Origin of the sequence: Tsukamurella hominis, from assembly GCF_965137015.1 — a bacterium.
In the GTDB taxonomy this organism is placed as follows: domain Bacteria; phylum Actinomycetota; class Actinomycetes; order Mycobacteriales; family Mycobacteriaceae; genus Tsukamurella; species Tsukamurella hominis.
Genome location: NZ_CBCRZG010000005.1, coordinates 1 through 110,947, shown reverse-complemented (window position 1 = coordinate 110,947; position 110,947 = coordinate 1). Strand labels below are relative to the sequence as shown.

General features: G+C 71.3%; 106 protein-coding genes and 2 pseudogenes (1 of these 108 cut by a window edge). 55 read left to right on the top strand and 53 right to left on the bottom strand.

Annotation, left to right across the window (positions count from 1 at the left end):
• The 3 genes in view from ACM9LD_RS08965 to ACM9LD_RS08955 are tightly spaced (at most 54 nt apart) and all read left to right on the top strand, a layout consistent with a single transcriptional unit that may run on beyond the window.
• Positions 1–839, top strand: the 3' portion of a protein-coding gene (locus tag ACM9LD_RS08965) for a class I adenylate-forming enzyme family protein (protein ID WP_415676329.1). 787 nt of this gene lie to the left of the window's left edge; the window shows 839 of its 1,626 coding nt (coding positions 788–1,626); its start codon lies beyond the left edge, outside the window; the stop codon is at positions 837–839.
• 54 nt (positions 840–893) lie between these two features.
• Positions 894–1,127, top strand: a complete 234-nt coding sequence (locus tag ACM9LD_RS08960; protein ID WP_415676328.1) for a type II toxin-antitoxin system Phd/YefM family antitoxin — start codon at positions 894–896, stop codon at positions 1,125–1,127.
• The gene (locus ACM9LD_RS08955) at positions 1,124–1,519 is read left to right on the top strand and encodes a type II toxin-antitoxin system VapC family toxin (RefSeq protein ID WP_415676327.1); all 396 of its coding nucleotides are present in this window, start codon (positions 1,124–1,126) and stop codon (positions 1,517–1,519) included. Before ACM9LD_RS08960 ends, ACM9LD_RS08955 begins: the two co-directional genes overlap by 4 nt.
• 25 nt (positions 1,520–1,544) lie before the next feature.
• On the opposite strand, the gene ACM9LD_RS08950 is transcribed toward ACM9LD_RS08955, so the two are convergent.
• Genes ACM9LD_RS08950 through ACM9LD_RS08925 form a run of 6 tightly spaced genes read right to left on the bottom strand, consistent with a single transcriptional unit; the run spans position 1,545 to position 7,080 of the window.
• Entirely contained in the window at positions 1,545–2,555 is a 1,011-nt protein-coding gene (locus tag ACM9LD_RS08950) for an LLM class flavin-dependent oxidoreductase (protein WP_415676326.1), read from the bottom strand.
• Positions 2,556–2,558: 3 nt separating this feature from the next.
• On the bottom strand, positions 2,559–3,476 hold the full coding sequence (locus ACM9LD_RS08945) for an ABC transporter substrate-binding protein (RefSeq protein WP_415676325.1): 918 nt from the start codon (positions 3,474–3,476) through the stop codon (positions 2,559–2,561).
• Between the two features lie 32 nt (positions 3,477–3,508).
• Positions 3,509–4,279, bottom strand: coding sequence for an amino acid ABC transporter ATP-binding protein (locus ACM9LD_RS08940; protein WP_415676324.1), 771 nt, complete (start codon positions 4,277–4,279; stop codon positions 3,509–3,511).
• On the bottom strand, positions 4,276–5,250 hold the full coding sequence (locus ACM9LD_RS08935; protein ID WP_415676323.1) for an amino acid ABC transporter permease: 975 nt from the start codon (positions 5,248–5,250) through the stop codon (positions 4,276–4,278). Before ACM9LD_RS08935 ends, ACM9LD_RS08940 begins: the two co-directional genes overlap by 4 nt.
• 42 nt (positions 5,251–5,292) lie before the next feature.
• Positions 5,293–5,970: a response regulator gene (locus ACM9LD_RS08930; protein WP_415676322.1), complete on the bottom strand. Its 678-nt coding sequence runs from the start codon at positions 5,968–5,970 to the stop codon at positions 5,293–5,295.
• Positions 5,971–7,080 (bottom strand): sensor histidine kinase, encoded by a 1,110-nt coding sequence (locus ACM9LD_RS08925; protein ID WP_415676321.1) that lies wholly within the window; start codon positions 7,078–7,080, stop codon positions 5,971–5,973. It abuts the gene before it with no gap.
• A gap of 73 nt (positions 7,081–7,153) precedes the next feature.
• Between ACM9LD_RS08925 and ACM9LD_RS08920 the strand changes: the two genes are divergently transcribed.
• Genes ACM9LD_RS08920 through ACM9LD_RS08910 form a run of 3 tightly spaced genes read left to right on the top strand, consistent with a single transcriptional unit; the run spans position 7,154 to position 9,123 of the window.
• Positions 7,154–7,600 (top strand): hypothetical protein, encoded by a 447-nt coding sequence (locus tag ACM9LD_RS08920; RefSeq protein ID WP_415676320.1) that lies wholly within the window; start codon positions 7,154–7,156, stop codon positions 7,598–7,600.
• Between the two features lie 42 nt (positions 7,601–7,642).
• The gene (gene ilvA / locus ACM9LD_RS08915) at positions 7,643–8,965 is read left to right on the top strand and encodes a threonine ammonia-lyase IlvA (protein WP_415676319.1); all 1,323 of its coding nucleotides are present in this window, start codon (positions 7,643–7,645) and stop codon (positions 8,963–8,965) included.
• 29 nt (positions 8,966–8,994) lie between these two features.
• Positions 8,995–9,123, top strand: coding sequence for a DUF6054 family protein (locus tag ACM9LD_RS08910; RefSeq protein WP_415676318.1), 129 nt, complete (start codon positions 8,995–8,997; stop codon positions 9,121–9,123).
• A 19-nt stretch (positions 9,124–9,142) separates the two neighbouring features.
• Here the strand turns inward: ACM9LD_RS08910 and ACM9LD_RS08905 are convergent, their stop codons facing one another.
• Complete coding sequence (locus tag ACM9LD_RS08905) at positions 9,143–9,643, bottom strand: hypothetical protein (RefSeq protein ID WP_415676317.1); 501 nt, start codon at positions 9,641–9,643, stop codon at positions 9,143–9,145.
• Positions 9,644–9,723: 80 nt separating this feature from the next.
• Between ACM9LD_RS08905 and ACM9LD_RS08900 the strand changes: the two genes are divergently transcribed.
• Positions 9,724–10,155 (top strand): PPOX class F420-dependent oxidoreductase, encoded by a 432-nt coding sequence (locus tag ACM9LD_RS08900; protein ID WP_415676316.1) that lies wholly within the window; start codon positions 9,724–9,726, stop codon positions 10,153–10,155.
• A 3-nt stretch (positions 10,156–10,158) separates the two neighbouring features.
• Here ACM9LD_RS08900 and ACM9LD_RS08895 read toward each other — a convergent pair whose 3' ends face one another.
• The 5 genes from ACM9LD_RS08895 to treY all read right to left on the bottom strand — a co-directional run bounded on the left by ACM9LD_RS08895 (position 10,159) and on the right by treY (position 17,154).
• A complete protein-coding gene (locus ACM9LD_RS08895) occupies positions 10,159–11,184 on the bottom strand; it encodes an LLM class flavin-dependent oxidoreductase (RefSeq protein WP_415676315.1) in 1,026 nt (341 codons plus the stop codon).
• Between the two features lie 66 nt (positions 11,185–11,250).
• Positions 11,251–12,291: an LLM class F420-dependent oxidoreductase gene (locus tag ACM9LD_RS08890; protein WP_336670396.1), complete on the bottom strand. Its 1,041-nt coding sequence runs from the start codon at positions 12,289–12,291 to the stop codon at positions 11,251–11,253.
• 56 nt (positions 12,292–12,347) lie between these two features.
• Positions 12,348–14,087, bottom strand: coding sequence for a malto-oligosyltrehalose trehalohydrolase (gene treZ / locus ACM9LD_RS08885; RefSeq protein ID WP_415676314.1), 1,740 nt, complete (start codon positions 14,085–14,087; stop codon positions 12,348–12,350).
• A gap of 18 nt (positions 14,088–14,105) precedes the next feature.
• The gene (locus ACM9LD_RS08880; protein ID WP_415676313.1) at positions 14,106–14,783 is read right to left on the bottom strand and encodes a hypothetical protein; all 678 of its coding nucleotides are present in this window, start codon (positions 14,781–14,783) and stop codon (positions 14,106–14,108) included.
• Between the two features lie 34 nt (positions 14,784–14,817).
• A complete protein-coding gene (gene treY / locus ACM9LD_RS08875) occupies positions 14,818–17,154 on the bottom strand; it encodes a malto-oligosyltrehalose synthase (RefSeq protein ID WP_415676312.1) in 2,337 nt (778 codons plus the stop codon).
• Positions 17,155–17,249: 95 nt separating this feature from the next.
• On the opposite strand from treY, the gene ACM9LD_RS08870 reads away from it, so the two are divergent.
• The 5 genes from ACM9LD_RS08870 (at position 17,250) to bsaP (ending at position 21,725) form a co-directional block, all read left to right on the top strand.
• A complete protein-coding gene (locus tag ACM9LD_RS08870; RefSeq protein ID WP_415676311.1) occupies positions 17,250–18,521 on the top strand; it encodes an adenosylmethionine--8-amino-7-oxononanoate transaminase in 1,272 nt (423 codons plus the stop codon).
• A gap of 4 nt (positions 18,522–18,525) precedes the next feature.
• Complete coding sequence (locus ACM9LD_RS08865; RefSeq protein ID WP_415676310.1) at positions 18,526–19,683, top strand: 8-amino-7-oxononanoate synthase; 1,158 nt, start codon at positions 18,526–18,528, stop codon at positions 19,681–19,683.
• Entirely contained in the window at positions 19,680–20,384 is a 705-nt protein-coding gene (gene bioD / locus ACM9LD_RS08860; RefSeq protein WP_415676309.1) for a dethiobiotin synthase, read from the top strand. The genes ACM9LD_RS08865 and bioD overlap by 4 nt, the downstream gene beginning before the upstream one ends.
• Before the next feature lie 118 nt (positions 20,385–20,502).
• On the top strand, positions 20,503–21,510 hold the full coding sequence (gene bioB, locus ACM9LD_RS08855; protein ID WP_415676308.1) for a biotin synthase BioB: 1,008 nt from the start codon (positions 20,503–20,505) through the stop codon (positions 21,508–21,510).
• A 5-nt stretch (positions 21,511–21,515) separates the two neighbouring features.
• A complete protein-coding gene (gene bsaP / locus ACM9LD_RS08850; protein WP_336670717.1) occupies positions 21,516–21,725 on the top strand; it encodes a biotin synthase auxiliary protein BsaP in 210 nt (69 codons plus the stop codon).
• A gap of 583 nt (positions 21,726–22,308) precedes the next feature.
• Here bsaP and ACM9LD_RS08845 read toward each other — a convergent pair.
• The 3 genes from ACM9LD_RS08845 to ACM9LD_RS08835 all read right to left on the bottom strand — a co-directional run bounded on the left by ACM9LD_RS08845 (position 22,309) and on the right by ACM9LD_RS08835 (position 24,908).
• A complete protein-coding gene (locus ACM9LD_RS08845; RefSeq protein WP_415676307.1) occupies positions 22,309–22,965 on the bottom strand; it encodes an FMN reductase in 657 nt (218 codons plus the stop codon).
• 2 nt (positions 22,966–22,967) lie between these two features.
• A complete protein-coding gene (locus ACM9LD_RS08840; RefSeq protein ID WP_415676306.1) occupies positions 22,968–24,101 on the bottom strand; it encodes an LLM class flavin-dependent oxidoreductase in 1,134 nt (377 codons plus the stop codon).
• Between the two features lie 90 nt (positions 24,102–24,191).
• Positions 24,192–24,908: a hypothetical protein gene (locus ACM9LD_RS08835; protein ID WP_415676305.1), complete on the bottom strand. Its 717-nt coding sequence runs from the start codon at positions 24,906–24,908 to the stop codon at positions 24,192–24,194.
• A gap of 163 nt (positions 24,909–25,071) precedes the next feature.
• Between ACM9LD_RS08835 and ACM9LD_RS08830 the strand changes: the two genes are divergently transcribed.
• The gene (locus ACM9LD_RS08830; protein WP_415676304.1) at positions 25,072–26,022 is read left to right on the top strand and encodes an acyl-ACP desaturase; all 951 of its coding nucleotides are present in this window, start codon (positions 25,072–25,074) and stop codon (positions 26,020–26,022) included.
• A gap of 33 nt (positions 26,023–26,055) precedes the next feature.
• Here the strand turns inward: ACM9LD_RS08830 and ACM9LD_RS08825 are convergent, their stop codons facing one another.
• A complete protein-coding gene (locus tag ACM9LD_RS08825; protein WP_415676303.1) occupies positions 26,056–26,757 on the bottom strand; it encodes an NUDIX hydrolase in 702 nt (233 codons plus the stop codon).
• A gap of 48 nt (positions 26,758–26,805) precedes the next feature.
• Between ACM9LD_RS08825 and nadA the strand changes: the two genes are divergently transcribed.
• From nadA to nadC, 3 genes are read left to right on the top strand one after another with little or no spacing between them, the layout of a single operon-like run.
• The gene (nadA, locus tag ACM9LD_RS08820; RefSeq protein WP_415676302.1) at positions 26,806–27,861 is read left to right on the top strand and encodes a quinolinate synthase NadA; all 1,056 of its coding nucleotides are present in this window, start codon (positions 26,806–26,808) and stop codon (positions 27,859–27,861) included.
• Positions 27,858–29,333: an L-aspartate oxidase gene (gene nadB, locus ACM9LD_RS08815; RefSeq protein ID WP_415676301.1), complete on the top strand. Its 1,476-nt coding sequence runs from the start codon at positions 27,858–27,860 to the stop codon at positions 29,331–29,333. Before nadA ends, nadB begins: the two co-directional genes overlap by 4 nt.
• On the top strand, positions 29,330–30,193 hold the full coding sequence (gene nadC / locus ACM9LD_RS08810) for a carboxylating nicotinate-nucleotide diphosphorylase (RefSeq protein WP_259143274.1): 864 nt from the start codon (positions 29,330–29,332) through the stop codon (positions 30,191–30,193). Before nadB ends, nadC begins: the two co-directional genes overlap by 4 nt.
• Here the strand turns inward: nadC and ACM9LD_RS08805 are convergent.
• Both ACM9LD_RS08805 and ACM9LD_RS08800 read right to left on the bottom strand, forming a co-directional pair.
• The gene (locus ACM9LD_RS08805; protein ID WP_415676300.1) at positions 30,150–30,635 is read right to left on the bottom strand and encodes a hypothetical protein; all 486 of its coding nucleotides are present in this window, start codon (positions 30,633–30,635) and stop codon (positions 30,150–30,152) included. The genes nadC and ACM9LD_RS08805 overlap by 44 nt on opposite strands.
• The gene (locus ACM9LD_RS08800) at positions 30,632–31,105 is read right to left on the bottom strand and encodes a DM13 domain-containing protein (protein WP_415676299.1); all 474 of its coding nucleotides are present in this window, start codon (positions 31,103–31,105) and stop codon (positions 30,632–30,634) included. Before ACM9LD_RS08800 ends, ACM9LD_RS08805 begins: the two co-directional genes overlap by 4 nt.
• 165 nt (positions 31,106–31,270) lie before the next feature.
• Here ACM9LD_RS08800 and ACM9LD_RS08795 point away from each other — a divergent pair, with 165 nt between their 5' ends.
• A complete protein-coding gene (locus ACM9LD_RS08795) occupies positions 31,271–31,957 on the top strand; it encodes a response regulator transcription factor (RefSeq protein WP_415676298.1) in 687 nt (228 codons plus the stop codon).
• Complete coding sequence (locus tag ACM9LD_RS08790) at positions 31,957–33,093, top strand: sensor histidine kinase (protein ID WP_415676494.1); 1,137 nt, start codon at positions 31,957–31,959, stop codon at positions 33,091–33,093. The genes ACM9LD_RS08795 and ACM9LD_RS08790 overlap by 1 nt, the downstream gene beginning before the upstream one ends.
• A 1-nt stretch (position 33,094) precedes the next feature.
• Here the strand turns inward: ACM9LD_RS08790 and ACM9LD_RS08785 are convergent, their stop codons facing one another.
• Positions 33,095–33,721, bottom strand: a complete 627-nt coding sequence (locus ACM9LD_RS08785; RefSeq protein WP_415676297.1) for a DUF1345 domain-containing protein — start codon at positions 33,719–33,721, stop codon at positions 33,095–33,097.
• A gap of 167 nt (positions 33,722–33,888) precedes the next feature.
• Between ACM9LD_RS08785 and ACM9LD_RS08780 the strand changes: the two genes are divergently transcribed.
• Positions 33,889–34,953 carry an NAD(P)-dependent alcohol dehydrogenase gene (locus ACM9LD_RS08780; protein WP_415676296.1) on the top strand — a complete coding sequence of 355 codons (1,065 nt, stop codon included), beginning with the start codon at positions 33,889–33,891 and terminating at the stop codon, positions 34,951–34,953.
• Position 34,954: 1 nt separating this feature from the next.
• Here ACM9LD_RS08780 and ACM9LD_RS08775 read toward each other — a convergent pair whose 3' ends face one another.
• The 3 genes from ACM9LD_RS08775 to ACM9LD_RS08765 are packed head-to-tail and all read right to left on the bottom strand — an operon-like array spanning position 34,955 to position 36,513.
• Positions 34,955–35,362, bottom strand: a complete 408-nt coding sequence (locus tag ACM9LD_RS08775) for a VOC family protein (RefSeq protein ID WP_415676295.1) — start codon at positions 35,360–35,362, stop codon at positions 34,955–34,957.
• 10 nt (positions 35,363–35,372) lie between these two features.
• Positions 35,373–35,834, bottom strand: coding sequence for a helix-turn-helix transcriptional regulator (locus ACM9LD_RS08770; RefSeq protein WP_415676294.1), 462 nt, complete (start codon positions 35,832–35,834; stop codon positions 35,373–35,375).
• Entirely contained in the window at positions 35,800–36,513 is a 714-nt protein-coding gene (locus tag ACM9LD_RS08765) for a lysophospholipid acyltransferase family protein (protein ID WP_415676293.1), read from the bottom strand. Before ACM9LD_RS08765 ends, ACM9LD_RS08770 begins: the two co-directional genes overlap by 35 nt.
• Positions 36,514–36,637: 124 nt before the next feature.
• On the opposite strand from ACM9LD_RS08765, the gene ACM9LD_RS08760 reads away from it, so the two are divergent.
• From ACM9LD_RS08760 to ACM9LD_RS08740, 5 genes are all read left to right on the top strand, one after another.
• Complete coding sequence (locus ACM9LD_RS08760) at positions 36,638–37,243, top strand: cysteine hydrolase family protein (RefSeq protein ID WP_415676493.1); 606 nt, start codon at positions 36,638–36,640, stop codon at positions 37,241–37,243.
• A gap of 9 nt (positions 37,244–37,252) precedes the next feature.
• Complete coding sequence (gene hisD / locus ACM9LD_RS08755) at positions 37,253–38,599, top strand: histidinol dehydrogenase (RefSeq protein ID WP_415676292.1); 1,347 nt, start codon at positions 37,253–37,255, stop codon at positions 38,597–38,599.
• Positions 38,596–39,711 carry a histidinol-phosphate transaminase gene (locus ACM9LD_RS08750; RefSeq protein WP_415676291.1) on the top strand — a complete coding sequence of 372 codons (1,116 nt, stop codon included), beginning with the start codon at positions 38,596–38,598 and terminating at the stop codon, positions 39,709–39,711. Before hisD ends, ACM9LD_RS08750 begins: the two co-directional genes overlap by 4 nt.
• A gap of 8 nt (positions 39,712–39,719) precedes the next feature.
• Positions 39,720–40,334, top strand: coding sequence for an imidazoleglycerol-phosphate dehydratase HisB (hisB, locus tag ACM9LD_RS08745; protein WP_415676290.1), 615 nt, complete (start codon positions 39,720–39,722; stop codon positions 40,332–40,334).
• A 146-nt stretch (positions 40,335–40,480) separates the two neighbouring features.
• On the top strand, positions 40,481–42,367 hold the full coding sequence (locus tag ACM9LD_RS08740) for a M61 family metallopeptidase (RefSeq protein ID WP_415676289.1): 1,887 nt from the start codon (positions 40,481–40,483) through the stop codon (positions 42,365–42,367).
• Between the two features lie 16 nt (positions 42,368–42,383).
• On the opposite strand, the gene allB is transcribed toward ACM9LD_RS08740, so the two are convergent.
• Positions 42,384–43,733, bottom strand: coding sequence for an allantoinase AllB (allB, locus tag ACM9LD_RS08735; RefSeq protein WP_415676288.1), 1,350 nt, complete (start codon positions 43,731–43,733; stop codon positions 42,384–42,386).
• Between the two features lie 246 nt (positions 43,734–43,979).
• Between allB and ACM9LD_RS08730 the strand changes: the two genes are divergently transcribed.
• From ACM9LD_RS08730 to ACM9LD_RS08715, 4 genes are all read left to right on the top strand, one after another.
• A complete protein-coding gene (locus ACM9LD_RS08730) occupies positions 43,980–45,521 on the top strand; it encodes an NCS1 family nucleobase:cation symporter-1 (protein ID WP_415676287.1) in 1,542 nt (513 codons plus the stop codon).
• A gap of 10 nt (positions 45,522–45,531) precedes the next feature.
• Positions 45,532–46,254 (top strand): aspartate/glutamate racemase family protein, encoded by a 723-nt coding sequence (locus ACM9LD_RS08725; RefSeq protein WP_415676286.1) that lies wholly within the window; start codon positions 45,532–45,534, stop codon positions 46,252–46,254.
• A 66-nt stretch (positions 46,255–46,320) separates the two neighbouring features.
• Complete coding sequence (gene dctA / locus ACM9LD_RS08720) at positions 46,321–47,736, top strand: C4-dicarboxylate transporter DctA (protein ID WP_415676285.1); 1,416 nt, start codon at positions 46,321–46,323, stop codon at positions 47,734–47,736.
• On the top strand, positions 47,729–48,490 hold the full coding sequence (locus ACM9LD_RS08715; protein WP_415676284.1) for an MTAP family purine nucleoside phosphorylase: 762 nt from the start codon (positions 47,729–47,731) through the stop codon (positions 48,488–48,490). Before dctA ends, ACM9LD_RS08715 begins: the two co-directional genes overlap by 8 nt.
• A gap of 73 nt (positions 48,491–48,563) precedes the next feature.
• On the opposite strand, the gene ACM9LD_RS08710 is transcribed toward ACM9LD_RS08715, so the two are convergent.
• The 8 genes and pseudogenes from ACM9LD_RS08710 to ACM9LD_RS08675 form a co-directional block, all read right to left on the bottom strand.
• Entirely contained in the window at positions 48,564–49,385 is an 822-nt protein-coding gene (locus ACM9LD_RS08710) for a bifunctional allantoicase/(S)-ureidoglycine aminohydrolase (RefSeq protein ID WP_415676283.1), read from the bottom strand.
• Positions 49,382–50,656 (bottom strand): DUF6986 family protein, encoded by a 1,275-nt coding sequence (locus ACM9LD_RS08705; protein WP_415676282.1) that lies wholly within the window; start codon positions 50,654–50,656, stop codon positions 49,382–49,384. The genes ACM9LD_RS08710 and ACM9LD_RS08705 overlap by 4 nt, the downstream gene beginning before the upstream one ends.
• Positions 50,657–50,762: 106 nt before the next feature.
• Positions 50,763–52,046 (bottom strand): guanine deaminase, encoded by a 1,284-nt coding sequence (gene guaD, locus ACM9LD_RS08700; RefSeq protein ID WP_415676281.1) that lies wholly within the window; start codon positions 52,044–52,046, stop codon positions 50,763–50,765.
• The gene (xdhC, locus tag ACM9LD_RS08695; protein ID WP_415676280.1) at positions 52,043–52,852 is read right to left on the bottom strand and encodes a xanthine dehydrogenase accessory protein XdhC; all 810 of its coding nucleotides are present in this window, start codon (positions 52,850–52,852) and stop codon (positions 52,043–52,045) included. The genes guaD and xdhC overlap by 4 nt, the downstream gene beginning before the upstream one ends.
• 7 nt (positions 52,853–52,859) lie before the next feature.
• Positions 52,860–55,277: a xanthine dehydrogenase molybdopterin binding subunit gene (xdhB, locus tag ACM9LD_RS08690; RefSeq protein ID WP_415676279.1), complete on the bottom strand. Its 2,418-nt coding sequence runs from the start codon at positions 55,275–55,277 to the stop codon at positions 52,860–52,862.
• Positions 55,274–56,585 (bottom strand): annotated as a pseudogene (locus ACM9LD_RS08685) (xanthine dehydrogenase small subunit); the annotation flags it as partial. The gene xdhB and the pseudogene ACM9LD_RS08685, both read right to left, overlap by 4 nt.
• A 1-nt stretch (position 56,586) precedes the next feature.
• A partial coding sequence (locus ACM9LD_RS08680) for a 2Fe-2S iron-sulfur cluster-binding protein (RefSeq protein WP_415676492.1) occupies positions 56,587–56,869 on the bottom strand: 283 nt, incomplete at its 3' end.
• Positions 56,870–56,974: 105 nt separating this feature from the next.
• The gene (locus ACM9LD_RS08675; RefSeq protein ID WP_415676278.1) at positions 56,975–58,483 is read right to left on the bottom strand and encodes an NCS2 family permease; all 1,509 of its coding nucleotides are present in this window, start codon (positions 58,481–58,483) and stop codon (positions 56,975–56,977) included.
• 460 nt (positions 58,484–58,943) lie between these two features.
• Here ACM9LD_RS08675 and ACM9LD_RS08670 point away from each other — a divergent pair, with 460 nt between their 5' ends.
• Positions 58,944–59,708: an IclR family transcriptional regulator gene (locus tag ACM9LD_RS08670; protein ID WP_068525409.1), complete on the top strand. Its 765-nt coding sequence runs from the start codon at positions 58,944–58,946 to the stop codon at positions 59,706–59,708.
• 499 nt (positions 59,709–60,207) lie between these two features.
• Positions 60,208–61,149 carry an NADP-dependent oxidoreductase gene (locus ACM9LD_RS08665; RefSeq protein WP_415676277.1) on the top strand — a complete coding sequence of 314 codons (942 nt, stop codon included), beginning with the start codon at positions 60,208–60,210 and terminating at the stop codon, positions 61,147–61,149.
• A 2-nt stretch (positions 61,150–61,151) separates the two neighbouring features.
• Here the strand turns inward: ACM9LD_RS08665 and ACM9LD_RS08660 are convergent, their stop codons facing one another.
• Both ACM9LD_RS08660 and ACM9LD_RS08655 read right to left on the bottom strand, forming a co-directional pair.
• Complete coding sequence (locus tag ACM9LD_RS08660; RefSeq protein ID WP_415676276.1) at positions 61,152–62,285, bottom strand: alpha/beta hydrolase-fold protein; 1,134 nt, start codon at positions 62,283–62,285, stop codon at positions 61,152–61,154.
• A 29-nt stretch (positions 62,286–62,314) separates the two neighbouring features.
• Positions 62,315–62,839, bottom strand: coding sequence for a hypothetical protein (locus tag ACM9LD_RS08655; RefSeq protein ID WP_415676275.1), 525 nt, complete (start codon positions 62,837–62,839; stop codon positions 62,315–62,317).
• Positions 62,840–62,896: 57 nt separating this feature from the next.
• Here ACM9LD_RS08655 and hisH point away from each other — a divergent pair, with 57 nt between their 5' ends.
• From hisH to ACM9LD_RS08620, 7 genes are all read left to right on the top strand, one after another.
• Positions 62,897–63,526, top strand: a complete 630-nt coding sequence (gene hisH, locus ACM9LD_RS08650; RefSeq protein WP_415676274.1) for an imidazole glycerol phosphate synthase subunit HisH — start codon at positions 62,897–62,899, stop codon at positions 63,524–63,526.
• Complete coding sequence (locus ACM9LD_RS08645; RefSeq protein WP_415676273.1) at positions 63,523–63,777, top strand: hypothetical protein; 255 nt, start codon at positions 63,523–63,525, stop codon at positions 63,775–63,777. Before hisH ends, ACM9LD_RS08645 begins: the two co-directional genes overlap by 4 nt.
• Positions 63,778–63,786: 9 nt before the next feature.
• Complete coding sequence (gene priA, locus ACM9LD_RS08640; RefSeq protein WP_415676272.1) at positions 63,787–64,521, top strand: bifunctional 1-(5-phosphoribosyl)-5-((5-phosphoribosylamino)methylideneamino)imidazole-4-carboxamide isomerase/phosphoribosylanthranilate isomerase PriA; 735 nt, start codon at positions 63,787–63,789, stop codon at positions 64,519–64,521.
• The gene (locus ACM9LD_RS08635) at positions 64,521–65,384 is read left to right on the top strand and encodes an inositol monophosphatase family protein (protein WP_415676271.1); all 864 of its coding nucleotides are present in this window, start codon (positions 64,521–64,523) and stop codon (positions 65,382–65,384) included. Before priA ends, ACM9LD_RS08635 begins: the two co-directional genes overlap by 1 nt.
• A gap of 24 nt (positions 65,385–65,408) precedes the next feature.
• Positions 65,409–66,185: an imidazole glycerol phosphate synthase subunit HisF gene (hisF, locus tag ACM9LD_RS08630; RefSeq protein WP_415676270.1), complete on the top strand. Its 777-nt coding sequence runs from the start codon at positions 65,409–65,411 to the stop codon at positions 66,183–66,185.
• The gene (gene hisI / locus ACM9LD_RS08625) at positions 66,182–66,529 is read left to right on the top strand and encodes a phosphoribosyl-AMP cyclohydrolase (protein ID WP_415676269.1); all 348 of its coding nucleotides are present in this window, start codon (positions 66,182–66,184) and stop codon (positions 66,527–66,529) included. Before hisF ends, hisI begins: the two co-directional genes overlap by 4 nt.
• Before the next feature lie 123 nt (positions 66,530–66,652).
• Positions 66,653–67,165: a hypothetical protein gene (locus ACM9LD_RS08620; protein WP_415676268.1), complete on the top strand. Its 513-nt coding sequence runs from the start codon at positions 66,653–66,655 to the stop codon at positions 67,163–67,165.
• Positions 67,166–67,180: 15 nt separating this feature from the next.
• On the opposite strand, the gene ACM9LD_RS08615 is transcribed toward ACM9LD_RS08620, so the two are convergent.
• Complete coding sequence (locus ACM9LD_RS08615) at positions 67,181–67,639, bottom strand: peroxiredoxin (protein ID WP_415676267.1); 459 nt, start codon at positions 67,637–67,639, stop codon at positions 67,181–67,183.
• Positions 67,640–67,676: 37 nt separating this feature from the next.
• Between ACM9LD_RS08615 and ACM9LD_RS08610 the strand changes: the two genes are divergently transcribed.
• Genes ACM9LD_RS08610 through trpC form a run of 3 tightly spaced genes read left to right on the top strand, consistent with a single transcriptional unit; the run spans position 67,677 to position 70,790 of the window.
• Positions 67,677–69,230, top strand: a complete 1,554-nt coding sequence (locus ACM9LD_RS08610; RefSeq protein ID WP_415676266.1) for an anthranilate synthase component I — start codon at positions 67,677–67,679, stop codon at positions 69,228–69,230.
• A complete protein-coding gene (locus ACM9LD_RS08605; protein WP_415676265.1) occupies positions 69,230–69,931 on the top strand; it encodes a TIGR02234 family membrane protein in 702 nt (233 codons plus the stop codon). Before ACM9LD_RS08610 ends, ACM9LD_RS08605 begins: the two co-directional genes overlap by 1 nt.
• A 40-nt stretch (positions 69,932–69,971) precedes the next feature.
• A complete protein-coding gene (trpC, locus tag ACM9LD_RS08600) occupies positions 69,972–70,790 on the top strand; it encodes an indole-3-glycerol phosphate synthase TrpC (RefSeq protein WP_415676264.1) in 819 nt (272 codons plus the stop codon).
• Here the strand turns inward: trpC and ACM9LD_RS08595 are convergent.
• The gene (locus ACM9LD_RS08595) at positions 70,787–71,686 is read right to left on the bottom strand and encodes an N-acetylglucosamine kinase (protein WP_415676263.1); all 900 of its coding nucleotides are present in this window, start codon (positions 71,684–71,686) and stop codon (positions 70,787–70,789) included. The two genes, trpC and ACM9LD_RS08595, sit on opposite strands and share 4 nt — an antisense overlap.
• Positions 71,683–73,110, bottom strand: coding sequence for a sugar porter family MFS transporter (locus ACM9LD_RS08590; protein WP_415676262.1), 1,428 nt, complete (start codon positions 73,108–73,110; stop codon positions 71,683–71,685). Before ACM9LD_RS08590 ends, ACM9LD_RS08595 begins: the two co-directional genes overlap by 4 nt.
• A 98-nt stretch (positions 73,111–73,208) precedes the next feature.
• On the opposite strand from ACM9LD_RS08590, the gene ACM9LD_RS08585 reads away from it, so the two are divergent.
• Positions 73,209–73,973 (top strand): GntR family transcriptional regulator, encoded by a 765-nt coding sequence (locus tag ACM9LD_RS08585; protein ID WP_415676261.1) that lies wholly within the window; start codon positions 73,209–73,211, stop codon positions 73,971–73,973.
• A 13-nt stretch (positions 73,974–73,986) separates the two neighbouring features.
• On the opposite strand, the gene ACM9LD_RS08580 is transcribed toward ACM9LD_RS08585, so the two are convergent.
• Genes ACM9LD_RS08580 through ACM9LD_RS08565 form a run of 4 tightly spaced genes read right to left on the bottom strand, consistent with a single transcriptional unit; the run spans position 73,987 to position 77,397 of the window.
• Positions 73,987–74,991 (bottom strand): transporter substrate-binding domain-containing protein, encoded by a 1,005-nt coding sequence (locus ACM9LD_RS08580; RefSeq protein WP_415676260.1) that lies wholly within the window; start codon positions 74,989–74,991, stop codon positions 73,987–73,989.
• Positions 74,988–75,779 carry an amino acid ABC transporter ATP-binding protein gene (locus ACM9LD_RS08575; protein WP_415676259.1) on the bottom strand — a complete coding sequence of 264 codons (792 nt, stop codon included), beginning with the start codon at positions 75,777–75,779 and terminating at the stop codon, positions 74,988–74,990. Before ACM9LD_RS08575 ends, ACM9LD_RS08580 begins: the two co-directional genes overlap by 4 nt.
• Positions 75,776–76,690, bottom strand: a complete 915-nt coding sequence (locus tag ACM9LD_RS08570; RefSeq protein ID WP_415676258.1) for an amino acid ABC transporter permease — start codon at positions 76,688–76,690, stop codon at positions 75,776–75,778. Before ACM9LD_RS08570 ends, ACM9LD_RS08575 begins: the two co-directional genes overlap by 4 nt.
• Positions 76,687–77,397, bottom strand: coding sequence for a GNAT family N-acetyltransferase (locus ACM9LD_RS08565; RefSeq protein ID WP_415676257.1), 711 nt, complete (start codon positions 77,395–77,397; stop codon positions 76,687–76,689). Before ACM9LD_RS08565 ends, ACM9LD_RS08570 begins: the two co-directional genes overlap by 4 nt.
• Positions 77,398–77,476: 79 nt before the next feature.
• Between ACM9LD_RS08565 and trpB the strand changes: the two genes are divergently transcribed.
• The 6 genes from trpB (at position 77,477) to ACM9LD_RS08535 (ending at position 84,888) form a co-directional block, all read left to right on the top strand.
• Positions 77,477–78,805 (top strand): tryptophan synthase subunit beta, encoded by a 1,329-nt coding sequence (gene trpB / locus ACM9LD_RS08560; protein WP_415676491.1) that lies wholly within the window; start codon positions 77,477–77,479, stop codon positions 78,803–78,805.
• A complete protein-coding gene (gene trpA, locus ACM9LD_RS08555; protein ID WP_415676256.1) occupies positions 78,802–79,581 on the top strand; it encodes a tryptophan synthase subunit alpha in 780 nt (259 codons plus the stop codon). The genes trpB and trpA overlap by 4 nt, the downstream gene beginning before the upstream one ends.
• A gap of 43 nt (positions 79,582–79,624) precedes the next feature.
• A complete protein-coding gene (locus tag ACM9LD_RS08550) occupies positions 79,625–80,767 on the top strand; it encodes a GGDEF domain-containing protein (RefSeq protein WP_415676255.1) in 1,143 nt (380 codons plus the stop codon).
• 184 nt (positions 80,768–80,951) lie between these two features.
• The gene (locus ACM9LD_RS08545) at positions 80,952–82,007 is read left to right on the top strand and encodes a GGDEF domain-containing protein (protein WP_415676254.1); all 1,056 of its coding nucleotides are present in this window, start codon (positions 80,952–80,954) and stop codon (positions 82,005–82,007) included.
• Entirely contained in the window at positions 81,970–83,160 is a 1,191-nt protein-coding gene (locus tag ACM9LD_RS08540) for a GGDEF domain-containing protein (RefSeq protein WP_415676253.1), read from the top strand. The genes ACM9LD_RS08545 and ACM9LD_RS08540 overlap by 38 nt, the downstream gene beginning before the upstream one ends.
• Positions 83,161–83,259: 99 nt before the next feature.
• Positions 83,260–84,888, top strand: coding sequence for an ABC-F family ATP-binding cassette domain-containing protein (locus tag ACM9LD_RS08535; protein WP_415676252.1), 1,629 nt, complete (start codon positions 83,260–83,262; stop codon positions 84,886–84,888).
• Positions 84,889–84,921: 33 nt separating this feature from the next.
• Here ACM9LD_RS08535 and ACM9LD_RS08530 read toward each other — a convergent pair.
• The 8 genes and pseudogenes from ACM9LD_RS08530 to ACM9LD_RS08495 all read right to left on the bottom strand — a co-directional run bounded on the left by ACM9LD_RS08530 (position 84,922) and on the right by ACM9LD_RS08495 (position 93,032).
• Positions 84,922–85,717: pseudogene (locus ACM9LD_RS08530) on the bottom strand (SDR family NAD(P)-dependent oxidoreductase).
• 25 nt (positions 85,718–85,742) lie between these two features.
• Complete coding sequence (locus ACM9LD_RS08525; protein WP_415676251.1) at positions 85,743–86,339, bottom strand: class F sortase; 597 nt, start codon at positions 86,337–86,339, stop codon at positions 85,743–85,745.
• Positions 86,339–87,562 (bottom strand): prealbumin-like fold domain-containing protein, encoded by a 1,224-nt coding sequence (locus ACM9LD_RS08520; protein ID WP_415676250.1) that lies wholly within the window; start codon positions 87,560–87,562, stop codon positions 86,339–86,341. Before ACM9LD_RS08520 ends, ACM9LD_RS08525 begins: the two co-directional genes overlap by 1 nt.
• 86 nt (positions 87,563–87,648) lie before the next feature.
• Positions 87,649–88,887 (bottom strand): glycosyltransferase, encoded by a 1,239-nt coding sequence (locus ACM9LD_RS08515; protein ID WP_415676249.1) that lies wholly within the window; start codon positions 88,885–88,887, stop codon positions 87,649–87,651.
• A gap of 22 nt (positions 88,888–88,909) precedes the next feature.
• Entirely contained in the window at positions 88,910–89,521 is a 612-nt protein-coding gene (locus ACM9LD_RS08510; protein ID WP_415676248.1) for a TetR/AcrR family transcriptional regulator, read from the bottom strand.
• Positions 89,522–89,553: 32 nt separating this feature from the next.
• Positions 89,554–90,330, bottom strand: coding sequence for a PIG-L deacetylase family protein (locus tag ACM9LD_RS08505; protein ID WP_415676247.1), 777 nt, complete (start codon positions 90,328–90,330; stop codon positions 89,554–89,556).
• Between the two features lie 75 nt (positions 90,331–90,405).
• Complete coding sequence (locus ACM9LD_RS08500) at positions 90,406–92,061, bottom strand: AMP-binding protein (RefSeq protein WP_415676246.1); 1,656 nt, start codon at positions 92,059–92,061, stop codon at positions 90,406–90,408.
• Between the two features lie 5 nt (positions 92,062–92,066).
• A complete protein-coding gene (locus tag ACM9LD_RS08495; RefSeq protein WP_415676245.1) occupies positions 92,067–93,032 on the bottom strand; it encodes a cyclase family protein in 966 nt (321 codons plus the stop codon).
• A 149-nt stretch (positions 93,033–93,181) separates the two neighbouring features.
• On the opposite strand from ACM9LD_RS08495, the gene ACM9LD_RS08490 reads away from it, so the two are divergent.
• Positions 93,182–94,135 (top strand): helix-turn-helix transcriptional regulator, encoded by a 954-nt coding sequence (locus ACM9LD_RS08490; protein ID WP_415676244.1) that lies wholly within the window; start codon positions 93,182–93,184, stop codon positions 94,133–94,135.
• Positions 94,136–94,171: 36 nt separating this feature from the next.
• Here ACM9LD_RS08490 and ACM9LD_RS08485 read toward each other — a convergent pair whose 3' ends face one another.
• From ACM9LD_RS08485 to ACM9LD_RS08475, 3 genes are read right to left on the bottom strand one after another with little or no spacing between them, the layout of a single operon-like run.
• A complete protein-coding gene (locus ACM9LD_RS08485; protein WP_415676243.1) occupies positions 94,172–97,534 on the bottom strand; it encodes an ATP-binding protein in 3,363 nt (1,120 codons plus the stop codon).
• On the bottom strand, positions 97,531–98,340 hold the full coding sequence (locus ACM9LD_RS08480; RefSeq protein ID WP_415676242.1) for a DUF4194 domain-containing protein: 810 nt from the start codon (positions 98,338–98,340) through the stop codon (positions 97,531–97,533). Before ACM9LD_RS08480 ends, ACM9LD_RS08485 begins: the two co-directional genes overlap by 4 nt.
• Before the next feature lies 1 nt (position 98,341).
• A complete protein-coding gene (locus tag ACM9LD_RS08475; RefSeq protein ID WP_415676241.1) occupies positions 98,342–99,847 on the bottom strand; it encodes a DUF3375 domain-containing protein in 1,506 nt (501 codons plus the stop codon).
• A 98-nt stretch (positions 99,848–99,945) separates the two neighbouring features.
• On the opposite strand from ACM9LD_RS08475, the gene ACM9LD_RS08470 reads away from it, so the two are divergent.
• The 4 genes from ACM9LD_RS08470 (at position 99,946) to ACM9LD_RS08455 (ending at position 103,714) form a co-directional block, all read left to right on the top strand.
• A complete protein-coding gene (locus ACM9LD_RS08470) occupies positions 99,946–100,968 on the top strand; it encodes a glycerophosphodiester phosphodiesterase family protein (protein WP_415676240.1) in 1,023 nt (340 codons plus the stop codon).
• A 191-nt stretch (positions 100,969–101,159) separates the two neighbouring features.
• Positions 101,160–101,921 (top strand): YdcF family protein, encoded by a 762-nt coding sequence (locus tag ACM9LD_RS08465; protein WP_114515375.1) that lies wholly within the window; start codon positions 101,160–101,162, stop codon positions 101,919–101,921.
• Between the two features lie 126 nt (positions 101,922–102,047).
• The gene (locus tag ACM9LD_RS08460; protein WP_415676239.1) at positions 102,048–102,872 is read left to right on the top strand and encodes a VOC family protein; all 825 of its coding nucleotides are present in this window, start codon (positions 102,048–102,050) and stop codon (positions 102,870–102,872) included.
• A gap of 68 nt (positions 102,873–102,940) precedes the next feature.
• Entirely contained in the window at positions 102,941–103,714 is a 774-nt protein-coding gene (locus ACM9LD_RS08455) for a hypothetical protein (protein ID WP_415676238.1), read from the top strand.
• On the opposite strand, the gene ACM9LD_RS08450 is transcribed toward ACM9LD_RS08455, so the two are convergent.
• Both ACM9LD_RS08450 and acnA read right to left on the bottom strand, forming a co-directional pair.
• On the bottom strand, positions 103,711–104,274 hold the full coding sequence (locus ACM9LD_RS08450) for a TetR/AcrR family transcriptional regulator (RefSeq protein WP_224645123.1): 564 nt from the start codon (positions 104,272–104,274) through the stop codon (positions 103,711–103,713). The two genes, ACM9LD_RS08455 and ACM9LD_RS08450, sit on opposite strands and share 4 nt — an antisense overlap.
• A 102-nt stretch (positions 104,275–104,376) precedes the next feature.
• Positions 104,377–107,193, bottom strand: coding sequence for an aconitate hydratase AcnA (gene acnA, locus ACM9LD_RS08445; protein WP_415676237.1), 2,817 nt, complete (start codon positions 107,191–107,193; stop codon positions 104,377–104,379).
• 170 nt (positions 107,194–107,363) lie between these two features.
• Here acnA and ACM9LD_RS08440 point away from each other — a divergent pair, with 170 nt between their 5' ends.
• From ACM9LD_RS08440 to ACM9LD_RS08430, 3 genes are all read left to right on the top strand, one after another.
• Positions 107,364–108,023: an Rv1476 family membrane protein gene (locus ACM9LD_RS08440; protein ID WP_415676236.1), complete on the top strand. Its 660-nt coding sequence runs from the start codon at positions 107,364–107,366 to the stop codon at positions 108,021–108,023.
• Positions 108,024–109,119: 1,096 nt separating this feature from the next.
• Positions 109,120–109,752, top strand: a 633-nt coding sequence (locus tag ACM9LD_RS08435) for a C40 family peptidase (protein ID WP_415676235.1), incomplete at its 5' end; no start/stop codon positions are given.
• Between the two features lie 99 nt (positions 109,753–109,851).
• On the top strand, positions 109,852–110,925 hold the full coding sequence (locus ACM9LD_RS08430; RefSeq protein ID WP_415676234.1) for an AAA family ATPase: 1,074 nt from the start codon (positions 109,852–109,854) through the stop codon (positions 110,923–110,925).
• Positions 110,926–110,947 lie beyond the last annotated feature (22 nt).

The window sequence follows — 110,947 nt, the reverse complement described above, 5'->3', positions numbered from 1 at the left end:
TCCTGCGCGGCTTCGACCCGGCCGCGCTCGCGGGCGCCTTCGTCGACCACCGGGTCACCCACCTGACGCTGCTGCCGATGATGTGGGCGGCCCTGCTCACCCGCCCCGAGCTCACCGACGAGAACACCGCGTCGCTCCTGACGGGCCTGTACGCGATGGCGCCGATGCCGGCCGAGCTGTTGACGGCGCTGCGGGCCCGGTTCCCCGGCGCCGCCATCATCCTCGGCTCCGGGCAGACCGAGACCACCCCGGCGTCCGAGGTGCAGTGGACCGGCCACCAGGGCGTCAAGGACGACTCCTGGGGCCCGGCGACGGTCTCGACCGACGTCGCGATCATGGGCGACGACGGTGGGTTGCTCCCGCCCGGCGAGGTCGGCGAGATCGTCTACCGCGCACCGCAGCTCATGGAGGGGTATTGGAACAACGCCGCGGCGAACACGGAGGCCTTCGCGCACGGCTGGTTCCACGGCGGTGACATCGGTTACCTCGACGACGAGGGCGTCGTCTACTTCACCGACCGTGCCAAGGACATCATCAAGTCGGGCGGCGAGAACGTCTCCTCGGTGGAGGTCGAGCGCGTCCTGCTCGGCCACGACGCCGTCGCCGAGGTCGCCGTCGTCGGCACCCCGCACGAGCGCTGGGGCGAGGCCGTCACCGCCTTCGTCGTGACGTCACCGTCGGGCGAGGCCGACGGTGACGCCCTTCTCGAGTACGCCCGACAGAACCTCGCGGGCTTCAAGGCGCCCAAGGAGATCGTCTTCGTCGACGCCCTGCCGAAGACCGCGACCGGCAAGATCCAGAAGAACCTCGTCCGGACCCTTCGGGAGACGCACACGTAGCCCAGCCTGACATTCGGACTAGTGGCACTGGTCCGATGAGTGTACTGTGAGTTCATGCGCACCATCACCAGCACCGAGGCGAAGGCCAAGCTGAACGCCGTGCTCGCCGAGGTCGAGCGGACGGGCAGTCCGATCACCGTCACCTCGCACGGCCGCGCGGTGGCGGTCATCTCGCCCGCGACTCCACGGACGCGCACGTTCGGACAGTTCCCCGGCCTCACAATCCCGGATGACTTCGATGAGCCGCTTCCCGATGAAGAGCTCGACGCTTGGGATTCCGCTTCGTGACCGCCGTACTGCTCGATACCAACGCTCTTCTGTGGCTGCTCAGGTCGCCTGAGCAGGTCGACCCACACGCCCTCGCCGTGGTCGAGGATCCCGGAAACGACCTGTTCGTCTCGGCCGCTTCCGCCTGGGAGATCTCGATCAAGACTCGCCTTGGTCGCCTCGACGGATCGGGAATCCTCTCGAGCTGGAAGGAGACGCTGGAGTCCATGGCGGCGCAGGAACTGGCGATGGACTCGGCGGACGCAACCCTGGCAGGGCAGCTCAATTGGGAGCATCGTGACCCGTTCGACCGCATGATCGTCGCCCAGGCCACGCGTCGTGGGTTGGCGATCGCGACCAGCGACCGCCTCATCAGGCAAGGTACCATGACACCGATCATCGCCACCAAGTAGCGCCTAGGGGCTGTGACCGGCCCCGTCAGGCCGCCGACGACAGGGCGGGCAGCAGCCCGCGCGCATCGGTGAGGATCTGCTCGTAGTCGCGCACGTCGAACTCGTACGGCAGTTCCAGGCGGAACTCGGTGACCGGCCCGGATTCCGGGGAGAACGCGGGGTCGGCGGCGAGCCGCTCGGCGATCTCCGCGATCGGCCCCACGAGGTCCTCGGCGAACAGGGTCCGCTTGTCGCCGTGCGGCGTCAGCGTGCGGTCGTAGCGCGACCGCGCGTACTCCCGGTAGCGCGCGACGGTAGCCCGGTCGGCGCTGTCCGTCGGCACGATCACCCGCCCGACGGCGACCCGCTTGCCGGCCCCGCCGGCGGATCGGAAGGCGTCGATGAGGGTGGCCTGGACCGTGCCGAAGTCATCGGAGTCGATGCCCGCGGCCGAGACGATGTTGCCGGTCAGCAGGTGCAGGCCGGCCTCACCGGTCCACCGCGACGAGCCGAGCGACGTTCCGCCGTACCAGGAGCGGTCCGCCAGGCCGGGGGTGTGCGGCTGCAGCCGGGGCCGCTGCACGTTCCCGGGAGACTCGATCCGCGCTTCCTCGTCGCCGAGGTACGCGCCGCGCAGGTGCTCGACGGTGCGCGCCACCCGCGCGTGGCCGAATTCGAAGGTGCGCCAGTCGCCCTCGAAGACGACGTCGGCGAGCAGGTCCGCGTGCGGCATCCCGGTGGAGAAGCCGGGCTGCACCCTGCCCCGGGACAGGGCGTCCGCGAGCGACAGGTCCTCGGCCAGGCGGAACGGGTTCTCGTAGCCGATCGGGATGACCGCGGTGCCCAACTCGATCGTCGACGTGCGCTGGGATGCCGCCCCGAGGAACACGGCCGCGGAGGAGATGCCGTGCTCCAGGTGGCGCTGGCGTACCCAGGCGCCGCGGTAGCCCAGGCCCTCGCCGAACGCGATGAGGCGCAGCGTGTCCTCGAGACCGGAGGCGGGATCGTCGTCGACGTAGTTGCCCGGCGTGAGGAAGGCGAGCGATTCGATCGCCATCGGTCAGAACCCCGCGGTCGGGTTGATCTCGGACTTCGGCAGCGCCGAGGACGGGACCTTCCACTTCTCGAACAGCTTCTGGTACTCGCCGCGGGCGATGAGCGTGTTGATCGCCTGCGAGATCGCGGGCGCGATGGGGGAGCCCTTGGCCGTCACGAAACCGACCACGGTGGTGGAGTACTCACCGAGGAACTTCGTGCCGGGCACCTTGTCCACCAGGTAGCGCAGCGACAGGGTCGGCCCGAAGTAGGCGTCCACCTTGTTGTTCTGCAGGCTGAGGATCACGGCGCCCTGGTCGTCGAGGTACTGGACGGTGTACGCGGGCTTGCCCTTCGACGTGCACTGGTCGACGCCCTTCTCCAGGATCTGCTGGAAGGTGGTGCCCGAGCCCGTGACGATCTTCTTGCCGCACAGGTCCTCCAGCGTCTTCACGCTCGTCAGACCGGAATTCGACGAGCCGACGAAGGACTGTCCGTCGTTGAGGTAGGTCGCGAAGTCGACGATCTCGAGGCGCGGCTTGGTCACGCCGAAGTTGCCCTGGCCCACCTGGTACCGGCCGTTCTGGACGCCCGGGATGATCGTGGAGAAGGTCCCGATCTCCTGCTTCCAGGTCACGCCGAGCGCCTTCGCGACGGCGTTGCGCAGGTCCACATCCAGGCCCACGGGGTTGCCGTCCGGCACCTCGCCGGCGTGCGGCAGGTTGTTGATGCCGGGCTGCCGGGTGAGCCCCAGCGTCAGCTCCTTCGTGCCCGCCGGCAGCAGAGCCTGCGCGGCCGGGTCGACGGCGACGGACGACACCACGTCCTGCGTGGGGATCGGGTAGCTCGAGCTCTCGGCCGCCGGATCGGACGAGCCGCCGCACGCCGAGAGGAGCGTGGCGGCGGCGATCAGGGGCAGGGCGAGCAGGGCGCGGCTGCGCATGGGGTCTCCTTGGACTCGGATCTAGCGGGGGATCAGCGCACGGCCGCGAGGAATTCGCGGGTGCGGGGGTGCTCGGCGTCGGCGAAGATCGCGTCGGGCCGGCCGGTCTCGACGATGCGGCCGTCGTCCATGAAGATCACGGTGTCGGCGACGTCGCGGGCGAAGCCGATCTCGTGGGTCACGACCACGAGGGTCAGGCCCGACTCGGCGAGATCCCGGATGACGGCCAGCACTTCGCCGACGAGCTCCGGATCGAGCGCCGAGGTGGGCTCGTCGAAGAGCACGACGTCGGGCCGCATGGCCAGGGTGCGGGCGATCGCGACGCGCTGTTGCTGTCCGCCCGAGAGCTGCGACGGGTACGCCTTCTCGCGGCCCGCGAGCCCGACCCGGGCGAGGAGCTCGCGCCCGCGCTCGGCGGCCTCGGCGGTGGAGACGCCGGTAGCGAGCTGGCCCTCGGTGAGGTTCTCCAGGACGGTGAAGTGCGGGAACAGGTTGAACTGCTGGAAGACCATGCCGATGCGGCGGCGCTGGCGTGCCACGTCCCGGGGGTGCAGCTCGCGCAGCACGGTGGCATTGCCGCGGTGGCCGGCCTCGCGGTAGCCGATCAGGTCGTCATTGACGCGGACGTAGCCCGCATCGGGGCGTTCCAGGTGGTTGATGCAGCGCAGCAGAGTCGACTTCCCGGACCCGGAGGGGCCGAGGATGATGGCGACCTCGCCCTGGGCGACGTCCAGGTCGACGCCGCGCAGCACCTCGGTGCCGCCGAAGGACTTCCGGAGCCCGCGGACCTCGATCGCGCTCATGCTCGGTCTCCCGCCGTGCGGACGGCGCGGGGGAGCCGCGGGCGCAGGCGGGCCGCGTCGGCGAGGACCTCGCGGAACGGTCGGGCGTCCCGTCGGCCCCGGTTGAAGCGGCGCTCGACGAAGTACTGGCCCACGGCCAGCACCGAGGTGATCACGATGTACCATATCGTCGCTACCAGGAGCAGCGGCATCACCTTGAAGTTCTGGTTGTAGACGAGCTGCACCGAGTACAGCAGGTCGGTCACTGCGATGACGCTGACCAGCGACGTCGACTTCAGCAGTCCGATCAGCAGGTTGCCGGACGCGGGGATGATCGCCGGCATCGCCTGGGGGAGGACGATGCGGCGGAAGATGCGCCGCGGGCTGAGCCCGAGTGACCGGGCGGCCTCCGTTTGCCCCGGATCCACCGAGACGAGGCCGCCACGCACGATCTCCGCGGCGAACGCGGCCACGTCGATGGTCAGCGCGATGAACGCCGCGACCAGGCCGCTGATCAGGTGCGTGGTGTTGAAGGTGACGAACTCCGGCCCGAATGGGATGCCCAGCGACAGTTGTGGGTACAGGGAGGCGAGCTGGAACCAGAAGAGCAGGAGCACGAGCGGGGGCACCGAGCGCACCAGCCAGACGAACACGAACGACACCGTCTGGAGTACCGGGCCGCCCCACAGCCGCATCGCCGCGAGCCCGATCCCGAGCACGAAGCCGGCGGCGAAGGTGACCGCCGTGAGCCACAGCGTGAGCCAGAGGCCCTTGAGCACCGCCTCCTGGGTGAAGTAGTGCGCGACCGTGGGCCATTCGAAGCGCTCATTGGTGAGAAGAGTGTGCACCACCATCGCGCCGAGGACGGCCACGACGGCGGCCGCGATCCACCGTCCGGGGCGGCGGCGCGGCACCAGGCGCACCGGTGCCGTGGAGGTGTCCGCCGGCGGGCCCTGTGCGGGCCGCGACGGGGAGAGGATCGTTGTCGCCATGATGTCCGACCGTAAGTCGTTGGCGCGCAGAGAAGAAGGTTTTCAATCGCCCTGACCGGATGCGGCGATCCCGGAATCGAAGGCGTAGCGGACGGCATGCGCACGGTCCCGGAGCTGCGCCTTCGCGAACAGATTGTTGATGTGCGTCTTGACCGTCGACTCGCTGACGAACAGCCGCGCGGCGATGTCGCGGTTGGTGAGGCCGTCCGCGATGAGCCGCAGCACCTCGGTCTCGCGGGGCGTCAGGTCGGCGGGCGCTACCGCCGGGGTCGACGGTGCCCGCCCGGCTCCGGAACCCCCGGTCGCCGACGCCAGGAGCCGCTGCTGCACCTGCGGATCGAGCACCGACTGTCCCGCGGCGGCCGCGGTGATCGCGGCGGCGATCTCCGCCCGCCCCGCGTTCTTGGTGAGGTAGCCGCGCGCGCCCGCCTGGAGCCCGCGGAGGATCGACTCCTCGTCGTCGAACGTGGTGAGCAGGACGACGGCGGTGTCCGGCGCGTCGGCGAGGACGCGCTCGGTGGCGCCGGCGCCGTCGAGGTTCGGCATCCGCAGGTCGGTGAGCAGTACGTCGGGGCGGTGCTCGCGGACCAGCGCGACCGCCTCGAGCCCGTCGGCGGCGGCCCCGACCACCGCGATCCCGGGCATCAGGTCGAGCATCGCGGCGAGCGCCTCGCGCACCGCGGCCTGATCGTCGGCGACCACCACTCGGATGTCGTTCACTCACAGCTCCTTGATCGGATCGGACGGGCGGGGCAGCACCAGGCGGACCGCCCAGCCGCCGTCGCCGGTCGGCCCGGCGTGCAGCGAGCCGCCGGCCTCGGCGGCGCGCTCACGCATGCCGATCAGCCCCATGCCGGAGCCGTGGACGGCGGTCGCGGTCCCGGCCCCGTTGGTGACGGTGAGCTCGGCACCGTCGGGCGCGGGGGAGAGGCGGACCACGACGGGCGCGCCGGCGGCGTACCGTCGGGCGTTCGTGATCGCCTCCTGGGCGATCCGCAGGACCGCCCGGGCCTGCAGGTCCGTCAGTTCGACCGGTTCGGTTTCGGCAGTCTCGTCGGGGCCGTCCGCGAGCGCGGCGAGCGTCGCGGGCAGGTCGACGGTGTCCTCCCGCAGCGCGTGGACGGCGCCGCGGGCCTCGGTGACCCCGTCCGCGATCGCGCCGCGGGCGCGCTGGACGGCGGCGCGGGCGTCGTCGGGCCGGTTCGCCTCCAGGAGGGCGTCGGCGAGCTCGAGCTGCATACCCGCCCCGGAGAGGGTGTGGGCGAGGACGTCGTGCAGGTCGCGGGCGATCCGGGCGCGTTCGGCGAGCGCGCTGCTGCGCGACTCGGACTCCGCGGTCAGCTTCGTCTGTTCCACGAGCTGTTCGAGGGCCCGCGTGCGTTCGCGTCGGCTGCGACCCGCGATGCCGGCCCACACTGTCGCGGTGACCGAGACGCCGATCCAGATCGCATTGAAGTCGGTGGGGCCGGTGAGCGACGCGGTCGCGGTGACGCTGGCCCCCGCGAGCACCGCGAGCGGGACCGAGATGCGCGCCGGGAACGCTGCGCCCAGGTGGACCGTCGAGATGTAGAGCAGGACGCCGAGCGCGCCGTTCGGTTGGAGCGCGAACAGGACGCCGGCGGCGACCACGGTCGCGGCCTCGGTCGCGACCCGCGCGGGCAGCGTGACCCGGTCCTCCGGAAGGCACCGGACGACGACGCCGGCCGCGGCGATCGTGAACAGGACGGCGGTCCACGGGCTGTCGCGGTGGAAGTCGAGGGTCGCGCCGGCGACCACGACGCCGGCCACCGCGATGACGAGCGTGATCCTCGTCCGCAACCCGTCCAGCACCTCGTCATGATGGCACGCGATCGTGCGCGGTGCTTCCGACCCGCCCGTCGTTCGACGGACCGGACGATTCGCGATGGCTAACATCGAGTGCATGCGCGTGACCCTGACCCTGGCGGCCCTCGCGCTCGTCTCCGCGGGTGCGTGGTTCGCCTTCCTCGGGTGGGACCACGAGTACTACGAGGTCGACGGAGTCGCGCAGGGCCCGTACCGGCCGTGGCAGGTGATCGCCTGCGGAACCGTGATCGTCCTCGCGTGCACCGCGGCGTTCGCGTATCTGCGGCGCGTCTGGCTGCTGGCGGTGATCCCCGTGGTCGCGGTCGTGGGGTTCGCGGTGCCGTGGGCGGCGTGGGCGTCGCGGGACGACACCGGCCTGTGGGTGGTGGGCCTGCTGTTCCTGCTGGTGGGCGGGACGATGGGGCTCACCGTCTGGTTGGCGGTGGGCCACGCCGTCGTGGAGACGGTGCGCGCGGTTCGGCGCGGACGGCGCGGTCCCGGAGTGGCGTCGGGGCCTCGGGCGTAGGCGGGTTACGCCGTGTCCGGCGCGAGTGGGAAAATGGCCCGCATGTCTACGTCATCGATGTCCAGTGCCGCCGCCGACCTGACGGTGCACTCGATTATCGATGCCCGCGCGCGGCTCGCCGGGGTGGTGTCGGTGAGTCCCCTCCAGCACTGCGAGCGGCTCTCCGCGCTGACCGGCGCCAAGGTCTACCTCAAGCGCGAGGACCTACAGGTGGTGCGGTCGTACAAGATCCGCGGCGCGTACAACCTGATGGCGCAGCTCACCGAGGCGGAGAAGGCGGCCGGCGTGGTCGCGGCCTCGGCCGGTAACCACGCGCAGGGCGTCGCGTTCGCGTGCCGCGCCATGGAGGTGCACGGCCGGATCTACGTGCCGACCACCACGCCGAAGCAGAAGCGGGACCGCATCCGCGCGCACGGCGGCCGGTACGTCGAGCTGATCGCGACCGGTGAGACCTACGACGCCGCGGCAGCCGCCGCCCAGGAGGACGTCGCGTCGACGGGCGCCACCTGGGTGCATGCCTTCGACGACCCGCGCACCACGTCCGGGCAGGGCACCATCGGCGTCGAGCTCGTCGAGCAGCTCGACGGGGTCGTTCCCGACGTGACCGTCATGCCCGTCGGCGGCGCCGGCTGCTTCGCCGGGGTGACGCGGTACCTGCGCTCGCAATCCCCGTCGGCGACGATCGTCGGCGCCGAGCCCGCGGGCGCACCGTCGCTGGCGCGTGCGCTCGAGGCCGGCGGGCCCATCGACCTGCCCACCATCGACCCCTTCGTCGACGGTGCCGCCGTCAAGCGGATCGGCTCCATCGGCTACGACGTCGCGGCGTCGGAGGGTGGGGTCGTGTGGCCCGCGCACGCCGTGCACGACGTCGCGGCCGGCGAGCTCGGGATCATCGAGGTCGACGAGGGCGCGATCTGCACCGCGATGCTGGACCTGTACCAGAACGAGGGCGTCATCGCGGAGCCCGCGGGCGCGCTGTCGGTGGCCGCGCTGGCGCAGCTGCGATTCGAGCCCGGCGCGACGGTGGTGTGCCTGCTCTCCGGCGGCAACAACGACGTCTCGCGCTACAACGAGGTGATCGAGCGGTCGCTGGTGCACCAGGGTCTCAAGCACTACTTCCTCGTCGCCTTCCCGCAGGAGCCCGGCGCGCTGCGCCGCTTCCTCGACGAGGTGCTCGGGCCCGACGACGACGTGACCCTCTTCGAGTACGTCAAGCGCAACAACCGCGATACCGGCGAGGCCCTCGTGGGCATCGAACTCGGGACCGCCGGCGATCTCGGCGCGCTGCTGGAGCGGATGGACTCCTCGCGCCTGCACTGCGAGCGGCTGGAGCCGGGCTCTCCGGCGTACCGCTACCTGACGTAACAGGCTCCAACCGGGCGAGTCTCACGCTCGTGGGGCACGGGGAGAATCTGTATCTGACCGGGATCACGTCCGGCAGTCAGGCGATGTTCTTCAAGGTCAACCGCTTCGGCGAGGACGCCTTCCTGAGGAAGCTCCAGCAGGTGCTCGCTCAGCTCTGACGGGCGCGGGCCGCGATCGTCAGGCGACCGAGACCGTGTGCTGCGCACGGTGCGCGGCCACGCGCTGCCGCAGGAAGTAGTTCTGCGCGTAGAGGGTGATGCCGATGAAGAGCATCGTCGTCACGCCGGCGAAGCCGCGGCCGGTGTGGTCGCCCATCGCGAGGGGCACAACGACGTCGACGCTCACGTGCAGGGCGATCGCGACGATCCACAGGCCGATGGTGGCGGCGGTGCCCTGGCGCAGGTATCGGCCGTCGGGGCCGGGGAAGACCTTCGTGGTCAATGCCCGCGGGTAAGCCAGCGCGACGGCGATGATCAGGCCCAGGACCGCGGCGACGACGTGGCCGGCGCCGACCTCACCACCGTTCGAGACGTACTGCACCGTCTGGACCAGGCCGACGGCGGCGAGGACGAGCGCGATGCGGGCGGTCTTGTCCTTGAGCGGACGGGCCTGCAACTGGCGGTAGAAGATCCAGCCGATGGCGAGGACGGCGATGACGGCGGTGGTCGCTGTGTTCATGGAAGATGACTCTGCCGCGATCCGGGCCGCGACGGATCGACCGACGGGTGGAGATCCGGGTGGAGACGTAGCCTCGACCCATGCAGATCAGCGAGACCCTGACGCCCGCCGTCGTCGACTTCCTCTCCGCCGGAACGCGCACCGGCCACCTCGCCTACCTCGCCGGGGACGGCCGCCCGCTCACCACGCCGGTCTGGTTCGTGATCGACGACGGTGCCCTCGTCTTCGCGACCGGGCGTGACACCCCGAAGGGGCGACTGCTGTCGAAAGATCCGAGGGTCGCGGTGTCCGTCGACCTGCAGGAGCCGCCCTACGCGTTCGCGCAGGTGCAGGGCGTCGCGGAGCTCGTCGACGACCCCGACTACCTGCTGCAGATCTGTACCGCATGCGGCGTTCGGTACATGGGCGCCGAGCGCGGCGCGGAGTTCGGCCGGCGCAACGCCGTCCCCGAGGAGATCGTCGTGCGGGTGCGCCCGACGCGCGTCCTGTTCAACGGCGACGTGACGGCCTAAGGCTCAGCCGAGCTCGTCGACGGCGCCCTTGATCAGCTCGAGGCTGCGTTTGCGCTCCGGGAGGCCGGGGATCATGCCGGAGATCATCAGTTCCTGCGGCTGGGTGCGGGTGAGCAGCTCACGGAGCTCGTCGCGGACCGTCTCCTGCGAGCCGACGATCCACGCGGACGTGGTCGGGGCGATCGCGTGCTCCTGCTCGGGCGTGAGAGGCTGCGCGGCGGCCTGCTCGTAGGTCAGCATCCGGCCGGGATTTCCGGTGCGCACCCGGTACATCGACGCCTTCGCCGGCCCGGCGATGCGCTGCGCCTCCTCGTCGGTGTCAGCCGCCACGACGGTGACCGTCAGCATCGCGTTGGGGGCGTCGAGGTCGCCCGGACGGAAGGTCTCGCGGTACTCGGCGAGCGCGGGCAGCGTGGCCTGCGGCGCGAAGTGCCGGGCGAAGGCGAAGGGCAGGCCCAGCAGGCCGGCGAGCTTCGCGCTGAACGTCGACGAGCCGAGCAGCCACATCTGGGGATTCGAGCCGACGCCCGGCGTCGCGGTAATCGCCACGTACGGGTGGTCGGCGGGGAAGTCGTCGCGCAGGAACGCGCGGAGATGGGCGAGTGCCTGGGGGAAGTCGTCGACGGACTCGCTGACCTTGCCGCCGCGCAGCGCATGGGCGGTGAGCTGGTCCGTACCCGGCGCGCGGCCGATACCGAGGTCGATGCGGTCGGGGAACAGCGCGTCGAGCGTGCCGAACTGCTCGGCCACGACGAGCGGCTGGTGGTTCGGCAGCATGACGCCGCCGGAACCCACGCGGATCTTCTCGGTGGCAGCGGCGATCTGACCGATCAGCACCGCGGGGGCGGAGCTGGCGATGCCCGGCATCGAGTGGTGCTCGGCGACCCAGACCCGCTCGTAGCCGAGGCGTTCGGCCTCCTGCGCGGTCGCGATGGTGTCACGGAGGGCGTCGCCGAAGGACGCACCGTCGACGACGGGGGCGAGCTCGAGCAGGGACAGGCGAGGGCGGGGGAAGGGTGCTTCGGTCACAGAAGAGACAACCGGGGGCGGTCCGGAAATCATCCCGGACCGCCCCCGTCGACGTTGTGGCGGTTGCTACACGAGCTCGCGCAGCGCCTCGATCTGCTTCACCCGGCCGGCCGCGTCCTCCGCGATCGGCACGACGTTGAGCACGGTCGCGCCGGCCTCCTCGAACGCGGCGACCCGCTCCTTGACGTAGCCCTTCGGTCCGATGAGCGAGACGCTGCGGGCCAGCTCATCCGGCACCGCCTCCACCGCGGCCGCCTTGTCGCCGGCCAGGTACAGCTCCTGGATCCGGTCGGCCTCGGCGCCGTAGCCGTAGTTGGTGGCCAGCGTGTGATAGAAGTTCTTGCCCTTGGCGCCCATGCCGCCGATGTACAGCGCGAGGTGCGGCTTGACGAAGCCGAGCAGGTGGTCGACGTTCTCGCCGATCGCCAGCGCGGGCCCGGCGTAGACGTCGAGCTCGCCCAGTGCGGGATCGCGCTTGGCCTTGCCCTCGGCGACCGCGTCGCCCCACACGTCCTTGGCCTTCTCCGGCAGGAAGAAGATCGGCTGCCAGCCCTCGGCGACCTCGGCGGCCAGCGCCACGTTCTTCTGGCCCAGCGCGGCGAGCAGCACCGGGATGCGCTCGCGCACCGGGTGATTGATCAGCTTGAGCGGCTTGCCCAGCCCGGTGCCGCCGTCCTCCTGGGTGAGCGGCATCGTGTAGAACTTGCCGCGGTGTTCCAGCCGCTCGCGGCGCCACACCTTGCGGCAGATCTCGATGATCTCGCGAGTGCGGCCGATCGGCGCGTCGTACTTCACGCCGTGGAAGCCCTCGATCACCTGCGGGCCCGAGGCTCCCAGGCCCAGGATGAACCGGCCGTCGGACACGTTGTCCAGGCCCGCCGCCGTCATCGCGGTGAGCGTGGGCGTGCGGGTGTAGATCTGCAGGATGCCGGACGCCAACTGCACGCGCTCCGTCTTTGCTGCGAGGTAGCCCAGCGCGCTGACCGCGTCGAACGAGTACGCCTCGGGGACGAAGACGATGTCCAGCCCCGCCCGCTCCAGGTCGAGGACCTCGTCGGCCGTGGCCTTGAACCCGTCCGTGTAGTTGATGCCCAATCCGATTCGCATAAGCGTTAGGTTCTCACAAAGCAACCGCTTAGCGACAGGGTGCCCGCGGATTGTGGTCAGGTACCGCGGCGGAGCACGACGAAGGAGTGGCCCGGCACCGTCGTCGCGCCGTCCCCGACCGACGGTGCCTCCCAGGACAGCACCGGTGAGCCGCCGAACGGCGCCGTGACGGGCGCCGAGGTGAAGTTCACGACGAGCGTCAGGTCGCCCCGGTGCACGGCGAACCAGGTGGCCTCGCCCGGATGATCGCAGGCGATCGCGCGCAGGTCGTCGCCGGCGAGCGCCGGGTCGCGGCGCAGCGCGATGAGATCGCGGTACACGCCCAACAGCCGCGCGTGGCCGGGCCGCGCGGGCTCCGACCAGTCGAGATGCGAGGCGGCGAAGGTCGCCGGATCCTGCGGGTCGGGCACGTCGCCCGGCGGCCACCCGTGCTCCGCGAACTCCGCCTTTCGACCCTCCGCGGTGGCGCGGGCCAGCTCCGGCTCGGGGTGGCTGGTGAAGAAGCGGAAGGGAGTCCGGGCGCCCCACTCCTCGCCCATGAACAGCATCGGCGTGAACGGGGAGAACAGGACCAGCGCGGCCTTCGCCGCCAGCTGGCCGTCGGTCAGGTACTCCGACGGGCGGTCGCCCCGCGCGCGGTTGCCCACCTGGTCGTGCGTGCAGGTGTAGGCCAGGAGCTGCGACGGGGCCACCCGCCCGGGGTCGATCTTCGTGCCGTGGATCCGGTCGCGGAACGAGCTGTACGTGCCGGCGTGGAAGAAGCCCTCGGTGAGCACCGTCGTCAGGCACTCGGGGCTGCCGAAGTCGGCGTAGTAGCCCTGCCGCTCGCCGGAGACGATGGCGTGGATCGCGTGGTGCACGTCGTCGTTCCACTGCGCCGCGAGCCCGTAGCCGCCCAGATCGGCGGGCGTGACCAGGCGCGGATCGTTGAGGTCGGACTCCGCGACGAGGGCCAGCGGTCGGCCGAGCTCCGCGGACAGCTCTGCGGCGAGCGCGGCGGCATCCTGCAGGAGGTGCCGATCGGAGTGGTCGACGAGGGCGTGCACCGCATCGAGGCGGAGCCCGTCGGCACCGTAGCGGCGCAGCCACCACGCGATGTCGTCGAGGATGAAGCGCCGGACCTCCGCGCTGCCCTCGCCCGACAGGTTGACGGTGCGGCCCCAGGTGTTCGCGCCGTCGGTCTCGTACGGGCCGAAGCGCCCGAGGTAGTTGCCCGACGGGCCGAGGTGGTTGTGCACCACGTCGAGCAGCACGCCGAGGCCGAGATCGTGTGCGGCCGCGACGAACCGCTCCAGGCCCGACGGTCCGCCGTACGGCTCGTGCACCGCGAACCAGCCGACACCGTCGTAGCCCCAGCCGTGCTGGCCGTTGAACGCGTTGACCGGCATGACCTGCACGAAGCCGACGCCCAGGTCCCGCAGGTGCGGCAGCCGTTCGATGGCCGCGTCGAACGTGCCCTCGGGGGTGAAGGTGCCGATGTGCAGCTCGTAGACGACTGCGCCGCGCAGCTCGCGGCCCGCCCACCGCGGGCCATCGGCCTCCGGTATCAGCGCAGACGGTTCGTGCACCCCGTCGGGCTGGCGGGGCGACCGCGGATCGGGGAGCACGGTCTCGTCGTCATCGAGGAGGAAGCCGTACCGCGCGCCGGGCGCGGCCGACGTGGTGGCCCGCCACCAGTCGTCCGCGTCGCGGCGCATCGCGTGCACGGCACCGTCGAGCCAGAGGCGGACCCGCCGCGGGCGCGGCGCCCACACCTCGAAGGCGTGGTCGGCTGCGGCGGCGGGCGAGGTGGGCATAGGTCCGCAACGATAGCGTCAATGCAGGCTCTCCCACTCCGTGGTGCGGGCGCGGTGCCGCTCGATCGCCGCGAGCGCCGACTCCGCCGTCTCGTGCCGGCCCCCGGTGATGCACCCGATGGCGCGGTAGTCGTGCTGATCGAGGGAACGGAACCGCCACACCTCGTCCAGGGAATGGGTGCACACGTGCGTGGTGAGCGTGACCACCGCCGGTTCCCCGAGGCACGCGCTCGCGTCCTCCGCGAAGACCTCCGCGAACGTGCGTTCGCCGAGCCGGACGTACAGTGTGTCGCTCATCGGCACCTCGCTGAGCACCGTGCGGTCACCGGCGAGGATCAGCCGATCATGGATGTCGGCGGTGAGCTCCCAGGCCGACGCCATGCCGGCGCACCGGATCAGCAGGTGCGCGACCTCCTCCGCATCCTCGAGCAGTCCCAGGATGGAGTTGCGGCCCTCCCGCTGGGCCCGCACCTCGATGGCGCCGCCGGGCACCATCTGCGCGGTGAGGCGCGACGTGCCGGAGACCGTGACCAGACGCCCGGTGGGCAGTAGGTCGGCTGCCAGGCCGTGGTCGCGCAGCGATTCGGCCACGCGCGCCAGCGAGGACGCGCGGATGCGGTTGCCGCTGACACCGGTGCGCGCGGTGGCGGACTGGGCGAGTGCCGTGGAGACCGGCCGCGGGGTTTCGCTGTTCATGCCCCGAGTGTGCTCGGACCCACTGACAAGTTTTCTAATCGCGCACCAGGAGCGCGACAGGATGTTCGAGGAAGAGCTCGGCGAGGTGCACCCGACCTGTGACGAACTGCCCTGTCAGGCGGTCCGTCCACGCCGACTCGCCGAGGTCCACCCGCGTGTCGCGCCAGCCCCCGGAGCGTTCCAGGCCTAGGGAGCGCCGCGTCGCGAGCGCGGCGACATCGGGGACCCCACCGTCCGGCCCGCGGCGGAAGCCGACCAGGTGATCCGCGGCGGGCCCGTCGGCGAGAACGGGGGAGTAGGTGCCCCCGACGAAACTGTCCGGGCGCTCGCGCCGCAGCCGCAGCGCGGCGCGGACGAGCCGCTGCTTGGGGTGGGCGTCGTCGGTGGCCTCCCAGTCGACGGGGCGCCGGTTGTCCGGGTCGACGAGCGAGTCCTCCCACCGTTCCGTGCCCTGGTAGACGTCCGGTACGCCCGGTCCGGCGAGCTGCAGGAGCTTCTGCGCGAGCGCGTCCGACCGGCCGTGCGGAGCGAGCGCGTCGGCGAGGTCCGTCATCGTTGCGCCGGCGGCACCGTCGAACAACGCGTCGAGGAAGGCGTGCCCGGCCGCCTCGAAGGCACCGTCGGGCGCGGTCCACGACGTGCCGATCCGCCCCTCCCGCATCGCCTTCTCGGCGTACGCGTGCAGGCGCGCCCGCAGCGCGTCGGTGATCGCGCCGTCCTCCGGCCAGACCCCGAACGCGGTCTGCAGGAGGAACAGGCCCGTCATCGGATCGGGCGGTGAGGGGAGCAGGGGCATCGAGCGGTCGACGAACGCCGCCCAGTCGTCCGGGCACTGGCTCAGCACGCCGATCCGGGCACGCACGTCCTCGCCGCGCTTGGTGTCGTGGGTCGAGAGCGTCGTCATCGCCGCGGGCCACTCCGCGGCGCGGCGGGCGAGGGCCGGGTGCGGATCGCTCGGCCCGATGTCCGACGGTGCGCCGCCCACCTCCTGCAGCGAGATCAGGCGCGCGGAGCGGTAGAAGGCGGTGTCCTCGAGCGACTTCGCCGTCAGTGCGCCGGTGAGCTGCGCGAAGCGGGCCGCGCTCTCCGCGCCGCGGTCGATCGCCGTGGCCACCGCCTCGATCGCCCGATGCTCGGCCGAGGTCTCGGGTCCGGCGGCGCCGAGAAGACGCGACCGGACGGCCTCGGCCTGCGGGCTGAGCACGGGGTAGTCGTCGCGGTAGTAGGGGATCTCGTTCATCCAGAACAGGGCGGCGTCGGCGAGGTTGTCGATCGGGACGGCCGTCCCGGTTTCGACGCGAATCGCCCGGGCCAGGCGCAGGAATTCCGGGCGCAGGTCCCGGGCCGCCAGCTCGTCCCGGAGACGGAGCGTCGCGCCCGAGTTCCAGCGGACGGCACCGTCGTCCCCGGTCCAGCACTCGTGGAGCGCGCTCAGGCCCGGCGCCCCGGCCGGGGCGAGCAGCGCATGACCCAGCTCCCGGAGCGCGTCGTAGCCCGTGGTGCCCGCGACCGGGAGGATCGGGTCGAGGGGTTCGTCCGACTCCAGGATCTTCTCGATCACGATCCACGCGCCGGGGCCTGCGAGCTCGCGCAGCCTCCGCAGGTAGCGGACCGGATCGGCCAGCCCGTCGGGGTGGTCGACGCGCAGGCCGTCGGCGATGCCGTCCGCGAACCAGGAACCGATCTCGGTGTGCGTCGCGGCGAAGACCTCGGGATCCTCGACGCGGACCGCGGCCAGGTCGTCGACCGTGAAGAAGCGACGGTAGGACCGGATCGGGGCGTCCCACGGGACCAGCCGGTAGGGCTGCGCGTAATGGACCCGCTCGGGGTCGCCGCCGCCGACCTCGCGGCCGACCGGGAAGACCCGATCGTGGTAGCGCAGCACCGGCTCGGGACCCGACCGGTCGACGGTGAGCGCCGCGGCGTCGGCCTCGGAGCCGAGGACGGGGAGGGCGAGCTTGCCGCCGGCGCCGTTGCGCGGGTCCCAGTCGATGTCGAAGTAGTGCGCGAACGCAGACTTCCGGCCGTTCTTGAGCACGTCCCACCACCACGGGTTCTGTTCCGGGCGCGCCACTCCGAGGTGGTTGGGGACGATGTCGATCACGAGCCCGAGGCCGTCCACATGGGCCGCGTCGGCGAGCTTCTCCAGGCCCTTGCGCCCGCCGAGCTCCGCGCGGACCGTCGTCGGATCGGTGACGTCGTAGCCGTGCGTGGAGCCGCGGACGGCCTCGAGCACGGGGGAGAGGTAGAGGTGCGTCACGCCGAGATCGGCCAGGTAGGGCACGCGGCGGGCGGCGTCGCCGAAGGTGAACGACGGGCCCAGCTGGAGGCGGTAGGTCGCGCCGACGGGGCGCGGGACGCCGGAAGCCATGCGCCGATCATGCCACCAGCGGCGCCCTCCGCCGGGCCGCAACACCCGCCCGGCGGATGACGACGCCGCGCGGGGCACCGCTAACGTGGCCCGACATGACGCCCGACGAGATCCTCGCCCTGGACAACCGGACGCTGTGGCACCCCTACAGCGCCGTCGGCGGCGCGGGGGCGCGGGTCGTCACGTCCGCGGAGGGCGTGCACCTGACCCTCGGCGACGGGACGCGGGTCGTCGACGGGATGAGCTCCTGGTGGGCTGCGATCCACGGCTACCGCAACCCCGTCCTCGACGCCGCCGCCAAGGCGCAGATCGACACGATGTCGCACGTCATGTTCGGCGGCCTCACCCACGAGAGCGCCGCCCGGCTCGGCGAACTGCTGGTGCGGATCACGCCCGACGGCCTCGATCGCGTCTTCCTCGCCGACAGCGGCTCCGTCTCCATCGAGGTCGCGGTGAAGACGGCGCTGCAGTACTGGCGCGCCCGCGGCGTCGCCGGCCGCAACCGCCTGCTCACCTGGCGCGGCGGCTACCACGGGGACACCTTCACCCCGATGAGCGTCTGCGACCCCGACGGCGGCATGCACTCGCTGTGGAGCGACGTCCTCGCCACACAGGTCTTCGCGCCCGCGCCGCCCGCCGAGTACGACGAGGCCTACGTCGCCGAGCTGGATCGCTCGGTGGCCGAGCACGCCCACGAGCTGGCCGCCGTCATCATCGAGCCGGTCGTCCAGGGCGCCGGCGGCATGCGTTTCCACCCGCCCGCCTACGTCGCCGCGCTGCGCGAGATCACCCGGCGGCACGGAGTGCTACTCATCTGCGACGAGATCGCCACCGGCTTCGGCCGCACCGGCACCCTCTTCGCCTGCGACGCCGCCGGGATCACCCCGGACATCCTCTGTGTCGGCAAGGCCCTGACCGGCGGCTACCTGACCCTCGCCGCGATGCTGTGCACCGACGAGGTGGCGCTCACCATCTCGAACTCGGACCAGGGCGCGCTGATGCACGGCCCCACGTTCATGGGGAACCCACTGGCGTGCGCCATCGCGGTCGCGAGCACGGAGCTGCTGCTCACCCAGGACTGGGCCGCTCGGGTCGCCGAGATCGAACGGGGGCTGCGGGAGGGACTCGCGCCGCTGCGCGAGCTGCCCGGCGTCGTGGACGTCCGGGTGCTCGGCGCGATCGGCGTCGTGCAGGTGGACCGGCCCGTCGACATGGCCGCCGCGACGGACGGATGCGTCGCCGCGGGCGTGTGGCTACGCCCCTTCCGGGACCTCGTCTACACGATGCCGCCCTTCATCAGTTCGCCCGCCGACGTCGCGACGATCTGCGGAGGGGTCTCAGCCGCGGTGCGCGCGGCGCTACAGTGAGGGCATGAACGGTGTTCAACTCCCGGCTCGCCGGGGTGTTCAAGTGGATGCGCTCGGGTGGCTCGACGGCTACGCCGCCGACCGCGCGGAGGCGGGTCTGCGGCGGTCGCTCCGCGCGCGCCGACCCGGCGAACCCGGCCTCGATCTGGCGTCCAACGACTACCTCGGCCTCAGCCGCCACCCCCGCGTGCTCGACGCCGCCGCCGATGCGCTCCGCGTCTGGGGCGCCGGGTCCACCGGATCGCGCCTGGTCACCGGCACGACGGAGCTGCACGAGCAGTTCGAGCGCAATCTGGCGGACTTCCTCGGCGCGGAGGCCGCCCTGTGCTTCTCCTCCGGCTACCTCGCCAACCTCGGTGTCGTCACCGCCCTCGCCGGACGCGGCGCCCTGGTCGTCTCCGACGGCGGCTCGCACGCCTCCCTCGTCGACGCCTGCCGGCTCACCCGGGCTCGCATCGTCGTGACCCCGCGGGGTGACGTGAACGCCGTTCGAGAAGCCCTCGCGGATCGTGCCGAGGAGCGGGCGATCGTGCTCACCGACTCGGTCTACAGCGCCGACGGAACGCTGGCACCCGTCGCCGAGCTGCACGCCGCGACCCGCGCGCACGGCGCGGTCCTCGTGGTCGACGAGGCTCACGGACTGGGCGTCCGCGGCGACGGCGGCCGCGGCCTGGTCCACGAGCTCGGCCTCGCCGGCGCGCCCGACCTGGTCATCACCGCGACCATGTCCAAGGCCCTCGGCTCCCAGGGCGGCGTCGTCGTCGGCCCCGAGCGGGTGCGCGCGCACCTGATCGACGCCGCGCGGCCCTTCATCTTCGACACCGGCCTCGCCCCGGCGGCGGTGGCCGCTGCGGACGCCGCCCTCGCGGAGCTGCGCGCCGAGCCCGCGCTCGCCGGCCGGGTCCTCGACCGGGCCAGCGCCGTGGCCGCCGGGATCGGCGCGCCCGAGCCCACCTCGGCGGTGGTCTCGCTCGTCCTCGGCGAGCCCGAGCGGGCCGTCGCAGCCCGGGACGCCTGCGCGGCGCAGGGGGTGCACGTCGGCTGTTTCCGGCCGCCGTCGGTCCCGGAGGGCACCTCCCGCCTGCGGATCACCGTGCGCGCCGATCTCACGGACGCCGAGGTGGCGACCGCCGTCGCCGCGATCCGACGGGCCGTCGCGTGATCCTCTGCGTCACCGGCACGTCGACCGGCGTCGGCAAGACCGTCGCGACGGCGGCGCTGGCCGCCGCGCTGCTGCCGAGCGGGCCGGTCACCGTCGTCAAGCCCGCCCAGACCGGCTTCGCCGACGGCGCCGAGCGCGACGAGGACGGCCAGCTCTCCGATGCCGCCGAGGTCGCGCGCCTCGCGCCGGGCGCGGTCACGGTCGAACATCTGCGGTACCCCGAGCCCCTCGCGCCGCTGACCGCCGCCCGTCGGGCGGGCCTGCCGCCGCTCGGGCGCGGCGAGGCGGCGGCCGTCGTCCGGAGGGCCGAGGGGGCCGTCCTGGTCGAGGGCGCGGGCGGCGTTCTCGTGCGCCTCGGGGAGGACGGTTCTCGAACGCCGTTCACGCTCGTCGACCTCGCCGCCGACCTCGCGGCGCCCGTACTCGTGGTCGCCGACCCGGCGCTCGGCACCCTCAACCACACCGAGCTCACCGTCCGCGCGCTTCAGGTCGGCGGCGTCGCCTGCGCGGGGATCGTGCTCTCCCGCTGGCCCGAGGCGCCCGGCCTGGCGGAGCGGTGCAACCTCGTTGACCTCCCCGAGGTCACGGGCGTGCCGATCGTCGGCCGGATTCCTGACGGCGCCGTCGCTCTCCCGCCGCAGGGCTTCGCCGCGGCCGCGCGCTCGTGGTTCGACGGGACATGGCTCGATGGGCTCCGGTGACGCCGCGCGGGCCCTTGAACACTGTTCATGAATTGAACGCTGTACAGTGCTCGGTAGCCGCGGCGCCCTAGGTGTCGCAAACCACAGCCGACCGACCACAGCCGACGAGGGAGATCACATGACCGGGGTCCTGGCCGACATCATCGAGGTCGCGCGCGAGCAGGTGCTCGAGCGCGGCGAAGGGCTCAGCCAGGAGCAGGTGCTGGCCGTGCTGCAGCTGCCCGACGAGAAGCTCGACGACGTGCTGCAGCTCGCGCACGAGGTGCGCATGAAGTGGTGCGGCCCGGAGGTCGAGGTCGAGGGCATCATCAGCCTCAAGACCGGCGGCTGCCCCGAGGATTGCCACTTCTGCAGCCAGTCGGGACTGTTCGAGTCGCCGGTGCGTTCCGCCTGGATCGACATCCCGTCGCTGGTCGAGGCCGCGAAGCAGACCGCGAAGACCGGTGCGACCGAGTTCTGCATCGTGGCGGCCGTGCGCGGCCCGGACAAGCGCCTCATGAGCCAGGTGGCCGCCGGCATCGAGGCGATCCGCAACGAGGTCGACATCCAGATCGCCTGCAGCCTCGGCATGCTCACCCAGGAGCAGGTCGACGAGCTCAAGGCGATGGGCGTGCACCGCTACAACCACAACCTCGAGACCTCGAAGTCGCATTTCCCGAACGTCGTGACCACCCATTCGTGGGAGGAGCGGTGGGGAACTCTCCAGATGGTCCGCGAGGCCGGCATGGAGGTCTGCTGCGGCGGCATCCTGGGCATGGGCGAGACGCTGGAGCAGCGCGCCGAGTTCGCCGCGAACCTCGCCGAACTGGATCCCGACGAGGTGCCGCTCAACTTCCTCAACCCGCGCCCGGGAACGCCGTTCGGCGACCTCGACGTCCTGGAGCCGAACGAGGCGCTCAAGTCCGTCGCCGCCTTCCGGCTCGCGCTGCCGCGCACGATCCTGCGCTTCGCGGGCGGGCGCGAGATCACGCTCGGCGATCTCGGTGCGGAGAAGGGCATCCTCGGCGGCATCAACGCCGTGATCGTGGGCAACTACCTCACCACGCTCGGCCGCCCGGCCGAGACCGACCTCGACCTGCTCGGCGAGCTCAAGATGCCGATCAAGGCCCTGAACGACACCCTGTGACCGTCATGGCCGACAAGGAGCCGGTGTACGACGTGTACACCGGCAAGCCGCTCGCCGAGGGGGCGCCCGTTTTCGCTGCGGCGCTCCTCGGGCTGGAGCCGCCGCGCTACTGCACCTACTGCGCGCGCAGGATGATCGTCCAGGTCAGCCCGCACGGCTGGACCGCGCGCTGCTCGCGGCACGGCGAGTTCGACTCGTCGAGCGGCGAACGCTGATCCGCGTTCACAGGCCCGCTCGCTAGGCTGCGTGCCGATGACTACTGCAGCCCCGCCCCGGATCGCGTCGGACGTCGTGGTGCCGGCCGTGATCGCCGCCGTCCTCGGCGCGGCCGCCGGGCTGGTCTGGGGCCTCACTGTTCCGGGCGTCCGCGGCGTGCTCACCCGGTCGGGCGTCATCTGGCGCGAGGGCCAGCTCGACAACATCTTCTTCGCGACGGTCCTGTTCGTCGCCGTGTCGGCGGTCGGCGGGCTGCTCACCGGGGCGCTGGTCTTCGTCGGGCGACGGCGCACTCCCCGGGGCGTGGCGGTCACGCTGACCGCAGCGGCGTTCGCGGTGCTGGTCGCGACGCCACTCGGTCAGGCCGTCGTCGACGCGCGGTTCGCCGGGCCGGGGGAGCCGGGTCTGGACTTCACCGCGGCGCCGTCGATCCGGCTCGACGGTGCGAACGTCTTCGCCCTCGCCGATCACTCCGGCGGACGGCTCGGCGACCTCGCCTCGTGGGTGCTCGTCCTCGTGTGGCCGGCGTTCGCCGCCCTGTGGTGCACCGTGTCCGCCCTGGTCGGCCGGCTCCCGGAGGAGTCAGTCGCCGGTGTGCCCGCGGAGCAGGTCCGCGAAGTCGGCGACGGGGCCCAGGTCGAGGGCCTTGCCGGAGCGCCTGGGCGCGCCGAGGTCCGACGGTCCGCCGAAGCCGGCCACGGCACCGTCGGCCTGGACCAGCGCGCCGGCGAGCTCCGCCCCGGCCCGTGAGATCCGGGTCGCGAGCTCGGCGGAGCCGAAGTCCTCGGTCGCGGCGAAGACGCCGGTCGGGAGGATCTGCGCGCGCAGGTAGCTGAACAGCGGGCGCAACGCGTGGTCGAGGACCAGTGAGTGGCGAGACGTGCCCGCGGTCGCCGCGACGAGCACCGGGACGCCGGTCAGGGCGTCGGGGTCCAGGGCGTCGAAGAACATCTTGAACAGCCCGCTGTAGCTCGCGGTGAACACGGGCGACACGGCGATCAGGCCGTCCGCGGCGGCGATCGCGTCCTTCGCCGCGCTGAGCGCGGGCGTGGGGACGCCCGTCGTCATGACCGTGGCGAGATCGCGGGCGAGCTCGCGCACCTCGATGACGGTCACGTCGACCGCCTCACCGCGGGCCGACACCGCGGCCCGCGTGGCGTCGGCCAGCTGATCCGCCAGCAGGCGGGTCGACGACGGCTCGGACACGCCGGCCGATACGACGGCGAGTGAGCGGGGCACGGTCAGGCCTCCTTCGTGGCGACGAGGTCCTGGGCGGGCAGCACCAGGTGGTGCGGCGAGTCCGGGCCGGCGGCGACGAGCGAGGCGTGGCTCGGCGGGTCCGACGGGACGTGCGCCGGTCGACGGAGCTCGAACTCCTTGCGGAGCACCGGCACCACCTGCGTGCCGAGGATCTCCACCTGCTCGAGAACCTGGTCCAGCGGGAGGCCGGCGTGATCGAGCAGGAACAGCTGGCGCTGGTAGTCGCCGGCGAAGTCCGCGAAGCCGAGGGTCTTCTCGATCACCTGCTCGGGCGTGCCCACCGTGAGCGGGGTCATCTGCTCGAAGTCCTCCAGCGACGGGCCGTGGCCGTAGACGGGTGCGTTGTCGAAGTACGGGCGGAAGCGGCGCTTCGCCTCGGCCTCGGTCTCGGCCATGAAGACCTGACCGCCGAGGCCCACGATCGCCTGGTCGGCGGAGCCGTGGCCGTAGTGCTCGTAGCGCTGCCGGTACAGGCGCACCATCTGCTCGGTGTGCTCCTTGTTCCAGAAGATGTTGTTGTGGAAGAAGCCGTCGCCGTAGAAGGCGGCCTGCTCGGCGATCTCGGGCGAACGGATCGAACCGTGCCACACGAAGGGCGGCGTGCCGTCGAGCGGCGCCGGCGTCGAGGTGTAGCTCTGCAGGGGCGTGCGGAACTGGCCCTCCCAGTCGACGACGGGCTCGCGCCACAGCCGTCGCAGCAGGTGGTAGTTCTCGATGGCCAGCGGGATGCCCTGGCGGATGTCCTTGCCGAACCACGGGTACACCGGACCCGTGTTGCCGCGGCCCAGGGTGAGGTCGACGCGGCCCCCGGCGAGGTGCTGGAGCATCGCGTAGTCCTCGGCGATCTTCACCGGGTCGTTGGTGGTGATGAGCGTGGTCGCGGTGCTGAGCGTGAGATTCTGCGTCTTGGCCGCGATCCAGCCCAACAGGGTGGTGGGGGAGCTGGGTACGAACGGCGGGTTGTGGTGCTCGCCCGTGGCGAAGACGTCGAGGCCGACCTCCTCGGCCTTGAGCGCGATCTTCGTCATCGCCTCGATGCGCTCGTGCTCGCTGACGGTGGTGCCGGTGGTCGGATCCGTGGTGACGTCGCCGACGCTGAAGATTCCGAACTGCATGTCCATCCTTCCCGATCGGGTCCCTGTCGGACCCTTCGAGAACTGTAACGGACTGCGGTCCGATTATGTTCCTCGGGGTGGATCGCCAGGTCAGAGCGGCTCGCGGCGCAGCACATCGGACGAGTTGAGGATGAGCACCTCGCGGTCGGATTCGGTGAGGGCGGTGAGGAAGCCGGATTCGACCTTCAGGACGTGAGCGGTGACGACGCCCGTCTTCGTGTGGAGGCGCTCGGCCGGCGACCAGGGGGTGCGCTCGACCGCGGCGAGCAGCAGCACCGCAATGGCGGCGATGGAGCCCACTTCGCGGACGGCGAAGTCCACGGTCCGGCCGCTGATCCCCTCGGCGGACCAGCGCTTGACCGCCAGGATCGCCAGCGTGATCGCGGCGGCACCGATCGGGACCCAGACGTAGCCGTAGGTGACGGTGAGGGCGATGCACGCCGTCGCGAGCACCGCCACGAGGAGTGCCGACCAGGTGCTCGTGGGAGATTCGGTGTGCATCCGCCACACCAGGCGCACCGCCGAGAGCGGTAGCAGAATCATCACCAGGACGCTCGTGAACTCGGGGTCGCTCATGAGGGTCCCGAGCACGATCGTCAGGGCACTGTTGACGTCCGTCACGGCCATGATGCGGGAGGCGACGCGCCAGTCCCATTCCGAGACGACCAGGAGGCGCAGTACGACGAACAGTACGGCCACGCTCGCCCCGGTGCCGAGGGTGCGCACGATCCGCGCGTCCGTCGCGTCCGCCAGCTTCTTGGCGATCGCCCGGTCCTGCGCGGCGTCGTCGGTCTCCGCATCGCTCACACGCGGATCGTAATCACGACCGGGCCCGCCGTGGTTGCGATCGCGAGCTCCCGGTCGTGCGGGCTGCGCCGAGATCCTTGCTTTCGTACCGCAATTCTTCCTGCGAGAACCGGGATCGGCGTCCTACCATCGGATTCGTCCGTTCCCGACCGAGGCGCTGAACATGTCGACACTCACCGACCTGCAACTGCTGACCGAACTCGAACCCGTGGTGGGCGAGAACATCGACCGCCACCTGGGCGTGGCGAAGGACTGGAGTCCCCACGACTACGTGCCGTGGGACGACGGCAGGAACTTCGCCGCGTTGGGCGGCACCGACTGGGAGCTCGCGCAGTCGCCGCTGTCCGAGGTGGCGCGCGTCGCGATGATCACCAACCTGCTCACCGAGGACAACCTGCCGTCGTACCACCGCACCATCGCCGACAACTTCTCCCTCGACGGTGCCTGGGGCACGTGGGTGGGCCGGTGGACCGCGGAGGAGAACCGGCACAGCATCGCCCTCCGCGACTACCTGCTCGTCACGCGCTCCGTCGATCCGGTGAAACTCGAGCGGGACCGCATGACGCACCTCGAGCTCGGCGTGGAGGCGCCGGACGAATACGGCGGCGTCCTCGACCAGGTCGTCTACGTGACCATCCAGGAACTCGCGACCCGCATCAGTCACCGGCAGACGGCGCGGGTCTGCGACGAGCCGGTCGCCGACGCGCTGCTCAAGCGGATCGCCACCGACGAGAACCTGCACATGATCTTCTACCGGAACCTGACCGCAGCTGCCTTGGAGATCGCGCCCGACCAGGTGCTGAAGTCGATCGCCAAGGTCACCACGAACTTCGTCATGCCGGGCGAGGGCAAGCCAGACTTCCGGCGCAACGGCGTGCTCATGGTCAAGCACGGCATCTACGACCTGCGCCAGCACCTCGACGACGTGCTCCGGCCGATCTTCAAGGTCTGGGGCCTGTTCGACCGGAACGACGTCTCGGCCGCCGGCGAGCAGTACCGCGATGAGCTCGGGCGCTACCTGGAGAAGCTGGAGGCGGACGTCGTGCGGTTCGAGGAGAGCCGGGCGCGCGCCGTCGAGCGCGAGCGCGCGCGGGCCGAGCGCCAGTCCGCCTGACGTCGTGGGGTTCGACGGTGCGCCGCACGCCCGTCAGCCCGGCGGGCGCAGCGTCGCGAACTCGTCGGTGATCCGCAGGTAGGAGTCGGTGAAGCGGTACAGCGCCGGCGGGCGGCCGCGGGTCGCCTGGCCGGTCTCGCCGGTCGCGGTGATCACCGAGCGCCGAGACAGGATCCGGAGCAGGTTGGTCGAATCCACCGGGTACCCGAGGACTGCGACGTAGATGTCGCGCAGCTGGGAGACGGGGAAGGCGCGCGGGGCGAGCGCGAACCCGATGTTCGAGTAGGACAGCCGCGCCGCGAGCCGGGCGCGGGCGCGGTGCACCATCGCGGCGTGGTCGAAGGCCATCGTCGGGAGCGCCTCGACGGGGTGCCACGTCGTGTCGTCCGGGAGGCGCGGGTCGGTGCCCGACCGGACGAGGCCGAGGAAGGTCGAGGCCAGCGTGCGGTCCGCGTGTTCGCTCGCCGGCACCCGGTGCGGATCCGAGAACTCGGCGAACTGCTCCAGGTGCGCCACCTCGGTGAGGTCGACCTTCTCCGCGAGCAGCCGGCGCGCGCTGGTCGGGAGGTCCTCGCGGGCGTCGAGGAGGCCGCCCGGCAGCGACCATGCGCCCTGGTCGGGGGCCAGGGCGCGCTGCCACAGCAGGACCTCGACGGTGCCCTCGCTCACGCGGAACACGACGGAAAGGACTTCGTGTGCGACGTGGTACGCGGGAGCGGTGCTAGCATCGGCCATATATCGATCATAGGTCGATAAATCATCGGATCGAGAAAGGGAGGCGAGATGACCACAGCCACGTCCGCCACCACCACGGAATTCAGCTCGCCGCTCTTCGAGCGGATCGTCGAGGGCGGTGGCATGTACACCGGCGTCGACGGCGACCGGGAGTGGGCCGCCGAGGTCAAGCGTCTCGCGAAGCTCCGCGACGCCACGATCCTCGCCCACAACTACGAGCTGCCCGCGATCCAGGACGTCGCGGACTTCGTCGGCGACTCGCTCGCCCTGTCCCGGATCGCCGCAGACGTCTCCACCTCGACGATCGTCTTCTGCGGCGTCCACTTCATGGCCGAGACCGCGAAGATCCTCAGCCCCGAGAAGACCGTGCTGATCCCGGACCAGCGCGCCGGCTGCTCCCTGGCCGACTCCATCAAGGCCGTCGAGCTGCAGGAGTGGAAGGACGAGCACCCCGGCGCCGTCGTGGTCTCCTACGTGAACACGACCGCCGAGGTGAAGGCCCTCACCGACATCTGCTGCACGTCGTCGAACGCCGTCGAGGTGGTGCAGTCGATCCCCGAGGACACCGAGATCCTGTTCCTGCCCGATCAGTTCCTCGGCGCGCACGTCAAGCGCGTCACGGGTCGGCAGAACATGCACATCTGGGCGGGCGAGTGCCACGTGCACGCCGGCATCAACGGTGACGAGTTGGCCGCGCAGGCCAAGGCGCACCCGGACGCCGATCTCTACGTGCACCCGGAGTGCGGCTGCGCCACCTCCGCGCTGTACTTGGCGGGCGAGGGCGCGGTCCCGGACGACCGGGTGAAGATCCTCTCCACCGGCGGCATGCTCGACGCTGCCCGCGCGACGGGTGCCAAGGAGGTCCTCGTTGCCACGGAGGTGGGCATGCTGCACCAGCTGCGGATGGCCGCCCCCGGCGTCGAGTTCCGGGCCGTCAACGACCGCGCCTCCTGCAAGTACATGAAGATGATCACCCCGGCGGCCCTGCTGCGCTGCCTGGTCGAGGGCAAGGACGAGGTCTTCGTCGACGCCGCGATGGCGGACGCCGGCCGCAAGGCCGTGACGCGCATGATCGGGATCGGGCAGCCCGGCGGCGGGGAATGACCACCGCCGCCGTCGCGGACCTGCTCGTCGTCGGAGCGGGCGTCGCCGGCCTGACCGCCGCCGTCGCCGCCGCCGACGCGGGGCTGACGGTCACGGTGCTGTTCAAGCCCTCGACCGGGGGCGCGCCGTCGACCTCGACGGCCTACGCGCAGGGCGGGATCGCGGTCGTCGACCCGTCCGATCCGGACGACTCGATCGACCGGCACGTCGCCGACACCGTCGGGGCCGGCGGCCCGCTCGTGGACGTCGTGGCGACGCGGTCGATCCTCGCCGACGGGCCCGCCGCGGTGGACCGGCTGATCAGCTGGGGCGCAGAGTTCGACCGCCGGGCCGACGGTCGCCTCAAGCGCACGCGCGAGGGCGGCCACACCGTCTCGCGGATCATCCACGCCGGCGGCGACGCCACCGGCGCCGAGGTGCAGCGCGCCCTCACCGCCGCCGCGAAGACCCGTCCCACCCTTACCGCGCGCCCCGCCCAGGCGTACGCGCTGCTCGCTGAGGGTGACCGCGTCGTCGGGGTCCGGACGGCCGAGGGCGACGCCTTCGGGCGGACCGTCCTGCTCGCGACCGGCGGTGCCGGACACCTGTTCTCGAGCACCACCAACCCGTTGGGCGCCACCGGCGACGGCATCGCCCTGGCCGAGGCGGCGGGCGCCGACGTCCGCGAGCTCGAGTTCGTGCAGTTCCATCCGACGATGCTCTACACGCCGGGTGCCCGGGGCCGCCGGCCCCTGATCTCCGAGGCCGTCCGCGGCGAGGGGGCGCACCTCGTCGACGCGAACGGCGACGCCGTCATGGACGGCGTGCACCCGATGGGGGACCTCGCGCCCCGCGACGTCGTGGCCCGCGCCGTGACCGACGCGATGGAGCGCACGGCGGCGCCGTGCGTCTACCTGGACGCGACGATGATCCGCGATGTGGCGCACCGTTTCCCGACGGTGACCGAGGCCGTCCGCGCCGCGGGCCTCGACCCGCAGACCGACCTCATCCCGGTGGTCCCGGGCGCGCACTACCTGTGCGGCGGCGTGGTCACCGACCTGCACGGCGCGACCGGCGTCCCCGGCCTCTACGCCGCGGGCGAGGTGGCCCGTACCGGCTTGCACGGCGCGAATCGCCTTGCTTCCAACAGCCTGCTCGAAGCCCTCGTGATGGGGCTGCGGGTCGCGACGGCCGCGCAGTCCGCGCCCGCGCTGCCGGGCGGCCCCGTCCGCGAGGTCGCGCCGCCCCACGCCCGTGCGGAGCGGGACGCCCTGCAGGACTCCATGACCCGGTACTGCGGCGTCCGGCGCACCGTCGACGGGCTGACCGGCCTGACCGAACTGCTGGCCGATCCCGGCTTCGTCGCCGACGCCCCCGCGGTATCGTCCCGGGACCGGGAGGACGCCGTGCTGACCGCGGTCGCCCGGCGGATGGCGGGGCAGGCCCTGGCCAGGCAGGAATCCGTGACCGAGGTAGTGGAGGTACGTCCGTGACCGAGCTGACGCTGGAGCCCGACCGCGCCGAGGTGGTGCGACTCATCCGCACCGCCCTCGACGAGGACCTCCGCTACGGCCCGGACGTGACCAGCGAGGCCACCGTGCCCGCGGGCGCGACCACGCTCGCCAAGGTCATCAGCCGCGAGCACGGGGTGCTGGCCGGCATCCCCGTCGCGGAATGGGTGCTCGACGAGGTGGTCGGCCCCGGCAACTACCGGGTACCCGCGAAGATCGCCGACGGCACCGTCATCGCGCCCGGCGATGTGGCGATGGCCATCGAGGGCCCGACGCTCGCCCTCCTGACGGCGGAGCGCACTCTGCTCAACATCGTCACCCACCTCTCCGGCATCGCGACCGCGACTGCCGCCTGGGTCGCGGAGGTCGAGGGCACCGGCGCGAAGATCCGCGACAGCCGCAAAACGCTCCCCGGCCTGCGCGCGCTGCAGAAGTACGCCGTCCGCGCGGGCGGGGGAGTGAATCACCGGATGGGCCTCGGCGACGAGGCGCTCATCAAGGACAATCACGTCGTCGCCGCGGGTTCCGTGACGGCCGCGATCGAGGCCGTGCGGCGCCGCGCGCCCGGCGTCCCGCTCGAGGTGGAGGTGGACTCGCTCGACCAGCTCGAGGAGGCCTTCGCGCTCGGCGTCGACCTCGTGCTGCTCGACAACATGCCGCTGTGGATGACGCAGTCCGCGGTGCAGCGCCGCAAGAAGCTCGCGCCGCGCACCAAGCTGGAGTCGTCGGGCGGGCTCTCCCTCGACGTCGCGGCGGACTACGCCCGGACCGGGGTCGACTATCTGGCCGTCGGCGCGCTCACGCACTCGGTGCGGGCGCTCGACCTCGGCCTCGACCTCTGAGCCGATCGCCCAGCGCCGTGGCCGACGACCAGCGGCGGGCCAGCTCGCCGCCGGCGAGGACGGTCGCCGCGAGCACAACCATGGCCGGGTACTGCACGACCAGTTGGTCTGCGGCCCAGTAGAAGCCGAGCAGTCCGGTCGCGACGAAGGCCGTCGCCCGCGGCAGGAGGCCGATCAGCGCGGCAATGCCCAGGGCGACTTCGGTGAGGGGTACCAGGATTCCGAACGCCGTGGCGAAGCGGCTCATGACCTCGGTGGCGAACCAGGCGAACGCGCCCGGCACCCGGGGATTGCCGGTCGCGCTGCCGACCACCAGGAGGATGTCGCTCCGGCCGAAACCGGCGTGGTACTTGAGGTACCCCTCGTGCAGCCAGGCGAGGCCGAGGGCCGTCCTGGCGGCGACCACGGTCACCGTCGCCGCCCGGACCGCGAACAGGGTCATCGCCCGAGCTGCGCGGCGCCGAAGACGGCGAGCGCCTTGTCGCAGTGCACGACGAGGTGCGTGTAGTCGGCGGCCGCGACGCCCTCGGGGAGCGTGAATCGCTGCGCGGCCTTGTCGTAGGCGATCGCGCCCAGGCGGACGCCGCCCTTCACATCGGCCTCGGTGGTGCCCTTCGTCAGGTACAGGTGCAGGTCCGGCCCCTCGTCCGAGGAGAACCCCGCGAGCTCGACGGTGCCGCCCGTGATCGTCGCGGTGCCCGCGACGTTCTTGCCGTTGAGCCCGGCGAACATCCCCGTGACGGCCGCGGTCGACGGCGCGGACATGGGCATCGACATCGGCATGGACATCGACATCGGGGCCGCAGTGCTGGACATCGGCTCGGCCGACATGTCCTTCGCACCGCCGCACGCGGTCAGGGCCAGACCCAGGGCGACGGTGGCGGCGGCACCGGTGAGGTGGGAAGCGCGCATGATGAGACTCCTTCTCGGGACGGGGCCTGCGGCTCGGGCGCCGGCTCGTGATCGAGTCAAACGCCGGCCGCGGGCCGGGAGAAGGAGAGTGTCAGCGCCGTAAGGGCACCTTTCAGTTCCGTAAGGAACGGCGCGCTCGCGACCGCCGCGCCTACGCTCGGACGCATGCACGAGGGAGCACGGGTGATGGTCGTCGAGGACGATCCGGCGGTCCGCACCGTCGTCGCCGACCACCTGCGGCTGGCCGGGTGCCTCGTCGCGCAGCACCGCGACGGCGCACAGGCATGGGAGGCCTTCCAGGTCGACCGGCCCGACCTGCTGGTGCTCGACCGCATGCTCCCGGGCCTGGGCGGCGACGAGCTGTGCCGGCGGATCCGCGAGGTCTCCGCGGTGCCGATCATCATGCTGACGGCGCTCGACGGCGTGGACAACCGCATCGACGGGCTGGAGAGCGGCGCCGACGACTACCTCGCGAAGCCCTTCTCCCTCCGCGAACTGCAGCTACGCGTCAACGCCCAACTGCGCCGCAGCGCGCCGTCCGAGGCCGGCCTGGTCTTCGAGGCGGGGCCGTTCCGCATCGACGCCGCGCACCGCCGGGTGTGGGTCTCGGGCCGCGAGATCCCGCTGACCACGCGGGAGTACGAGCTGCTGCTCTACCTCGCGCGGAACCCGGACCGGGTGATCAGCCGCGACGAGATCCTGCGCGAGGTGTGGCGTTGGGGCTTCGGCGATCCGTCGACGGTGACGGTGCACGTGCGCCGCCTGCGCGAGAAGATCGAGGAGGACCCGCGCAATCCCGCACACCTGCGGACGGAGTGGGGCGCCGGGTATCGATTCGGGTGGGACCGATGATGCTCGACGGTGCCGCGCTCGCGCAGATCGCGGCGACCGCGCTGGCGGTGACGGTCGTCGTCACCCTCGTCACGCTCGGCGTGCTCCGGCTGAGCCGCCGCGCGAGCATCGGCGTCCGGGCGGCGGTCGCGATCGCGGGCGCCCTGGTCTCGGTGGTGGCGTCCACTCTCGCGATCGCGCTGCAGATGTACCTGTCGCGGCACGACCTCACGGTGCTGCTGTGGGTGATCGGCACGTCCGCGGTGTTCAGCGTGATCGCGACGCCCTTCGTCGTGGGGCGCGCCGTCGGTTCGTCGATCGACGCTTTGCGCACGGCGACCCGACGGGTCGGCGACGGCGACGTGGTCGAGCCCACCCGCACGGGGCTCGCCGAGCTCGATGCGGTCTCGGCCGAGCTCGCCGAGACCTCGCGGCGCCTCGAGGAGTCCCGGGCCCGCGTGGCCGAGCTGGACGCCGCCCGCCGCCAGTTCTTCGCCTGGATCTCGCACGACCTGCGGACGCCGCTCGCGGGCGTGCGGGCCCTCGCGGAGGCACTCGACGAGGGCACGGCGCCCGATCGCGCCGCCTACCTCGCCGCGCTCCGCGGCAAGGTGGAGACGCTCAACGCGATGATCGCCGACCTCTTCGAGCTCTCGAAACTGCAGACCGGGACCCTGCAGATCCATCCCGAGCCGGTGGTCCTGCTCGACCTGATCAGCGACGCGGTCGCGGACTGTCGCGCCGAGGCCGAGCGGCGCGGGATCACGATCGCGCAGGACGGCATCGACGGGCATCTCGTGCACGTCGATCCGCGGGAGCTCACCCGCGTCATCGGCAACCTGCTCGCCAACAGCCTGCGGCACGCGCCCGAGAACAGCGAGGTGGTGGTACGGGCCGACCGCGTCGACGAGCGCCTGGTGCTCAGCGTCATCGACCGGGGCCCGGGTGTGGCCGCCGAGGACCTGGGGCGGATGTTCGACGTGGGTTGGCGCGCCGACGCCGCCCGTTCCGGCGAGGCCGACGGTGCGCCGTCGGGCGCCGGCCTGGGGCTCGCGATCGTCCGTGGCATCGTCGAGGCGCACGGCGGCACCGTCGCCGCGCGGAGCACCGACGCGGGCTTCCGGCTGGACCTGACCCTGCCGGTGGCCGGCGGCTGACTCAGCCGCTCGCCAGGCTCACGACCAGGTTGATCGTGGTCGCCAGAATGCCGTTCGCGAAGACGAAGGAGAGCAGGGTGTGTCGCAGGGTCTCCGCTCGGACGGCGCTCGAGGTGATCGCGGTGTCCGAGACGCAGTAGGCCGTGCCGAAGGACAGCGAGATGTACGCGAAGTCGGTGTACCGCGGCGGCTGGGTCTGGTTGAAGTCGATCCCGCCGGGCGGCGGGGTGTCGTAGTAGGTCTGCGCGTACCGCAGCGTGAAGAGTAGGTGCATCATCAGCCAGGACAGGATCGTGGTGCTCAGTGCGAGGCCGCCCAGCGCGAGCCTGCCGTTCGGCGTCGCCGCGTGCGCGTCCGCCATGACGATCGCCACCGCGATCAGGCTCGCGAGCGCGCAGGTCATGGTGAGGAAGTTTCCCAGCCGCCGTTGCGGATCCTCCTCCGTGGAATGCGCCGCGGTGGTCTCCGCGTCCATCGGCGAGATCGTGAGCCATACCCACACCACGTAGATCCCCGCCGCTGCCGCCCACCCCGCTGCGGGCGCGTGGCGCCACGAGTCGAGCAGGCCCACTGCGGCGGCGACCCCGCCGCCCACCAGGATCATCACGGTGGCCCGGATCCTGGCCACGGCGGCCCGACGCCGCGCCACGGCCGGCCGGCTGCTTTCTGAACCGGTTGCAGTCGCATCGTTCGACATGGGGTGATCTAAGCACCCGATCGCGACTTCCGTAGCCCGCGCGGAGAATCCGGCGGGGTACCGGGGCCGGGCGGCGTCGAATGCGGACGGGGCGCACAATGGAAAGCATGATCGTGAACGCATATGGAGCCGTATCCGCAACCGAGCCGCTCGAGCCGATGACGATCGAGCGCCGCGATCCCGGGCCGCACGACGTGCAGATCGCCGTCCGCTACGCGGGCATTTGCCACAGCGACATCCACACGGTCCGCAGCGAGTGGGGCCCCGCCCGGTACCCCGTGGTGCCCGGCCATGAGATCGCCGGCGAGGTCACGGCCGTCGGCTCCGAGGTCACGAAGTTCGCGGTGGGCGACCGAGTGGGTGTGGGCTGCTTCGTGGACTCCTGCCGCGAGTGCGCGGCGTGCCTGCGGGGCGAGGAGCAGTACTGCGAGCGCGGCATGGTCGGCACCTACAACGCGAAGGGCCGCGACGGCCTGCCCACGCAGGGCGGCTACTCGACGGGCATCGTCGTCGACGAGAACTACGTGCTCCGGGTGCCCGAGAGCATCGACTACGCCGCCGCCGCGCCGCTGCTGTGCGCCGGGATCACGCTGTTCAGCCCGCTGCGGCACTGGAACGTCGGCCCCGGCAGCAAGGTCGCGATCATCGGACTCGGCGGCCTCGGCCACATGGGCGTGAAGCTCGCCGCGGCGATGGGCGCCGAGGTCACCGTGCTCAGCCAGTCGCTGAAGAAGATGGAGGACGGGCTTCGCCTCGGCGCGCAGCACTACTACGCGACCTCCGATCCCGACACCTTCAAGGTGCTGCGCAACAGGTTCGACGTCATCATCAACACCGTCTCCGCGAACCTCGACATGCACCCGTACTTCGGGATGCTGGCCGTCGACGGCACGCTCGTCGAGGTCGGCCTGCCGGAGCACCCGGTCCCGGTCAACGTCTTCGACCTGACGCGCAACCGGCGCTCCTTCGCCGGCTCGATGATCGGCGGGATCGCCCAGACCCAGGAGATGCTCGACTTCTGCGCCGAGCACGGCATCGGCTCCGAGATCGAGCTGATCTCGGCCGATCAGATCAACGAGGCCTACGAGCGCGTGATCGCCTCGGACGTGCGGTACCGCTTCGTGATCGACACCGCGACGATCGAGGCGCCCACCACGGTCTGATTCAGAGCTGATTGATCCGGATCAGGTTGCCCGCCGGGTCGCGGAAGGCGCAGTCGCGCACGCCGTAGTCCTGGTCCATCGGCTCCTGCACCACGTCCGCGCCCGCGCCGGCGACGCGCTCGAACAGGCCGTCCAGGTCGTCGGTGGACAGGGTGCCCGCGGTGTAGGCGCCCTTGGCGATGAGGTCGAGCACCGTCTGCCGCTCGTCGTCGGTGACGCCGGGGTCCATGGCCGGCGGGTGCAGCAGGATCGACGTCTGCGGCTGGCCCGCCGGTCCGACGGTGAGCCAGCGCAGGTCCTGGTAGCCGACGTCCTTGCGCACCTCGAAGCCGAGGAGGTCGCGGTAGAAGCCGAGGGCGGCCTCGGCGTCGGTGTGGGGCAGGTACGCGAGCGAGATCGTGAGGTTCATGCGGCCCACGTTATTGCGGCGGGGCGTGCGGTGCTTCTCGATTCCTGACCGGTCGCATCACCTGGCGGGCGAGGCACGCGGGAATGCCCTCAGCGGCGGCGCTGTGGTCGCGCTTGTAGACGCTCGGCGGAACGCCGACGAGCTCGGTGAACCGCGTGCTGAACGTGCCGAGGGACGAGCAGCCCACCGCGAAGCAGGCGTCGGTCACCGAGACGTCGCCGCGGCGCAGCAGCATCATCGCCCGCTCGATCCGGCGGGTCATGAGGTACGAGTACGGCGATTCGCCGTAGACGCGCTTGAACTCGCGGCTCAGGTGCCCCGCGGACATGTGCGCGCCGCGGGCCAGCTCCTCGACGTCGAGCGGCTGCGCGAACTCGCGGTCGATGCGGTCGCGCACCCGGCGCAGCACCGCCAGGTCGCGCGCCCGCTGCGCCGGATCAGGACTCCGGGCGCCACTTCTTGGCGTACTCATCCACGTACTCCTGCCCGGTGAGCGCCTGGATCTCCTGCATGAGCCGGTCGGTGACCGACCGTTCGAGCTTGTGCCGCTCGTCGGGATCCGACGGGATGTCGTACTCGATCGGCTCGATCGGCTTGGCGAACTTCACCTGCACCCGCTCGGCATGCCAGCTGAACGGACCGGGGGGCGAGACCTTGTCGGTGCCGATGACGCCGACGGGGATGATCGGCACGTTCGCCTCGAAGGCGATCCGGACCAGGCCGGTGCGCCCGCGGTAGAGCCGGCCGTCGGGGGAGCGGGTGCCCTCGGGGTACATGCCGACCAGGCGGCCCTCGTCGAGCAGCTTCTTGGCGGTGTTCAGCGCGGCGGTCGCGGCGTCGCCGCCCGAGCGGTCGATCGGCACCTGTCCCGTCTGGGTGTAGAAGAACTTCTGCAGCTTGCCCGAGACGCCGGGAGCGGTGAAGTAGTCGCTCTTCGCGAGGTAGGAGATCCGGCGCGGCACCACCAGGGGCACGAACAGCCAGTCGGCGATCGACAGGTGGTTGCCGGCGATGAGCGCCGGTCCCTCGGACGGGATGTTCTCCAGGCCCTCGACGGTCGGCCGGTTCACGAGCCGGATCGTCGGTCCCACCGACACGTGCTTGATCAGCCAGTACAGGAGGCCCTGGTCCCCGTGGTTGGTCTCAGCCATGGCGGACAACTTACCGGACCGTCAGGTGTCGCCGGGAGGCGAAGCGGTAGGGCACGATGAACCTGTGACGGCCTCCACATCCGCGACCGACTACACGGCGCCCCACTGGGATCGGTCCGCTCTGGTGCTCATCGACGTGCAGAACGACTTCGTCGACGGAGCGACGCCGATCGCGGGCACTGCGGAGCTGCTGCCGGCGATGGCGCGCCTCGCCCGGGCCTTCCGCGACGCGGGCCGCCCCGTCGTCCACGTGGTCCGCCTGTACGTGCCCGGGGGCTCGGACGTCGACCCCGTCCGACGGTCCGCGGTGGAGGCGGGTGCCCGGATCGCGGCGCCGGGCAGCGCGGGGTCCGAGGTCCCCGCGGCCCTGTTGGGTGTCCCGCTCGACCATGCGCTCCTCCTGTCGGGGGCGGTGCAGAGTGTGGGCGACGCGGAGGCGGTGCTGTTCAAGCCGCGATGGTCGGCGTTCCACCGGACCGAGCTCGACGAACACCTCCGCGATCTCGGCGTCGACACGGTGATCGTGGCCGGGTGCAACCTCCCCAACTGCCCGCGGGCGACGCTGTTCGACGCCTCGGAGCGCGACTACCGCGCGGCGGTGGTCGCCGACGCGACGTCGCAGGCCACGGACCAGCGGCTCGACGACCTGCGCCTGATCGGCGTCGAGGTGCTGACGACCGCGGACGTGGTCGATGCCCTGGCCGGAAACCCGGTGGCGCCGGACCCATAGAATGGGGCCATGTCTGATCTGCAGCTGAGCCGTCTCGACCTGCGCGGTCGTCGCCCGTCGCTCGCCGAGCTGCGTGCGGCGCTCCCGCGCGGCGGCACCGACGTCGATGCGGTGGTCCCGCAGGTGCGGCCCATCGTCGACGCGGTCGCCGAGCGCGGCGCGGAGGCCGCCCTCGAGTTCGGCGAGAGGTTCGACGGTGCCCGCCCGGCCACCGTCCGGGTTCCCGCTGCGGCGCTGGAGCGGTCGCTCGCCGAGCTCGACCCCGCGATCCGCGAGGCGCTGGAGACGGCGATCGGCCGGGTCCGCACCGTGCACGCCGACCAGAGGCGCGTCGACACCGTCACCGAGGTCGTGCCCGGGGGCACCGTCACCGAGCGCTGGATCCCCGTCGACCGCGTCGGCCTGTACGTGCCCGGCGGCAACGCCGTCTACCCGTCGTCCGTCGTGATGAACGTCGTACCCGCGCAGATCGCCGGCGTCGGCTCGCTCGTGGTGCTCTCGCCCGCGCAGAAGGACTTCGGCGGGCTGCCCCACCCCACCATCCTGGCCGCGTGCGCGCTGCTCGGCGTCGACGAGGTGTGGGCGGTCGGAGGCGCGCAGGGCATCGCCCTCGCCGCGCACGGCGGCACGGATCTCGACGGCGCCGAGCTGGCCCCCGTCGACCTCATCACCGGTCCGGGCAACATCTACGTCACCGCCGCGAAGCGACTGTGCCGCGGCCTGGTCGGCATCGATGCGGAGGCCGGCCCGACCGAGATCGCGATCCTCGCCGACCACACCGCCGATCCCGTGCACGTCGCGGCCGACCTCATCAGCCAGGCCGAACACGACGTCATGGCGGCGTCGGTGCTGGTCACCACCTCGCCGGAGCTCGCGGACCGGGTCGACGAGGCGCTGACGGCCCAGCTCGAGATCACCCGGCACCGCGAGCGGGTGGACACGGCTCTGCGCGGCCCGCAGTCCGGCACCGTGCTGGTGGACGGGATCGACGAGGGCCTCGCGGTGGTCAACGCCTACGCCGCTGAGCACCTGGAGATCCAGACAGCCGATGCCCGCGAGGTCGCGGGCCGGGTGCGCGCCGCCGGCGCGATCTTCGTCGGCCCGCACTCGCCCGTCAGCCTGGGGGACTACGCCGCGGGCAGCAACCACGTGCTCCCGACGGCGGGCTGCGCGCGGCACAGCTCGGGCCTGTCGGTGCAGACCTTCCTGCGCGGCGTGCACGTCGTCGAGTACGACGAGGCCGCGCTCAAGGACATCGCCGGCACCGTCATCACGCTCGCGAACTCGGAGGACCTCCCGGCGCACGGCGAGGCCGTGCGGCTGCGGTTCGAGTCGCTGAAGGGCGGCCCCGCGTGAACCCGCTGCCCGGTGAGGCGGTGAGCCTCGACCAGCTGCCCATCCGGGACACGTTGCGCGGCAAGGAGCCCTACGGTGCGCCGCAGCTGCCCGTGGCGGCCGCGATGAACACGAACGAGAATCCGCACCCGCCGAGCCCGGCGCTCGTCGCCGACATCGCCAAAGCGGTCGGTGACGCGGCCGCCTCGATGAACCGGTACCCGGACCGCGATCTTGCGGCCCTGCGGAATCGGCTGGCGGAGTACGTGACCGAGCGCACCGGCACCGTCGTCGGGCCGCAGAACGTGTGGGCGGCCAACGGCTCCAACGAGATCCTGCAGCAGGTGCTGCAGGTGTTCGGCGGGCCCGGGCGCACCGCGATGGGGTTCGTGCCCAGCTACTCGATGCACCCGATCATCTCGGACGGCACCGATACGCACTGGATCCCGGGCAAGCGCACGGCCGACTTCGGGCTCGACCTCGACTACGCCGTCGGTGCCATCGACGAGCTGCGTCCCGACGTGCTGTTCCTCACCAACCCGAACAACCCGACCGGGCACCTCATCGCCGAGGACGACCTGATCCGGCTGATCGAGGCTGCGCCGGGCATCGTGATCGTCGACGAGGCGTACGGCGAGTTCAGCGCGGGGCCGTCGGCGGTGCGACTCCTGGACCGCTTCGGCGAGAAGCTCATCGTGAGCCGGACCATGAGCAAGGCCTTCGCCTTCGCGGGCGGACGCGTGGGCTACCTGGTGGCCGCGCCGGCGATCGTCGGCGCGATCCAGCTCGTCCGCCTGCCATACCACCTCTCGGTGTTCACGCAGGCCGCGGCGATCGCGGCGATCGACCACCGCGCGGAGACGCTGGCATCGGTGGCGCACCTGTCGGCCGAGCGCGACCGGATCTCCGCGCGGCTGCGGGAGCTCGGTTACGACGTGATCGAGTCGCACGCCAACTTCATCCTGTACGGCGGCTTCGCCGATGAGGCGGCCGCCTGGCGCACCTACCTCGACGGCGGGGTCCTGGTGCGCGACATGCACATCCCGGGGCACCTGCGCGTGTCGGTGGGGCTGGACCACGAGAACGACGCCTTCCTCGCGATCAGCGAGAAGCTGGCGCCCGAGAAGAAGTGAGTGACCGCATGACCGATCGCATCGCCCGTATCGAGCGCGCCACGAGGGAGTCCTCCATCGTGGTGGAGCTCAACCTCGATGGCACCGGCGTCACCGACATCGCCACCGGCGTCCCGTTCTTCGACCACATGCTCACCGCCTTCGGTCAGCACGGCAGCTTCGACCTCACGGTGCAGGCCAAGGGCGACATCGAGATCGACGCCCACCACACGGTCGAGGACACGGCGATTGTGCTCGGCCAGGCCATCGGCGAGGCGCTGGGGGACAAGAAGGGCATCCGCCGCTTCGGCGACTGCTTCATCCCCATGGACGAGACGCTCGCGCACGCCTCCGTCGATGTCTCCGGCCGGCCCTACGCCGTGCACACCGGCGAGCCGGAGTACCTGGTGCACTCCGTGATCGGCGGCTACCCGGGCGTCCCGTACTCGACGGTGATCAACCGTCACGTCTTCGAATCGCTGGCGATGAACGCCCGGATCGCGCTGCACGTCCGCGTGCTCTACGGCCGCGACCCGCACCACATCACGGAGGCCGAGTTCAAGGCCGTCGCCCGCGCGCTGCGCGCCGCCGTCGAGCCGGACCCGCGGGTCACCGGCGTCCCGTCCACCAAGGGCACGCTCTAGCGGTCCTACGCGCCGGGCGCAGCGCGACAGCGTCCGGACCCGCTGCGGCGACCCGTCCTTTCGGAGGGCGAGGCCGCAAACAATTTTGTAGGATCAACAAAATTGTTCGCGGAAAGCCGGGAGTGCCGATGTCCAAGGTTCGAGGCGTGAGCGCCGTCAGCATCGTGATCGTCCTCCTGGCGGGCCTGCTGGCCTGCGGGGCGCCGGACCGCTCGGGGAAGGATGCGGGGGAGCAGAAACCCGTCTCCGTGGCGGTGGACGTCACCAACCTGCCGCAGCGCATCATCGGAGTGAAGCAGTCGATCCCCGTCAGCGCGGGGGAGGTGACCCTGCTCTACCCGCAGTGGCTGCCGGGAAACCATTCGCCCGCCGGGCCGATCGACAAGATCGCCGGCATCACCTTCTCCGCGGGCGGGAAGAAGCTGGCGTGGAAGCGTGATCCGCTCGACGTCTACGCGCTGAAGGTCACGGTGCCGGACGGCGTCGACACGCTGGACGCCGCCTTCTCGTACCTCACACCGACCGACAGCACGCAGGGCCGCGTCGTGATGACACCGAACATGCTCAACCTGCAGTGGAACGCGGTGGTCCTCTACCCGAAGGGGAAGCCCGCGAGCGAGATCCCGTTCACCGCGAGCGTCACGTACCCGCCGGGATTCCAGGCCGGCACCGCGCTGGACGTCGCGGGCCGGCGCGGGGACACCGTCGATTACCGCACCGTTCCGCTCGACGTCCTCGCCGACTCGCCCGTCTACGCGGGGCGCTTCCACAAGGAGATCGACCTCGCCCCCGGCGCCGAGGTCCCGGTGCGCCTGCAGGTGTTCGCCGACGCACCGGAGCAGCTCGAGGCGAAGCCCGAACACATCGAGCAGCACCGGGCGCTCGTCGCGCAGGCGATCAAGCTGTACGGATCGCAGCACTACGACCACTACGACTTCCTGCTCTCGCTCTCGGATCAGCTCAGCTCCAACGGGCTCGAACACCAGCGGTCCAGCGAGAACGGCGAACCGACGGACTACTTCACGGGGTGGAATCCCGCGGTGGGGAGCGACGATCTGCTCGGCCACGAGTACACGCACTCGTGGAACGGGAAGTTCCGCCGCCCGGCCGACCTGTGGACGCCGGACTTCAACACCCCGATGCAGGACAGCCTGATGTGGGTCTACGAGGGCCAGACCCAGTACTGGGGCAACGTGCTCACCGGCCGGGCGGGGCTGCGGCCGGCCGAGGTCTCCCGCGATGCGCTGGCTTCCGTGGTCGCCACGTACACCGACGGCCGCCCGGGCCTGAGCTGGCGGAGCCTGCAGGACACCACGAACGACCCGATCATCGCGCAGCGCCGCACCAAGCCGTACCGCTCCTGGCAGCTCAGCGAGGACTACTACCAGGGCGGTCAGCTCGTGTGGCTGGGCGTGGACGCGCGCATCCGCGAACTGACGGGCAACACCAAGTCGCTCGACGACTTCGCCCGCGCCTTCTTCGGCGTCGACGCCACGACGTGGAAGACGCAGAACACCTACGACTTCGACAAGGTGGTCGCGGCCCTCAACGGTGTGGTCGCCGACGACTGGGCGACGTATCTGCGCGATCGCCTCGACGGTAGGGAACCGTTCGCCTCGAGCGTCGAGAAGACGGGGTGGAAGCTGGTGTACGACGGCAACCCGGGCCCGTTCCTCGCGGAGCAGATGAAGGCGGCGGAGGGGGCCGTCAACTACACCTACTCGATCGGCCTCAACGTGTCCGCGACGGGCAAGGTGACCGACGTCCGGTGGGACGGGCCCGCGTTCAAGGCCAAGGTCGGGACCGGGATGACCGTGCTCTCGGTCAACGACGCCGCCTACTCGCAGGCCACGATGCAGACGGCGATCGAGGGTGCCAAGACGAATCCCGCTCCGATCCGCCTGCAGGTGAAGGACTTCGACCAGACGCGGACCGTCGAGATCGATTACCACGGCGGGTTGCGGTACCCGCACCTGCAGCGCATCGAGGGGACCCCGGACTACCTCAGCCAGATCCTGGCGAGCCGCCCGTAGTCCGGGCCCTGGCGGCCTACGCCTCGCCGCGACGGAGGAGGCGTCCGTGCGGGGTCTCGAAGTCGACCTTCTCGCCGCGGAGCCACGTGCCGCTGACGACGCCGGCGAGGGCGCGACCGTCGTAGGGCGTGATCGGGTTCTTGTGGTGCAGGTGGTGCACGTCCACCACCTGCGCGGCCTCGGGTTCGAAGATCGCGAAGTCGGCGTCGAAGCCCAGCGCGATCCGGCCCTTGCGGGTCATACCGGCCAGCTTCGCGGGATTCGCGGACATCCATTCGAGGACCTGCTCGAGGGTGATGCCGCGCTTCTTCGCCTCGGTCCAGATGAGCTGCAGACCCAGCTGCAGCGACGCGACGCCGCCCCACGCCACGCCGAAGTCGCCGTTCTCCACGTCCTTGAGGTCGATCGTCGAGGGGGAGTGGTCGGAGACGATGCAGTCGATCGTGCCGTCCAGCAGTCCCTGCCACAGCAACTCGCGGTTCGACGCCTCGCGGATCGGTGGACAGCACTTGAACGCGGTGCCGCCCGCGGGGATCTCCTCGGCCAGCAGGGTCAGGTAGTGCGGGCACGTCTCGACGGTGAGCTTGACCCCGTCGCGCCGCGCGCTCGCGATCATCGGCAGGGCGTCGGACGACGAGAGGTGCAGGACGTGCGCGCGGGCGCCCGTCCACCGGGCCCGCTCGATCACGTCGGCGATGGCCTTGTTCTCCGCGCCACGCGGGCGCGACGCGAGGAAGCCCGCGTAGTCGGCTCCGGTCGGCTCCGGTGCGTGGTCGATGGAGCAGGCGTCCTCGGCGTGGACGATCATCAGCGAGTCGAACGTGGCGAGTTCCGCCATGTCCTCCTGCATCTCGTCCACGCTGAGGGCGGGGAACTCGTCGACGCCGGAGTGCAGCAGGAAGCACTTGAAGCCGAAGACGCCGTCGTCGTGCAGGCCGCGCAGCTCGCCCTTGTTGCCGGGCACCGCGCCGCCCCAGAAGCCGACGTCGATGTAGGCCTTGGGCCCGGCGACCTCGCGCTTGAGGCGCAGGGCCTCCCGGTCGACGGTGGGCGGGATCGAGTTGAGGGGCATGTCGACGAGCGTCGTGACGGCGCCGGCGGCGGCGGCCTTCGTCGCGGATTCGAAGCCCTCCCACTCGGTGCGACCGGGCTCGTTGACGTGCACATGGGTGTCCACGAGTCCGGGGATCATCACCTGCTCGTCCGTCAGCTCGATGACCTCGCGTCCCGCCAGGCCGTTCCCGAGCGGCTCGATCGCGACCACGCGTCCGTCGCGGATGCCGACCTCGCGCGCCACCGTCCCGGCGGTCGTGACGATGCGGCGGCCGCGGACCACCAGGTCGTACTCGGCGGTGTCGGTGCTCATGCAGGTTCTCCTTCGGCTAGAAATTCCGAGTGGCGGAATTCCGTCTCGATCCTGGGGCCACAGTAGGTGTGAGCTGCGCCACTCGTCAAGAACATCGTTTCCGTCGTGTGACGATCATATTCCGAGATGCGACATGGGCCTTGACACGCGGGCGGGGATAGGTCTTACTTATCGCTACAAGTGGAACAAAACTTCCGCACAACGGAAAAGATTCGAGCGTTCAGCCAGCACGAACGAAGGCCCAGCATGACAGAAGAACTCACTCCCCGCGTCGCGGCGGCGGCGAATCCGATCCGGCTCGGCGACGCGGACGTCGCCGATGTTCCCGACGTGGACGCGCTGAACCGGCTCAGCGCAGGCCTCTACAACCAGGACCTGGCGCCCACCAAGCGGGCGGGCCGCACCTGGGGCGGCTACAACATCTTCACCCTGTGGGCGAACGACGTTCACAGCCTCGGCAACTACGCCTTCGCGATCGGCCTGTTCGCGCTGGGCCTCGGCGGTTGGCAGATCCTGCTGGCCCTCGGCCTCGGCGGCGTGTTCCTCTTCGTCCTGCTCAACTTCTCCGGTTTCATGGGGGAGAAGACGGGCGTCCCCTTCCCGGTCATGAGCCGCATCTCATTCGGTATCCGGGGTGCGCAGATCCCGGCGCTGATCCGCGGCGTCGTCGCGATCGCCTGGTTCGGTATCCAGACCTACCTCGCCTCGGTGGTGTTGCGCATCATGATCGTCGCGGTGGCCCCGGGCGCGGCGACGCTCGACGAGAACCGCTTCCTCGGCCTCTCCACCCTCGGCTGGATCTCCTTCCTCGTGCTGTGGGCGATCCAGCTCGTCATCGTCAGCTACGGCATGGAGATGATCCGCAAGTACGAGGCCTTCGCCGGGCCGGTCATCCTCGTGACCATGGCCGCGCTGGCCGTCTGGATGCTCAGCAAGGCCGATTGGTCGATCGCGTGGACCACGCCGGAGTCCAAGACGGGACTCGACATGTGGCTGCAGATCGTCGGCGGCGCGAGCCTCTGGGTCGCGATCTACGGCACCTTCGTCCTCAACTTCTGCGACTTCACCCGCAACGCGACCTCCAAGAAGTCCATCGTGCGCGGCAACTTCTTCGGCATCCCGCTCAACATGCTGCTCTTCGGCGCCATCGTGATCACGCTGGCCGGTGCCCAGTTCAAGATCAACGGCCGGGTCATCGAGTCGCCCGCCGACATAGTCCAGACCGTACCGAACACGCTGCTACTCGTCCTCGCCTGCCTCGCGCTGCTCGTGCTCACCGTGGCCGTGAACCTGATGGCGAACTTCGTCGCCCCGATCTACGCGCTGAACAACCTGTTCCCGAAGCACCTGAACTTCCGCAGCGCCGGCCTCATCTCCGGCGTGATCGGCCTGGTCATCCTGCCCTGGAACCTCTACAACTCGCCCGCGGTCATCACGTACTTCCTCGGCGGCCTCGGGGCGCTGCTGGGGCCGCTGTTCGGCATCGTCATGGCCGACTACTGGCTGATCCGCAAGACCAAGGTCAACGTGCCCGACCTGTACTGCGACCTGCCCGACGCGCCGTACTTCTACCAGGGAGGCGTGAACCCGCGCGCCGTCATCGCGCTCGTCCCCACCGCCGGCGCGGCGCTGCTCATGGCATTCGTGCCCGCCTTCCACGTGGTTTCGAACTACTCGTGGTTCATCGGGGCCGGCCTCGGCGCACTGGTCTACCTTGCGGTGGCCGACCGCAAGGGCCCGTTCGTCGACGTCTCCGGCGAGCCGATCGCCGTCCCCAGCAAGCACTAGGAGTCCCGCGATGCGCATCCTCGTCGCCAACGTCAACACCACCGAGTCCATGACCGCCGCGATCGCCGAGTCGGCGCGCTCCGCGGCCTCGCCCGGCACCGAGATCGTCGGGATCACGCCGCGGTTCGGCGCGGACTCCTGTGAGGGCAACTTCGAGTCCTACCTCGCCGCGATCGCGGTCATGGACGCGATCACGCGCTACGAGGGGCCCTACGACGCCGTGATCCAGGCGGGCTACGGCGAGCACGGACGCGAGGGCCTGCAGGAGCTGCTGGAGGTGCCCGTCGTGGACATCACCGAGGCGGCGGCCTCGACCGCGATGTACCTGGGCCACAAGTACTCCGTGGTCACCACCCTCGACCGCACGGTGCCGCTCATCGAGGACCGGCTCAAGCTGGCCGGCCTCGATGCCCGCTGCGCGTCGGTGCGTGCCTCGGGTCTCGGCGTACTCGAGCTCGAGTCCGAGCCCGACCGGGCCGTCGACGCCATCGTCGGCCAGGCGCGGGAGGCCGTCGAGCGCGACCACGCCGAGGTGATCTGCCTGGGCTGCGGCGGTATGGCGGAGCTGGAGGAGAAGGTCTCGGCCGCGACGGGGGTCCCCATCGTGGACGGCGTCCGGTCCGCCGTGACCATCGCCGAGGGCCTCGTGCGCATGGGCCTGAGGACCTCCAAGGTGCGCACCTACGCCCCGCCGCGACCCAAGGTCGTGACGGGCTGGCCCTTCCAGAACTGAAGCTCCTATCGGGTAGTCGTTCGAGAAGCTGGACGGCCGCGCCACATTCCGGCGAAGGGACGGAACATGACCACGACTGAGGCGCCGAAGAAGAAGCGCTGGTACAGATCTCTGTTCGTCCAGGTGTTGATCGGCATCGCAGCCGGAATCGCCACGGGCATCTTCTTCCCGGGATTCTCGGACCACTTGGCTCCGCTGGGCCAGGGCTTCATCAAGCTCATCAAGATGCTGGTCTCGCCCCTGATCTTCCTCGTGGTGGTGACGGGCATCGCCAAGGTCGGCAGTATGGCCGCGCTCGGCAAGATCGGTGCGAAGGCCCTGCTGTGGTTCACCGTGTGCACCACGTTCGCTCTTGCGCTGGGGCTCGTGGTCGGCAATGTCGTCCGGCCCGGCGCCGGCTTGAACATCGACCCGTCGACCCTCGACGCGAGCGCGCTCGATGAGAAGACGCACGGCGAGACCCTGCCGGGCGGCGTCGACTTCGTCATGAACATCATCCCGACGTCCGTGGTCGACGCCTTCGCGAAGAACAACCTGCTCCAGGTGCTGTTGTTCGCGGTGCTCTTCGGCGTGGCGCTGGCGGCGATCAGCGAGAAGGTTCAGCCCGTCCTGCTCGAGGTCATCGACCAGGCGATGCATGTGATCTTCCGAATCGTCAGTTACATCATGTACCTGGCGCCGATCGGTGCGTTCGGCGCGATGGCCTTCACCGTCGGGAACTACGGCGCCGATTCCCTCAAGTCCTTCGGCATGCTGGTGCTCGCGTGCTACGGCGCCGCCGTCGTGTTCATCCTGATCCTCGCGGTCGCCGTGCGTCTCATCACCGGTGTGAGTACGTGGAAGTTCCTCACGTACTGCCGCGAGGAGTTCATGCTCGCGCTGGGCACGGGCTCGTCCGAGGCCGTGATGCCGTCGATCATCAAGAAGCTGGACGCCGCGGGGTGCGACCGCTCCGTCGTCGGTCTCGTCATCCCGACCGGCTACTCGTTCAACCTCGACGGTGCCGCGATCTACCTGTCGCTGTCGATGATGTTCCTCGCGCAGGCCGTTGGCGTGGACCTCAGTGTGGGCCAGCAGATCACGATCATGGGCATCTTGATCCTCAGCTCCAAGGGGATGGCCGGCGTCCCGGGCTCCGCGTTCGTGGCGCTGTCCGCCACGGCCGCCGCGGTCGGTGCGTTCCCGGTGGCCGCGGTCGCCCTGCTGCTCGGCGCCGACCGCCTCATGGATTCCATGCGCGTGGCGACCAATCTGCTGGGCAACTGCCTCGCCACCTTCGTCATCGCGCGGTGGGAGGGCCTGCTCGACACGGAGAAGATGAAGGCGGTCCTCGACGGCACGCTCGTCGTCGACGATCCCGACGACGTGCGCGCGCACCCCGGCCACGGAGCGGCCGCGTTCCCGCCGCGTGCCGATGCCGCGTCGCCGTCGGCGGGTGGCGACGGGACCACCACCGATGTCGAGGGAGCGAAGAATGTCTGACACCACCGCACCGGCCGGTGCCGATGTCACGGTCGCGATCCTGGGTAGTTGGGGCTACTACGGGCTCCTGGACGACGCCCGGTCGTATCCCGTGGACACTCCCTACGGCGCGCCCTCGGACGACGTGGTGATCGGGACCGCGCACGGCCGACGCGTCGCCTACCTGACCCGGTCCGGCCGCGAGCGGAACATCCCGCCGCACAGGATCAATCACCGTGCCAACATCTGGGCGCTGCACCACCTCGGGGCGCGGCACATTCTTGCGGCGACGCCCGCCGGGGCCTTCGACTCCGCGGTGGGCGTCGGCACCGTCGTGGTCCCGGACCAGCTGGTCGACCGGACCGGGCGCACCGATGACACCTTCCACGACGACGAGGACGTCCGAGTCTCGTTCGCACAGCCGTTCTCCGAGCCGACCCGCGCCGCCGCGATCGGTGCGCTGCGCGATCAGCGCTGGGTCGTCGCCGACGGCGGTGTGGTCGTGGCCATTCGCGGCCCGCGGTTCTCGACCGCGGCCGAGTCCCGCTGGTACGCGGCGCAGGGCTGGGACGTCGTGTCGACCACGCCCTACCCGGAGGCGGCGCTGGCCCGCGAGCTCGGCATCGGCTACGCCTGCGTCGCGCTGGTCACCGATCACGACGTCATCGCCGAGACCCCGTGGCCCGTCAGTCAAGAGCGGGTCCAGGAGGAGCTCGACGCGAACACCCTGCGGCTGCGCGAGGCGCTCGTGCGCGCCGCGGCGGCCCTGTCCTGACCCGACGGACCCTCCACTCAACACCGAAGTGCCCCTCCCGGAATCCGGGAGGGGCACTTCACGTATCGGCTCGCTACAGGACGATCTGGCGGTTGACGTCCTTGTAGAGCAGGTAGCGGAAGTTCGACGGTCCGCCGGCGTAGCAGGCCTGGGGGCAGAAGGCGCGCAGCGACATGTAGTCGCCCTCCTGCACCTCGACCCAGTCGCCGTTGAGGCGGTAGACGGCCTTGCCCTCGAGGACGTACAGGCCGTGCTCCATGACGTGGGTCTCGGCGAACGGGATCGACGCGCCCGGCTCGAAGGTCACGATGTTGCAGTGCATGTCGTAGGCCAGGTCCTGCGGGTCCAGGATCCGGGTGGTGCGCCACTTGTTGTCGGTGCCCGGCATCGGTGAGGGCTCGATGTCGCGCTCGTTGCCGACGGCGACCTTGGGCGTGTGCCCGGCGAGCGGCTCGTACCGCTTGCGGATCCACTGGAAGACGGCGGCACCGTCGGCCGTGTTGGCGACCGACCAGGACGTGCCCGCGGGGATGTACGCGTAGCCGCCCTCGGTGAGGGTGTGCGCCTCGTCGTCGATCGTCACCTGCAGGGTGCCCTGCGTGACGAGGAGGAAGCTCTGGACCTCGGGCTGCGGCTCCGGCGCCTCCGAGCCGCCGCCGGGGGAGACCTCGACGATGGACTGCGCGAAGGTCGTCGAGCCGCCCGCGACGGGGCGGTTGAGCACCCACGCGCGGGTGTTGGTCCAGCCCGGGAAGACCGAGGTCACGATGTCGCGCATGACGCCGCGCGGGATCACGGTGTAGGCCTCGGTGACGATGGCGCGGTCGGTGAGCAGGTCCGTCTGCGGCGGGTGGCCGCCCTGCGGCGAGTAGTAGACGGGGGCGGACGAGCTCATCGGGTCTCCTCGGGCTGGGTGATGGTGGGGCGGTTCAAGGCGAGGTCGCGCACCGTCTCGACGGTGACCTCGGCGGCGGACGCGACCTCGGCGGCGGTGATCGCCCCGCAGGTCACACCGCGGTGGATGAAGGACGCGAGCGCACGCGCCGTCGCCGGCTCGTCCAGGATCGCGGAATCGATGCGGTGCACGTAGTTCCGCAACCGCGTCGCGGCGGCGGGGAAGCCGTCGCGGTAGAAGGCGTAGGTCGCGAGGAAGCGCGTGACGAGCTGCGCCGGGTGCAGATCCCAGCCCTGGTAGATGCCGCGCTCGAGGTGCCGGCGCACGAGCCGCGCGTGCAGGCGCCACGCGTCGACGACGTGGGCCGCATCGCCGATCGGCAGGATGTTCGTGGAGCCGTCCGACATGTGCACGCCGGTGCCGGCGATCGCGAGTTGCATGACGTTCTTGGCGTGATCCGCCGCGGGGTGCTCCATCGACTGGTACTGCGCGGCGATGCCGAGCGAGGCCGAGTAGTCGTAGGTGCCGTAGTGCAGTGAGGTGACGCGGCGGTCGGCGGCGTGCAGCAGGGTCGCGACGGGCGCAGAGCCGTCCGCCCCCAGGATCACCTGCGGCGTCTCCACCTGCACCTCGAAGCGGAGGCGCCGCTCGGCCAGCCCCAGCGCGGACTCGAGGGCGCGGCACGCGTCGACCATCGCCTCGACCTGGCCGACCGTGGTCACCTTCGGCAGCGTGATGGTGAGCCCCTCGGGGAGAGGGCCGACCGCGACCAGCCCGCTGAGGAACAGGTCCAGGGTCCGCAGTCCACGGGCCCGGGTGGGCGCCTCGAAGCACTTGAAGCGGATGCCGATGAACGGGGCCGTCGAGCCGTTGGCCACGGCCTTCGTCACCGCGTCGACGGCGCGGGCCACGTCGGCGTCCTCGGCGTCGTCGCCCCGGTCGCCGTAGCCGTCCTCGAAATCGAGACGCAGGTCCTCGATCGGCTCGTCGGCGAGCTTGCGCCGCACCAGATCCGGGAGTCCCTGATCGTCGAGGCCGACGATGCGGGCGACCTCGTCCAGGCCGCCGGCGGCGTCGGCCGCCGCGAGGGCCTGCTCCCCCCACTCCCGAGTCGTCTCGGGCGTGAAGCGGTCGGCCGGCAGATAGACGGTGTGCACGGGCTGCCGCCGGCCGTCGTCTCCGGGATACGCGCGCGCCAGGAGCGCGTCGGTGTCGGCCAGGCGGCGGTCGATTGCGGCCAGGGCGTCGTCGGAGAGCGAGCGGCTGGGCATGGGTCCTCCGTCAGAGCTAAATGGAAAAGTAATTCCGCATGGTGGAGTCTACGCGGGTCCTGTGCTTCGCACAAGGATATTCGGGCCGTCGTCCGCCCGCCGCGCCCTAGGCCGCGACCTCGTCTCCGCCGATCCACACGCGCGCGACGTCGGCGGGGGTGGCGAGGGAGAAGATCTTCGCGAGCGCGTTCTCGGCCGACGCCGCGTGCCGCAGGCATACGTCGAGCGGCTGTCCGCTGTTCGGGCGCACCAGGATCGCGTCGAACTGGTTTCCCGTCGAGAGATCGCCCACGTCGTCGAGGCCCAGCGCCGTCGCGCCCGCCCGGGTGGCCAGGTACAGCAGGTGGGCCGCGGTGAGCGGCACCCCGTCGGACATCAGGAGCTGCTGCATGAAGTACGCCTGCAGGCCCTCCTTGAACAGGGAGAAGCCGCTGCCGGCGCCCACATCCGAACCCAGGGCCACCTGGACTCCGTGGTCGAGGTGGCGCCGTAGGGGGAACGATCCGCTGGCGAGGGCCGAGTTGGACGTCGGGCAGTGCGCCACCGCGGCGCCCGCGCTCGCCAGGAGCGCCAGCTCGGGGTCGGTCGGGTGCGCGTTGTGCGCCAGCACCGAGCGCTCGTGGATGAGCCCGTGGCGGTGATAGGTGTCGAGGTAGTTCGGCGATCCGGGGAACTGCTCGATCACGGCGGCGATCTCAGCGGGGTTCTCGTTGATGTGGGAGGTGAACCACAGGCCCGGGACGTCCTGCATGAGCGCGGCGCCGCTGGCGAGCATGGCGGGCGTGGTGGAGTACGAGAACCGGGGCGTGACCGCGTATCGCAGCCGACGGTGCCCGTGCCAGCGCTCCGCGAGCTTGCGGCCCTCGTCGTACGTCCGTTCCGGCGTGCTGAGCAGCGGCTCGGGCAGGTTGTGGTCGCTGGTCACGAGTCCCGCGGTGACGCGCACCCCGACCCGATCGGCCTCGGCGAAGAGGGCGTCCACCGCATCGGCGAAGTGTGAGCCGAAGACCAGGGCGGTGGTGGTTCCCGCGGCGGTGAGGCCCGCCAGGAACTCGCCGGCGATGGTGCGCGCGTACTCCGGATCCTCGAGCTTGCACTCCTCGGGGAGCGCGCACTGGTCGAGCCAGTCCAGGAGCGGCATCCCGAGGCCGCCGATGGCGCGGACCTGCGGGTAGTGGACGTGGGTGTCCACGAAGCCGGGGAGGAGGACGCCGTCGCGGACGTCGACGACCTCGGCCTCGGGGTGGCGGTCGGCGATCGTTCGGAAGTCGCCCCGATCGACGATCGTCCCGTCCTGGACCGCGAGGCCGGCATCGTCGGAGGAACGGAGAGCGCCTCCGGTGAAGGGGCTTTCGGGCGTGTCGAGCACCTGGGCGCGGTAGATGATCATGCGGGGTCTCCTGGAACGGCTGAGGGGAACCGGACGAGCAGGTCGGCGGCGACGCTCACGGCGATGGTCGCCGGGTGTTTGCCGCCCAGGGCGCTCAGCCCGATGGGGGATTGGATGGTGTCGATGGTCGCGGCGTCGTGTCCGGCGTCGGCGAGCATGGCGCGGAAGCGGGTCCACTTCGCGGCGGAGCCGATGAGGCCGACGCTGCCCAGGCCCGGCGTCCGCAGGCCCTGGTCGCACAGGCTGAAGTCCTCGGCGTGATCGTGGGTCATGATCAGCACGTGGCAGCCCGCGGGGAGATCCTCGAGGACCTCCTCGGGCAGCATCGAGTGCCGCAGGTGCACGGTGGCCTCACCGGGCTCCAGGGCGCCGGCGGCCTCGATCTGCTCGGGGCGCGAATCCGTGAGGTACAGCTCGACGTCGTGGCGGGACAGGATGCGAGCGAGCTCGAGGCCGACGTGGCCCACCCCGAAGATCGCGACCGCCGGTACCACCGGGAGTGGCTCGAACAGGAGAACCACCTCGCCTCCACAGCATTGGCGCCCGTGTTGATTGCGGGCCTTGTCGTTGAGGCGCAGCGTGAGCGTCTCGGGCGTAGTGACCGTGTCCCGGAGCATCTCCCGGGCGCGGTCGATCGCCGTCAGTTCGAGATTGCCGCCACCGATCGTGCCGAATTCGTCGTCGGAGGTGGCGATCATCTTGGCGCCCGCCTCGCGCGGAGCGTGCCCGCGAACCCCGATCTGGGTGATCAGGACCGCGGGGACGCGTTGCCGACGCAGGCGGGCGGCGTCGCCCAGCCAGGTCATGGCGGGCTCAGCCGAGAGGCGCGGGGGCCGGCGCCGCGGAGGCGGTTCCGGCCGCCGGGACGGGGGTCCGACGGTGACCGTTCCGCCCCGGCCCGGCGGAACGCGCGGACTCCACCGCCCAGTACACCGCCTCCGGCGTCGCGGGAGAGGCCAGCTCCACCGCTGTCCCGGGCGGCCCGAAGGCCGCCGCCGCCTGGCGGAGCGCCTCGCGGACCGAGAAGGCGAGCATGAGCGGGGGCTCGCCGACGGCCTTCGAGCCGTACACGGCACCGTCCTCGTGCGCCTTGTCCAGCAGCGAGACCCTGAAGTCCGGCGGCATCTCGGAGAAGCTCGGCAGCTTGTACGTGCTCGCCGACTGCGTGAGCAGGCGGCCGCGGGTGGGGCGTTCGCTCTCGTCCCAGCGCAGATCCTCCAGCGTGAGCCAGCCGGCGCCCTGCACGAACCCGCCCTCGATCTGGCCGATGTCGATCATCGGCGAGAGGGAGTCGCCCACGTCGTGGACGATGTCCACGCGGCGCAGTCGGTACGCGCCGGTGAACCCGTCGACCTCGACCTCGCTCGCCGCCACCCCGTAGGCGAAGTACTTGAAGGGCACGCCCTGCATCGCCTTGGCGTCCCAGTGCAGCCCCTCCGTCCGGTAGTAGCCGGAGGCGGAGAGCTGCACCCGCTGGAAGTACGCGGCGTGCACGACCTCTTCCCAGCTGAGCTTCTGCGCGGAGGCGCCGAGCCCGCTGATGGTCCCCTCGCTGAACCGCACGTCGGAGGGATTCGTGCCGATGAGTGACGCGGCGACGCCGGCGAGGCGGTCGCGGATCTGCTCGCACGCGTTCTTCACCGCGCCGCCGTTGAGGTCGGCGCCGGAGCTCGCGGCGGTGGCGGAGGTGTTGGGCACCTTGTCCGTCCGCGTCGGAGCCAGGCGGACGCGCGACAGGGGGACGCCGAGCGTGGTCGCGGCGACCTGCAGCATCTTGGTGTGCAGGCCCTGCCCCATCTCGGTTCCGCCGTGATTGATCAGGACGGAGCCGTCCTTGTAGACCAGCACGAGGGCGCCGGCCTGGTTGAAGGCGGTGAGGTTGAAGGAGATCCCGAACTTGACCGGCGTCAGGGCGAGGGCGCGCTTGACGTTCGGGTGCGTCGCGTTGAACGCGGCGATCTCCGCCTCGCGCGCCTCGACCTCGCCGGTGGTGACGACCTGCTCCCACGCGGTCCGGACGCGGTCGGCGTGGCGGACGGGCTGGCCGTACGGCGTGGTCTGGTCGTCGCCGTAGAAGTTGCGGCGCCGGAGTTCCCGCGCGGACAGGCCGAGGCGCGGGGCGCAGGTGCCGAGGATGTCCTCGATGACGAGCATGCCCTGCGGCCCGCCGAAGCCGCGGAACGCGGTCTGTGAGGTCTTGTGGCACTTCGCGATCCGTCCGTGTACCGCGATGTTGGGGATCCAGTAGGCGTTGTCGATGTGGCACAGCGCGCGGGCGAGCACCGGCTCGGAGAGGTCGAGGCTCCAGCCGCCGTCCGCCGTGAGGGTGGATTCGAGGGCCGTGATGAGGCCGGCCGCGTCGAAGCCGACCCGCCAGGTGGCGTGGAAGCCGTGCCGCTTGCCCGACATGGTCATGTCCTGCGTGCGGTCCAGCCGCAGGCGCACCGGCCGACCCGTGAGCGTGGCGCCGAGTGCAGCGATGGCCGCGAAGCCGTGCGGCTGCATCTCCTTGCCGCCGAACGCGCCGCCCATCCGCAGGCACTGCACCGTCACGGCGTTGCTGGGCAGGCCCAGCACGTGCGCCACGATGTCCTGCGTCTCCGACGGATGCTGGGTGCTGGACTGCACGAAGATCTGGCCGCTCTCGTCGACCTGGGCCAGGGAGGCGTGCGTCTCCAGGTAGAAGTGCTCCTGACCCGCGAATTCGAACTCGCCGGTGTACACGTGCACCGCGTCCGCGAAGCCGGCGCCGAGGTCGCCGCGTCGGACCGTCGGACGGGCACCGTGGAAGCTCTCCGCCCCGATGGCGTCGCCCAGCGAGATGAGAGAGGGGAGCGGCTCGAGCTCGAGCTTCACCGCCGCGGCGCCCAGCCGGGCGGCTTCCAGCGTCTCGCCGAGCACCCAGCACACCGCGTGCCCGAAGAACATCACCTCGTCCTCGGGGAACAGCGGCTCGTCGTGCTTGACGCCGGCGTCGTTCACGCCGGGGACGTCGGCGGCGGTCAGGACCCGGACGACGCCCGGTACCCGCAGCGCGGGAGCGGTGTCGATCGAGAGGATCCGGGCGTGGGCGCAGTCGGCCTGGACGGGGTGCGCGTGCAGTGCGCCGGGCGTGCGGCCGACGAGGTCGTCCGTGTAGATGGCGGCACCGCTCACGTGGAGGGCCGCGCTCTCGTGCGGGACGTCGAGCCCGACGACGGGGTTCGCGGGGCGCTCGGACAGGTGGCTCATGACAGCTCCTCTCGGGCCGTGGTCTCGGCGTGGAGCTTCTCGAGCGACCGGCCCAGCATGGCCACCCGGTAGCGCCCGGAGGCCCGGTGGTCGTCTATCGGGGTGCCCTCCCCGCGCAGCACCTCGGCGGCGGCGCGCACGGTGTCCTCGGACCAGGGGCGCCCGACGAGCGCCTGTTCGGTCGCGGTCGCGCGGAGCGGGGTCGCCGCCACGCCGCCGAGCCCGATGGCGGCCCGGGTGATCGTGCCGTCGTCCACGGTCAGCGCGAAGGCGACCGCGACGCTGGAGATGTCGTCGAAGCGGCGCTTGGCGATCTTGTGGAACGCGGTGAGCGGACTCAGCGGCAACGGGATCCGTACCGCCTTGATGAGCTCGTCGGGGCGGCGCACCGTCGCGCGATAGCCGGTGAAGTACTCCGCGAGCGGGACCGTGCGCTCGCCGTCGCGCGAGGCCAGGACGAGGCGGGCCTCGAGTGCGAGGAGCGCGGGCGGGGTGTCGCCGATCGGCGAGCCCGTCCCGAGGTTGCCGCCCAGCGTCGCGGCGTTGCGGATCAGCCGGGAGGCGAACTGCGGGAACACCTGGGCCAGGAGCGGCACGCGCCCGTCGAGGCGGCGTTCGATCTCGGACAGCGTCAGCGCCGCTCCGATCTCGAGTTCGTCCTCTTCCCAGCGCAACTCGCGGAGCTCGGGCAGTCGGTCGATCGCGACCACGAGGGGCTCGCGCCGTCCTTTGAGGTTGACGTCGACGCCGAAATCGGTGGATCCGGCGACGAGGACGGGGGAGTCGCCGGTCGCGAGGAGGTCGAGGACCTCGTCGAGGCCGGCGGGCCGGACGAAGCGGCCCTGCGGTCCGTCGACCACGGTGGGGGCGGCGGCGGGGGCTGCTGCAGCACGTCGGGCGGCGAGCGGGTCGTCTGCCGCGGGCTCCACAGGAAGGCCGTAGGCGGCGTCCCGGATGGGCCGGTAGCCGGTGCAGCGGCAGAGGTTTCCGGACAGGGAGTGCAAGTCGAAGCCGTTGGGGCCGTGTTCCTCGTCGTGCGCGGGGCGCGCGGCGCCGCCCTCGGCCGGCGTGCCGGACGGGGCTCGATCGGGGCGGTAGAACTCGGCCGCCATGCTGCAGATGAAGCCGGGTGTGCAGTAGCCGCACTGCGAGCCGCCGCGGAGCGCCATCGCGGTCTGCACGGGATGCAGGTCGTCGGGCCCGCCGAGCCCCTCGGAGGTGACCACCTCCTGGTCGGCCAGGGCGGCCGCCGGGGTGAGACAGGCGTTGATCGCCGTCCACCGGGTGCGGTCGCCCGGGGCGTCGGGGNCGCCGGGGCGGGCGACGAGGATCGAGCAGGCGCCGCATTCACCCTCGGCGCAGCCCTCCTTGGCTCCGGTGAGGCCCTGGTCGCGGAGCCAATCGAGCGCACTCGTGTGCGCGGGGCCGGTGAAGGGTCGGGATCGACCGTTCACGGTCACATGACATCCGGTCAGCGTTTCGGTCACCGCTGCATCCCTACTGAACCGCGGCGTGCGGTTCCGACAGGCATGGTTTGCGAGGCTGAGCTGGACCGCTGGTTTTCCATGCGAACACGATCCAGTGCATTTCATGGTAGGTGACGGGGGTCACATCGGGAAGGGTTTTTCGGAATCTTCTTTCCGCATCACGGAGTGCGATACGGGAGCCGTTCCGGCTCGACTCTGCGTCGTTGCAGGTCAGCCGCCGATCAACGCGGTGATCGGTCCTCGGACGAAGTAGAGGATGAATCCGATCGAGACCGCCCACAGTAGCCAGTGCGCCTTCTGTCCGCGACCGCTGAGGACGCTCAGGAGCGCCCACGTGATGAAGCCCACGCCGATGCCGTTCGCGATCGAGTAGGTGAGCGGCATGGTGACGATGGTGAGGAACGCGGGCAGCGCGACCGAGAAGTGCGTGAAATCGATCTCCCGGATCTGCGCCACCATCATCGACCCGACCACCACGAGCGCGGCCGCGCCGACCTCCATCGGGATCACGCCGATCAGGGGCGAGAAGAACATCGACCCGAGGAACAGGACGCCGGTCACGCAGGCGGCGAGGCCGGTGCGCGCGCCCTCCGCGATGCCGGACGCCGAGTCGACGAAGACGGTGTTCGACGAGCCGGACGTCGCGCCGCCGGCGACCGCACCCATGCCCTCGATGACGAAGGCGGAGCGGATGCGGGGGAACGTCCCGTCGGGCTGGCCGACGCCCGCTTGGCGGGCCAGGCCCGTCATCGAGCCCATCGCGTCGAAGAAGTTGGTGAAGACCAGGGTGAACACCAGCATCGTGGCGGCCAGGGCGCCCACACGCTCGAAGGCTCCGAACAGGTCGAACTGGCCGATCAGGCTGAAGTCGGGGAGGGCGACGATCTGGCTGGGCAGTTCGGGGGCGCTGAGGTTCCAGCCCTTGGGGTCCGGGTGGGTCGGGTCCCCGACCGTGCCGAGCTTGGCGAAGTGCTGGATCACGATCGCCGCGAGGGTCGCGACGATCATGCCGATGAGGATGGCGCCCGGGACGCGGCGCGACACGAGCACCGCGATGAGGAGCAGGGCGAAGATGAAGACGGCGGTGGGGATCGCGTCGATCGAGCCGTCGTGGCCGAGCTGGACCGGCGGGCCGGCCGGGGTGCGCGTGACGAACCCCGAGTTCACGAAGCCGATGAAGGCGATGAACAGGCCGATGCCGACCGTGATCGCGGTCTTGAGTTCGGCCGGGACCGCGCGGAAGATCGCCGTCCGGATGCCGGTGGCGCCCAACACGACGATGATGACGCCGTTGATGATCACCAGGCCCATCGCCTCGGGCCACGTGACGTCCTTGACCACCGCCACCGCGAGGAACGAGTTCATGCCGAGGCCCGCGGCGAGCGCGAAGGGTAGGCGCGCGATCAGGCCGAACAGGATCGTGATGACGCCCGCCGTCAGGCCGGTCACGGCGGTGACCTGCACGAACCCGAGCTTTCCCTCCACGGCGTCCGACGAGCTGCTCAGGATCAAGGGGTTCAGTACGACGATGTAGGCCATCGCGACGAAGGTGACGAGGCCGCCTCGGATCTCCCGGGGGATCGTCGAGCCGCGGCGGGTGATCTCGAAGAAGCGGTCCAGGAACGGCGCGCCCGCACGCTCCGGGCCGTCGATCCGTTCGGTGCGCGCCGGGTGTTCGACGTGTTCGTCGGCCCCGTTCTGCTCTTGCTGGCTGGTCATGGTGGTCCTCTCGGTCCGAAACGCCGGGCGTGGGCCCGTCGCGTTCAGGCGCTCCGGGGGAGCGGCGGCGAAGTGGGGCTGATCGAAGGCGACGCGTGGTGGCGATCGCGTGGGGCTCCGCAGATGTGCGTTCCGCCCATCGGAAATGTGATTCCGATCACGTCGAGTGAAGCACGCCCCCTCAGGGCTGTCAAGCAGATGTTCTGCGCGATTCTCGACGACTTCCGCCGCGCGGCAACGCTTGCCGGACGTCCATTCACGGGCGACGTCGTCGATGTCGGGTCGCATGCGCTCGGTGTCGTTCCGTATCGTGGCTGGATACTTTCGATCGGCAGGCTTCGTTTGGCCGCTCCGTCGGATACGGAATCCGATGAATACCGCGATACGGAACGCAAGTTGGAATTGTGGGCGTACCGTCGGGATTGGAACAGCAAACAACCAGACGTCCGGGGAGGCGATCATGGCGGGGAAATCCACCTCCGGGGTGCAGTCGGTGGAGCGCGCGTTCGAACTGCTCGAACTCATGGGGCGGGCCGGCGGCGAGTGCTCGCTCAGCGAGCTGTCGGCGGGCACACCGCTCCCTCCGCCCACGATCCACCGCCTGCTCCGGACGCTCGTCGGCATCGGCTACGTCCGGCAGCTGCCCAACCGGCGCTACGCGCTCGGGCCCCGGCTGATCCGTCTCGGCGAGGTCGCGAACCGTCAGCTCGGCGCGGTGGCCGTGCCCGTGCTGCAGGCGCTGGTCGACGAGCTCGAGGAGACGGCGAGCCTCGCTGTGCTGGACGGTGACATGGTGATCTACACGGGCCAGGTGCCCTCGCAGCACAGCATGCGCACCAACAACGAGGCTGGTCGTCGCGTGAACCTGCACAACAGCGGCGTCGGCAAGGCGGTGCTCGCCGAGCTCGACGACGCCCGCATCGTCAAGCTCGTCGGGCAGGCGGGGATCCCGGCGCCGACCCCGAACAGCGTGAGCACCCTGTCCGGGGTCTTCGCCGAGGTGGAGAAGGTCCGCGCCCGCGGCTACTCCATCGACGACGAGGAGCAGGAGGTGGGTGTGCGCTGCTACGCGATGGCGGTGCCCGGTGCGCCGACCCCGATGGCCGTCGGTATCTCCGGCCCCGTCTCCCGCCTGAGCGACGACTTCGTCGACCGTGCGATCCCCGCCCTCGAACGAGCGACCGGCATCATCTCCGATGCGTTGATCGGCGCCCGCGAGATCTGAGCTCCGCTTCGGCGGGATCGGGTGCCTGATCAGTCCGGGTCCGTGCCCCATGGTGAGGAGGACGACCGAGACCGCCAACGCGGCTCGTCGATCACCGGATCGCTTGCGGCTCATCCGGTGTACGACATCGGGGTGCCGACGCTGATCGACCGTTCTCGCGGAGAACCCCGAGTTCTCGAGGCGCCTCGCCGGCGCGGACGAGGTCCTTGATGTCCGTGGAGCGTGCGCGGTCGACGAGGCACGTATCACCCCGATGCATCTCCGAACCGTTGCAACGGAAGGGACCTGCTTGCTCTCGGTAGTCGGAGAGCGCGTCACCCCCGACCGCCACGAAGAACGCGGGGATCAGGAGCAGGATCGCCTGTCCCGCTCGTGCCTTCCACCCGAATCGGCCGCGATCGCCCGGCGTCGATTGCGCGGCACCTCCTGGTGGCACCACGGTTTCCGTCCCGGTGAGCCGAACCGGAATGGATCGCGGCGGCGCGCGGTTGTGCAGGTCATGGCGAAAGTAGTGGTGGCACAGGCGTTCGGAGGGCCGGAGGTCCTCGAGGTGATCGAGCGGGAGCTGCCCGCCCCGGGGCCGGGCGAGGTGGTCGTCGAGTTCAGGGCGATCGGTGTCAACCCCATCGACTACAAGCTCTACAGCGGTGCGTTCGGCGACGATCCGTCGACGCTGCCGCAGCCGGTCGGAAGCGAGGGGGCCGGGGTGGTGACGGCCGTCGGGCCCGACGCCGTCGGACCGCGGGGCCCGATCTCCGTCGGCGACGAGGTCGTCGTCTACCGCGGCGACGGTGTCTACGCCTCGTCCGCGGTCCAGTCGGCCCAGGCGGTGCTCCCGAAGCCCGCGGGCCTGGGCTGGGAGGACGCCGCCGGGCTGCTGCTCACGGGCGCGACCGCGTGGGACGCCGTCGAGCGCATCGGGGTCGCCGCCGGCGACACCGTCCTGATCCATGGCGCAGTCGGTGGGGTCGGGCTGCTGGCGGTGCAACTCGCGCGGCTCCGCGGCGCCACCGTGATCGGCACCGCACGGGCCGCCAACCACGAGTACCTGCGTGGCCTCGGCGCGACCCCCGTCGAATACGGCGACGGGTTGGCGGAGCGGGTGCGCGCTCTGGCGCCGGACGGCGTGAGCGCGGCCATCGACACCGTCGGCACCGACGAGGCGGCGGACGTCTCCCTCGACCTCGTCGCCGACCGGAAGCGGATCGTCACCATCGCGGGATTCGGACGCGCCGTGCAGGACGGATTCCTCGCGATCGGCGGGCCCGACCCGGACAGTGCCCGCATTCGCGACGAGGCGCGCGGCCCGCTGCTGGACCTCGCAGGCGAGGGGAAGCTGGTGAACGCGGTCGCCAGGACGTTCCCGCTCGCCGACGCCGCGCGGGCGCACACCGAGCTGAAGGCTGCGCACCCGATCGGGAAGTTCATCCTGATCCCGTAGCGCTACGCCCTGCCCTGCAGGTGGGCGAGGAGCAGTGCGGCCCACTGTGCCTCGTCGTGACCGCCGGAGTAGACGGTGTGCTCCACGTCGTGGCCCGCGCGGCGGGCGGTGTCCGCGAGGTCGGCGACTGCGGGGGTGAGTTCCTCCTCGAAGGCCCCGGACGCCAACCGGATCGAGAACGCGCCGGGCGGGCAGGCCGCGATCCGGTCGTGGATCCAGTCCTGCCGGGCCGCGACGTCCGCGGGCCGGGCGGCGAGGCCGGGGTGCCACCAGACGGACGGGGAATAGGCGATCACCTCGTCGACGAGGCCGGGGTGCTGCGTCGCGAACGCGAGCGCGGCCAGGCCGCCGAGGCTCTGCCCAGTGATCGTCACCCTGCCCGGCTCGCCCAGCCGTTGTAGCGCAGCGGGAAGGACCTCGTCTTTGATCGCCGCGAACAGCTCGTCTTGGGCGCCGAGGAACCGCAGTCGTGCCGCGGGGTCCACGGGGGAGTCGATGCCGAGCACGGCGCACCGTCGGCCTGCTGTGGCGAGGACGTCGGGCAGGCGGAACCGGTCGAACCACGTGTCGGCGTCGAAGGTGATGAGCAGATCCATCGGCCCCGGGCCGGACGGTACGGACAGCCGGTACCGGAGGGGCTCCGGGGCCAAGCCGATGGTGCGGTCGAGCGCCGTCGACGTCACGGCCGCCGCCGCGGTCCAGGCGTCGAGTCGGGGTGCGTCGGGCCCGGCGAGGACCGATCCGAACGGTGACCCCGCCACCGCGGCCGCGTTGTGCGGGTCGATCCGCGCGCGGCGCAGCACATCGCGCGGTGGCGGCACGTGTTCGTCCCCCGAGATCGGTAGGACTCGGTAGGTGGCCAGGACGTCGCGGGGAACGGTGAGCTCGACGAACCACGTTCCGCCGCCGCGGGACCGCATCATCCCGCGGGCGCGGTGCCGCTTGTCGGTGAGCCGGTTCACCCACAGGTACACCGCGGCAGGCGGATCACCGAGGTCTTCGTGCCATACGAACAGCGCCCGCACGAGTTGCGGATCGTTCGGGTGATCGGTGATGAGCGGGGTGCCGAGTGCACGCAGCGCCGCCGGCTCCTCCCCGGGGACCGGGCCGACTCCGCTGGTGATGCTGCGACGCACTGCATCCGCGGCTCGCGGACAGTGACCTGTCATGCGGAGCAGACCGTCCGTGCGGAGTCATCGCGCGCTCGACGGGCACCGCGACGGGTGAAGTACGCCCCGAGGAACGCCCCTGCTCCCGCCGCGCCGAGGACGACTGTGGCGAGACCGTCGTTCGACACCTCGTTCTTCCGGATGCTCCGCGTGCGCGTGTAGTCGTACGGATAAGGCGCGGTGTCGCTCCCGCGCGAGACCGCGATCCGTCGCGCTTCGGTGTCGCTGACCGGCCCTGCGGCGGCGGGCGCGAACAGCTCGAACGTCGATGCTCCCTTGGTGAGGACCGCCCAGCACGTGTCTGCGGGTTCCATGAGACGCCCCTCGCACCGCACCGGCTCCCCGTATTCGCGAAGCAGCCTCGTGCCGGTGGAGATCGCACCCCAGGTGGCGACGATGCCGATCAGCACGAGCAGCACCGGTGCCACCTTCGCGGCGAGACGGTCGTTCTCCTTCGCGAGCTCGGCGCGGTAGGCCTTCGCCTCCTCGCTGCCCTCGTCCGCCCTGTCGAACACCCCCACGACGCCAGCGTAATACTGCGATGCAGCGCGTCCCCGCGGCCGATTAGGCTGGACGGCATGAAGAAGGTGGCGATCCTCGACTACGGTTCCGGCAACATCCGGTCCGCGCATCGCGCGATGGAGCGGGCCGGCGCCGAGGTCACGGTGACCGCGGACGCGAAGACCGCGCTCGCCGCCGACGGCCTCCTCGTCCCGGGCGTGGGCGCGTACGAGGCGTGCATGGCCGGCCTCAAGGCGGTGCAGGGCGACCGGATCATCGGGGAGCGGCTCGCCGGAGGCCGGCCGGTGATGGGTATCTGCGTCGGCATGCAGATCCTGTTCGAGAAGGGCATCGAGTTCGGCGTCGAGACCGAGGGCTGCGGGGAGTGGCCCGGCACCGTCGAACGCCTGCAGGCGGAGGTCGTGCCGCACATGGGGTGGAACACCGTCGTGCCCGCTGAGGGGTCGAAGCTCTTCGCCGGCACGGACGCCGACACCCGCTACTACTTCGTGCACTCCTACGCCGCCCAGACGTGGGAGCTCGACATCGCCGACCACATCCGCGCCCCGAAGGTCACCTGGGCCGATCACGGCGGCCGGTTCGTGGCCGCCGTCGAGAACGGGCCGCTGTGGGCCACGCAGTTCCACCCGGAGAAGAGCGGCGACGCGGGCGCGGTGCTCCTGAAGAACTGGGTGGGCACGCTGTGAGCGGACGGCGCGGCCTCTCGCTCGGGCGGCTGGCTCTCTTCTCGCTCGGCGCGGCGGTGGTGGTGCTGGGTCTGTCGGTGTTGCTGCTCAACGTCCTGCGCCCGAGCCCCGCCGTCGGGCTGCTGATCGTCGCCGTCGGCCTCGTGGGTGCGGTCGCCGCCATGGGGATCGTCTCGAACCGCATCGTCGGGCGCGCCGTCGAGGACCAGCAGGACCGGGAGCCCGGAAAGTCGGATGACACGACGCACTAGGCTGGTCGCGTGAGTCTGGTACTTCTTCCCGCAGTCGATGTCGCCGAGGGCCGGGCCGTGCGCCTGGTGCAGGGGGAGGCCGGCAGCGAGACGGCCTACGGGTCGCCGCGCGACGCCGCCCTCGCCTGGCAGAACGACGGGGCGGAGTGGGTCCACCTCGTCGACCTCGACGCCGCCTTCGGCAAGGGCAGCAACCGCGAACTCCTCGCCGGCGTGATCGGCGAGCTCGACGTCAAGGTCGAGCTGTCGGGCGGCATCCGCGACGACGACTCCCTCGCGGCGGCGCTCGCCACCGGCTGCGCCCGCGTGAACCTCGGCACGGCGGCCATCGAGAACCCGGAGTGGTGCGCCAGCGCGATCGCCCGTTACGGCGACAAGATCGCCGTCGGCCTCGACGTCAAGCAGCTCGACGGTCAGTGGCGGCTGCGCGGGCGCGGCTGGGTCACCGACGGCGGCGACCTGTGGGAGGTCCTCGAGCGTCTGAACAACGACGGCTGCAGCCGGTACGTGGTCACCGACGTCTCGAAGGACGGCACGCTCACCGGCCCCAATCTCGAGCTGCTCGCCGCCGTCGCCGCGGCCACGGACGCCCCCGTCGTCGCGTCCGGCGGCATCTCGGCGCTCGAGGACCTGACGGCGATCGCCACCCTGGTCGAGCAGGGCGTCGACTCCGCGATCATCGGCAAGGCCCTGTACGCCGGGCGGTTCACCCTTCCCGAGGCACTCGCCGCGGTGTCGCGCTAGTGGCCGCCCTTCCCGCCGGTTTCACGGCCGATCCCGACCGCCTCCTCGCCCTGGCGGGCGAGGCGCTCGACGCCGCCGCGCCGCGCTTCGTGGAGGGGGTCGGCGCCCCCGCGTCGGTCGCCAAGGGCCCGGCCGACTTCGCCACCGACCTCGACCTCGAGCTCGAGCGGCGCATCACTGCGGCCGTCGCCGAGGCCACCGGCGTCCCGGTACACGGCGAGGAGTACGGCGGCCCCGCGGTCGACGAGGGCACCGTCTGGGTGCTCGACCCGATCGACGGCACGTTCAACTACTCCGCCGGGTACCCGGCCACCGGCACCCTGCTCGGCCTGCTGCACGACGGGAAGCCCGTCGCCGGGCTCGCGTGGTTCCCGCTCGTCGGCGACGCCTTCGCAGGCCACGTCGCCGGACCCGTCCGCAACCGCGGTGAGGCGCTGCCGCCGCTCGGCCGCGCCGGCCTGGACGACGCCATGATCGCCGTCGGCAGCTTCAGCCGCGGCAGCAACGGGCACTTCCCCGGCGACTACCGCTACGCCATCCTCGGCGAGGTCTCGCGGCGCGTCGCCCGGGTGCGGCAGTTCGGGTCGACCGGCGTCGACCTCGCGTACACCGCGTCCGGCGCGCTGGGCGGTGCCGTCGTCTTCGGGCACCACGCCTGGGACAACGCCGCCGGTGCGGCGCTGGTCCTCGCGGCCGGCGGCCGGGTCACCGATCTCGCGGGCGAGGACTGGCACGTGGGCTCCGACTCGGTGCTCGCCGGCGCCCCCGGCGTCTACGACGAGTTGCTCGCGATCGTCCGCTCGGTGGGCGCGCCGTCGGACTACCGCGGCGACCCCGGGCATGCCGGAACCCTGAGCTACTAGACACCTTCGAAGGAGGCCGAGCCGATGACGGTGGCCGTGCGCGTGATCCCGTGCCTGGACGTCGACGACGGGCGCGTCGTCAAGGGCGTCAATTTCCAGAACCTGCGCGACGCGGGCGATCCCGTCGAGCTCGCTGCGGCATACGATGCGCAGGGCGCCGACGAGCTGACCTTCCTCGACGTCACCGCGTCGAGCTCCGGGCGCGGCACCATGCTGGAGGTGGTGCGCCGCACCGCCGAGCAGGTCTTCATCCCGCTCACCGTCGGTGGCGGTGTCCGCTCGGTCGAGGACGTCGACACCCTGCTCCGCGCCGGCGCCGACAAGGTCTCCGTGAACACCGCCGCGATCGTGCGTCCGGAACTGCTCCGCGAGCTCTCGAATCGGTTCGGCAGCCAGTGCATCGTGCTCTCGGTCGACGCCCGCACCGTGCCGGACGGGGACTCGCCGACACCGTCGGGTTGGGAGGTCACGACGCACGGCGGCCGCAAGGGCACCGGCATCGACGCCATCGATTGGGCCCGCCGCGGTGAGGAACTCGGCGTGGGGGAGATCCTGCTCAACTCCATGGACGCCGACGGCACCAAGGCCGGCTTCGACCTGCGGATGATCACCGCCGCCCGCGCGGCCGTGCACATCCCCGTCATCGCCTCGGGCGGCGCCGGCGCGGTCGAGCACTTCGCGCCGGCCGTCGAGGCTGGTGCCGACGCCGTGCTCGCCGCCAGCGTCTTCCACTTCGGGGACATGACCATCGGTCAGGTCAAGGACGAGATGGCCACGCACGGTCTGGTGGTGCGACGATGACCGGCCTCGACGAGGCGATCGCCGATCGGCTCAAGCGCAACGCCGACGGCCTCGTCGCCGCCATCGCCCAGGAGGAGGGCACCGGCGATGTCCTCATGATGGCCTGGATGAACGACGAGGCTCTCGCGCGCACGCTCGCCACCCGGAAGGGCACCTACTACTCGCGGTCGCGCCAGCAGCTGTGGGTCAAGGGTGAGACCTCGGGCCACGTGCAGGAGGTGCTCGACGTACGGCTCGACTGCGACGGCGACACGATCCTGCTCACCGTGCGGCAGACCGGGCCCGCGTGCCACACCGGCACTCACACCTGCTTCGACGGGGACCTGCTGCTCGGCCGGGAGTGACCGTGCAGCGCTCTCAGTGCAGCGTGATCGACGTTACCTAGATCTCGGATGATGTATCGGGTACTCATGTTGTTCATGACTACCGCGACCCTCCTGCGCCGTTTCGCCGCCACTTCCGCTGCCGTGGCGGTCACCGCCGTCGGCGTCGCCGCCCCCGCTACCGCCGCACCGGACCGTCTGAGCGCGGCGGCGCTGTCGTTCCCGACCTCTGCGCTGCCCGGGTGGTCCATCAGTCCGGCCGAGGCCGGCGGTGTGGGCCTCGCGCGGACTCCGTTCGGCCCTTCGGGCACCTGGGTGTCGCAGATCCGGATCGGCGACTTCGGCCGGTCCGGACTTGACGTGAAGGGGCTCGCCAGGGCGTTCGCGGTGGAGATCACCAATGGGGGCGGTTACACCGGGCACAGCGCCCGCATCGAGGGCCTGCAGGTCACCGACGCCAGCGTTTCCGGTATCCGGGCCGCTCGAGCCACCGCGAACGTCATTCTCCAGAACGCGCCCACTCGCGGAGAGCGGCTGCGGATCACCGTCGTCGACACGAATCCCGAGACCTATTTCGTCTCGCAGGTGCCGTTCGAGGCGGCGGACCGCCAGGCGCAGGCCGCAGCGGCCGAATCCGGGCTCGTCGCCACGCGCTGACCGACCGGTCCGTGGCTAGCCGCTGAGGGTCCGGAGGAAGGCCAGCGTCTCCTCGACGTGCGCCACGGCACGCAGCTCGCCGACCACGATGTGCAGGACCGTCCCGTCGGCGTCGATGAGGAAGGTCTGCCGCCGCACCGGTGCCACCGCGAACTTCCCGCGCTTGACGTCGTACTCGGCGGCGACCGCACCGTCGGCGTCGGTGAGCAGCGGGAAGCCCGGCTCCATGACGTCCGCGAAGGCCTGCGTCCGCACCAACGGATCCATGCTGATCCCGATACGGGCCGTCTCTCGTCGATCGAACTCCTCGCCCGCGTCGCGGAACCGCCCGACCTCGGCGACGCACACCGGCAGGCCCGCGGTGAGGTAGAAGAAGACCGCCGCGCGGCCGTCGCCGCGGAGCTCGGAGAGGGTGCGGACGGTGCCGGTGCGGTCGGGGAGTGCGAACTCCGGGGCCTGCTGGCCGATGCGCATGACCACGAACCTACCGGCGCTGGGATACTGACAGGCGATGAGTACCGCACAGCAGCCGAACCTGCAGCCCGACGGCGCGACCACCAGCGTGGACGAGTTCCGCACCCTCGCGGACCGGCACCGCGTGGTGCCGGTGATCCGCACGGTGCTCGCCGATGCCGAGACCCCGCTGTCGGCCTACCGCAAGCTCGCCGGCGGGCGGCCGGGAACCTTCCTGTTGGAGTCCGCCGCGGCGGGGCAGTCGTGGAGCCGGTGGTCCTTCGTCGGCGCTCCCGCGCCCGCCGCGCTCACCGTCGTCGACGGTGCCGCCGCCTGGATCGGGAAGGCTCCCGCCGGGGCACCGTCGGGCGGCGATCCGATCGAGGCGCTCGGCGACGTGCTCCGGCTCCTGAGCTCGGAGCGGATCGAGGGGCTGCCGCCGCTCAACGGCGGCATGGTCGGCTACCTCGCCTACGACGCGGTGCGGCGCCTGGAGCGCCTGCCCGACACCACCGTCGACGATCTGCACCTGCCGGAGATGGTGTGGCTGCTCGCGACGGACCTCGCCGCGATCGACCACCACGAGGGCACGATCACCCTCATCGCCAACGCGGTGAACTGGGACGGCTCCGCCGACCGGGTCGACGAGGCGTACGCGGACGCGGTCGCGCGCCTCGACGCGATGGAGGCCGCGCTCGCCGCGCCGCTCGCGTCGTCCGTCGCGTCGTTCACCCGGCCCGAACCGGAGGTGACGGCGCAGCGGACCGTCGAGGAGTACAGCGCGATCGTCGAGAAGCTGGTCGGCGACATCGAGGCGGGCGAGGCCTTCCAGGTGGTGCCGTCGCAGCGCTTCTCGGTGCCGTCCGACGCGGATCCGATCGACGTCTACCGCGTGCTCCGCGCCTCGAACCCCAGCCCGTACATGTACCTCGTGCAGGTGCCCGCGCCCGACGGCACCGTCGCCTTCTCCATCGTCGGCTCCAGCCCCGAGGCGCTGGTCACCGTCTCCGACGGCACCGCCACAACGCACCCGATCGCCGGCACCCGGTGGCGGGGCGCCACCGCCGAGGAGGACCTCCTGCTGGAGAAGGACCTGCGGGCCGACGAGAAGGAGAACAGCGAGCACCTCATGCTCGTCGACCTCGGCCGCAACGATCTCGGCCGGGTCTGCACGCCCGGCACCGTCCGGGTCACCGACTATCGGCGTATCGAGCGCTACAGCCACGTGATGCACCTGGTCTCGACGGTCTCCGGCGACCTCGCGGAGGGTAAGCAGGCACTCGACGCCGTCGCGGCGTGCTTTCCCGCCGGCACGCTCACCGGTGCGCCGAAGGTGCGGGCGATGGAGCTCATCGACGAGGCCGAGACGACCCGGCGGGGACTCTACGGCGGCATCGTCGGGTACCTCGACTTCGCGGGCGACGCCGACACGGCGATCGCCATCCGCACCGCGGTGCTCAAGGACGGCACCGCCTACGTCCAGGCCGGCGGCGGCGTCGTCGCCGACTCGGTCGGCGAGTACGAGTACAACGAATCGCGCAACAAGGCGCTCGCGGCGCTCAAGGCCGTGGCCGCCGCGAACACCCTGCGCGGCGTGGCGGAGGAGGCCTGATGAACGCCAAGCGCAATCTCGCGGTCGCATCCGTCCTGCTCGCCGCCGCGGCGGGCGCGGTGTGGGGCTCGGGCCGGATGTCGTGGATGGGCGTGACCATCGCCGACGGGCTCTCGCCCGAGCGGACGCTGGACGTCGCGGGAAACACCTGGGCGCCCGCGCTCTCGGCGCTCTGGCTGGTCTTCCTCGCCGCGATCGCCGCGGCGCTGGCCCTGAAGAACTGGGCGCGCGGCGTCGTCGCCGTCATCGTCGCGGTCGCCGCCATCGGCGCCGCGTACCCGGCGGTCACGGTACTGACGCAGGAACCCGACATCGGCTACCTGGAGAAGATCCTGCGCGACGCGCCGGCGAACGGCGACGCGGGCAGCGTGGTGATGGGCAACAAGGACTACATCTCCCAGGTAGACCCGACCGCCGCGGGGCCGTGGGTCGCGATCCTCGGTGCGGTCCTCGCGGTCGGCGCGGCCGTGCTCCTCATGCGAGGGCTGCGGGGCGGCGGCATGGGATCGAAGTACGTCTCGCCCGCCGCGCGCCGCGCGGAACTCGAGCAGCGCGTCTTCGACGACACCGCCTCCGAGCCCGCTTCCGAGCGCGACCTGTGGGACGCGCTCGACGGCGGGGACGACCCCACGGCGGCGGGTGGCACGCGTCCGGGCGCGGGCGAGGGGGCCGGAACTGAGGGCCCGCGGGCCGAAGGCTAATGTTGGAGCACGCTCGACGACCCAGGAAAGGCCTCCAGCCGTGACTTCACCCACTGCTCTCGACTCGATCATCGAGGGTGTGCGCGCGGACCTGGCGGCCCGTGAGGCCATCGTCGACCTGGCCACGGTCAAGGCCGCCGCCAAGGCGGCCCCGCCCGCCGTCGACGCCACAGCCGCACTCCGCGAGCCCGGCATCGCCGTGATCGCCGAGGTGAAGCGCGCCAGCCCGTCGAAGGGCGACCTCGCCGGCATCGCCGACCCCGCCGAACTGGCCTCCGAGTACGAAGCCGGGGGCGCCCGGGCGATCAGCGTGCTCACCGAGGAACGGCGCTTCAAGGGGTCCCTGGCGGATCTCGACGCGGTCCGCGCGCGGGTGCGGATCCCCGTGTTGCGCAAGGACTTCATCGTCACCCCGTATCAGATCCACGAGGCTCGCGCGCACGGCGCCGACATCGTGCTGCTGATCGTCGCGGCGCTGGAGCAGCCCGTGCTCGTCTCGCTGCTCGACCGTATCGAGTCGCTCGGCATGACCGCGCTGGTCGAGGTGCACACCGAGGACGAGGCGGACCGTGCCCTGGAGGCCGGCGCGACGGTCATCGGCGTCAACGCCCGCAACCTCAAGACACTCGAGGTCGACCGCGATTCCTTCGCGCGGATCGCCCCCGGGCTGCCCTCGTCGGTGATCAAGATCGCCGAGTCGGGCGTGCGCGACAGCCGCGATCTGCTGACCTACGCCGGACAGGGCGCCGACGGGGTGCTCGTCGGCGAGGGGCTGGTCACGGCCGGCGATCCGCGGACGGCCGTCGCCGACCTCGTGACCGCCGGCTCGCATCCCAGCTGCCCGCGCCCCGCGCGCTAGTCCCGCGCGCCCCGGCGCTCCAGCTCGCGCAGCGCGATCTGGATCGCGCCGCGCACCGGATCGACCGTGAGTACCCGCAGGTCGGAGATTCCGCGCATCCCCAGGTGATGCCGTACCCGGCGCTGCAGGGCCGGCTGATGCACGGCGAGGCCGCCCGCGAGCACCACGGGGCCCGCCGAGCCGATCCGCTCGGCGACCGAGACGGCGATGTGGGTGAGCGCGATCGCGGCCTGGTCGACGATGTCGGTGCTCACCGGGTCGCCCGACCCTGCGAGTTCGAAGACCACCCGGGCCCGGCCGGCCCAGTACCGCCGCTCCTGCTGCGCGTAGAAGTGATCCAGCAGCTCGTCCGGGTCCTGCAGCCCGCAGTCGGCCGCCAACTGCTGGCCGAGATGATCCGCGGGCTCCTCGCGATCCAGGCGGATCAGGGTGCGGCGCACCGCCTCCTTGGCCACCCAGTAGCCGCTGCCCTCGTCGCCGAGGAGATAGCCCCAGCCGCCCGCGCGGGCGTGCTTGTCGCCCGCCCTGCCCCACGCGACGGCGCCGGTACCGGAGATGACCGCCACCCCGTCGCGCACGCCCGCCGCGGCCAGGATCAGTTGGCTGTCGTGCACCACCCGGATCCGGGCGCCGGGGATGCGCTCGGCGAGGAGAGCGGTGAGCGTGGCGGCGCCCGCCGGGGTCTCCACCCCGGCCGCGCCGGCGCACACCGCGCCCACGTCGTGCACGCCGAGCCGGCCGAGCGCGATGTCGAGCTGGCGACCGGCCTCGTCGCGGCCCACGGACGAGATGTTCGCGCTGCCGGCGAGGGCCTCGGCCACGACCACGCCGTTCTCGGCACGGACGGCCTGCGTCTTGGAGCCTCCGATGTCGAGGCCGATCACCGCGGTGCTCACTGGGACACGACCCCCGTCTTGTCGGCGCCGGTGGGCCAGGTGCCGTTGTTCTGCCAGTAGTACTGGATGTCCTCGAGCTTGCGGCCCTTGGTCTCCGGTGCGAACTTGAGCACGAAGAGGAAGGCGACGACGGTCAGGGCGCCGAAGACCGCGAAGGTGCCCGTGCCGCCGAGGAGCCGGCTGTTGAGCATGGTCAGCGTGACCTGGGCGACGATGGCGTTCGCCACGAGGTCCGAGGTCAGCATCGCCGACGAGCCGTAGGCGCGGAGCCGGGCGGGGAATGCCTCGCCGGCGTACACCCACACCAGGGAGCCGAAGCCGAAGGAGAAGCCGATGACGACCAGCACCAGTCCGGCGAAGCCGACGACCCCGGCGGTCTCGTGGTTCTTGAAGTCACCGTCGGCCATCTGGTACGCGAGGATCATCACGGCGAAGGCGAGGATCATGGTGCCGATGCCGCCGAGCAGGATGGGGCGCCGGCCGAACTTGTCGACGGTGAAGATCGAGATGACCACGGCCAGCAGGCCGAACAGCTGCACGAAGGCGGGCAGCATGTACTTGCCGAAGTTCCCCTCGTAGCCCATCGACGCGAAGATGTCCGGGCTGTAGTAGATGATCGCGTTGATGCCGGTGATCTGGATGAAGAAGCCGAGGACGACGACGAAGAAGGTGGCGCGCAGGTAGGGCTTGCGGAAGAGCTGGCCGAGCTTGCCACCCGACTCGTCGGAGAGCTGGGCGCGCATCTCGTCGAGCTCGGCCTCGATGCCGGCGGCGGTGGAATCGGGCTCGACGGAGATGAGTGCGGCGCGGGCTTCGTCCTCGCGGCCGCGGGTCATGTACCAGCGGGCGGTGTCAGGCAGGCGGACGAGCAGCAGCGTGACGATGATCGCGGGCACCGCGGCGACGCCGAGCATCCACTTCCATGAGGTGGTGCCGAGGCCTGCGAGCAGGTAGCCGAGCACGTACCCCAGGATGATGCCCACGATCGTGGCGAACTGGTAGGCCACGAGCATCGCGCCGCGGCGCTTCGCGGGCGCGGATTCGGCCACGAAGACGGGGACCACCACGACCGAGACGCCGACGGTGAGGCCGAGCATGAACCTGGCGAACAAGAGGAGCGGCACGGTCGGGGCGAGGGCGCCGAACAGGGCGAAGACGGTGTAGCCGGCGCCGACGGCGATCATCGCCTTCTTCCGGCCGACCTTGTTGGCGAACCAGCCGCCGACGATCGCGCCGAGGATCTCGCCCACGACGACGACCGTGGCGAGCGCCTGGGTCATCCCGTCGCCGAGGCCGAAGTCCTGCCGGATGAAGTCCTTCGCCGCGGCGATGTTCGACGTGTCGTAGCCGTAGATCACGCCGAGGCTCGCCGCGGCGATGCCGACGAGGACCGCGCTCGATTTCGCAGCCTGCGTACTGCTCATGTCATCTCCTTGAAGTCGGCTCCAAGTGGTCTACACCATTTGGAGTAGGCTAAGAGTGGCATAGACCACTTTGACCGTCAAGGGGTATTGTGGGACACATGACGCTCCCTCGTTCGTCGCACACCGAGCCGCCGCGCTACTTCCGCGCCAAACTCGAGCTGCAACGCCGCATCGGCGACCTCGGGCACGGGGACACCCTGCCCGCGGAACGCAGGCTGGCCGAGCAGCTCGGCGTCTCGCGCACGACGTTGCGGAAGGCGTTGGCGGAGTTGTCCGCCGAAGGGGTGCTGCGCCGCGAGCACGGCAGCGGCACCTACGTGGCGCCGCCCAAGATCGTCCGGGTCCGGCAGCTGACCTCGCTGAGTGAGGACTTCGGCGTCGACGGCAAGCAGGTGAGCTCGCGGCTGCTCGCGTGCGACCACATCACGGCGGACGCGGAGACGCAGGCGGCGCTCGAACTCCCGCGTGGGGCCCGCGTGTACCGCGTCACGCGGCTGCGCATCGTCGACGACGAGCCGCTGGCCATCGAGATGGCGCACCTGCGGGGCCCGCTCCGTGGACTCGCCACGCGGCTGGAGGAGCAGGCGTCGCTGTACCGCGTCCTCCGCGAGCAGTATGCGCGCTCGATCACCGCGGTCGAGGACACGGTCGAGACGGCGCTCGCCTCGCCGTCCGAGGCTGAGCTCCTCGGGGTCACCGCGGGGCATCCGCTGCTCATGGTGCATCGCCTGGGCCGGGACGTCGAGGGCGTCGCCCTCGAGTGGACCCGCAGCGTCTACCGCGGCGACCGGTTCAAGTTCGTCGCCCGCGCGACGAGCCCGGCCGCGACGCTGGACGTCGCGGCCGGGCCGGCGGAACTCTGAGGACGCAGTCGCGTCACTTGTCGGTGATCGGCAGCCCCGGCGGGTTGATCTCCGACGTGGGCACGGCCTCGGCCTCCAGGCCCCACCGCTGCAGGACCTTGAGGTAGTCGCCGCTGCGGATCGTCGATTCGAGGGCCGCCTGCACGGCGCGGATGATGCCGCTGTCCTTCTTCGTCGTCGCGCCGATGAGGCCCTGCAGCGTCGAGCCGGCGCCGGACACCCGGCCGACGATCTTCGTCGCGTTCGGGGTGCCCTTGGTCTGCGCCACGTGGAAGGCCGAGATCGGGTTCGGTCCGAAGTAGGCGTCGATCTGGCCCGACGCGAGCGCGGCGTAGGTACCGGTGTTGTCCTGGTAGTTCTTGATGGCGATGCCGGGCTTGCCCGCGGCGCGCAGATCCGCGTCGTAGCGCTGCAGGATCCGCTCCTGGTTGGTGCCGGACCCGACGGCCACCGTCTTCCCGGAGAAGGAATCCCCGCCCGCGAAGGTGAACGTGGACGACTCCTGGACCTCGACGGCGAGGTCGTCCTTGCGGTACGTGGCGAAGTCGTACTTCTGCTTCCGCGCCTCCGTGACGGTGATGTTCGAGACGCCCAGGTCGAACTGGCCGCTGTCGATGCCCAGGAACAGGCCCTCCCACGAGGTGTTCGACTCCTCGAGCTTCAGGCCCAGCGCGCCGGCGATCAAGTACGCGATGTCCGACTCGTCGCCGATGAAGACGCGCTCGTCGTCCGTCGCGGGGAAGTAGAACGGCGCGTTGCCCGCCCCCGAGCCGTGCGCGACCCGGAGGATGCCGCGATCGCGGACGGCCTGGGGGAGCAGGGCCGCCGCGGCCTCGTCCTTCGCCGGCACGATCCGGTTCTGCTTGCTGGTCAGGTTGAGCTGTTGTCCGGCCGCGCCGGTGACGCTCGCGGTCGTCGACTCGGTGGTCTGCCCGCCGCAGCCCGCCAGCACCGATCCCGCGAGGGCGAGGGCCGCGACGAGGGCGGGCAGGCGATGTCGAACGGAACGGATGGTCATGCGGTCTCCTTGGTGGTCCAGTGGGCGAGGAAGGTGCGGGTCCGGTCGGTGGCGGGGCGGTCGAGTACGGCGGCCGGCGTCCCGACGGCGACGACGCGGCCCCGGTCGAGGAAGACGATCCGGTCCGAGATGCGGCGGGCGAGGGCCAGCTCGTGGGTCACGACCACGAGGGTCCGGCCCTCGGCGGCGAGCTCGGCGATGACGGCGTTCACCTCGCCGACCAGCTCGGGGTCGAGCGCGGAGGTCGGCTCGTCGAACAGGATCAGGTCGGGGTCGAGGGCGAGGGTGCGGGCGATCGCGACGCGCTGCTGCTGTCCGCCCGACAACTGACCCGGGTAGTGGCCGGCGTGCGCGCCCAGCCCGACCCGGTCGAGCAGTTCGCGGGCCCGGGCCTCGGCCTCGCTCCGGCTGCGGCCCAGCGTCAGCCGCTGCGGTCGCGCGACGTTCTCCGCGGCCGTGAGATGTGGGAACAGGTTGAACTGCTGGAAGACGAAGCCGATGCGGGCGCGTTGGCGGCGCAGCTCGCGCTCGCGCAGCGCGACGAGGTGGCCGCCGCGGCGGCGGACGCCGATGAGGTCGCCGTCGACCCGGACGACGCCCGAGGTCGGCTCCTCCAGGTGGTTGAGCAGCCGCAGCAGCGTCGACTTCCCGGACCCGGACGGCCCGATGATCGAGACCACCTCACCCGGCGCGACGGTGAGGTCGACGCCGCGCAGCACGTCGTCGTGGCCGAAACGCTTGGTCAGGCCCACGGCCTCCAGGCGCGGGCGCGGGGCGGTGGCGGTCATGCGGACTTCTCCTTCTTCGGGGTGTTCGTGGCCCCGTAGCCGCGCGCGAGGCGCTTCTCGAGGTAGTGCTGGCCGATCGACAGGACGGTGGTGAGCACCGCGTACCAGGCGACGGCGACGAGCAGCAGGGGAATGATCCTGCCGTTGCGGCCGTACACCACCTGGACCTGGTAGAACAGGTCGGGCAGGGCCAGGATGAAGACCGCTGTCGTGCCCTTGAGCAGGCCGATCACCTCGTTCGCGGCGGGCGGCACGATCGTGCGCAGTGCCTGCGGCAGCGTGATCCGCAGCAGGTGCGCGGCCGGTGGGATCCCCAGGGCGCGGGCCGCGTCGTGCTGGCCCGCCGAGACGCCGAGGATCCCCGCCCGCACGATCTCCGAGCCGTACGCGGCCTGGTGCAGGACGATGCCGATCACCGCCGCGGTGTACGGCGAGAGCAGGTCCTTGGTCGGCGCGTCGACGAAGGTCGGACCGAACGGGATGCCGAGGCCGATCGTCGGGTACAGCGCCCCCAGATAGCCCCAGAACAGGATCTGCACGATGAGGGGGATCGACCGGAACAGCCAGATGAAGCCGAAACTGAAGGCCGCGAGGACGCGGTTGCCGGATAGGCGGGCCAGGGCGAGCGCGCCGCCGAGAAGGAAGCCGAGGACGGCGCCGATCACGGTGAGCTGGATCGTGAACCAGAGCGCCTCGAGGATCGTCGGGCTGAACAGGTAGGCGCCGAACGTTGGCCAGTCGAACCGCGGGTTGGTCACGGCCGAGACGGCGAGCTGCGCGAACAGGAGGGCGGCGACCGCGACCGCGAGCCACCGGCCCCACTGGACGCGGTGCCGCACGGGCAGTGCGGCGAGTTCCGCGAGCTCGGGATCGGTGGCGGACGGCTGGGGCCGGGTGAGGGCGAGTGTCATGACTCTCCGGTCGGTAGGGCGGGCGGCTGGACGAGGAGCAGGGGGATCGACGCGCGGAGCCGGAATCCGAGGCCCTCGTACACCGCGCGGGCGCCGGTGTTCTCGGCGGAGGTGTGCAGGAACGGGACGTCGCCCCGGGCCCGGATGTGGTGCCCGACGGCGCGGACGAGGCGGGTCGCGAGGCCCTGCCCGCGGTGGGCGGGATCCGTACAGACCGCGCTGATCTCGGTCCATCCGGGCGGGCGCAGGCGTTCTCCGGCGAGCGCGATCAGGCGCCCGGAGTCGTCGCGCAGGCCCAGGTAGAGCCCGAGTTCGACGGTGCGCCGCTCGAACGGCCCCGGGCGGGTGCGGGCGACCAGGTCGAGGATCTCGTCGACGTTCCGGGGGCCGAGCACCTCGGCCTCGCCGTCGGGCGCCGTCGCGAGGGCGGCACCGTCGTACTGGACGAGCGGGATCTCGTCGACGATCCGCCACCCCGCGGGGAGGGGCGCCCGCACGCCCCGGAGCGAGAGAGGGGCGCCGGGGACGGCGAGGCGGGCCAGGGCCGCGAAGTCCTCGGGGGTGGGCTGTGGCGGGTGGCCGACGAAGCGCGCGACCTCCGGCCGGTAGCGGACGACGGCCCCGTCGCCGAGGCGGAAGCGGGCGTGCGCGCCGTGGAGGGAGGCCCGGACGGGATCGTCGAGGACATGGCCGAGCGTGGTGGTCATGCCCGGAAACACTCGTCGCGGAGACGGATTCGGGGAACGTTTGGCGTCGCTGTGATTCCACTTTGACGGAGTAGGGATAATCGTTGCTGTGAGCCTTCCTGAAGCCAGTACCGGACTGTCCGAACGATCGGCCTTCGAGCCGGACGGGACCGGTCATTGGGGTGCGTGGGGCGGACGGCACGTGCCCGAGGCGCTCATGGCGGTGATCGAGGAGGTCACGGCGGAGTTCGAGAAGGTCCGCTCCGACCGCGAGTTCCTCGCGGAACTCGATCGCCTGCAGCGGCAGTACACCGGGCGGCCGTCGCCGTTGTACCCGTGCGTGCGCCTGAACGAGCACGCGGGCGGCGCGAAGGTGTACCTCAAGCGCGAAGACCTCAACCACACCGGCAGCCACAAGATCAACAACGTGTTGGGGCAGGTGCTCCTGGCCAAGCGCATGGGCAAGCCGCGGGTCATCGCGGAGACCGGCGCCGGGCAGCACGGGGTCGCCACCGCGACCGCGTGCGCGCTGCTCGGCATCGAATGCGTCGTCTACATGGGCAAGGTCGACACCGACCGCCAGGCGCTCAACGTTGCGCGGATGCGGCTCCTCGGTGCCGAGGTGATCGCGGTCGCCTCCGGTTCGGCGTCACTCAAGGACGCCATCAACGAGGCCCTGCGCGACTGGGTCAGCAACGCGGACACCACCTACTACTGCTTCGGCACCGCCGCCGGGCCGCACCCGTTCCCGCTCATGGTCCGCGACCTGCAGCGGATCGTCGGCATGGAGGCGCGCGAGCAGATCCTCGAGGCCGAGGGACGCCTGCCCGACGCGGTCGTGGCGTGCGTCGGAGGCGGATCCAACGCGATCGGGATCTTCCACCCGTTCATCGCCGATGCCGGTGTCCGGCTCGTCGGGTGCGAGGCCGCGGGCGACGGTGTCGAGACCGGCCGGCACGCCGCGACCTTCACCGGCGGCAGCCCGGGAGCGTTCCAGGGCGCCTACTCCTACCTGTTGCAGGACGAGGACGGACAGACCATCGAGTCCCACTCGATCTCTGCGGGCCTCGACTACCCCGGCGTCGGTCCCGAGCACGCACAGCTCAAGGAGGACGGTCGCGCCGAGTACGTGCCGATCACGGACGCGCAGGCCATGGACGCGTTCGCGCTGCTCTGCCGCACGGAGGGCATCATCCCGGCGATCGAATCCGCGCACGCCGTCGCCGGTGCGCTTGAGCTGGGCCGCGAGCTGGGTCCGGACGCCGTGATCGTGGTCAACCTGTCCGGCCGCGGGGACAAGGACGTCGACACCGCCGGGAAGTGGTTCGGCCTGCTCGACGACCACGGGGACGTGGTCGGCCAGAAGGTCGTCGGCGAGGAGCTGAACACGGAACTGCGGAACGCCGAGTTCGAGGAGGAGAGCAAGTGAGCGCACTGGCACCGGTCTTCGAGCAGTGCCGCGCGGAGAACCGCGCCGCGTTGGTCACCTACCTGCCCTGCGGCTATCCGTCCAAGCAGGGCGGCATCGACGCGGTGGTCGCGATGGTCGAATCCGGCGCGGACATCGTCGAGCTGGGCGTGGCCTACAGCGACCCGGTCATGGACGGCCCCGTCATCCAGCGCGCCGCGGACGACGCGCTGCGCGGCGGCATCCGCGTCCGCGACATCTTCTCCTACGCCGAGGCCGTCGCCGCCGCCGGCGGCGCGCCCGTGGTGATGGCCTACTGGAACCCCGTGCTCAAGTACGGCGTCGAGGCCTTCGCCCGCGACCTTGCCGCCGCCGGCGGCAGGGGCCTGATCACGCCGAACCTCATCCCCGAGGAGGCCGACGACTGGATCGCGGCCGCCGACCGGCACGGCCTGGACAAGGTCTTCCTCGCGGCGCCGTCGTCGACGCCGGAGCGGCTCGCGATGACGGCCAAGGCCTCGTCGGGCTTCCTCTACGCGGCGTCGACGATGGGCGTCACCGGCGCCCGCGATGTCGTGGACAACGTCGCGCCGGAGTTGGTGGCGCGCATCCGCGAGGTGTCCGACATCCCGGTCGGCGTCGGGCTGGGCGTGCGCTCGCGGGAGCAGGCTGCGGAGATCGCCGCGTACGCCGATGCGGTGATCGTCGGTTCCGCCCTGGTGAGTGCGGCCGGTGAGTCCTTGCAGGCCGTCCGTGCCCTGACCTCCGAGCTCGCTGCCGGTGTCCGCGGCGCCTGACTCCGGGGAGCTCGGCGTCCGCGGTCGACGGAGACCACGGCGGATGCCCGCTCGGCGGGCCGTGGGCGTCGTCCGACGCGCGCTCCTCGACGGCCGCCGGTGGCGCACCGTCGGGCTGCAGGAGTACGCCTACATGACGGTGGCGATCCGGTACCTGAACGGCGAACGCGCCCTGCGAGTGGCGATTGCGCTGCTGGCGATGATGATGCTTCCGCTCGCGACGGTGATGCAGTTCCACCCGATGGGCCCGCACGGCGTCGTGTCCCGCTCCGTACACATGGTCGTCGCCGTGTGCGGATTCTTCATCGGCCTCCGGTGGTTGGTGGGGCGCTGGCCGAGTGTGCGAGAGGCGATGTGGTTCTTCGTCCTCGCCGACGGCTTCATCGGCGTGGGGGTCTCGGTCCTGTCCGACCCCGTCGCCAGGATCTGCGGATCCATCCACCTCGGGATGGTGGGGTTGTTCGCGGCCTTCTTCCTGGGCTGGCGGATCCTTCTCGTGCACTGCGTGTACGGACTGCTCCTGATCTCGGGGCTGACCGTCCACGCGATCCTCGCGGAGGGCCGCACGCTTCTCGAGCTGTACGTCTACACGACACCGGCGATCACCACCGTGGTCGGACTGCCGATCATCATCCAGGTGGTCGTGGAGACGGGGCGGCACGGCGCCGCCAAGCTCACGCAGGAGTGGAACGTCGACAGCCTGACCGGGGCGTACAGCCGCCGCGGGATGAACCTCGCCATCCGACGGACCCAGAGGCGGGCGGGGCCGGACGGGGTCTACCTCGTCGCCGCGCTCGACCTCGACGGCTTCAAGCAGTTCAACGACACCCGCGGGCACGCCGCGGGCGACCAGCTCCTGCGCGATGTCGCCCTTCGGCTCAAGACCGTCCCACGCCTGCTCATCGGGCGGTACGGCGGCGACGAGTTCGGCATCGTCGGGTTCCGGACGGGCGCCGCTGAGGCGGCGGGGGCGGTAGAAGAGTTGGAGGCGCTGCTGCGCCCGCGCGGGGCGGTCGACGACGACCGGATCCCGGCCAGCCTGGGGGTCGTCATCACCCCGAGCCGCGATCGACCTGAGATGGAGGAGCTCGTCGTCGAAGCCGACGACGCCCTGTACGAGGCGAAGCGTTCGACGGTCTCCGCGGTGGTGGTGCGGGATCGCACCGCACCGTCCCAGATTCGGTAGGGCGAAGACGTCCACGCCGCTACTTCATGGGTAGTATGTGTCCTCGTGACGACCGGGAGCAGCGTTGGCGGCTGACGCGCGGCGACCGGCCGATGCGGTGTGGGGTCCGGTCGATCTTCCGCGGATCCTCCGTGCCGGCGCCAAAGCCCTGACGCGTCGCTCGGGTTGGCGGTACGCGGGCCAGTTGGAGTACGAGCAGGCGACGTCCTGGATCAAGGGGCAGGGCGGCGGCATCGCGCTGCGCTACGTGGTCGGGTCACTCGCGCTGCTCATGGTCCCGCTGTGCATCGGCGTGCTGTTCTCGGCGGCCCGACCGCAGGGCATCGCCGCGATGCTGGTGTTCCTGCTCTCGTCGAGCGGCAGCGCTGTCCTCGGCGTGTGGTGGCTGCGGCTCGCGCGTCCCACGTCGCGTCACGCGATCATCTTCGTCGCCACGGCCGACCTGTGTCTGCTGGCCGGATGTCTGGCACAGCACGGGGTGGCGAAGGTGGCGGGCACGACGTACCTCGGCATGCTCGCGATGCTCACCGCTTTCCTCCTGGGCTGGCGCATCCTCCTGGTCCACTGCACCTTCTCGCTGATCGCCATTGCGCTCTGCACGGCGGCGGCGGTCCGGTTCGACGGGCTCGCCCTGGGCGAGCTGTACGCGATCCTGGCCCCCGCGGCGACGATCGACTTCGCCTTGCCCATGCTGGTCCAGTTCATCGTGGAGTTCGGACGCCGCGGCATCGGCGCCGTCACCGTCGAGCGCAACCGGGACACCCTCACCGGCCTCTTCAGCCGCGCCGGTCTCCAGGCGGCATTGCGCAATCTGGTCCACCGCCGCGAGCACGACGTCGCGGTGGTGGCGATGCTCGACCTCGACGGCTTCAAGGTCTTCAACGACACCTACGGGCACCTCGCGGGCGACCAGTACCTCGTGGATACCGCGGAGCGGCTCCGCGGCGGTGTCGAGAATTCTCTGATCGGCCGTATGGGTGGAGACGAATTCGTGATCGTCGCGCTCCGGAGAGGTCGGTCCGAGGCTGACCGCGTGGTCGCCGACCTGCGCGAACTCGTCAGAGCTGGCGGGACGATCGCCGGGAGCGTCGGCCTCGTCGTGCACCCCCGTATCGGTACGTCGCAGCTGGCCGCCGCGGTCGGCGAGGCGGACGAGGCGCTGTACGAGGCCAAGGCGGACCGTTCTCGCCGGATCGTGGTGCGTGATCTCACGGCGCAGGGCGCCGGCGGGTCCGACTAGGCGGCGCGGAATGCCATCTCGAAGAGCACCTGTGGGGGTGAACCTCCGTCGGCTGGGACGAGCACTCGTCGATCGCGACGCTTGGCGGACGGCCGGACGTGCCGAGTACGCGTTCGCCACCTCCGGCATCGTGGGGCAAGGGGGTGGCGTGGCGCTGCGATTGGTGGTCGCGGCACTTGCACTCCTGATTCTGCCGCTCGGCATCGTGACGTTGTTCCTCCCGATCCGGCCAGCGACCCCGCTCGCGATCACCGCCTACATTCTCTCGGGGTGCGCGGGCACCGCCCTGGGCGTCTGGTGGCTCCGCCTCCGCCGCCCGTCCTGGGGCGATGCGCTGACGTTCGTGGTGTGCGCGGACGCTGTTCTCGTTGTGGGAAGTCTCACCCAGTCCGGGTGGGGGCGCATCGGCGCCACCATGTTCTTCGGGATGGTGGCAATGCTGATCGCCTTTCTGCTCGGCTGGCGGATCCTGCTGGTGCACTGCCTGTTCAGTCTCGCGGTCATCGCGGCCGCGACCGCGATGACGATGCGCGTCGACGACGTGGGATTCGGTGAGCTGTACCCGATCGTCGCACCGGCGGCGACCATCGCGTTCGCGTTGCCCGTCGTGGTGCAGTTCGCGGTCGAAGCAGGTCGTCGCGGTCTCGGCAAGGTGACGGAAGAGCGCGATCGCGACACCCTGACCGGGTTGTACGGACGCCGTGGCGCGGATCTGGCGCTCCGACGTCGACTGCGCGACCGCAGTGGCCACGTGGCCGTCGTCGCAGTCCTGGACCTCGACGGGTTCAAGGAATTCAACGACGCCCACGGACACCTTGCGGGCGACGAGAAACTCATCGAGACCGCGCACCTGCTCCGGAGTGGCGTCCGTGGTCGGCCGTTGCTCGCCCGGATGGGAGGAGACGAGTTCCTCGTCGTGGGCACGGGGGAGGCCGACGCCGCCGCGGTACTCGTCGACGATCTGCACGCCCTGGTCGTATCCGCTGCTGGGCCGCCACGGATCGCCGGAAGCATCGGGGTCACTGTCACGCACGGCCTCGATCCTGCACTGCTGTCCCAGGCGATCGCGGTGGCGGATGCGGCGCTGTACGAGGCCAAGGCGGATCGAACGCGACGGATCGTCGTCCATGACCGGCGCGGTGCGGCACGGTGACGATTGGGTCCCGGCACGTCCCGACACTTCCGTGAGCGCGGTCACCACCGCTGAAACCGAGGTGAGAACCGGACCGTCCGACCGGTAGGCTGGACCGTTGTGATCACCGCGACCGACCTCGAAGTGCGCGCCGGCGTCCGCACCCTGCTGACCGCGCCCGGCGACCAGTTGCGCGTGCAGGCGGGCGACCGGATCGGCCTCGTCGGCCGCAACGGCGCCGGCAAGACGACCACCATGCGCATCCTCGCCGGCGAGGGCGAGCCCTACGCGGGCCGCATCATCTCCTCCGGCGACGTGGGCTATCTGCCCCAGGACCCGCGCGAGGGCGACCTCGACGTGCTCGCGAAGGACCGCGTCCTCTCGGCGCGCGGGCTCGACCAGATCGTCGCGCAGATGGCCAAGCAGCAGGTGCGCATGGGCGAGTTGGTCGGCGACGAGCTGGACACCGCGGTGCGCAAGTACGGCAACCTCGAGGAGCGCTTCTCCTCGCTCGGCGGCTACGCCGCGGAGTCCGAGGCCGCCCGGATCTGCAACAGCCTGGCCCTGCCCGAGCGGGTGCTGGAGCAGCCGCTGCGCACCCTGTCCGGCGGCCAGCGCCGCCGTGTCGAGCTCGCCCGTATCCTGTTCGCGGCGTCGGACGGCTCCGGCGGCAAGTCGGACACGACGCTGCTGCTCGACGAGCCGACCAACCACCTGGACGCCGACTCCATCGGCTGGCTGCGCACGTTCCTGCAGAACCACGACGGCGGGCTCATCGTGATCAGCCACGACGTGGACCTGCTCGCGGACGTCGTCAACCGGGTGTGGTTCCTCGACGCGGTGCGCGGCGAGGCCGACGTCTACAACATGGGCTGGAAGAAGTACATCGACGCCCGCGCCACCGACGAGCAGCGCCGGCGCCGTGAGCGCGCCAACGCCGAGAAGAAGGCGGGCGCCCTGCGGGTGCAGGCCGCGAAGATGGGGGCGAAGGCCACCAAGGCGGTCGCGGCCCAGAACATGCTGCGGCGTGCCGAGCGCATGATGAGCGAGCTCGACGACGTGCGGGTCGAGGACAAGACGGCGCGGATCAAGTTCCCCGCGCCGGCCCCCTGCAGCAAGACGCCGCTCATGGTCAAGAACCTCACCAAGACCTACGGCTCGCTGGAGATCTTCACCGGCGTCGACTTCGCGATCGACAAGGGCTCCCGCGTCGTCGTCCTCGGGCTCAACGGCGCGGGCAAGACGACCCTGCTCAAGCTGCTGGCGGGCGTCGAGACGCCCGATACGGGCGGGCTCGAGCCGGGGCGCGGCCTGAAGATCGGCTACTTCGCGCAGGAGCACGACACGCTCGACGACGAGGCGTCCGTCTGGGACAACATCCGGCACGCCTCGCCGGACGCGGGGGAGCAGGACCTACGCGGCCTGCTGGGTGCGTTCATGTTCACCGGCCCGCAGCTCGAGCAGCCCGCCGGCACGCTGTCCGGTGGTGAGAAGACTCGGCTCGCCCTCGCCGGGCTGGTCTCCTCGGCCGCGAACGTGCTGCTGCTCGACGAGCCGACCAACAACCTGGACCCCGTCAGCCGCGAGCAGGTGCTCGAGGCGCTGCGCTCCTACGAGGGCGCCGTCGTCCTGGTGACGCACGACCCGGGCGCCGCCGAGGCGCTCAACCCGGAGCGGGTGATCCTGCTGCCCGACGGCACCGAGGACCACTGGAACGCCGAGTACCAGGAGCTCATCGAGCTCGCCTGACCCGGTGCCCGACGGGGCCGTTGTGGGTGCCGGTCAGGGCAGGATCGAGTCGACGTAGCCGCCGTCCACGCGGACGGCGCCGCCGGTGGTCGCCGAGGCGAGCGGCGAGCTGAGGTAGACCACCATGTTGGCGATCTCCTCGGGCTCGATGAGGCGCTGGATCAGCGACTGCGGGCGGTGCAGGCGCATGAACTCGCGCTGCGCCTCCTCCCACGGCAGGTCGCGGCTCACGAGCTGGTAGACGAAGTCCTCCACGCCGCCGGTGTGCGTCGGTCCGGCGATGACCGAGTTCACGGTGACGCCGGTGCCCGCCGCCGCCTTGGCGAAGCCGCGGGACGCGCCGAGCAGCGCGGTCTTGGACACGCCGTAGTGGATCATCTCGGCGGGGATGACGATGGCGGAGTCACTGGCGATGTTGAGTACGCGGCCCCCAGCCGCGGTCCATCATGCCGGGCAGCAGCAGCCGGGTCAGGCGCACCGCGGCGAGCACGTTGACGTCGAAGTAGCGGCGCCACTCGTCGTCGGTGACCTCGAGGGGGTCCTCGGCGCCGAACACGCCCAGGTTGTTGACCAGCACGTCGACCACGCCGAGTTCGGAGACCGCGTGCTCCGCCTCGACCTCGACGGTGACGTCGGCGACGACGGGCACGAGCTCGGCGCCCGGCACCTCCGCCCGGATCGCGGCGATGGCACCGTCGACCCGGCCCTCGGACCGTCCGTTGATCCCGACCCGCGCTCCCGCCCGCGCGAGGCCCACCGCGATGGCGAGGCCGATGCCCTGGGTGGATCCGGTCACGAGGGCGGTCCGCCCGCTCAGGTCGATACGCATGCTGTCGACACTAGCCGCGGGACGGTCAGGCGCGCTCCGCGTAGACGAGGTCGTTGTTCTCGTAGCCCATCGGCGGGCCGATGAACTTCCCGCCGCAGGTGACGAGGATCAGCGTCTCCGGGCCGTCGAGGCGGTTGAGGTCGTCCGTCGGGAGGACGCCCTTATTGACGGACGCGGTGCGGGTGACGCGGTATCGGACCGCCGCCCCGTCCTTACCGGTGAGCGTGACCTCGTCGCCGCGGGCGAGGCCGGAGAACCGCTTCGCGTAGCCCGCGCCCTGCCGGGCGTCGTCGACGTGGCCCGTCACGACGACCGAACCCGCGCCGGATCCCGGCAGCGCCGAGTCGACCCACCAGCCGACGCGGCTCACGTCCGTCGGCGGGTACAGGGCTCCCTGGGAGTCGGTGGCGACGGCGTCGATCGGGGCCTGCGCCCCGTCGACGCTGACGGCGACCGGTGTGGTCGGCTCGGCCGCCGTCGCGCTCACCGGGGGCCGGAGGTCGCTCTGCGCGCTCGGGTTCGACGACGGGGCCGCCGCCGTCCCCGCGACGGTGCTCCCGCAGCCCGCGAGGGCGAGCACCGCCGCGGCGGCGACCACGAGCGACGACGTGCGGCGCAGCATCAGAGCGTCCGTCCGGACGGGATCGACGCGATCGGGACACGGACGCCGGGGTTGCGGACCACGGGGCCGGCACCGATCTTCGAGTTCGTCACGCGCACCTGGAACTGCGGCGTCAGGCGCACCTCGAACGCGACGGCCGCGGCGTCGCGGACGTAGCCCGCGGGGGCGGCGGTCTCGGTGGCGCGGTAGCAGCCCGAGGGGAGCGAGAAGGCGGCGACGCCGTTCTCGCCCGTCGTCACCGCGCGGACGGCCTCGTCGGAGCCGCAGCGGGCGATGACGAAGGACGCGCCCGCGAGCGGGGCACCGGTGATGCGGTCGGTCTTGACCAGCGTGCCGTTGGTCTCGACCTCGCCGGGCGGGATCGTGACGCCGCAACGGAAGCGGAACGCGAGCCGGTTGACGCCGTTGCCCTCGACGCGGGAGTAGGCGTTCGGGCCGAGCAGGACGCACGAGGACGGCCACGCGGTGAGCACGACGCTGACGCAGTCGCGGGGGAAGGCGCCCCCGCCGTTACCGGCGCTGTCGGTGCGCGCGCCGCCCAGCGGCCGCCAGGTGTCGCACTCGGCGACGGCGTACTCCGACGCGACGCCCCGGCCGTCCTGGTCGCGGGCGGCGAGCGTGAAGCGGACGGTGCGGTTCGGCGGCGGCGTGGTCGACGTCGGCGGGACGATGCCGCCGCGCTCCAGGCTGAAGAGGAAGTCGACGCGACCCGAGGCCGACGTCTTGGTCTGCACCGAGGGGGAGACGAGGTGCCAGTTTGTCGGCACGTTCTCCATGGTGGCGCGGACGCAGGGTCCGGTCACCGTCGTCGCGCCGCCGTGGGACAGCGTCGCGGCGGGGCCGCCGGAGCAGCCCTGGACGCGCACCGTCGCTCCGGGGACGCCGACGCCCTGCGTCTTCGCGTCGATGATCTGCACGGCGCCCACGGTGAGCCGCCCGGGCGGTCCCTGCGGTGGCGTCGTGGTGGTCGGCGCGGGCGTGGCCGGGAGCGTGATCGTCGGCGACGGGGTGGTCGGCTTCGGGGCCGGAGTCGTGGTTGTCGGGGTCGGAGTGGGCACCGGCGGTGTCGTCGTGGTGGCCGGCGCCTGGGTCGTGACCGGCGCCGGCGCCGGCGTGGTCGGCTCGGCGCCCGCGACGGCGGGCACCAGGCCCAGTATCGGGATGAGTGCCGCCGGCAGCGCCAGCGCGCCTCGGATCCGGTTCCTCCGCGTCGTGTTCCGCATCGCGTCCTCCTCGTGGTGATTCCCCCTGCGGCGATGTCCGCCGACATGAGGGAGATCGCGACGCGGCGCGGATTCCGTTAGCCGTGTTACGAGATCGTTATGGCCCGATCGACCGCGGCGAGTACCGCCGAGGCCCCGTTCTCGGCCGTGATCGCGCTGCTCAGGGCGCCGGCGGCGGTGCGGAAGGCGGCATCGTCCACGGCGGCACGTATCGCGTCGGCGAGGGTGGAAACCGTGACCTCGGTCCGGGGGATCGGGGCGGTCGCCGCGCCGAGCGCGTGGATGCGGTGGGCCCAGAAGAACTGGTCCGCGCCGGGCGAGGGGAGCGGCACCGTCGGGACGCCGGCGCGCAGGGCCGAGGCGGTCGTGCCCGCCCCGCACGAGTGCACGACGGCGGCGAGGCGCGGGAACAGCCACGAGTACGGGGCGGCACCGATGTTCAGGACGTCGGCGCGGTCCGGGACGCGCAGCCCGGCGCCGCCCGCCTGGACGATGCCACGGACCCCGGCGCGGGCTAGCGCCTCGTCGAGGACCGCGGAGAGGCGGTCGCGCTCGGCGGTGTCGACCATGAGCGAGCCGAGGCCTATGAGGACGGGCGGCGGACCGTCGGCGAGGAAGGACTCGAGCTCGCTCGACGGTGCCCAGCCCTCCGGTTCGGGGGACCACCAGTAGCCGGTGACGTCGATGCCGGGGCGCCAGTCGGCGGGACGGGGCAGGACAGCGGGGGACCAGCCGCCGAGGATGGGCTGGCCCGCCGCCGCGCGGCCGCGCCGGAGCCGGTGGGCCGAGCGCCGCGGGAGCCCGAGATCGCGGCGCAGGTCGGCGATCATGCCGTTGTACAGGGCGTCGACGGTGCGTTCGGCGGCCCGGCCCGCCGCGAGATTGAGTGCGCCGCCCGCCGACCACGCGCCGATCAGGCTGGGCGGGAACGCGCGGGTGGCGGAGATCGGCTGTAGCCGAAGGAGGATCCCCGGGATGCCCCGCGCCTCCGCGAGCGCCTGGCCCGCGGGTTCGGCGAAGGGCGTCATGAGCACGACGTCGGCGGGGACGTCGTCGACGGCGGCGAGGAGGGCGCGGCTGAGCTGCCGGATCCCGGACGGCTTGACCAGGGCCATCGCATCCTTGAGTGTGGGCTCGCCGGAGGCCTCGCCGAGGTCGATGTCGATCGCGCGGGCGTCGAGGCCGAGGTCCGCGGTCTCGACGGCGAGTTCGGTGTTGGTGGTGATGGTGACGATGTGGCCGGCGCGCTGCAGGCGCAGGCCGAGCCCGGCGAGCGGCATCGTGTCGCCGCGGGAGCCGTAGGTGGCGATCAGGACGTGGGCCATGGTGTGCCTCGATTCGGTGGGGTCAGGGTGCGCACGCGCGGAGGAAGGCGTCGACGAGGTCGTCGGCGTAGCCGTTCAGGTCGAAGGCGGGGTCGACGATCCGGCTGAACATGGCGTTGCCGATGGCCCCGCGGACGGCGGACGCGATGGACGTGGGGTTGAGCGGGCGGAATTCGCCGGTGTCGACGCCGTCACCGAGGATCACCTCCAGCTCGACGCGCGCGCGATCGGTGTCGAGGTCGGGGTCGACCGGCAGGTCCCACAGCCGGACCCCGCCCTTGCCACGGAAGCCGTTGCCGATCTCGGTGATCGCGACCTGGTGCGCGGGGTGGGTCTCGAGGTAGCCGAGGTGCGCGCGGATGTGGGCCTCGAGCCTGCCCGCGGCGGTCTGCGCCGCGTCGACGGCGGGGACCATGACCTCGAACAGGGTGCGGTAGCACTCGGAGACCACGGCCGCGATGAGGCTGTCCTTGTCGCCGAAGTGGTAGAGCACGACGCTCATCGCGACGCCGGCGCGGTCGGCGATCTTGCGGACGGAGGCCTGTGCGTAGCCGAGTTCGGCGATGGCCTCGATGGCGCATGCCGTGATCTGGGCGCGCCGGGCCTGCTCGGTGAAGGTCTCCGAAGATCGCATGATCTAATTGTAGATCAGTTGATCTATGCGGGTCAGAGGAGCCGGTCCTCCGGCGACGTGGCGCCCGCCGGCTCCAGGTAGTACTCGGTGCCGACCAGCGGTGCGAGCACCCACGCGGGCAGGCGCAGCACGAGTCGCAGGATCCGTGCGACGGTCCCCGACTTCGCGATCTCCGACCGGTGGGCGGCGAGCGCGCGCTGCTTGGCCGCGACGTGCCTGCGCACATCCACGCGGTGCGTGATCTGCGCCGCCGGCGTGAACCAGGTACGCGCCTGCTCGAGATGCCCCGGCCGCAGGAACCGGAGTCGGACCGCGATCGCGAGGACGCGCAGGATCGACTCGCGCGGCGCGGTCGCCTCCACGAGTCGGACGCCGGTGAGTTCCGCTGCGCGGCGCGCGATGTGGTGCACGGCGAGGTGGTCCCGGTGCCGGTAGCCGCCGGCCTCGTCGGAGCCGAGCAGCAGGTCGGCCGCGACCTCGTGCACGATCGCCGCGAGCCGCTCGGCGGGCTCCTCGACGCCGGCGCGGACGAGCCGCACCCGGCCGGGAGGGTCCGGGTACAGCTCCCCGCCGTGCCCGCTGTCGGCGTAGCCGAGCCAGCGCACCTCGTGGACGCCCAGTTCCGCGGCGGCTGCGGACAACTCGTCGAGCCGTCGTCGGGGCTCGGGCTCGTCGTCGCCGCGCATCATCCCGTCGGTGGCGACCACGATCACGACGCGGTGCCCCTCCGTCGCGAACCGCGCGAGGGTTCCGCCCGCGAGCAGCGTCTCGTCGTCCGGGTGGGCGTTGAGCGCGACGACCGAGGCCATGCGCTCTGTATAGCAGTTCCGCGGCCGCCGGGCCCGCCGCCGGTCCGCCACCGCCGGGTGGCGGACCGTGCGCGGTCAGGCGTCGCGGAGCTCGCGGCGCAGGATCTTTCCGGTCACCGTCTTCGGCAGTTCCGCGACGATCCGCACGTCGCGCGGGTACTTGTACGCGGCCATCCGCTCGCGGCAGTGCGCGATGAGTTCCTCCGGCGTGACCTCGCCGCCGGGCATGAGACTGACGAAGGCCCGCACCGTCTCGCCCCGGATCTCGTCGGGGACGCCGACGACGGCCGCCTCGCGGACCGCCGGGTGCTCGGCCAGCACGTCCTCGACCTCGCGCGGCCACACCTTGTAGCCCGAGGCGTTGATCATGTCCTTCTTGCGGTCCACGATGAACACCCAGCCGCGCTCGTCCATGAAGCCCACGTCGCCGCTGTGCAGCGCCCCGCCGGGGATCCCGGCCGCGGTCTCCTCGGGCTTGTTCCAGTACCCGGCGACCACCTGCGGCCCCTCGGCGACGATCTCGCCGATCTCCCCGAGCGGGAGGTCGGCACCGTCGTCCCCGACGATCCGCACCACCGTCGACGGGGCCGGTAACCCGACCGACAGCGCGCCCGAGTCCGGGTCGACGGGGATCTCCACGCCGAACGGCGAGACCGTCATCGGGCTCGTGGTCTCGGTGAGCCCGTAGGCGTTGTGGAGCGGCCGGCCCGTGGCCTCGGCGAAGCGCCGCGCGGCCGTCGGGGAGATCGGCGCGCCGCCCGAGTACACCGACGCGAGCGAGGCGAACGCGTCCCGGTCGTAGTCGGGATGGTTGAGCAGCGCGTTGAACGCCGTCACCGCGCCGATCGTGCAGGTGGGGCGGTGCTCGCGCATCGTCTCCAGCATCACCGCGGGGTCGAAGCGGTACGCCAGGATCATCGGCATCGGGGCGAGCATGCTCAGCGCGATGTGTCCGATGAGGCCCGTGATGTGGAACAGCGGAGCGATCGCCAGTACCGCCGCGTCGCTGCCGGGCGCGAACTTCGCCGCGTCCCGGTAGACGGTGGCGGTGAAGACCACGTTGCGGTGGGTATTGATCGCGCCCTTCGGTTTCCCGGTGGTCCCCGACGTGTACGTGAGGAAGGCGGTGTCGCCGGGCTCGGGGGAGACGGGCGGCGGCACCTCACCGCGGTGCGCCGCGATGAACTCCAGCAGGTCCGTCGCCCCGTCCGGCGTCGCCCGACGGGGTCCGGGGAACAGCCGGGGGTCGGCGCGGGTCTGCAGGTCGAGGCCGCTGGTGGTGAGTACCGTGCGGACCGCGGTGCCGGGCACCACGTCGCGCGCGACGTCCTCGTACAGGTCGTCGAGCGCGAGGAGCGCGGTCGCGCCGGAGTCGAGGAGCAGGTTCTCGAGCTCGCGGGCGCGGCTCATCGGGTTGATCGACACGGTGCACCCGCCGGCCTTCCACGCCGCGACCATCCCGATCACGAACTGGGGCACGTTCTGCAGGTAGAGCGCCAGCCGGTCGCCGGGCGCGAAGCCCTCCGCGATCAGTCCCGCCGCCAGCGCGTCCGTCAGCGCGTCGAGCTCCCGACGGGTGATGGTCCCGTCGAAGTAGCGGATCGCCGCCTGGTCGGGATGGCTCGCGACGCCCGCTCGGAACATGTCGAGCGCGCTGTCGACGGTGATGTCCACCTCCGCGGGCAGCGACTCGTACCGGCCCACCCAGGGGCGCTGCGCGGATCCCGTCACGGTGCTCACTTCACCACGACCGGGTTGACGGGCGCGCCGCTGCCCTGCGCGATCTTCAGCGGGGCGGCGGTGTACATGAACTCGTAGACGCCGTCGGCGGCGCAGTCCGCGGCCAGGGCCTCGAGGTCGGTGATCTCCGTGAAGACCACGCCGAGGTTGCGCATCAGCGCGCAGTGCAGGGTGAGCGCGACGCCGTTGTTCTGGTCCGTCGTGACCTCGTTGGCGATGGTGTCGGTCACCAGGTTCGGGATCTCGTTGTCGGCGAACCACTGCACCAGCTCGGGGCTGTACTGCAGGCCGGGCTCGCAGAAGCCCTCGTAGAAGGCGTCGCCGAGCTCGAAGAAGAGCTGCAGGTAGTTGGTGCGGATGAGCAGCACGTCGCGCGGCCGCAGCTCGACGCCCTGCGCGGCGGCGCAGGCCTCGAGGTCGGTGTGGTCGAAGGTCTCCGCGGTGTCGAGGTGCTCCTTGCCGCGGAAGCGCGCCATGTCGAGCAGCACGCCGCGGCCCACCACGCCGCGCTGCGCGATCGGCTCCACGCTCGCCACGTCCATGCCGCCGACCGTCGTGCGGGCGTCGTAGCCGTTCCACAGCTTGCCGTCGTACCAGACGTGGCCCAGCGCGTCGTACTGCGTGGACCCCTGCAGGAAGGCGTCGATCTTGTCGTCGGCGTAGTGCAGGCCGCCGGGGAACTGCGGCGCCTCCGCGCCGTCCCAGCTCGCCTCGTCCATGATCTGCGTGCGCACCGCCGGGCTGCGGCCGGGCCACACGGGGTCGCCCTTGGGGTCGCCGATCAGTCGCTGCAGGGTGAAGACCTTGCCGCTGCGCACCAGCGCCGCGGCTGCGATCGCCTGCTCCGGGCCGAGGTAGTTGAGCGAGCCCACCTCGTCGTCCGGGCCCCACTTGCCCCAGTTCGACGGTGCCTGCGCGAGCAGGTCGCCGAGGTCGGGCGCGGTCACGGTCTGTTCGGTCATCGGTCCTCCTGGTTCGACGGTGCGCCGGGCTCTTCCGGCGGTGACGCGTGTCACAATCGAAGGTAGGAAGCGCGCGGCGGCGGAACGTTCGCCCGCGCGCACGGTTCTTTCGCGCAGGCGCACGCGCCGCGGGGAGGGAGGAGCAGGGCGTGCCGTACACGATCGACGGCCTGGTCACCGGGGCCGAGCGGCGCCTCACCGGCTCCCGCGCGCACGGAGCGTGGCGGGATTGGTGCAGCGGCGTCCACGGCGAGTTCGACATCTCCTTCGACGGCGACGGCTACCGCGGCGACGTTCTGCGCCAGCGCACCGACGAGTACCAACTGGTCTCCTGGACCAGCCAGCGCGAGCACGTGCGCCGCGACGCGCGCGGCATCCGCAACGACCCGCGCGGACACTACGAGCTGTTCATGCCCTTGAAGGGCGCGCTGCACGTGGGCGGCGACGTCACCGAGGGCGCCCTCATGCCGGGGGAGATGGTGCTGGTCTCCATCGACTCGCCGTTCGTGCTCGCGCACGAGGACGACGCCTCCGCGCTGGCCCTCCTCATCCCCGAGCACCGGGTTTCGCGCACACTCGGCGCGGTCTCCAAGGAGGGCGTGCGGCTGCGCGGCGGCCGCGGCCTGGGCCGCGTCACCCGGGACCTCGCGGCGGCGCTGATCGACGAGCGGGAGCAGCTCACGGCGGCCGAGTTCGACGCCGCGTGTGACCGCGCCGTGGATCTGTTCTGCCTCGCCGCCAGCGGGGAGGCCGACGGTGCCGGCGCCGCGGACGACGACGTCCGGGCCGCGGTTCTGCGGCACGTGCGCGCCCACGCCACGGAGCGGGACCTGAGCCTGGCGGGCGTCGCGGCGGCGGTCGGCTGGTCGGCGCGGCACATCCAGGCGGTGCTCTCCCGTACCGGCGAGACCTTCTCCGACGCCGTGCGCGGCGAGCGCCTGGAGCTGGCCCGGGACCGGCTCACCGATCCGCGCTGGGCCGGCCGCGGGATCGCGTTCATCGCCGACTCCGTCGGCTACGGCTCGGCGAGCGCGTTCAGCACCGCCTTCAGCCGGCGGTTCGGGCGCTCGCCACGGGCGCACCGGGCCGGCGCCGCGGACTGACGCACGTGGCCCGCCGCCGCCAGGGCGGCGGACTGATCAGCGCGACGGGGCGAGCTCGCCGAACGTGGCGTACCGGGCGTCCGAGCGGGCACCGTCGGGCGTGACCTGCTTGTCCACCAGGATCACCTGCCCGATGAAGGGCTCGACGATGCCGACCATGCGGATCGGGGCGGCGATGAGGAGCTGGAAGCCGAACTGCTCGAACGCCCGTAGCGACTGCGCCGAGAAGCGCTCGTCCGACTTGCTGAAGGCCTCGTCGAGCATGAGCGGCGCGAACGCGGGCTCGTTCGACCCGTCGATGCCGTGGCTGCCCAGGGCGAAGCTCAGCGCCGCCGCGAGGCAGAACGCGACCAGTTTCTCCTGCTCGCCGCCGGAGTTCGTGGCGGTGTTGCGGTAGGTGACCACCGCGGGGGCGTCCGGCTCGGCGCCGACGGCGTTCTCCTTGCCGTAGAAGGAGTAGCCCGTGCGCACGTCGAGGACGTTCTCCGTCCATCGGCGCGATTCCGGGTCGTCGCCCGTCAGGCGCAGCACCAGGCCGCGGATCCGCTTGAACTGCGCGGCCATCGCCGCCGGCTCGGCGCGCTTCGCGGCGGGGGCGTCGCGCACCATCTCGTCGACCATCTTCGCGAACTCCGTCGCCTCCGGCGTGGGCCGGGCGGCGTAGGCGATCTGCAGGTAGGTGCCCTCGTTGAACTCCACCCGGCGCAGGCCCGCGTTGACGTCGGCGATACCGCGGGTGATGGCCCGGTGCGTGTCGTCGACCTCCTTGAACAGGTTCGACACCGAGTGGCTGACGTCGGTCGTGATGAGCCGCCGGAACTTCTCCGTGGCGGCGGCGAGACCGTGCGCGACGAGGTTCTCGTGCACCGCCACGAAGTCCGGGGCGGACGCGACGTCGGCGGACAGCTCCGTCGAGGCGTCCGGCCATTCGCGGAGGAACTGCTCGGCGGTGCGGACGATGCGCGCCTCGGCGGCGTCCCGCTCGGCGGTCGCGGCGGCCTGCTGCCGCTCCAGCTCGGCGCGGAGGTCGGCACGGACCTCGCCGAAGGAGTCGAGGGTGAGCCGCCGGGGCTTCGCCTCGTCGGCGGTGAGCAGGTGCCACAGCGCGGTCGCGAGGAAATCCTCGTCTTCGCTCGTCAGCTTCGGGGCGCTCTCGGCGTCGATCTTCTCGAACTCGGCGAGGAGGTCGTCGAACTCGGTGCCGGCGCGGTTCATGGTCTCGGTCAGGGCGCCGATGCGGGTCTGCGCCTCGGCCAGCTCGCCGTAGGCGTTGTCGGCCTGCAGCTCCAGCTCCCCGAGGTCGGCGTTGCCGGAGCGGGCGTCGGAGATCCGGTCGGCCAGCTCCTCGGCCTCGGCCTTCGCCGCCCAGTGGTCCAGCTCGGCCCACGACGTGTAGCCCAGCACGCCGGCGGCGCTGTCGGCGACGGCCTTGTGCTCGGCGAGGTCGTCGCGCAGCGTCGCCGACGCCTCGGCGGCCTTGGCGTGCACGGCGGCCAGCTCGTCGCGGCGGCGCTGCAGCGCCTCGCGCTTGCTGCCCGTGTTGGTGCCGAGCACCCACTGCGAGCGGTCCGCGACGGCGCGGCGGTCGTCCTTGCGGAACCGGCCGCCCGCGTTCTTCACCAGGCCCTCGGCGGTGACGGCCTGCTCGTGGCGCTCCAGCTCAGCGGGGGAGTCCACGCAGGTGTGCCGCGCGGCGCGCGCGACCGCGCCGGACAGCCACCGTCCGGCCTCGGTCGACGTGTCCACCGTCAGCTTGGCGGCCAGGGAGCCGGGATCCGGGCGGGTGGGGTCGGCACCGTCGACCACCTGGTACGTGAGCACGCCCTGGACGCGGTGGGCGTTGACGTAGTCGGCGACGGCGCGCTGGTGCTCGGCGGGGACCAACAGCGTCGTGGCCAGCGGACGCAGCACGCGCTCGGCCGCGCCGGCCCACGTCGCCTGCTCCGCGGGCTCGACGTCGATGAGCTCCGCCGCGTACGGGAGATCCTCCGCGGGAACACCGGTGGCGCGGGCGATCACGTCGCGCTGGTCCAGCAGCGCGGGCGGCAGCAGCGAGGCGCGGCGGTCGAGAACGGAGAGCTCGTCGTCCACGGACTCGACGGCGCGGCGCGCGTCGGACTCGTCCGTGTACGCGGAGTGCACGCGCCCGGCGAGGGCCTCGGCGGCCTCGGTCGCGCGGTCGCGGATCCCGGGGACCTGCTCGCGCAGCGCGGCGAACTCCTCCGCCGACTCCGGCGCGCGCTCGCCGAGCTTCTCGACCGCGGCGGCGAAGCGCTCGTAGGCGCGCTGGCGGGCCTGGGTCTGCAGCTCGCGCGACTGGAGCTCGGCCTCGAGCACGCCGACCTCGCCCTGTTCCTGCCGGAGCCGGTGCAGCAGGTCGTTGTAGCGGATCTTGCGCTCCTCGGCGCGGTCCTCCCAGCGGGCGATCTGCGCGTCGACGCCGGCCCGCTCGCCCTCGATCCGGTCCATCTGCTCCTGCAGCAGCCGCAGCTTGTGCCCGCGCAGATAGGACCGCACGGGCGCGCCGAGCAGGTCGGCCGCGCGGGTCGTCCCGACGGTGGCGGAGCGGTACTTCTCGTAGGCCTCCGGCATCGGCCGCAGCACCTTCTCCTGCGCCTCGGCGCGCGCCGCGGCCCGGTAGGCCTCGTCGAGCTGGGTGAAGTTCTCCACCAGGCGCTCGGCGCGGGCATAGGTCTGCGGCCGGTCCAGCATGTAGGTGCGGATGAAGGCGTCGAGGTCGCCGACGTTCTTCATGGCCTTCGCCTTGCCGAGCAGCGCGAGCGCGGCGGAGGAGGTGCCGATGCCGACCCGGCGGCGCAGCGCGTCCTGGTACGCCGCCTGGGTGTCGAATGACTCCACGCCGCTGTGCCGCGAGCGCCAGCCGCGGGTGTCGAAGCCGGCGGTCGCCCACTCCTGTAGGTCCAGGAGATCGAAAGCGCCGGAGTGGATCTGGTACCAGGACTTGAGCGAAGCACCGTCGGTGCCGCTGCCCGGGAACCACTTCACGGCGACGGCCGTGGTGACGTTGCCCGCACCGTTGTCGTAGGTCGCGGCGACGGCCGACCAGGTGGCCGAATCGCCGCGTAGGTACTGCACCTTGGACTGCTGGTGCTCGTCGTCGTTGACCGACCATGCGCCGCGCACGTAGTCCGCCATGGAGCGGGCGGCGCGCTTGGCGCCCTTCGCCGTCATGTCGGCGGAGGCGTTGAAGGACTGGTCGTAGGTGGGCAGCAGCACCACCGAGTGCGCGTCCATCAGCGAGCTCTTGCCCGAGCCCGACGGGCCGGTGAGGATCACGCCCCGCTCGTCGATGGGGAAGTCCTTGTAGCCGTCGAAGGTGCCCCAGTTGACCACCTGCAGGCGGGTGAGACGGTACTGGCCGAGATGCTTGCGGGTCACTGCTGCTCCTGCGTCTCGTTCTCGGGCTCGGTGTCGTTCTCCGGCTCGACGGTGCCGTCCTCGCCGTCCGGCTCTTCGAGTCCGTCGACGGGGGCCGCGGCCTCGCCCAAATCCTGATCGGTGCTGGCAAGGTCGCGGTAGGCGGCGGTGTACAGGTCCACCTGCTCGGGGGTGAGCAGGGAGGCGATCACCGAGTGCACGGCGTACCGGTCGCTGGTGCCGACGCGGCGGATCAGCCGGCGGGTCTCCAGCTGGTTGATCGCGGCGTCGGCCTTCTTCACGAAGCCGGCCTCGTCGGTGTCGCGCGCGGGACGGAAGGTCAGCAGGTGGTCGATCATCTCCTGCCGCTCCACGACCGCCGTCTCGTCCGGGCTGGACAGGTGCTTGAGGCGCAGGAACAGCGCCAGCACCGACGCGGCGAGCGAGAGGCTCTGCGCGCGCAGCAGATTCCGCTGCCGGGGGTCGTTCTCGCTGACCTGGCGGGTGAAGGCGTGCTTGGTCTCGCGGTTGATCTCCAGCAGCAGGTTCAGCTCGGAGAGCCGGCTGCGCAGCAGCGTCTCCTCGGCCTCGATGACGGCCCAGTTCTTCGACCGCGACGAGACGTGCGGCGCCGCGATCAGCTCCTGCAGCGCGTAGCAGACCGAGTTCGGCAGGGCGGAGGTGTCGCCGTCGAAGCGGGGCGCCGTGTCGGCGCCGCGCAGCGACGTGATCGCCTCGTCGTCGGCGATGCTGAAGTCGGCGAGGTCGATCTCGGGGAGCACGTCGTCCGCGATGTCCAGTGCGGCGTCGAGCGATTCGTCGGTCATGTCACTCCTGCTCGAACAGCGTGGTGGGCTCGGGCGCGGCCGAGGCGGGGGTCAGGGGCGGGAGCGCGGCGGCGAAGGCGACGTGCGGCACCGTCATCTCGCGGGGCCCGCGCTGGGTGTGCGCGACGACGGTGACCAGGCGGTCCTCGTCGACGGTGCCGTACCGCGCGCCGAGCGACCAGACGCCGACGACGTCGCCCGCGCGGGGAGCGTCGATCGCGGAGAGGACGTCGGTGATGTCGGCACCGTCGGACGCGCTGACCTGCTGATTGATGGCGGAGGCGAGCGCGTCCCAGTCGATCGCCTCCCGGCCGACGAGGCGGGCGGGGTCGATGGTGAACTCGCCGGAGGTCTCGCGCACCTCGGGCGGCAGGGTGACCACGCCGTCGTGGAAGCGCAGGGCGCCGACGGAGCTGGTGTCGACGGCCGACATGGGGACGGCGAGGCCGGTGTCGCGGCCGGCGGAGGCCGCATCGAAGGCGTCGACGGCCGCGCGCTGCGCCTCGGTGATGCGGGCGCGCAGCGACTGGTACTGCAGGAAGTCGCCGTCCTTGACGAAGGTGTTGATGCGGCGATACACCTGGCCGCGGATCTCGTCGACGCGCTGGACCTGCATCCACATGCGGTCGAGGAAGCCGGTGAGGGAGTCGCGGAGGTCGTCCGGCAGCTCCACCTCGTGCACGACGGACGCGACGGACGTCTCGAGCTGGCGGCGCAGGCGGTGGTCGGAGAGCAGCGTGTAGAACGCGTCGAAGGCCTTGCCCTCGGGCGTGTTCGCGAGCTCGTCGTGGCCGTCGAAAAGGCGCTGGAGCGTCTTCGCGTAGGCCTCCGCCTCGCTCGAATCGGAGGCGTCGAGGCCGTGGGTGAGGAGGGCGCGGGTGTGTTCGCGGAGCTTCTCGCCGTAGCCGAGGATGTCGGCCGGCATGCGCTCGGCGAGCGAGCTGACGATCTTGAGGTCGTCGACCACCTTGTCGCGGTCGTACTCGGGGATGAGTCCCTGACGCAGGGCCTCGCGACGCTGGGTGAGCTCGGCGATCTGCTGGTCGAGGGCGCGGAGGTGGTCGTCGGGATCGGCGCTGACGGTGACCGCGACCGCTGACAACCGGGCCGTGACCAGCTCGAGCGCGGTCTCGGTGGCGACGTTGCGGTCCAGCGACACGGCCTGCACCTGGCCGAGGGCCGTCGTGGCGCCCCGGGTGAGCTGGATGACCTCGCGGTCCGTGTCGTCGAGCGTGCGCGAGACGTAGCCGGCCTTGACCCAGCTGTCCAGGACGTCCGGGCCGGCGGGGACCGGTCGCGCGCGCTCGGTGAAGTGGCTCTGCAGGGACTGCAGGTCGACGGTGAGCGCGTCGCCCAGCTCCTCCGCGTCGACGGGGCCCGTGCCCAGCCGCGCCGCCATCAGCGCCAGGTAGGCGACGGCGTGGGGGGAGCGGAGCAGGCGGAGCGCGACGTCGTTGTCGGCGTTGTCCGTGAACGCGGCGTACAGCTGCGCGGCCGACTGCGCCATCGTGTACCTCCCCTTGCGTATGCGACGGTCCAGTGTATCGGGGAGCCCTTCATGTCGCGGACAGGTCGGGTTCACCGTGGCGGCCTAGCGTGCGGTTCATGAACCTGCGGCGTCCGACGATCATCGCTCTGTCTCTCGCGCTGGTGGTCGGGGCGGCTCCGGCCGGCGCGGTGCCGCGGACCGTCGACCTGCAGGCGCACCGGGGCGGGCTCGGCCTGCAGACGGAGTCGACGCTGGAGGGCTTCTCCGCCGCGATGCGGCTCGGCGTCACGACGCTGGAGCTGGACACGCAGGTGACGAAGGACCGGAAGGTCGTGATCACGCACGACCGGAAGGTGGACGCGAAGAAGTGCGCCGACACCGCGCCCGCGACGCCCGGTGATCCGCAGTACCCGTACGTCGGCACGTACGTCCGCGATCTGACCTACGCGCAGATCCGCACGATGAACTGCGGATACGAGAAGGTCACCGCCTCGCAGCGGGTCGTGGCCGGCGCCCGCATCCCCGAACTGCGCGAGCTCTTCGACCTCGTCCGCACGCGACGCTCGCCCGTGCGGATGAACATCGAGACCAAGGTGGAGGCGGGCGCACCGTCGGAGACCGCGCCGCGCGGCGAGTTCGTCCGCGCGGTCGCGGGGGAGATCACGCGCTCCGGCCTCGCCCGGCAGGTCACGATCCAGAGCTTCGACTGGACCGCCCTGCGGGAGATCGGGCCGCTGCTGCCCGGCGTCGGACTGGTCGCACTGACCAACGGCGAGCAGTTCCTGCAGACGGGGAAGCCGGGCGCCTCGCCGTGGCTGGGGCTCGACGTGGACGCCTACGGCGGCGACTGGGTGCGGGCCGCGAAGGCGACCATCCCCGGGCTGACGGCCGTCTCGCCGGTGCAGGGCGACCCGCAGGCCGGCGGCGTCGGCGACGCGGACTTCGTGCGCTTCACGACGCCGGAGCTGATCCGGCACGCGCACGACCTGGGCCTGAAGGTCGTCCCGTGGACCGTCAACGATCCCGCGACGATGCGGGCCTTGCTCTCCGATGGGGTCGACGGCCTGATCACCGACTACCCGGACCGTGCGCGGGCGGTGTTCGGGGAGCTCAGGGTCGCGCTGCCCGCGTCTTCGTAGGGCTGACCAGGACTTTCGGTGCGTGTCGGCGACGACACGCCGCTCGCCGACCGCAGGAATCCACCGAGGCTCTCGGGCGCTCTCGGCGTGCCCCGGGCGTGGTGTCGGGCACGAATCATCATTCACGTGTGCAACACACGACTCAGTGGTGTAGTTTTCCACCGATAGACTCATTTGTCACGGAGGGCAACATGCGTGTCTCTGGCTTCTTCCGCTCGATCGTTTCGCTGACGGCCGCCGTTGCGGTCGCCGCCACCCTGGCGACGGGGACGGCGGGGGCGGCACCGTCGACCACGACGTCGACGACGTCCCTGACCAACCAGGCAATCGACCGCCAGGCCGCGGGCGACACCGCGGGCGCGCAGGCCGCCATCAATCAGATGCCGATCGACCAGGCGCAGAAGGTCGTAGCGCTGATGACCAACGTCAACAAGGCGCTGACCTTCCCGCTCACCGACCAGGTGCCCGGCGGCGTCGCCCCCGGCACCGCGATCGTCATCCTCGGCTTCGGCCTGGAGGACAACGGCGCGATGCGGCCGATCCTCGTCGAGCGCCTGACCAAGGGCCTCGCGGTCGCGCAGGCGTACCCGGCGTTCCCGATCGTCGTCACCGGCGGCGCGCCCAAGGCCGGCAAGACCGAGGCCGCAGCGATGAAGGAGTGGCTGCTCGCGCAGGGCGTCTCCGGCACGCGGATCTACACCGAGGAGAAGGCGGGCTCCACCCAGGGCAACGCCATCAACACCGCGGTCCTCATGCAGCAGAACGGCTTCGGCAACGGCGCGGTGCTCGTCACCTCCGCCGACCACACCCGCCGTTCGGTCGCCGACTTCCTGGTCGCCGGCATCACGCTGCAGGCCGTCGTCGCCTCGGACGCCAAGATCCAGTCCGGCCCGATGTCCGCGAGCGGCGTGGCGGGGGTCTATCGGGACGCCCGGGGCGTCGCCAAGATCTAGCCCGACGGTGTCGATCGGGTTCGTCACCCGCCCACGGCAATCGGCGTGCGACGGCCGGATCGCGATCGCGGCTCGATGTGCGAGGAACGCTGGAACTTGTCGGCCCGGTGTGCCACCGTTGTCGCCATGACCGCGTACCACGCCCCGCTGGGGGCACCCGTGTGGATCGACCTCATGACCTCTGACGTCGAGGCGGCGGTGGAGTTCTACGGCGCCGTCTTCGGCTGGGAGGCGGAGCCCGCCAACGAGGACTTCGGCGGCTACCGCAACTTCCGGGTGAACGGGAACCGGGTGGCGGGCGTGATGTCGCCGCCCGACGGTGGCGGTGGCCCCGGCGACGTCTGGTCGACGTACCTGCGGGTAGAGGACGCGAAGGCATCCCTGCGCGCCGCGACCGACGCGGGAGCGTCGCTCGTCGTGCCGGTCGTGCCGGTGGAGGACCTGGGGCGGTTCGCGTTCGTCATCGACCCGGTCGGTGCCGCCATCGGCATCTGGGAACCGGGGGAGCACGAGGGCTTCGTCGAGCGCGGCGTGCCGGGCACCCCGTACTGGTTCGATTGCATGAGCCGCAGCTACGACGCGACGAAGCGGTTCTACCGCGACGTCTTCGGATGGACGCTGGAGGAGATCGGCAGCGGAGGCAGCGAAGGCTCCTTCGGGCCCGATCGCTACAGCCAGGTCTTCGCCGGCCGCGCGGGGGAGCAGGAGGCGGTCGCCGGGATCATGGACGCCGCGCCGCTCTTCGACTCGGGAGTCTTCGGCGAGGGCATGCCGTCGTTCTGGCAGGTGTACCTCACTGTCGAGGACACCGCCGCCGCCGAGCAGCGCATCGTGGCCGCGGGCGGCGAGATCCTCCGCGCGGCGGAGGTGACGCCCTGGGCCACCATGGGCTCCGCCAAGGATCCGGGCGGCGCGGTCTTCCTCTACGCGACGCCGCCCGAAGGGCGCTGAGCCGCACCGAAGATCACGTTTGGGCGTCGGCAACCGGATTGCAAGGCCGACGGGGCTACGCTCGCCGCATGACCTACAACCAGGGCGGATACCAGCCCGGCGGCCCCTATCCGCAGGGCGGCGGCCAGGCGCCCCACCAGGGCCGGCCCCCGCAGCAGGGCGCGCCGTACGGCGGCCCGCCGCAGCAGCCCGCACAGCCGTGGGGCGCCCCGCAGCACCCGCCGGGGCAGCCGCAGTACGGTCCCCCGTACGCGCAGCCGGGACAGCCGCAGTTCGGGCAGCAGCAGTTCGGCGGGCCGGGGCAGTACGCGGGCCAACGCGGGCCCTACGGGCAGCCGGGGCAGTTCGGCGCTCCGGGTCCGACGGGGCCGGGCGGCCCGGCACCGTCGACGGCGAGCGGCGGCATCGCGACGATCCTGCAGTTCCTGATCGCCGGCGCCGGCGCGCTCGTGATCCTCGCCGCGTTCCTGCCCTGGGCCACCGCATCGGCGACGATCGGCGGCTCGTCGATCAGCAGCTCGGCGTCGGGGATCGACGGTAGCGACGGCTGGATCACGCTGGTTGCGGCGCTCATCGCCGGCGGCGTCGCGATCGCCGCGGCGGTCGTCACCACGACGGGGGTGCCGCTGCGGCTGATCTCCGGCATCGTCGCCACCGTCGCGGGGCTCGGGATCACCGGCCTCGCGGGCTACGACCTCGCCAATGTCGTGAAGCTGACGTCGACGTACTCGTCGATGGTCGACGTCTCGGCCGGGATCGGCCTGTACCTGACCCTGCTCGCGGGGATCGCGATGCTCGGACTCGGCATCGCGGCGCTCGTCCCGGCGCTGACCAAGCGCTAGGGGCGCCGCACGCTCTCCTCGACCAGGTCGAGGACCGCCTCGAGGCCGGCCGTCGGCCGGCCCGAGGCCAGGTGGGTGACCAGCCCGTCGAGCACGAGGTCGAGATAACTGAGGATCACGTCGGTCGGCAGGTCGTCGCGCAGCCGGCCCCGCTGCTTCTGCCGCTCCAGGCGGCGGAGCGTGGCCTCGGTGAGCTCAGCACTGCGCTCGGTCCACTCCGCGCGGAAGTCGCCGTCGTTCTTGAGCCGCCGCGCGATCTCCAGGCGGGTCCCCAGCCAGTCGAAGCGCTCCGGATGGCTCAGCATGTCGCGCATGACCTGCACGAGGCCCTCTTCCGCCGCGATGTCGGCCATCCGCTCGGCGTCCTCGCGCGCCAGCGCCAGGAACAGCGCGTCCTTGTCGCGGAAGTGGTGGAAGATCGCGCCGCGCGAGAGGTCGGTCGCGGCCTCGAGCCGCCGCACGGTCGCACCGTCGTAGCCGTACTCGGCGAAGCAGGTCCGCGCACCGTCGAGGATCTGGCGGCGCCGCGCGGCGAGGTGATCGTCGCTCACCTTGGGCATGTGGGTGCTCCTGATCGAACGGGGACGGTTACTCGATGTCCGTTACGCGGACGGCGGGCCCGGCCGCTGGGGCCGGACCCGCCGTCACTGGTCGAGACTCTGCTAGCTCTTGACCATGTTCCGCAGCACGTACTGCAGGATGCCGCCGTTGCGGTAGTAGTCGGCCTCACCGGGGGTGTCGATGCGGACGTCCGCGTCGAACTCCACCTTCGTGCCGTCCGTCTTCGTCGCGGTCACGTGCACCGTCTTCGGCGTGACGCCGTTGTTCAGCTCCGTGATGCCCGCGATGTCGAAGGTCTCCGTGCCGTCGAGGCCCAGGGTCTTCCAGGACTCGCCCTTGGGGAACTGCAGCGGGACGACGCCCATGCCGATCAGGTTCGACCGGTGGATGCGCTCGAAGGACTCGACGATGACGGCCTTGACGCCCAGGAGGCTGGTGCCCTTGGCCGCCCAGTCGCGCGAGCTGCCGGAGCCGTACTCCTTGCCGCCCAGGACGACCAGCGGGGTGCCGGCGGCCTGGTAGTTCATGCAGGCGTCGTAGATGAACGACTGCGGGCCGCCCTCCTGCGTGAAGTCGCGGGTGTAGCCGCCCTGCGTGCCCTCGAGCCCGATGGTGTCGAGCACGCGGTTCTGCAGGCGGATGTTCGCGAACGTGCCGCGGATCATCACCTCGTGGTTGCCGCGCCGCGACCCCAGCGAGTTGTAGTCCTTGCGGGCCACGCCGTGGGAGTCGAGGTACTGCGCGGCCGGGGTGCCGGGCTTGATCGGGCCGGCCGGGCTGATGTGGTCGGTGGTGACCGAATCGCCCAGCAGCGCCATGACGCGGGCGCCCGAGATGTCGGAGACGGGCGCCGGCTCCATCGTCATGCCGTCGAAGTACGGGGCCTTGCGGACGTACGTCGAGTTCTCGTCCCACTGGAAGGTGTCGCCCTCGGGGGTGGCGAGGTTCTGCCAGCGGTGATCGCCCTCGAACACGGTCGAGTAGGACTTGCGGAACATGTCCTGGTTGATCGCGTTCTTGATCGTGTCGTCGATCTCCTGCGCGGACGGCCAGATGTCCTTGAGGAAGACGTCGTTGCCGTCGTGGTCCTTGCCCAGCGAGTCGGTCTCGAAGTCGAAGTCCATCGTGCCGGCGAGGCCGTAGGCGATGACCAGCGGCGGGGAGGCCAGGTAGTTCATCTTCACGTCGGGGGAGATGCGACCCTCGAAGTTGCGGTTGCCCGACAGCACGGCGACGACGGTCAGGTCCTCGTCGTTGACGGCCTTGCTGATCTCGTCGGGCAGCGGGCCGGTGTTGCCGATGCACGTCGTGCAGCCGTAGCCGCCCAGGTAGTAGCCGAGCTTCTCGAGGTACGGCCACAGGCCGGCCTTCTCGTAGTAGTCGTTGACGACCTGCGAGCCGGGGGCCATGTTGGTCTTGACCCAGGGCTTGGTGGTCAGGCCCTTCTCGACCGCGTTGCGGGCGAGCAGCGCCGCGCCGAGCATGACCGACGGGTTCGAGGTGTTGGTGCAGGACGTGATGCCCGCGACCGCGACGGCGCCGTGGTCGAGGATGAACTCGCCGCGCTCGCCCTTGACGCGCACCGGCTTGCTCGGGCGGCCCTCGGCGCCGTTGGCGGCGGACTGCACGTTGACGGCACCGTCGTCGGCGAAGGACAGGGCGGCGGGATCGGAGGCCGGGAAGGACTCCTCGACGGCCTCGTCCAGCTGGGTGTGCGCGGTCGGGTGCTGCTCCTCCACGTAGTTGTGGATGTCCTTGCGGAAGGCGGTCTTCGACTCCGACAGGAGGATGCGGTCCTGCGGGCGCTTCGGGCCGGCGATCGACGGCACGACGGTGCTGAGGTCCAGTTCGAGGTACTCGGAGTACGCGGGCTCGTGGTCGGCGTCGTGCCACATGCCCTGCTCCTTGGCGTACGCCTCGACGAGCGCGAGCTGCTCGTCGGTGCGGCCGGTCAGGCGCAGGTAGTTGATGGTCTCGCCGTCGATCGGGAAGATCGCCGCGGTGGAGCCGAACTCGGGGCTCATGTTGCCCAGGGTCGCGCGGTTGGCGAGCGGCACCTCGGCGACGCCCTTGCCGTAGAACTCGACGAACTTGCCGACGACGCCGTGCTGACGCAGCATGTCGGTGACGGTGAGCACCACGTCGGTCGCGGTGACGCCCGGCTGGATCTCACCGGTGAGCTTGAAGCCCACGACGCGCGGGATGAGCATGGAGACCGGCTGGCCCAGCATGGCCGCCTCGGCCTCGATGCCGCCGACGCCCCAGCCCAGGACGCCCAGGCCGTTCTCCATGGTGGTGTGCGAGTCGGTGCCGACGCAGGTGTCCGGGTAGGCCTGGCCGTTGCGGGTCATGACGACGGGCGCCAGGTACTCGATGTTGACCTGGTGGACGATGCCCATGCCCGGCGGGACGACCTTGAAGTCGTCGAAGGCGCCCTGGCCCCAGCGCAGGAACTGGTAACGCTCGCCGTTGCGCTGGTACTCCAGGTCGACGTTGCGCTCGAGGGCGTCGGCGGTGCCGAAGACGTCGAGGATGACCGAGTGGTCGATGACCATGTCGGCGGGGGAGAGCGGGTTGACCTTGTTGGGGTCGCCGCCCAGGGCCGTGACGGCCTCGCGCATGGTGGCGAGGTCCACGATGCAGGGCACACCGGTGAAGTCCTGCATGATCACGCGCGCCGGCGTGAACTGGATCTCGACGCTCGGCTCGGCCGAGGGATCCCAGTTCGCCAGGGCGTTGATGTGATCGGTGGTGATGTTCGCGCCGTCCTCGGTCCGCAGCAGGTTCTCTGCGAGGACCTTCAAGGCGTAGGGCAGCTTCTCGGTGCCGGGCACGGCGCTGAGGCGGAAGATCTCGTATGACTGATCGCCCACCTCGAGCGTGCCGCGCGACGAGAAGGAATCGATGCTCTTGCTCACGTCAGCTCCACTCAACGTTTTGTGGTGTGCACCGACGGGCTGTGTCGGTGCCTGAAGTCGATAATACAGTACGCTTGTCCTGTGAGAGTCCGTAGGGCTGAAACTCGCCGGACGCAGCTCATTGTGCCTCGTTCCGGGCATGCCCGCGGGCGTGTCGTACTGTGTGGCCCATGGGTCCGCTGCCGATTGTCACCGAAGTTCCGACCGACGTGGATCTGTCCGCGCTGCAGGCGGACCTCGCGACGGACGGCGTCGCCGTGCTCAACCCCGCATATGCCGATTCCGTGCCCCAGTTGGTGCAGGTCGTCAAGGACGCGCGCGCCAACGGTATCGAGAACTTCCAGGTGGTCGTCCTCGCGCACGACTACAACCCCGACACCTCGCTGCGCGACCTCGGTACCGAGCTCGGCCGGCAGATGAAGGCCGACGCCGATCATCCGTTGACGGTCCTCGTGATGTCGCCGAGCCAGGTCGCCGGCTACTCGACGCAACTCTCCCGCTTCCAGATCGAGAAGGGGCAGGACGGCTACACGGGCCGGCTCGCACTCAACAACCCGCCGAAGGCCGCCGAGGACTTCGCCACGGTCGCCAACGACGCGACCTTCCCGTGGACGGGCTTCACCGTCGGGTTGGTGCTCGTCGTCGCCGCGCTCGCCGGCTGGGCGCGCGTGGTGACCCGCCGACGCAGTCGGGCGGTGGACGCCGCCCGCAAGGCCGCCGCGGCGGGTGCCGTCCCCGCTGCGGTCGGCGCAGGCGCAGCGGCGCCCTCGGACCCGACGGCGTCGGCGGCCGAAGAGAATGGCGGCTCCACTGTTCGACCGAACGAATAACGCACATTCATTCGAAATTCCAGCTGTGTAATTCGCGCCGGCTGTCCGATTCGCAAGCAATTCCCCGAACGGTGATCCGTGCTGGTCAACCAGCATGATCGGCGACTCACACGTGTGTAATTTGTGATTCCTGTTTTCCATTGTTGTGTAAGTGCCGTACGGTACGTCTGAAGCCAATGGTGTGCGTGTTGCCCATGCGCACTCATCGGGTCTGAACGAGTCTTGAGTTGAGGGAGACACCTTGAGGCGTACGGCACACCCCGCCACGAACTTCGCTGCGCGGTCGTTGCTCGCGGCAGTCGCCACCGGCTCGCTGGTGGCCGGCTCGGTCGCGGGCGCCGGCTCGGTCTTCGCCGAGCCCAACGGCCCCGACACGAACCCCGCCAACGTCGTCGCGGCACTCGTCGACCGCATCGCCCAGGCCGATCAGCGGATCGCGGACCTCCGCGGCGACGTCGCGACGAAGCGGCAGTCCGTCAACCGCGCCGTCGTCGACCTCCAGTCCGCCCGCGACGCCGCCACGGCGGCCTCCGGCGCGATCAAGGTCTCCGAGACCGCGGTCGCGGACTCCGACGCCAAGATCAAGACCGCGCAGGACGCCTTCGACCAGGTGGTCCGCGCCGCGTACGCCCAGGGCAACAGCGCCGGCGCCCTCGTCAACACGCTCGGCGGGAACGACCCGGGCGAGGCCGTCGACCGCGCGACCACGCTGCGGATCGTCGCCGACAAGCAGAAGGTCGCGCTCGGCGACCTGAAGGCCGCCAAGACGCGCGCCGAGGCCTCCCGTACCGCCGCCCGCGCGGCCAAGGTGCAGGCCGACGCCGCCACCGCCGCCGCGGCGGAGCGCAAGACGACGGCCGAGGACTCCATCACGCAGACCGTCGCCGCGCTCACCACCCAGCAGCAGGAGCAGACCACGCTCAGCGCTCAGCGCGAGCTCGCGCAGCGCGCGCTCGAGCAGGCGAAGCGCGCCGAGGACCGCGCGGCGCAGCAGAAGATCTACGCGCAGTACGTCGTCGACGAGCAGCAGACCCAGCAGATCGCGGCCCCCGCCGCGCCCNCCGCCNAGCCCGCCGCTCCGGCGGCGCAGGCGGCNGCCCCCGCGGCCCCTGCCGCGCAGGCCGGCACCGTCGACTCCGCGGATCCGCTGGCGGCGGCCCGGTCGTTCGCCCAGGGCATCGTCGGCCAGGCGTCCTCGCTCTTCACCAATCCGTTCGGTGCCATCACGGGCCAGTCCGGTGCGGCCCAGCAGCCCACCGCGCCCGCCTCGCAGGCCGTCCCCGGCGTGTCGAGCATGAGCGGCGCGCAGATGATCGAGACCGTCATCCAGCGCGGCATGTCCGTCATCGGCGTGCAGTACGCCTGGGGCGGCGGCAACGCCTGGGGCGCGACCAAGGGCGTCCGCGACGGCGGCGTCGCCGACAGCTACGGCGACTACAACCGCGTCGGCTTCGACTGCTCGGGCCTGATGGCTTACATGTACGCCGCAGTCGGGATCGCGCTGCCCAAGTACTCGGGCTACCAGTACACGACCGGCAACAAGGTGCCGATCAGCCAGCTCAAGCGCGGCGACATGGTCTTCCGCGGCCCCGGCGGCACCCAGCACGTGGCGATGTACCTCGGGAACAACCAGATCCTCGAGTCGCCGCAGTCCGGCGGCGCGGTGCGCATCGCCCCGTTCGACGCCTCGACGTTCCTCTCGCAGGGCGTCCGCGTGATCAACAGCTGACCGCGCGCGATTCAGTACGCTCGTGGGAACGGGCCGACGCGGTCCGGGATCGGACGGGCCCCGCGGGGCCGGGGGAACGAACGACGAAGGGGTCATTGCGTGACGCACTCACAGGGGCAGGACATCGCCTCGAGCGATGAGGTCAAGCTGCTCGAGCGGGCGGTCTACGAGGTCAAGCGCGTGATCGTGGGCCAGGACCAGCTCGTCGAGCGGATCCTGGTGGGCATGCTCGCCAAGGGCCACGTGCTCCTCGAGGGCGTCCCCGGCGTCGCCAAGACCCTCGCGGTCGAGACCTTCGCCACCGTGGTCGGCGGCTCGTTCTCCCGCATCCAGTTCACCCCCGACCTGGTGCCCTCGGACCTCGTCGGTACCCGCATCTACCGGCAGGGCAAGGAGCAGTTCGACACCGAGATCGGCCCGGTCTCCGCGAACTTCCTGCTCGCCGACGAGATCAACCGCGCCCCCGCGAAGGTGCAGTCCGCGCTGCTCGAGGTCATGGCCGAGCGCAAGGTCTCCATCGGCGGCCAGACCTACCCGATGCCCGATCCCTTCCTCGTGCTCGCGACGCAGAACCCCATCGAGAACGAGGGCGTCTACCCCCTGCCCGAGGCCCAGCGCGACCGCTTCCTGTTCAAGGTCGTCGTCGGCTATCCCTCCATCGAGGAGGAGCGGGAGATCGTCTACCGCATGGGCACCGTCCCGCCCGTGCCCTCGCAGGTGCTCGACCCGGTCACCGTGCAGCGCCTGCAGCGCGCCGCGAGCGAGGTGTTCGTCCATCACGCTCTCGTCGACTACGTCGTCCGCGTCATCGCCGCGACCCGCACGCCGCGCGAGTTCGGCCTCGACGACGTGGCCTCCTGGATCACGTACGGCGCCTCGCCCCGCGCCACCCTCGGCATCGTCGCCGCGGCCCGCGCGCTCGCGCTGCTCCGCGGCCGCGACTACGTCGTCCCGCAGGACGTCGTCGAGATCATCCCGGACGTGCTGCGCCACCGCCTGGTGATGAGTTACGACGCCCTCGCCGACGAGGTGACCGCCGACCAGGCCATCAACCGGGTGCTGCAGACCGTCGCGCTGCCGCAGGTCGTCGGGCAGCCCGTCCCGCAGCAGGCCGCGCCCCCGGTGCCGGCGGCCCCGCAGCAGTACGCCCCCGCGCAGCAGCCGCAGGGCTGACGATGCCGGCCACCCCCTCCGG

What these genes read in the sequence shown, in the direction of transcription:
- ACM9LD_RS08960 (WP_415676328.1), top strand. Translation starts at nt 894, where the DNA reads ATGCGCACCATCACCAGCACCGAGGCGAAGGCCAAGCTGAACGCCGTG.
- ACM9LD_RS08950 (WP_415676326.1), bottom strand. Translation starts at nt 2,555, where the DNA reads ATGGCGATCGAATCGCTCGCCTTCCTCACGCCGGGCAACTACGTCGAC.
- ACM9LD_RS08945 (WP_415676325.1), bottom strand. Translation starts at nt 3,476, where the DNA reads ATGCGCAGCCGCGCCCTGCTCGCCCTGCCCCTGATCGCCGCCGCCACG.
- ACM9LD_RS08940 (WP_415676324.1), bottom strand. Translation starts at nt 4,279, where the DNA reads ATGAGCGCGATCGAGGTCCGCGGGCTCCGGAAGTCCTTCGGCGGCACC.
- ACM9LD_RS08935 (WP_415676323.1), bottom strand. Translation starts at nt 5,250, where the DNA reads ATGGCGACAACGATCCTCTCCCCGTCGCGGCCCGCACAGGGCCCGCCG.
- ACM9LD_RS08920 (WP_415676320.1), top strand. Translation starts at nt 7,154, where the DNA reads ATGGCTAACATCGAGTGCATGCGCGTGACCCTGACCCTGGCGGCCCTC.
- ilvA (WP_415676319.1), top strand. Translation starts at nt 7,643, where the DNA reads ATGTCTACGTCATCGATGTCCAGTGCCGCCGCCGACCTGACGGTGCAC.
- ACM9LD_RS08905 (WP_415676317.1), bottom strand. Translation starts at nt 9,643, where the DNA reads ATGAACACAGCGACCACCGCCGTCATCGCCGTCCTCGCCATCGGCTGG.
- ACM9LD_RS08900 (WP_415676316.1), top strand. Translation starts at nt 9,724, where the DNA reads ATGCAGATCAGCGAGACCCTGACGCCCGCCGTCGTCGACTTCCTCTCC.
- ACM9LD_RS08890 (WP_336670396.1), bottom strand. Translation starts at nt 12,291, where the DNA reads ATGCGAATCGGATTGGGCATCAACTACACGGACGGGTTCAAGGCCACG.
- treZ (WP_415676314.1), bottom strand. Translation starts at nt 14,087, where the DNA reads ATGCCCACCTCGCCCGCCGCCGCAGCCGACCACGCCTTCGAGGTGTGG.
- ACM9LD_RS08880 (WP_415676313.1), bottom strand. Translation starts at nt 14,783, where the DNA reads ATGAACAGCGAAACCCCGCGGCCGGTCTCCACGGCACTCGCCCAGTCC.
- treY (WP_415676312.1), bottom strand. Translation starts at nt 17,154, where the DNA reads ATGGCTTCCGGCGTCCCGCGCCCCGTCGGCGCGACCTACCGCCTCCAG.
- ACM9LD_RS08870 (WP_415676311.1), top strand. Translation starts at nt 17,250, where the DNA reads ATGACGCCCGACGAGATCCTCGCCCTGGACAACCGGACGCTGTGGCAC.
- ACM9LD_RS08865 (WP_415676310.1), top strand. Translation starts at nt 18,526, where the DNA reads ATGAACGGTGTTCAACTCCCGGCTCGCCGGGGTGTTCAAGTGGATGCG.
- bioB (WP_415676308.1), top strand. Translation starts at nt 20,503, where the DNA reads ATGACCGGGGTCCTGGCCGACATCATCGAGGTCGCGCGCGAGCAGGTG.
- bsaP (WP_336670717.1), top strand. Translation starts at nt 21,516, where the DNA reads ATGGCCGACAAGGAGCCGGTGTACGACGTGTACACCGGCAAGCCGCTC.
- ACM9LD_RS08840 (WP_415676306.1), bottom strand. Translation starts at nt 24,101, where the DNA reads ATGCAGTTCGGAATCTTCAGCGTCGGCGACGTCACCACGGATCCGACC.
- ACM9LD_RS08830 (WP_415676304.1), top strand. Translation starts at nt 25,072, where the DNA reads ATGTCGACACTCACCGACCTGCAACTGCTGACCGAACTCGAACCCGTG.
- ACM9LD_RS08825 (WP_415676303.1), bottom strand. Translation starts at nt 26,757, where the DNA reads ATGGCCGATGCTAGCACCGCTCCCGCGTACCACGTCGCACACGAAGTC.
- nadA (WP_415676302.1), top strand. Translation starts at nt 26,806, where the DNA reads ATGACCACAGCCACGTCCGCCACCACCACGGAATTCAGCTCGCCGCTC.
- nadB (WP_415676301.1), top strand. Translation starts at nt 27,858, where the DNA reads ATGACCACCGCCGCCGTCGCGGACCTGCTCGTCGTCGGAGCGGGCGTC.
- ACM9LD_RS08805 (WP_415676300.1), bottom strand. Translation starts at nt 30,635, where the DNA reads ATGACCCTGTTCGCGGTCCGGGCGGCGACGGTGACCGTGGTCGCCGCC.
- ACM9LD_RS08800 (WP_415676299.1), bottom strand. Translation starts at nt 31,105, where the DNA reads ATGCGCGCTTCCCACCTCACCGGTGCCGCCGCCACCGTCGCCCTGGGT.
- ACM9LD_RS08795 (WP_415676298.1), top strand. Translation starts at nt 31,271, where the DNA reads ATGCACGAGGGAGCACGGGTGATGGTCGTCGAGGACGATCCGGCGGTC.
- ACM9LD_RS08790 (WP_415676494.1), top strand. Translation starts at nt 31,957, where the DNA reads ATGCTCGACGGTGCCGCGCTCGCGCAGATCGCGGCGACCGCGCTGGCG.
- ACM9LD_RS08780 (WP_415676296.1), top strand. Translation starts at nt 33,889, where the DNA reads ATGGAAAGCATGATCGTGAACGCATATGGAGCCGTATCCGCAACCGAG.
- ACM9LD_RS08775 (WP_415676295.1), bottom strand. Translation starts at nt 35,362, where the DNA reads ATGAACCTCACGATCTCGCTCGCGTACCTGCCCCACACCGACGCCGAG.
- ACM9LD_RS08770 (WP_415676294.1), bottom strand. Translation starts at nt 35,834, where the DNA reads ATGAGTACGCCAAGAAGTGGCGCCCGGAGTCCTGATCCGGCGCAGCGG.
- ACM9LD_RS08765 (WP_415676293.1), bottom strand. Translation starts at nt 36,513, where the DNA reads ATGGCTGAGACCAACCACGGGGACCAGGGCCTCCTGTACTGGCTGATC.
- hisD (WP_415676292.1), top strand. Translation starts at nt 37,253, where the DNA reads ATGTCTGATCTGCAGCTGAGCCGTCTCGACCTGCGCGGTCGTCGCCCG.
- hisB (WP_415676290.1), top strand. Translation starts at nt 39,720, where the DNA reads ATGACCGATCGCATCGCCCGTATCGAGCGCGCCACGAGGGAGTCCTCC.
- allB (WP_415676288.1), bottom strand. Translation starts at nt 43,733, where the DNA reads ATGAGCACCGACACCGCCGAGTACGACCTGGTGGTCCGCGGCCGCCGC.
- ACM9LD_RS08730 (WP_415676287.1), top strand. Translation starts at nt 43,980, where the DNA reads ATGACAGAAGAACTCACTCCCCGCGTCGCGGCGGCGGCGAATCCGATC.
- ACM9LD_RS08725 (WP_415676286.1), top strand. Translation starts at nt 45,532, where the DNA reads ATGCGCATCCTCGTCGCCAACGTCAACACCACCGAGTCCATGACCGCC.
- dctA (WP_415676285.1), top strand. Translation starts at nt 46,321, where the DNA reads ATGACCACGACTGAGGCGCCGAAGAAGAAGCGCTGGTACAGATCTCTG.
- ACM9LD_RS08715 (WP_415676284.1), top strand. Translation starts at nt 47,729, where the DNA reads ATGTCTGACACCACCGCACCGGCCGGTGCCGATGTCACGGTCGCGATC.
- ACM9LD_RS08710 (WP_415676283.1), bottom strand. Translation starts at nt 49,385, where the DNA reads ATGAGCTCGTCCGCCCCCGTCTACTACTCGCCGCAGGGCGGCCACCCG.
- ACM9LD_RS08705 (WP_415676282.1), bottom strand. Translation starts at nt 50,656, where the DNA reads ATGCCCAGCCGCTCGCTCTCCGACGACGCCCTGGCCGCAATCGACCGC.
- guaD (WP_415676281.1), bottom strand. Translation starts at nt 52,046, where the DNA reads ATGATCATCTACCGCGCCCAGGTGCTCGACACGCCCGAAAGCCCCTTC.
- xdhC (WP_415676280.1), bottom strand. Translation starts at nt 52,852, where the DNA reads ATGACCTGGCTGGGCGACGCCGCCCGCCTGCGTCGGCAACGCGTCCCC.
- xdhB (WP_415676279.1), bottom strand. Translation starts at nt 55,277, where the DNA reads ATGAGCCACCTGTCCGAGCGCCCCGCGAACCCCGTCGTCGGGCTCGAC.
- ACM9LD_RS08675 (WP_415676278.1), bottom strand. Translation starts at nt 58,483, where the DNA reads ATGACCAGCCAGCAAGAGCAGAACGGGGCCGACGAACACGTCGAACAC.
- ACM9LD_RS08670 (WP_068525409.1), top strand. Translation starts at nt 58,944, where the DNA reads ATGGCGGGGAAATCCACCTCCGGGGTGCAGTCGGTGGAGCGCGCGTTC.
- ACM9LD_RS08665 (WP_415676277.1), top strand. Translation starts at nt 60,208, where the DNA reads ATGGCGAAAGTAGTGGTGGCACAGGCGTTCGGAGGGCCGGAGGTCCTC.
- hisH (WP_415676274.1), top strand. Translation starts at nt 62,897, where the DNA reads ATGAAGAAGGTGGCGATCCTCGACTACGGTTCCGGCAACATCCGGTCC.
- hisF (WP_415676270.1), top strand. Translation starts at nt 65,409, where the DNA reads ATGACGGTGGCCGTGCGCGTGATCCCGTGCCTGGACGTCGACGACGGG.
- hisI (WP_415676269.1), top strand. Translation starts at nt 66,182, where the DNA reads ATGACCGGCCTCGACGAGGCGATCGCCGATCGGCTCAAGCGCAACGCC.
- ACM9LD_RS08615 (WP_415676267.1), bottom strand. Translation starts at nt 67,639, where the DNA reads ATGCGCATCGGCCAGCAGGCCCCGGAGTTCGCACTCCCCGACCGCACC.
- ACM9LD_RS08610 (WP_415676266.1), top strand. Translation starts at nt 67,677, where the DNA reads ATGAGTACCGCACAGCAGCCGAACCTGCAGCCCGACGGCGCGACCACC.
- ACM9LD_RS08605 (WP_415676265.1), top strand. Translation starts at nt 69,230, where the DNA reads ATGAACGCCAAGCGCAATCTCGCGGTCGCATCCGTCCTGCTCGCCGCC.
- ACM9LD_RS08590 (WP_415676262.1), bottom strand. Translation starts at nt 73,110, where the DNA reads ATGAGCAGTACGCAGGCTGCGAAATCGAGCGCGGTCCTCGTCGGCATC.
- ACM9LD_RS08585 (WP_415676261.1), top strand. Translation starts at nt 73,209, where the DNA reads ATGACGCTCCCTCGTTCGTCGCACACCGAGCCGCCGCGCTACTTCCGC.
- ACM9LD_RS08580 (WP_415676260.1), bottom strand. Translation starts at nt 74,991, where the DNA reads ATGACCATCCGTTCCGTTCGACATCGCCTGCCCGCCCTCGTCGCGGCC.
- ACM9LD_RS08575 (WP_415676259.1), bottom strand. Translation starts at nt 75,779, where the DNA reads ATGACCGCCACCGCCCCGCGCCCGCGCCTGGAGGCCGTGGGCCTGACC.
- ACM9LD_RS08570 (WP_415676258.1), bottom strand. Translation starts at nt 76,690, where the DNA reads ATGACACTCGCCCTCACCCGGCCCCAGCCGTCCGCCACCGATCCCGAG.
- ACM9LD_RS08565 (WP_415676257.1), bottom strand. Translation starts at nt 77,397, where the DNA reads ATGACCACCACGCTCGGCCATGTCCTCGACGATCCCGTCCGGGCCTCC.
- ACM9LD_RS08550 (WP_415676255.1), top strand. Translation starts at nt 79,625, where the DNA reads ATGCCCGCTCGGCGGGCCGTGGGCGTCGTCCGACGCGCGCTCCTCGAC.
- ACM9LD_RS08525 (WP_415676251.1), bottom strand. Translation starts at nt 86,339, where the DNA reads ATGCTGCGCCGCACGTCGTCGCTCGTGGTCGCCGCCGCGGCGGTGCTC.
- ACM9LD_RS08520 (WP_415676250.1), bottom strand. Translation starts at nt 87,562, where the DNA reads ATGCGGAACACGACGCGGAGGAACCGGATCCGAGGCGCGCTGGCGCTG.
- ACM9LD_RS08515 (WP_415676249.1), bottom strand. Translation starts at nt 88,887, where the DNA reads ATGGCCCACGTCCTGATCGCCACCTACGGCTCCCGCGGCGACACGATG.
- ACM9LD_RS08510 (WP_415676248.1), bottom strand. Translation starts at nt 89,521, where the DNA reads ATGCGATCTTCGGAGACCTTCACCGAGCAGGCCCGGCGCGCCCAGATC.
- ACM9LD_RS08505 (WP_415676247.1), bottom strand. Translation starts at nt 90,330, where the DNA reads ATGGCCTCGGTCGTCGCGCTCAACGCCCACCCGGACGACGAGACGCTG.
- ACM9LD_RS08495 (WP_415676245.1), bottom strand. Translation starts at nt 93,032, where the DNA reads ATGACCGAACAGACCGTGACCGCGCCCGACCTCGGCGACCTGCTCGCG.
- ACM9LD_RS08480 (WP_415676242.1), bottom strand. Translation starts at nt 98,340, where the DNA reads ATGACCGACGAATCGCTCGACGCCGCACTGGACATCGCGGACGACGTG.
- ACM9LD_RS08475 (WP_415676241.1), bottom strand. Translation starts at nt 99,847, where the DNA reads ATGGCGCAGTCGGCCGCGCAGCTGTACGCCGCGTTCACGGACAACGCC.
- ACM9LD_RS08470 (WP_415676240.1), top strand. Translation starts at nt 99,946, where the DNA reads ATGAACCTGCGGCGTCCGACGATCATCGCTCTGTCTCTCGCGCTGGTG.
- ACM9LD_RS08465 (WP_114515375.1), top strand. Translation starts at nt 101,160, where the DNA reads ATGCGTGTCTCTGGCTTCTTCCGCTCGATCGTTTCGCTGACGGCCGCC.
- ACM9LD_RS08460 (WP_415676239.1), top strand. Translation starts at nt 102,048, where the DNA reads ATGACCGCGTACCACGCCCCGCTGGGGGCACCCGTGTGGATCGACCTC.
- ACM9LD_RS08455 (WP_415676238.1), top strand. Translation starts at nt 102,941, where the DNA reads ATGACCTACAACCAGGGCGGATACCAGCCCGGCGGCCCCTATCCGCAG.
- ACM9LD_RS08450 (WP_224645123.1), bottom strand. Translation starts at nt 104,274, where the DNA reads ATGCCCAAGGTGAGCGACGATCACCTCGCCGCGCGGCGCCGCCAGATC.
- ACM9LD_RS08440 (WP_415676236.1), top strand. Translation starts at nt 107,364, where the DNA reads ATGGGTCCGCTGCCGATTGTCACCGAAGTTCCGACCGACGTGGATCTG.